We start from the raw sequence: 115,343 nt of genomic DNA, 5'->3' as shown, positions 1-115,343 counted from the left end.
GATATCCGGCTGCTTTTTCTTTTTGGCTGCAGTCTTGCGGAAAGTTCCGGTCGGTCTCGGCTTGCGGCCCGCCTCCGGCTGATCTGCCCCCGTCTCTTCTCCGGCGTCCGCGCTGATCTCTTCCGCGGCGGCTCCCGCTTTCTTTCCGGCCGCCTTTTCTGCTTTCTTTTCTTCCATTTCTTTTATTTTTTCTTCACACTGTTTTTCACGCAGCCTGTCCTCGGCAGTGGCTCTCTCTCTGGCCGCCTGCCGTCTCTTTTCTTCCGCTTCCTTCCATACCTTCTGGAGCTTTCTCACTCCCTGTCGGAAAAAGCCCACAAAAGACCGCTGAGTCAGCATGATGAGCGCCAGAAGAAGGACACAGGAAATAATTACCAGAGCCCCCGGCGTTCCAAACCAGCCCTTCAGCAAAAGACCGATGCCGCCTCCCAGAATCCCGCCTGCCCGGTGATCCGATGCCGCCACGGCAAACAAATCGTAAAACTCCCGGACGTCCTGCTGATAAATCAGCTGGGCGTAAGACGAGATCATCGTGAGCACTACAAAACCAGCCCCGCATTTTTTCATGGCAAGGAGGCTGTAATCATTGGCCAGAAGCACCGTGACCATCAAAAAGAAGGCCAGCGGCATCACATACTGGACACAGCCAAAAATACCAAAGAAAAAGCTGCTGAGCCACACACCCACCACTCCGCACAGTCCAAAATTGCTGAGCATCATGATCAGCATAATGCCGAAGGATGCCACCAGCTGTATTTCATTTTTCATGGGAATCCCCTGGGCAGAGGTCCTGCTCCGGGAAGCATTTCCCGGGGACTTCTTTCCGGAACTCTTCTTTGCAGTCCGGGTCCTCTGAGAGGAAGTTCTCGCAGCCGCGGTCGTTCCGGCACGTTTTCGGCTGCCGGAAGCGCTGCTGCTCCCTTTTTTCGCATTATGATTATTCGCCATTTTCTAACTCCCTTTTATTATCTGCTGTCATCATATCATAGATAATACCATAAATGATACAAGAAAAAAAGGAGCGTTTTTTATGAAAATAACAGTTTTTTATTCACCTTTTTTCTCAGAAATGGCGTCATGCAGCCAGGAAAGTGCCTCCGCAATTCCTCCCACCTGATCGGCAAGTCCGGCTTTCACCGCCTGTTCTCCCACCAGGATTGTACCAAGATCTTTTGCCATCATCCCTTTTTTCATCATCATCTCCTCCAAATCCTCTTTTTTCGCCCGGGAATGTCCGGCAGTGAAATCGAGGATCCTGTCCTGGATCAGTTTAAAATACTCAAACGTTGGCGGAGCGCCGATGACGGTCCCGCTCAGACGGACCGGGTGAATGAGCATGGTGGCCGTAGGTGCGATCATAGTGTAGTCCGGCGCCACGGAAAGAGGGACGCCAATGGAATGACTGTCCCCGATAATCAGAGAGATCACCGGTTTGTCAATGGACGCGATCATTTCCGCCGCCGCCAGTCCACAGGAACAATCCCCGCCCACCGTGTTGATCAGCAGCAGGATGCCGTCAATATTTCTGTTGTCCTGCGCTTTGGCCAGAAGCGGCAGCAAATGTTCATATTTTGTGGTTTTCGTTCTGTCGCCGGCCAGCTCATGCCCCTCAATTTCTCCGATAATTGATAAAAATAAAATGTGATGTCCGCTCTCGTGATCTGTCAGAAGTTCTTCTCCGAATTCCAGCAGTTTTTTATCCTGATTATCCATAAATACCTCCTTTGCAGCCCCTGCGCCGCCTGTTGTGTTTACAGAAAATAGGATAGCCGATTTTTATGTGCCTATTCAGCCACGTTTATGCTATAATGGGCCTCGGGATACTGTCCTCTGAATATTCGGGATACTATCCTCTGAAAATACAGAAACAGGAGAGATCAACATGTCTTCAGGCAATACAGAAATACATAAAGCAAACGATATCCAAATAGCTTTTTTTGACGTTGACGGGACATTGGTCGACATCAACACCAAAGTCGCCACGCCAAAAATGCTGGATACCCTGAGAGCACTCCAAAAAAACGGTGTCAAAATCTGCATCGCCACAGGAAGAGCGCCAGATAAGATTCCGCAGTTTGACGGCGTGGAATTCGACGCCTGCCTGGCCTTCAACGCTTCTTACTGCTTTACCAAAGACGCAGTCATTTTCAGCAACCCGCTCCCTCCCGCCGCCGTCCGTCGTGTTATAGAAAACGCAAAAGCTCTCGGCCGGCCGGTCTCCGTGGCCACCGCCGCACGCAGCGCCTCCAATGGCAATGACCCGGATCTCACCGACTATTATGCCATCTCAAAGCAAACGATCACGGTGGCTGATGATTTTGAGGATCTCATGAACAGCACCGTTTACCAGCTGATGCTGGGCAGCCGGAAAGAGGAACACGCACAATTACTAAAAGGCGTGACCGGAGCCAAAATCACTTCCTGGTGGCCCCGGGCCGTGGACATTATCCCCACTGACGGCAGCAAAGGCGTGGGTGTACAAAAAGTTCTGGACTATTTCCACATTAAAAATGAGCAGGCCATCGCCTTTGGCGACGGCGGCAACGATATTGAAATGCTGCAGACCGTCGGCACCGGCGTTGCCATGGGAAACGCGACGGACGACGTAAAGGCTGCCGCGGATGCTGTCTGTGGAAATGTATCAGACGACGGTATTTATTATTATTGCAAAAATCACGGTCTCCTCTAGCATATGAGAATCACAGACTGACGCAAATGATCACTCTCAGAGATCCATACAGAAAAAACAAAAGGATGTATCCCCGGGAAGGCAGGCAGCTGTCCCGGGAATACATCCTTTTTAATCTGTATTCTTATCTTATCTGTATTCTTATATGTGATATTATTTTGTATTACGGCCTTTCCGGATGTTCTATGCATTTCTTACGCGCCCAGTCCGTACTGCTGCAAAAGAGCATTTAAAGTCCCGTCTGCACGGATTTCCTCCAAAGCGCTGGAAAAAGTCTCCGGAATTCCTTCCGCTGCCGCAGCCGTAAAGCGGTGAACACTGAAATACTTCTCACTGGTGGTCATAAGCTTCAGCGTTTTGTCCTGCTGTAAGACCAGTGATGCCTTTTCCTGATCAAGAACCATCGCCCCGGAATATCCCTGAGACACATCAGAGATCACATTGGCCGCATCCTGAAAGACGATGGTCTCCGCATCATAGCTGGCTGCCAGATCATCGGCAAAGACCGCTTCCTCCGTCTCCGCCCTGGCAGCGATGCTCACACTTCGCAGATTCTTCATTTTGCGGATACCTTGTCCTTTTTTCACCAGCAGGCAAAGGCCGGTCTCATACACCGGTTCCGACCGGGCATACGTGGAGGTGTCTCCAGCCTCCGGTTCCATCGTTCCCAGGAAGAGATGGCCGGGCTGACTTGACGTTCCGTTGTTCTCGTCTGTTGGATCAGCGCCAGCTGCCTTATATTCTGCCGGACTCATGGTCTTAAATTCATAGGTAAATCCTCCGCGTTCTGACAGCGTATTCATCAGATCCACATAAAATCCTGATACGGTCCCATTCTCATCTGTCGAATAATATGGCGCATTATCTGCCTCCACACCCACATAATAATCCGGCTGTTCCGGTTCCGGTGCCGTCTCCTGTTTCTCTGCCTTTGAACAACCGGCCGCCAGCAGAGCTGCCGTCAGAAGCAGTGCTCCTAATTTCCACTTTTTCATAAAAAATATTCTCCATTCCTTCTGTCTTGCCGACACATTTTCTATCATTCCCGCATGTATCGTTTTACAATTCCAGATCTCTTTTATACATGGCAATCCGTTCTTCGATTTCTTCCAGTTCCCTGTCAATTTCCGCGATACGCTTTTTCCGGGCGTCAATATCTACTTTAGCCACCTTCACCGTCTTCACGATGTAACGGGGAAGGTTCAGATTAAAGTCATTCTGCTCCAGTTCCATCTGCTCCACCCGGCTGCAAAACCCCGGAACGGTCTTCCGCTCCTTCCAGGCGATCCCAATGGCATTTAACTGTTCTGATTCAAAACTTTCCACCTCAGAACAGTCAAAAAACATGACATCTCTCCCCGGACGATTCTTCCGCAGCAGCAAAAGCACTTCTTTTTGGCCTGCCGTCTGTAAAATATGGTCCGGCAGAAGCATCACCAGATCAAGACCATTTTTCTCGCTGACAAGAAACCGGCGCAGCTGGGATTCCTTGCCCTCCCGGTAAAGAAGGGCTCCCGGCAGAATAGCCGCCAGCACGCCGTCTTCCTTCAACATGGAAAACGCTGATAAGAGAAACGGAAGCTCCCCCTTGGAAATGGGACCAATCTTCTCCATCAATTTTCTGGACTTCCTGTTCTTTGCCATGACGCTTCCTGCTTCCGCCCCTTCCGGCATGTAAATGCCGATGGCGTCAAACTTCTCCGTATCTTCGCTTTCCTCTTCCCATTCTCTCCGGTCATAGACATGGAGTGAACCTTCCGGCACTCCTTTCATATAACCCAGGATCTTCAAAATCTCCCGGTATCCCTCATGACTGTCATAGCCGGAAATGTCCAGCTTCGCAGGATTCTCCGACATACAGCGGTACAAGGTTCCATACGTAAATTCCGGCACAAAGACACGACGGATCTTCTCATCGCCTTTTGAAAAAAACAGTCGGTACAGCCGCAGCACCTCGCTGGAAATGGCAGTCTCCTTTTTCATGCCTGCAAACGCCTGCAGAAGTTCTTCAAAAAAGACCGGATATTTTTCCAGAAGCAGCTCCCCGCTGCCCCAGAGATTCATCTTTTTTATCATCTTTCGGACAAATCTCGCGTAACTTTTCTGTTTCTCTGTGGACTGCATTCTGGTCAGATTCCTGTAAAAAGAAAAATCTGTCAGCTGAAAATCTCCGCCGGCCAGATGAATGAACGGAGAGGCATCCTCAATAAACCGTAAAAAAGACGGCAGCTGCAGCTTTCCCCGAACCGCCATACGGACCATGGCATCCAGCTTGTAAGCGTCGTCCAGCCTTTCATCAAAACGCAGGCATAAATAATGATAAAATAAAAGAAACACACAGGTATCCCTGTATTCCTCAAAGGTCAGACCGGGATGGCTCTCCCCTGGAATCGACATGAACTCATAATGCAATTGTTTTTCATCCATTCCTTCTCACCTTCTCAAAGTTTCTTCAGATACTGCATCATCTCCTCGGAGAGAACGGATTTTTCCAGTTTCATTCTCTCCATGAGAAGCAGCTGTTTTCTTTTCTGATAGTAATAAAGCTTGCCGATGGACATCTGTGTGGCAAGATCCGGACACTCGATCATCAGCTGCCGGATCATATGGATGGACAGCACTTTCACCGAGGAATTCCCCTGTATGGCGATATCCCTCTGCAGCTTGATCTCCGGATGTTCATTAAAATACCAGGCAAAATAATAGGGGTCCATGATTCCGTCCCGAAATTCTATGGACACAAAATTGGAGGGGATGATCTTTCCTTCATGCTGTTTTTCCAGAACCGCCGCCCGGTGAAAGGAAGTCAGACCGATGACGATACTATGCTCCTTTGCCAGATTCAGGTGATCCACCTTTTTTTTGTCCACAAAAACAGAAGGAACCTCATAATCCGTAATACCGTTCTCCTCATCCAGAAGCTGGCTGATGGATAGAATGGGATATTCGATTCCTTCGCTCTGTACCTTAGGCTTTATACGGTTAAGCACCACACCATGGGTAATCTGACTGATTTGTTCCAGCAGAAGTTCCACTTGACATTTACCCCTCTTTCACATGTTATTTTTCATTATAACTTCTTTTTTTGATTCAGGCAATACTAAAAAAGATAATCCATTTGAAACGATTTGAAACCCCGAGCTTTGCATTTATCCGGATGTGGATAAAGAGACGGGATTTGCATTTATCCGGATGTGTATAAAGAAGACGGGATTTGCATTTATCCGGGTGTGAATAAAGAGACGGGATTTGCGGCTTTATATTTATCATAGAAAAACGCAGTCGGGGAAGTCTCCTCCTCCACTTCAGCAGGCTGGTAACCAGCTCCTCTTTGGAACTGTCACAATACGCCTGCACTCACAGTCGTCGATCTTCCCCGATACGTTTTTCTATAATCATCCCATCATGCCGCAAATCCCTGACTTCTGGATCATCCGGATCATGACAAAATATCCTGGTTCAAATCGACACAAGAGCTACCTGTGTGGCTTACTCTGCAGGTTCATGCCAGACAGACACGACCGTAAATTTTGGTATCCGCTGATTCGTCTGTAGCCATAACCTGCTGTTTTGCCAGCGTAGCACAGGATATTTGTAAAGGTGGAACAAAGCGATTTTTCAATAGACAAATGACATTTTGGACACATACGGCTTTCGACCGCGAGCTGTGAAGGAGGACTGATAGAATCGTCTTGTTACCACCTTTACAATCCCCTTTTTTCCTATATTCCCGGAAATCTCAACTCTTTCATTGAATCTCTCCGCCAATCGTTTTATAATATAAGAAATTGTGACAGCAAACGATACATTTACAAATTGAAACGATGGGAGGATTTATTGTGAAGATATCAAAAGTATACTGCGCTTATTTCAGCCCGGGGGACACCACCAAAAAGGTGGTCACCGGTATCGGGGAGTCTTTTAAGGATTATCCGGTGGAGAACATCAATCTTACCGACTATGATATGCGTCAGAATCATTTTCGGTTTACGGAAAATCATCTGCTGATCATCGGCGTCCCGGTTTACGGTGGACGGATCCCGACTCCGGTGAGCGAGTGCTTAAGCCGGTTCCGCGGCATCAGCACGCCGGTGGTGCTGGTGGTGACTTACGGTAACAGGGCTGTCGATGACGCGCTGATGGAGCTTTACAAGGAGCTTGGCAGCAAAGGATTTGTTCCTGTGGCAGCCGCTTCTTTTGTCTGCCAGCATACTTATTTAAGTGATCTGGCCAGCGGCCGTCCGGATGAGAAGGATATGGCCGTAGTGAAGGAGTTTGGCGATAAGATCAAAGAGCGTCTGCGCCTCGCTGTGATCTACGATATGAAAAAGCTGGATATTCCAGGTAACTATCCGTATGAGAAACCGCCGATGACCCAGTTCCCGTTCAATGTGGAGACCAATGAGTACTGTATCTACTGTATGCTCTGCGCCGGCGTCTGTCCGATGAAGGCCATCAGCGACAGCAATCCGCGGGATATCAACAATGATATCTGCATCCGCTGCGGTGCCTGCATCCGCATCTGCCCGGCCCAGGCCAAGTCTTTCACAGAAAAGCCTCTGGAAGCGCTTCGTGACCGGCTGCTTCGTCCGCTGTGTGATACCAGACAGGAACCATGGTATACCATCGGATAAGGCTGTGATCGCAGCGTCAGCAGCATAATCAAATCACAGCATTACAATAAAAACCGCCACAAACAAGGAGCGGTATCCACTGCCTTCCAACGGCATGGATATTCTTCCGTTTGTGACGGTTTTATTTTGTTCACTGTAAATTGATATCCCCGGCTCTAACGCACCGGCTCATCGGGCATCACAAAGGCCGCGATGATATAGATAAGGATTCCCGGAACAAATCCCCAGAGAGTGATAAAGACGAGAATCAGGCGGACGATAGTGGAATCGATGCCGAAATAATCCGCGATTCCTCCGCACACGCCGAGAATCTTTCTGTCTGTTTCTGATTTATATAACTTTCTTCCCATAATACTCAGGCTCCTTCCTCTGCTGTCCGGATAATCTGATCAGTCAGATATTCCATCCACTTTTTATTAAATCCTGCCAGGGCGTCCATGTTTCCGCAGGACAGCGCCGGATACACGCCCTGCGTTCCGGTTCCCTCGGATGTGCCAGCCGCCGCATTATCGGCTGCGGAAGTCTCTCCGGCGGCACCTTCCGTGGATACATTACCAGCCGCCGCACCTTCCGCTTCTGCCGGCTGTGCGTCACCGGTCAGAAATTCCGGATGAGACGCATAGTAGCGCACCTGATAATCGGACAATCTGTCGGCAATGAGCAGCGCCTGTTTTCTGGTGAGGATCTGCTTTGCGTTCCGGCAGGAATCATCGGAAGACAATCCATTCTGAAGGAAAAGTGCGTAGGCCTCCTTCTCTTCCTCTGTGAGCTCCTCCGCATTGGTGCAGCCGCTTAATGTCTCCTCCACTTCCTCTTCTGTCAGATGCTCCGGATACAGCTCCTGGATCAGGGAAGCCAGACGGCTTACAGTCACGGTGCCCTTGCTGTTTCCTTTTTCAAATACATCCAGAACCGCGTTGCCGCTCAAATTATCCACACCCCGGAACATTTTCGCAAGCTCTGTTCTCGTGACAGCCTTCTGCGGATGATACAGACCGTCTTTGCCGGATGGAAAACAATTGAGCGCGGCATACTCGTTGTAAACATCGCCCAGATCCTCCGAACATCTCACATCGTAATTGCCGGAGGTCAGCTGCAGCTTTCCGTTTTTATACTTTTTAAATGTATAGTCAAACAGTTTCCGTATGGAAGAAAATGTACTCGCTTTGCTCACATTTCCAAAGTAAGCGCAGATAACCTCATGGCCCTCGTCATCCACCGCTGTGGCGATGAACACATCGCCGGCCGCATTGGTGGTTCCGGATTTGGAGCCGATGACCGTATACTCATCTTCGTCATAGGAGGACAATCCTCTTAAAAACCAGTTGGTGGTATTGCAGCTGACCAATCCGTTGCTGCTATCATAATGAGATTTGGCCACGGCAGTCCGGATGATCGGAATGGTCATGGCATACCGGCAGATTTCCGCCATCTCCGCCGCGGTGGAATAGGTCTCGTAAAATCCGGCTCCGATATCGGACCCCACCGGATTGTCAAAACTGGTCTGGGTGAGTCCCATCTCCGCACATTTGGCGTTCATGGCCTCCACACAGGCTTCCTTGGAACCAAACACACCGGCCGCCAGGGAATCTGTCGCGTCGGCGGCAGAAGCAACCAGGCACATACTCAGCAGATCATTAAACGTAAACTTCACGCCCGACGGCAGACCAAGACAATAGGTGCCGTACGTGGTCCCATTGACAATTTCTGATCTGGTTTTAATCTTTTTATTGACATTGCCATTCTCCACACAGACAATGGCTGTCATCAGTTTTGCCGTACTGGCGGGATAAATCATTTTATTTTCGTCCTGCCCGAAAAGGATCTCTCCCGAGCCCGCATCCATCACCGCATAGGCATGACACTGCATTTTCGGTGCCCGCACCTTTGCCTCTCCCTTTACGGGCAATAACAGGCACAGCGCAAACACTGCCATCAGCATAAAGCTTACCCCTCTGCGTATGTTTTTATCCCTCGTATGGCTGTCTGACATTTTCATCGCCTCCTCTTTTGTTTTTTTATGATGCGGCCATCCTTTTCAGGAAAACAGCCGCTCGAATCTTCCTTTTTCACAGAAAGAACGATCATCCTTCTGCAAAGCCTGGTACATTTCCTCAATCGCCTCCACGCACTCCGTCCTGCTCCACTTATAGAGCCGGTACAGCTGCCGGCAGGTTTCTCTGTTCTGCGGATTCATTTTTTTCTTTCTGAAATAGTGCTGAAAACTGAGCTTCGGCAGAAACATCTCATTGAGGAATGCCGATACCGCCCGCTTCACTCCAAAATGAGAGTGAAAAATGTGATTTAAAACCAGTTTCATGTACCAAAGTCCCGCACTTATTTTCCGTGGGCTGATATCATAATACGGCCCGATCACGGACGCGTAGGCAAGCCCTGTGTGGATATGCCTTGCCACCTTATAGTGAAGAGGATTCCTGTAATCTCTCTTCATCATAAGATAATCCCAGTCAGTCTCCATCTCGGCGTGGCTGATCCCCGTCTCCACCATGCGCCGGCGGATATACGGATGGCAGGTGCTGTCCAGAATATAGTGTGTCATGAAGCCTGCCAGGTAGGCAAAAGCCGCGTTCTTTCTGCGCTGTTTTTTAAATACAGAGAACGCGTGTTCCAGAAAACAGCGCATCGGCTCGTCGTGTACCTTGACACCGTACTGATTCACCGCATTTTTGGAAAAAGAACGGTAATAAAACAAAATATCCGGTCCGTGTACTCCAATGTTATAATAATTCATATATGGACGGATCTTTTTTTGCAGCTTCGGACTGAGCATCCGGAAAATCTCCTGTCCATACGTATAATGTGTGTATGTTGTTGGCATAATCATCCCTCTTCTTTCGCATCTGTCTTATTCTATCACAATATTCTCTATCTTAAAAGGCTGAAAATTCTTCGAAATTTCGTTTTTTTGAACAAAAATGACAAAAGAATTGCGCATTTAATATATAACTGTTATAATAATTGAAAAAAATTGTGCATTTTTGCACAAAGAGGAGGTACATATTTATGAAGGGAAATGTATTGGTGGGCCAGTCCGGAGGACCGACGGCCGTCATCAATTCCAGCCTGGCCGGGGTTATCCAGGCTGCCAAAAAGTACGGTGCAGAAAAAGTCTACGGCATGCATTACGGAATCGAAGGTTTTTTAAACGAAGATATCATCGATCTCGATGATTACATCACCTGTCATGCGGACATTTCTTTATTAAAAAGGACGCCGGCGTCTTTCCTGGGTTCCTGCCGCTACAAGCTGCCGCCTATCGAAGGCAATGAAGATGTCTATGACAAAATGTTTGATATTATGGAAAAATACAACATCCAGTATTTTCTTTACATCGGCGGCAACGACTCCATGGACACCATCAAGATGCTGTCCGATTATGCAGCCAAAAAGGATAAACCACAGAAGTTCATGGGCGTTCCAAAAACCATCGACAACGATCTGCCTCTTACAGACCACACGCCGGGCTATGGTTCCGCGGCCAAATATATCGCCACATCCATGAAAGAGATCATCCGCGACAACGCCAGCTTCGGCGCGTCCAAACCGACGGTGTGTATCGTGGAGATCATGGGCCGCCACGCAGGCTGGCTGGCCGCCGCTTCGGCTCTGTCCAAAGGGATCGACTGTGAAGGCCCGGATCTCATTTATCTTCCGGAAGTTCCGTTTGATCTGGACAGTTTCATGACAAAGGTAAAACATCTGGCGGAGACCAAGCGTTCCGTCGTCATTGCTGTCTCCGAGGGCATCCGTCTCACCGACGGACGTTTCGTCTGCGAGCTGGGCAGCATGTCCGATTACGTGGACGCTTTCGGCCATAAACAGTTATCCGGCTGCGCCTCTTTCCTGGCCAACAAGGTTACTGAGGCTACGGGGCTGAAATCCCGCCCGATTGAGTTTTCCACCCTGCAGCGATGCGCCACCCACATGGCTTCCCGCATTGATGTGGACGAGGCTTCCGCCGTCGGATTTGTGGCCTGCCAGGCCGCCATGGAAGGGCACACCGGTATGATGGTCACCATTCAGGTCACCAGCCGGGAACCTTATCTGGTCACTTACAACAAATATGATATCCATGAAATTGCCAACGTGGAACGCAAGGTTCCACGGGACTGGATCATCAATGACGGCACCTATGTCAGCGAAAAATATCTGGAGTACGCCCGCCCGCTGATTCTCGGCAATATCCTGCCGTATTACGCCGGTGGTCTTCCAAGACATTTGACGCTCCATAATAAAAACAAATAAGCCACATTAAACCGTGAGAAAGAATCCCGGCGGCCTCTGTGAGAAGCCGCCGGGATCGTTTATATGATCTGTCACCGGATCTTCCGGCACTCGGTATAATATCTCTTATCTTCCGCATGTCCCATGGAAAAAGTCTTCCTTGGCAGCGCTCCGTCCGCCATCACTGACGGGAACAGGTCTCCTTTCGCCATATCCGGCAATAAAAATCCGACGCACCCTTCTTCTCCGGAGAGGGCCAGCACCGTATCCGCCCCGTGAATATAATCCATGCTGAGCGGATGCTCTTTCTGATAAGTATCCAGAAAAGCCTGTAAACTTCCCACGGTCAATTTGGAAACCGGCCGGGTAATGATGGTCTTCTGGCACAGGCCGTTTCTGACAATGTACATTTCCTGGCAGCCTTTATCCAGATCGTGGATTCCGCTGTTCTCTCCCGCGGTATCCTCACCGGCATTCTCCTTAGGCACATTTTCTTTCTCAAACACAAGCCCCAGTTTCTCTGTCATCTCCTCCAGAAGAGCGTCCACATCTGTCTCTGTTACGATGCGGTGAATCGCCTCAAATTCCAGAGCCGGACTGTGGAGATTGACAATCTCCGCCAGGGCGTATCTGGCCGGATGCGTGGAATAATCTTCCTCCGGATGCGCCGCCTTTAACTGTTCATAAAACTCTTTGGCGGATGCCAGGGAGTGATTGCCGTCGCCCACCGCTAACACCATGGCGGAAGACTCGCCGCTGCCGGACACACGACCGTCCGACTTCGGATCCTCCAGCTGGATATTTCCGGCCTGTTCCTCCGCCAGCAGGTCCAGGGCGGCAAGGATCCGCTCCTGCTCTTTTTTGTCCAGAAGATAGCCTCTCAGATGACCGCCGCCCTGCATCAGATCAAAATCATAGAGAAGATTCTCCTCTTTCCTGTACTGCCCGCATGGCTCTATCACCGTCTGCCCTTTATCATCGATCAGCAGCATGATATGCGGCAGTTCCAGGGGCGCGTTCTTCCGGACGCGGATTCTCGCCGGAATCCTTTCCTCCACAGTGGCCTCTGTGGCCCTCACCAGAGAATCGCTTCCTTTATGATAATCATACTGCTCCAGATCTATGCAGCCCACAATACCGGCCCGGACTTTGCCGCTGCTGTCCGTCCGTTCCACATAAATCATAGAATCTTCATAGACGGAAAAGAGATCCTCTTCCAGATAGTTTTCCATTGACTGGCGGATCTGTTCCAGTTTTTCTTCCTCCTGCGGGCCGTCCAGGTAGACTTCCGGCAGGATCATCCGCAGAGTGGACGGAGCCTCTCCCACGATTTTTTCTGTCTCCTCCCAATATTCCGGCTCGCTGGTGAACTGGTCGCAGGCAATCACCGACCACCGGGACATATCCGTTCCTTTCTTCGGCAGAAGAATGTCTGCCGGATAAAATGCTCTGTTCATTCTGTTTTCTCCTCTCTCTTTTCCTGTCTGTCTACATACAATCCTGCGCGGTCTCATGGGTGTTCTCCGCAGGTGTGATAAAATCTTTAAAACTCATCCGACTGTGCGGCGGATAAATCACCACTTTATCCTGTGTTTTCAACTGTTCTATGTCCTGAAGCAAATATTCCTTCAGCCAGCCGGTCTCTCCTTTGACGGGCAGCGGCTCCAGTCCGAAATCTTCCGCTATTTTCTTTCCTTCCTGCACAAATGCCGGATAATCGGGTTGTCCCGTATCAATTAAAGTCAGATACCGGTACCCCTGAAAAATCTCCCTGTAAATGTCATCGGCCATCTCCTGCCCGTACATTTCCACTGCTTTCTGATATTCGCTGTGCAGATTGGCTTTTCCCTGAAGCCAGCCTTCCGTCAGGAAATACCCTCTCTTTGTCTCATCCAGATATCTTCTTCTTTCCGCCGATCCCAGCAGCAGGGTGATACAGTCATCCGTCTTTGGCATGACAGTCTCATAGTCTCCTGTCGTAAGACCGTCCACCATATTGCCGCAGAGACCGAAACATAACAGCAGTCTCTCCACGCCGGTTCCTTCCAGACGGCGCATCTGCTCCCGCACTGCCTCCTGAAGCCGGGCCGTTGTGTTATGGAGTCCGGAAGGCACATACAAGACCATATCAATGTTTACGGGCTCATGATCCAGGATATATGAAATTTCTTTTTCCAGCGTCCGGCAGGCAATCAATGCGGTTTTCATCAGCTCTGTCTTTCCTTTCTCTGTTCTTCAATTCTCTCCGCCAGGTCATTGAGATATACCCAGCGTTCCATCTTCTCGTCCAGCTGCTTCTGCACATTTTCTTTTTCCTGTACCCATTCGTTGAGCTTGACAAAATTTGTGGCGTTTTTGGAAATCTCCTCCTCGATGGTCTCCATTTTATTTTCCAGCGCCTCAATATCCTCATCTATGGTCTCAAACTCCTTCTGTTCCGCAAAGGTAAACCGCAGCTTCTCTCTTTCCGGGTCCCGGTAGGAACGTTTCTTTCTGGATGAACCGCCGGAAGAATTTCCTTTCTTCTCTTCTCCCCCGGAGTTCTCTCCGGTTTCCTCCCTGCCGGCCCTTTTTTCCAGGTAGTCCGTATAACCGCCTTCATAAACCTTGATTCTGCCATCCTCAAAAGCGGCGATACGGTCTGCAATCCTGTCAAGGAAGTACCGGTCGTGCGATACCACTATGACGATACCCGGGAAATTGTCAAGAAAGCCCTCCAGCACCTGCAGGGTCGCGATATCAAGGTCATTGGTGGGCTCATCAAGAATCAGTACATTGGGAGCTCCCATGAGTACCTTCAGAAGATACAGCCTCCGTCTCTCTCCGCCGGAGATTTTGGCTATGGGGGCGTACTGCATATCCGGACTGAATAAAAATCTTTCCAGCATCCTTGTGGCCGAGATCCTTCCGGCGGATGTCTGCACATATTCCGCCTCATCGCGGATATAGTCGATGACCCGCTGTCTTTCATCCATCACTTCACATTCCTGGGCAAAATAGCCGATCTTGATGGTCTCTCCCCAGTCGACCGTTCCTCCATCAGGCTGTTCTTTTCCCGCAAGAATCCGCATCAGCGTGGACTTTCCGCAGCCGTTGGCTCCCACAAAGCCGATACGCTCATATCTCCGGAAAATGTACGAAAAATCTGTAAACAGCTGTCTATCTCCGTAACTTTTTGCTATGTGTTCCAAAACGATGGTTTTCTTGCCGAGCCTGGTGCCGACCACTTCCATCTCCACCTGCCGGGCGCTCTGAGGCGCATCCATACTTTTTAACCGCTCAAATCACTCAAGCCTTGCTTTCTGCTTGGTGCTTCTCGCCCGGGCGCCCCGCATCACCCACTGCAGTTCCACCCGCAGGATACTCTGTTGTTTCCGCTCCGCGGCCTGGGCCATCTCTTCTTTTTCCGCCTTTCTTTCCAGATATCCGGAATAATTGGACAGATACGTGTACACTTTTCCTGCATCCACTTCCCAGATCTGTGTGGTCACCCGGTCAAGGAAATACCGGTCGTGGGTAACCAGAAGCAGCACGCCCTTATAGCGCACCAGATACTTTTCCAGCCAGTCCGCCATAAAACTGTCCAGATGGTTGGTCGGCTCATCAAGAATCAGCACATCGGTATTCTGCAAAAGCACTCTGCACAGAGCCGCCCGCTTTTTCTGGCCTCCGGAAAGTTCCCGGATGGGCTGCCGGAAATCATAAAGTTCCAGGGAATTCAGCATAGATTTGGCTTCGCTCTCAAAAGCGTAATCTTCCCCCGAACCTTCACACACATAGGAAAGCACGCTGCCTTTTTCCGGAAAATCCGGATTCTGCGGCAGCCATCCCACAGTCATTCCTCTGGAGAAGATGATCGTTCCGCTGTCCGGCTCCTCATCTCCGGCAATCATGCGCAGCAGAGTCGACTTTCCTGTGCCGTTCACACCGACGATACCTATTTTATCTCCTGCGTCCACGCTGCATGACAGATCGTCCAGCACCATCCGGTCACCGTACAGCTTGGAAATATGTTCAATATTTATTACACTCATATATACCTCCGGTTTCTTTTTCTGTTTTCTTTCACAACAAAACATCAACCGCCGTGACAGCGGCAAAACCAGGCATAAGTATAACATAAATCCCGCTTTTTGAATACCTTATCTTATCCGTCCGTTATCGACCACCGCCGCCACGTCATCTTCTTTTCCGGTCCGCGGATCATAGATCAGATAACTGAATACTTTCTTTCCCCGCTTTACTTTTTTATTATAGCGTATTCTTTTTCCGTCTCTCGTAACGCCTTTTCTTCCCCTCGAAAAAGAAACCCATTTTGCCACATAGACAATATTCCTTCTCCTTCTCTTCCGAAGCTTCCCCGCCTTCAGCCGTCTCCCCGGGATACAGATCACCCGGTAACTCTCCGGATACGTTTCTTCTATAAAATGTCTGATCGCTCTCCTGTCCTTGAAATGTTTTATCAGTCCTTCATTTTTAAAGCATCTCTCCTGCTTTACCTCTTTAAAATATCCTTCTGTCCCTCTGTCTGTCTTCCTGCCCTGTGTCTCTTCGCCAGCCGGAGCAGCTAAAGCCGTGGCATCCGCCAGAACGACTGCTGCCAAAAATAAAAACAGGCCGATCTTTTTTCTTATCATTTCCTCATACCTCCTTTACCCTATACCGGTTTTCATTTCTTCACACAAAAAAGGACTGCCTCCTTTAAAGGCAATCCTTTTTCTTTCGTGATTTCTATATCTTTTTCTTCAGCCACATACCTTGCATCCGCGGCTCTTTCCACTCTCCGAAGGTGTTCCGCTGTACACGATTCTCGATCTGGACAGTGTCGGACAGCTTCGGGAATAATGATATACGCTTCCGCCCGGCGTCCAGTAGACGGTTCCGGTCTTGCTGGTGTCCGAAGAGGAACCGGAGGAACTGCTTCCCGAGGAAGAACGGCTGGAAGATGCAGGAGCAGTCACCGTCACTTTGCATTTGTATTTTTTACCGCCAAATCTGGCGATGATGGTTGTCTTTCCGCTTTTTTTCGCCCGGACGACACCTTTTCGTCCGACCTTTGCCACGCTGCTGTTTTTGGATTTCCAGGTGACTTTCCCGGCTGCATTTTTAAGCACCAGTTTCTTTTTCTGTCCCACTTTCAGTTTCAGCACTTTTTTCGACAATTTTACTGGTTTTGCCGGCTGTGTCTGCGTCACTTCCGCTGCTTCCGCATTGGCGCCTGACCAGGAGCCCACCGGCAGCGCCAGCGTCAGAACCAGGGATGCGATCATCAACTTTTTCAAAATGTTTTTCATGACTTCCTCCTTTATCTTTTTGTAGATTTGTGTGATGCAATATATTTCGTCTTGATCCGACGATAAAAAATATTATAGCACAAACAAAATCATCATTCCAGCGTTAAAAAAGGCTTCCACGAAAAAAGGGGAACTGCTTCCCGTACAACGAAAAAAGAGAACCACAATCTTGTGATTCTCCATTCTCTTCGAGTGCAGACGACGGGACTTGAACCCGTACCCAGTTAGCCCGGACTAGATCCTTAGTCTAGCGCGTATGCCAATTCCGCCACGTCTGCATGTATTCTTTTTTGTTGATGTTTTGCTCTCCCTCACCAACGAAATTGATTATAGCACGCATTTTGTAATAATGCAAGTACTTTTTTCAATTTTTTTCAAAAAAATATATTGTTTATTCTTCTGGTACAATTTCACCTTTTTACAGCCCCCGGATCAGGGCAAAAGACCGCCTTTTCTCTGCAATTTCTGCAGCCCAAAAGCGGTCTTTTCTCTGACAGCATAAAATCAGTCCTGCTGATTCAGTTCCTTGTCGGAAAAATCCCATTTTCCGGGATTCAGTGTCTCCCGGGAATCTGTCTGCCCGGAATCTGCCGTAGATTTTTCTGAAGCTTTTTCGTTCCGTTCCGTGTTCTTAGAAGAACCGGAAGCTGTCGTTCCGGCGGAACGGGTCGATTTTGTTTTCTCTGATTTGTCTTCCGTACTTTCTTTGTCTTCCGTGCCTTCTTTTTGGAAAAAATCAGCCCTGCTGCCGCTCTCCCCGGATTTTGTTCCGGTCTTACTGTCACTGCTCTTTTCCGGAACGCTGGTATAGTCATTAAAATACTGGGCGTCCGTCGTGATATACAGACCATCTGTCGTGATATATGCAGAATCACCCTTTTCCGTCTGGACCTTCGCTTTGATCTGTACTTTGTCGCCCACATAGACTGCTCCCACCACGTTATCGGCATCGAAGTCTGCCCATTTTCTCAAACGGACACCCGAAGAGCTGATATAGGTGATAGCCAGATATCCTTCCATCTCCGTATAATCCAGCAGAGGCTGCGCATGGGAAATGCCTGCGCTCAAATAGCTGCCGTCGTCCAGCTTATAGTAGGTTTCTCCCTTGTAGGTGCCTCGCTGCTTCGCATGTACAATCTGTCCGCTGACAAGCATCGTTGAGGCATCGGTTTTCTCACCGGGAATGGGATTGGCCCACAGCCCCAGAGGCGGAACCTCGCAGATCATCACATAACAGGGTTGAAAACTGTTGTCAATATCCAGATATTCCGGTGATTCCTCTTTTTCCTCTGTTGATTCGAGGCCGGATGCCACCTCCGGTCCGGTGTATGTCTGGTGCTTCAGAAATGCGCCAAACCCAAAAACAAATCCCACGGCCGCCGCCACAAGCAGCAGAGAAATCACCATGGAAAACAGGGGGCTCTGGAGCAGTCCTGATTTTTTCGTCCGTCTTACGCGTCTCATAGAATCCTCCTAACTTTACATCAGCATTATAACACAGGAAAAAATAAAAAGAAATGCCTGTCCACACCGGGAACAGACATTTCTTTTGAAGAACCAATCCTTGATCAAAACCACATTTTTCATACTTTACCGATCATACGGGCCAGGACCACGTGTTCCGAATCTTTCCAGTCCTGCTGGCCAGGATTACATTTCCCATATCCTACTGGTCATACTGGTTAAGACCATATCTCTCAATCAAAGAAGTCAGCTGAGAAACGTATGTACTGCTTGTGGCATATCCACCGTTTTTGATGATGGTCAGCTGCTTTTTGTAGCTGTTGGTGGATGTCAGGCCGGCATATCTGTAAGAAGAACCATCTCTTGCATTGAGCAGATAAGCGGAATGATCAGCCACCGACTGCTCCACGCAGGAATATTTCCGGAACGGAGCGCTGATGGTCACATGTTTGCCATCATATTCTTCGCCGGTATTGATGGTCACACTGCTGTATCCGTCCCACACAGAGCCGCTCCATGTGTTACCGGATAAAACTGTCTTCATGCCGAACAGATTGTTGCCTTTCTGCGCCAGTTCTGATTTGCCCCATCCGCTCTCCAGAATCGCCTGGGCAAGGGTCACAGAAGCTAAGATTCCGGTCTTTTTGTAATCAGCCTGGGCAATCGGTCCCATGGTCTGAATAAACTGGGAAGTATTCATGCCGGCAAATGCCGCTGCCGTCATGCCGCCTGTCTGAGGGGCTGCCGGCACTTCCACAGGAGCGCTGTTGGTCGTGGTCTCCGGCTCGGTGATGTAGACGGCTTTTTTCTTTTTCTTATATTCGTAAGTAAATCCGAATCCTTCTTCAAAAACCGCTCTGGCCGGAATCATAAGCGTCTTTTTGCCGTTAAATTTCACAAACAGCGGCGCAACGCTTATTTTCTTCTTTGTTCCATTCACTTTTATCTTTTTCTTGCCGACAAACAGTTTGACCTTTGTTCCGTTATAAGAAAGTACTAATTTTTTTGATGACTTATTATACTTGGCCGTCATCTTTGGTCCTCTCTTTACAAGACAGGCCTTGTACGGAATCATAATACTTCCATCAATGAGAACACCTGTCTTTTTCTTTGTACTAACCTGCTTGCTGTTATAATACACAGTATAGGAAGAGCCGCTGTATGAATAAGTTCTGCTTCCTTTCTGATATGTAACAGCCGCTGATGCACCGACCGAGCTGGTAATCATTACAAAAGCCAGCAAAAAGATTACCAATTTCTTAAGTTTCGTTACATGTTGCATAACAATCTCCTCCTTTTTGAAATATAAATTAAATGTTATTTAATGAATGGACTGGTTTTTTATAAAGAAAAAAGACCAGTAAACTTCCGTTTACTGGTCTCATCTTTCATTAGGCCACCTTGCTCTTTGCTAATTCTGCGAGGGCTGCAAATCCTGCCGGATCGCTGATCGCCATCTCAGAAAGCATTTTTCTGTTTACTTCCACACCGGCCAGTTTCAGACCGTGCATCAGTTTGCTGTAAGAGATACCGTTCATTCTGGCTGCCGCATTGATACGTGCGATCCAGAGCTGTCTGAACTGTCTCTTTCTCTGTTTTCTTCCTGCATAAGCGCTTGTGAGAGCTCTCATTACAGACTGTTTTGCTACTCTATACTGTTTGGATCTTGCTCCTCTGTAACCTTTCGCAAGCTTTAATGTTCTGTTATGTCTTTTCTTTGCGCCGATTGCGCCTTTTACTCTTGCCATAATTTACGTCCTCCTATATGCGATTAAAGATATGGTAAAATCTTCTTCATGTTCTTTGCGTTTGTCGGGTCTGTAACTGTAGACTTTCTCAGGTTTCTCTTTCTCTTCTGAGATTTCTTTGTTAAGATATGGCTCTTATAAGCTTTCATTCTTTTTAACTGTCCAGTACCTGTTTTTTTGAAGCGCTTTGCAGCAGCTCTGCTTGTTTTCATTTTTGGCATAATTAAGTCCTCCTAAATTGTTCTATATAGAATTAACGTTTTTCAGTTAAAAACATTGTCATGCTTCTTCCCTCAAACTTCGGCTGTTTGTCGACGACTGCGCAGTCAGAAAGCTGTGCAGCAAATTCGTCAAGAATCACCTTGCTGGAATTCACATGAGCCAGTTCTCTGCCCCGGAAACGAAGGGTCACTTTCACTTTATCTCCCTTGGAAAGGAACTTTCTTGCCTGATTGACCTTTGTATTCAGGTCATTGGTGTCAATATTCGGAGAGAGTCTCACTTCCTTGACATCAATGGTCTTCTGTTTCTTTCTTGCTTCCTTCTCCTTGCGCGCAAGCTCATACCTGTATTTTCCATAATCAATAATCTTACATACCGGCGGCTTTGCATTCGGTGCGATCTTCACCAGATCAAGTTCTGCCTCTCTGGCAATCTTCATGGCTTCTTTCGCGGACATGATTCCAAGCTGTTCTCCGCTCTCGCTGATCAATCTGACTTCTCTGTCACGCACCTGCTCATTAATCATCAAATCGTTAATTGTCGTACACCTCCATAAACCCTCATAGGACATTTTTTATATGATATGGAAAATCCTGCTTTGCAGGATTCTCCGCCTGCGGCGGGCCGCTGCAGCGACATCTTTTAATCCGCCGCATTGCGATCCTCGCGGAGCCTTTTTATTTCATAGGAAACTGCGTTTCTATGAAACAAAAAAAGTGGATAGCTGCAAGACTATCCACTGTATATCATAATCAACCAATCCCGCTCTGCTTCCACAGATACGGAAATCAATCACTTTCCAACGATATAAACCCGAGTCACCATTGTGCTGAGGTGAGAGTGGATACTCTGCTTTATTCTCTCTGTTGCCTTAACAAACAACCTTAGATACTATACCATTGGAAATGAGTTCTGTCAAGCCTTATTTTTCATTTCATTCCGGGTCTTTTTATATCATCCCGGATCATATTCTGTTCACTTACCAACAGCCGGCCAGCATCTCCGGAAACTGTCCGCGGACTCTCCCGCCGTTCCTTACAGATGAAGCGTCAGCTCTTTATTCTCCCTCTCATACTGGCGATATGTAATCCCGACCATGTCGAGCATGCGCTTGGCTGCGATGGTGGAATCTGTATCCGCGTATTTATCGGAATAATAAATGACCTCCGCAATGCCGGACTGGATGATCGCCTTGGTACATTCGTTGCACGGGAACAGCGTCGTATAGATCCTCGCGCCTTTTAATGAGCCTCCGCCATAATTCAAAATGGCGTTCAGCTCCGCGTGGCATACATACAGATATTTGGTATCCAGAGGTGTCCCTCTCCGCTCCCACGGCATGCGGTCATCATCGCAGCCCGTCGGCATACCATTATATCCCATGGACAGAATCTTATTATGAGGACTTACGATGCAGGCCCCCACCTGTGTGTTGTTATCCTTGCTTCTCTCCGCTGAAAGCATGGCAACTCCCATGAAATAAGCGTCCCAGGAAACATAATCCTGTCTCTTCATACGAATACCTCCGTCTTCTCCCGTTGCTGCGGAAACTGTCTTCCCGGCCGGGTCCTTTCTCTCACCGCCCACCGGTTTTTACAGCCCCATTTGATAAGTATCATAACATAAAATGTGCAAAAAGAAAAGGACTTTGCGGCGGCAATGCCACAAAGTCCCGGGTCATCATCAGTCAGCCAGTGAAAACTTATCATGGACAGCGTTGATCGCTCTCTCCACGTATTTCTGGTCGATCAGAACTGTAACGCGGATCTCAGAAGTGCTGATCATCTTAATATTCACTCCACAGTCATAGAGAGCCTCAAACATAGATGCCGCAACACCCGGGTTGCTCATCATGCCGGCACCGACGATGGATAATTTTGCCACATCTTTTTCTTCATCAATCTTTTTGTAATCACTCTTCGGAAAGCTCTTCTGGATGATGGACACTGCCTCATCTGCCACATCTTCTGCCACGGTGAAGGAAATATCCTTGGTACCGTCACGGCCGATGGACTGTAAAATCACATCCACATTGATATTGTATTTGGCCAGCGCATTAAATAAATGGAAGGCCACTCCCGGTTCGTCCTTTAATCCAACTACTGCGATTCTTGTGGCATTCTTATCCACTGCCACTCCACTGACAAGCATCTTTTCCATGTTTACTTCCTCCCTGACAATTGTTCCTTCGTTTGTATTTAAGCTTGAACGTACCACTAACTGTACACCATATTTTTTGGCCATTTCCACAGAACGGTTGTGAAGCACGCCGGCACCCAGGGTGGACAGCTCCAGCATCTCGTCGTAGGTGATCTCGTCTAATTTGCGGGCATTCTTTACAAGGCGCGGGTCCGCGGTATACACACCGTCCACATCGGTGTAGATCTCACAGGCATCTGCATGAAGCGCAGCCGCCAGAGCCACAGCCGTCGTGTCGGAACCTCCCCGGCCCAGTGTTGTAAGATTATCATATTTATCCACGCCCTGGAAACCGGTGACCAGAACGATCTTTCTCTGTTCCAGCTCATTGCGGATCCGGTCGGTATCAATTCTTTTCAGTCTGGCATTTCCATAGCGGTGTGTGGTGTGCATTGCCACCTGAAATGCATTTAAGGAAACGGCCGGAACTCCGAGGAATCCCATGGCCAGCGCCATCATGGATACGGAAATCTGCTCTCCGGTGGTCATCAGCATATCCATCTCTCTCTTAGATGGTTTTGGGTTGATATCTCTTGCCATCTCGATGAGATCATCGGTGGATTTGCCCATGGCAGATAAAACTACTACGATGTCGTTTCCTTTCTGATAATCTTCAATACATCTTCTTGCAACATTGAATATTCTTTCTTTGTTGCCAACAGAAGTACCTCCAAATTTTTTAACGATTAACATACTGTCCTCCTGATTTCTTAAGGTATTTTTTAATCTAAAAAGTATTCCATCAGCGCCGCTCCTGAAGGCATATCGATACCGGAAGCCGCTGCCTCCCTCTCATTATAATGCCACATTCGGCTGCCGTGGTTGGTGCTGTCAAAAAGCATATACGGAACCGGATCGCTGGTATGAGTCCTCAGAGCGATCGGTGTCGGGTGATCCGGAAGGACCAGCATGCGGTACTCTTCACCGGAAGCATCCATCCCTTCTTTTACCACCCGGATCACTCTCTGATCCAGATACTCGATGGACTTGATCTTACGCTCCACGCTTCCCTGATGTCCCATCTCATCCGGCGCCTCCACATGAATGTAGGCAAAATCATAGCCATCTTTCGTGAGGGCATCCACCGCTGCCTGGGCCTTTCCTTCATAGTTGGTCTCCAGTGTGCCGTCGGCACCCTCCACGATGATATTTTTAAGACCGGCGCCCACGCCGATTCCCTTCAGCAGATCCACCGCGGAAATCATGACGCCGCGTTTTCCTGTTTTCTCTGTAAAGTTATCCAGCGCCGGCTTGGTGCCTGCACCCCAGAACCAGATGGAATTAGCCTTGTGCAGTCCGGCTTTCTCTCTGGCAACATTGATCGGATGATTGTTCAGGATCTCATAACTTTTTTCCATCATATCCGCCAGAAGCTTTTCCTTCGGAAGGTAAGTTCCGATGGTTTTGGTCAGGATATCATGCGGCGGTGTCAGTTCCACCACACTTCCCTTATCCCAGATTAAGAGATGACGGTAACTGGTTCCTGTATAAAAATGGAACATCTCGTTTCCAAAGGCTTCCTGTACTGCCTGAATCAGCACATCGGCATCCTCTGTGGAAATCTCTCCCGCACTGTGGTCGATCATCTTCTTATCTTTATAATCCGGTTCCTCATCGGAGACCGTCACGATATTGCACCGGATGGCAATATCGGTATCTTTCATCGGCACGCCGATGCTCAGAGCCTCCAGAGGGGAACGTCCCGTGTAATATTTCTTCGGATCATAGCCAAGCACAGAAAGATTGGCCGTGTCACTGCCCGGCTTCATTCCCGCCGGGATGGTGTGCACCTGTCCGATCTCTGACTTCTGGGCCAGCTCATCCATCACAGGCGTATGGGCGTATTCCAGAGGCGTTTTCTCATTCAGTTCATCTATGGGATAATCTGCCATGCCGTCACCCAGCACTACAATATACTTCATACTAAAAATCTCCTTTCACAAAAGCTACGCATCGATACGGATCATGTTCAAAATATTATCAAACTGATCGGCAGCTTTATGATAATCACTTTCTTTCATGACACCGGTCACAAAAGCGGTCTCCTTAATACCGTCCACTTTCACCGGTTCCACGGCGCCAAAGGCTTTTTCCACCGCATCCAGGGAAACCTCTTTCGGCATGCGGACAAAGTACCTCCTCTCAAAACTTCCAAAATCGCTGAGCGCAAGTTTCTCCTGATCCCAGATCATCTTGATGTGGGTTCCCATATGTTTCACACAGTCCACCACATCGGCCGCCACAGCGCTGGCTGTCGGCAGCTTGCCGGCTCCGCTTCCGTAAAACATGGTGTCGCCCACCATATTTCCGTGGACAAAAATAGCGTTAAATACGTCCTTCACGCCGGCCAGCGGATGATAGTGATCGATGAGCATCGGGCATACCATGGCATACAGTCTGCCGTTGTCGTCGCTCCAGCTCTTTCCGAGAAGTTTGATGCATTTCTTCATCTGACGGGCATACTGGAAATCTTCCGCTGTGATATTCGTGATTCCCTCCGTATGTACGTCCTCAAAATCTACCTGACGGCCGTAAGCCAGGGAGGTGAGAATCGCAATCTTTCTGCAGGCGTCGTAACCTTCAATATCCGCTTCCGGATGCAGTTCCGCATATCCCTTTTCCTGCGCCTCTTTCAGCACCTCGTCAAAGGCCATGCCTTCCTCTTCCATCTTCGTCAGCATGTAATTCGTTGTTCCGTTTAAGATACCGCTGATCTCCTCAATGACATCGGCTGTCAGACACTGGGTCAGCGGGCGGATGATCGGAATACCGCCTCCCACGCTGGCCTCAAAGAGAAAGTTTACTTTTTTCTCCCCGGCGATGGCAATGAGCTCCGCTCCGTATTTTGCCACCAGCTCTTTGTTGGAAGTAGCCACGCTTCTTCCCTGAAGGAGAGCTGTCTTCACAAAAGTATAGGCCGGTTCCAGACCGCCCATACATTCCACAACAACCTGAATATCCTCATCTTCTTCGATAATTTTATAATCATGAACCACCTTATCCTGGTTCGGATCTCCCGGGAAATCCCGCAGGTCAAGAATTCTCTTTACCACGATCCTGTCCCCTGCTTTTTTTTCAATGCTGTCCGCATTGGTGTCTAACACTTCTACCACGCCGGCGCCTATGGTGCCGTATCCTAACACTGCAACGTTTATCATCACTGTCCTCCTCATTCTTCTGTCCGGCATACCGCCATCTCCGTTCATGGAATGCTGCCGCATGCCGCAGTTCTCTTTTATTTATTCTGCAGATACAATCTTCAGATTATGAATGCCGCTGGCTTCTTCAATCTTTTCAAACAATTCCGTCACATCAGCGGTAGTCGGCAAAACCAGCACGCTCAGCGTAATGAGAGCGATGTGATTCACCGGAATACTCTGATGAATGGACAAAATATTTGCATTGCACTCCGCAACAACCTTCAGTACGTTGGATAAAAGACCTGGCCGGTCTTCCATCTCCATGACGAAGGTGATTGTCTTTCCCTGAATCTTTTCATGGATCGGGAAAATATCATCTTTATATTTATAATAAGAGCTGCGGCTGATGCCAACGGCATCAATCGCCTCCCGTATTGTCTTCACTCTGCCCGCCCCCAGCAGGCTGTTCACTTCCGCCACCTTAAGGAGGACTTCCGGAAGCGCCTTCTTCTTTACCATATAAAATTTACATGCATTATCCATAGCAACCCCTGAGTCTCCCATATGATAGTATTCTCACTAACATCAGTTCCAAATAGTACGTCACACAAGTACACTTGTATGTCCAGGGAAGATACTATCACATTCTTTTCCAATGTGCAACACTCATTTTATCATTTTCATAAAAAAGTGCGTGGTTTTCTATGAAACAAAAGACGGAGCCGCTGTAAAAGCCTTTCTCCGCCGGACACAGCCTCCGTCTTCTCAGACGGACCGCCGTATCCGCACGGAGTTATTTTACAACAGCTCCATGAAAAAATTCAATATAAATTCAACAGTTCTCAACAATATTGAAAACTCTGTCCATGATTAATCAGCGACAATCACATTCTCCGGCTCAAAGACTTTGTTATCCCTGACTGTCAGCGCCGACGCCTTCCCCGTCAGCAACCTCCCCAAAGACCAGCGAAACCAAGTGACAGAACTCCTGATACTCTTCCAGTCCGGACAAATCCGACAGTGCCTCACATAACCCCTGATAGTACCATCCCTGCCTGCGTTTATCCTTCATGTTGAAACGCTGCCACAGCTCATCTCCCAGCTTGACATAATCCGCATAAAAGCAGCGTATATTGGACAGCTTATCGCCCAGCGCCACAACCTTGGCTTCCCACATGGATTCCTGACTGAGCGACCGGACTGTGGAAGCTTTTCTTTCTTCCCAGCTCTTTCCCTTATCCTCGCTCTCCAGGCCGACAATCCGGGCCACCCTGTCTCCGAACTCTCTCCGGATATCCTCCAGAGTTACCGTATCGCAGTCTTCCACTGTGTCGTGGAGCACCGCCGCGGCAATCACTTCCTCGTCGTCCGTTATTCTGGATACGATCATCCCCACTTCCAGCGGATGAAAGATGTAAGGTATTTCCGTCCCTTTCCGCGGCTGCCCCTCATGGGCCTTCACCGCAAATGCAATCGCCTTATTAATCATATTTATTTTTCATTCTCCTTTTCCGCTTCTGCTTCTTTTAATACCTTTTCCTGTGCATCAGCAGGCATCTGTTCATAGCGGCTGAATGTATAGGAGAATTCTCCGCTTCCGCCCGTCATGGAACGCAGGTCTGTGGAATATCCCACCAGACTGGCCAGCGGAATATCTGCTTCCAGTTCCTGTCTTCCGCCCGGCAGCGGATTCATGCCGAGGATACGTCCGCGGCGCTTGTTCAGGTCACCCATGACGTCACCGGTATTGGAATCCAGAACGTCCACTTTCAGATTAACGATCGGCTCCAGAAGTACCGGTTTGGCATCCATGATACCGTTCTTGAAAGCGGTGATAGCAGCCATCTTGAACGCCATCTCCGAGGAATCCACCGGATGGTAGGAACCATCGATCAAAGTAGCCTTGATACCAACAACCGGATATCCGGCCAGAGGTCCCTTCTGGCAGCTCTCTGCCACACCTTTCTCAACAGCCGGGAAGTAGTTCTTCGGCACGGCGCCTCCGAAAATCTTCTCGTCAAATACATATGGGGTCTCCAGATCGCCTGACGGTTCAAACTTCATGAGTACATCGCCATACTGACCGTGTCCGCCGGACTGTTTCTTATATTTGCCCCGGACCTCCACACTGCCACGGATGGTCTCCTTGAAAGCTACTTTTGGTTTCACCAGGTCGATCTCAACTTTATATCTGTCAGCCAGCTTGCTTCTTACGATCTCCAGATGCTGGTCGCCCAGTCCGTAGAGAAGCATCTGACGGTTTGCCTTGTCATTGACTTCTTTCAGAGTCAGGTCTTCATCCATCAGCTTCTTAAGAGCTGCGGAAACCTTGTCCTCATCACCTTTTGTTCTGGTGACATAGCGCATGAATGTGTATGGTTCCGGCATCTCTGCCTTCTCGAAGATGATCGGGTTCGCCTTCGGTGACAGGGTATCGCCGGTCTTTGTGACTGATAACTTGGCGATGGCTCCGATATCGCCGGCGTAAAGAGCGTTCACTTCAAACTGCTCTTTTCCTCTCAGCACATAAAGCTTGCCGATACGTTCTTCTGTATCTTTGTTGCCGTTATAGATGGCGGTATCCGGTTTTAAAATACCATCCGTCACCTTAACCAGGGAGAAACGTCCCACGAACGGGTCTGCAATGGTCTTAAACACATAAGCGCTGACTGGCTGGGAAGCGTCATAGGAAGCGGTGACAGGCTCTCCTGTCTTCACCTTGGTTCCTGTAAACTGATCTGTCACCATACCAGGAGCGGAGAAATATTTCACCATATCATTGAGAAGAATGTTAGCGCCGTAGTCGGTGTTGATGGCGCCGCAGATCACCGGCATCAGATCTCTTCTTGCCACAGAACCGATGATGGCATTCTTGATCTCCTCTTCTGTGAAAGGCTCTTCCGCGAAGAACTTCTCCATAAGATCCTCACTGGTCTCAGCCACACCTTCCATCAGCTGCATCCGGTAATCATCCAGCTCGTCATTGACGCCTTCTTCCACAACAACTTCATCGTAACTTCCGTTCGGCTGCAGACGGCACTCCAGCATCTTCACTGCATTGATGAATCCCTTGAAAACGCCGTCCTCTTTCATCGGCATATGGAAAGGTACGATCTTGTTGCCATAGCTCTCTCTCAGTTCGTCCACGATGGCGGAAGCATCCACATGCTCGTCCTCCACGCAGGTAATATATACGATAACCGGAATGCCCTTCTTGGCACAGAAGTCAAAACTTCTTCTGGTTCCTACTTCCACTCCGGACTTACCATTGATAACGATAACTGCCGCGTCTGCCACGCTCAACGCTTCATAGACCTCACCGGAAAAGTCGAACAGACCCGGTGTGTCCAGAAGATTCACCTTAACATTATCCACTTCCAGAGGAATCACTGATGACTGGATGGAAAACTTTCTCTTGATCTCTTCTTTATCATAATCACTTACCGTTCCACCTTCAGCTACCGTTCTCACCCGCTTGATAATACCGGTTGTAAACGCCATGGACTCGATCAGGGATGTCTTTCCACAGCCGCCATGTCCCAGTAAAACGACGTTTCTAATGTTCTCGGTTGCATATACGTTCATAATCAGTTCCTCCCGTGTTGTAATTTCTGTGGTGTTTGATATAAAAAATGCAAAAAAATTGTCGAATCAACGAATTTTTCGCATATTCTCAAACAACTCTATGTCTATTTTACTAAAAAATCACCAATATTACAAGAGAAATCTGATAAATTTGTAGAAACAGTTCAGCCATGCGCCAGGAAGAATAAAAGAGGCGCTGAACATTTATGTTCATAAGCTTTTTTATTCTGACTGGCATATGGCGCTCTGCCATCATCGAGGAAACCAGCGCCATACGCTGAACAGGCGGCAAGCCGCGGCGGGTTTCCGAGATGCCATGGCTGAACTGTTTCTCTCACAGCCATGCGCCAGGAAGAATAAAAAAGGCGTTGAACATTTATGTTCATAAGCTTTTTTATTCTGACTGGCATATGGCGCTCTGCCATCATCGAGGAAACCAGCGTCATACGCTGAACAGGCGGCAAGCCGCGGCGGGTTTCCGAGATGCCATGGCTGAACTGTTTCTCTCACAGCCATGCGCCAGGAAGAATAAAAAGGGCGTTGAACATTTATGTTCATAAGCTTTTTATTCTGACTGGCATATGGCGCTCTGCCATCATCGAGGAAACCAGCGTCATACGCTGAACAGGCGGCAAACTGCGGCGGGTTTCCGGGATGCCATGGCTGAACCGTTTCATCTATTTTGCCCAAAGCGTGTCACTTTAACACTGAAAAGCGTTGACACATCACATTTTTCCGTGTATTATTTGACACAGGCTTATTTCCTATATAATATAGAGAATGATTGTGATCATTCAACCGCGCGCCCGTCAGGGCAGAATCCGTGTTGAGAATTTACGTTCACAGACATTTCGCAAAACAACGAACATTTGGAGGTTTATTATAATGAACGCAGAACATTTTACCATCGGTTTCATCGGACTGGGCCTCATCGGCGGTTCCATCGCAAAGACCATCCGCCGGGTTCACCCGGAAACCGTGATTTATGGTTTCGATACAGACCAGTCGGCCGGCGAGCTTGCCTGCCGGGAAGGCGTGCTCAATCAGTTTTTTGACGCGGTGGATTCCCGTTTTTCCACCTGTGATATCCTGTTTCTCTGCGCGCCGGTGTCCGTGAACATCGGGTATCTGAAAGAGCTGAAAAACATCGTAGCTCCCCAGTGTCTCATCACCGATGTGGGCAGCGTAAAGACTCCGATCCAAGAAGCGGTAGATGCGCTCGGACTGTCCCCTCAGTTTATCGGCGGCCATCCCATGGTCGGCTCGGAAAAAACCGGTTATGAGAATTCCAACGACCATCTTCTGGAGAACGCTTACTATTTCCTGACACCCAGCGACCATACCATGTTTTATCTGACCGCCACATTCTCCTCCTTTATTCAGGGACTGGGAGCACTGGCTGTCACCTTAAAACCGGAGCAGCACGATTATATTACCGCCTCCATCAGCCACATTCCTCACATTGTGGCGGCGGAGCTGGTACATCTGGTACGCCGTGCCGACACAGACAACGGTATGCTGCGTCAGCTGGCCGCCGGCGGCTTTAAAGATATCACCCGCATCGCCTCCTCCTCTCCGGTCATGTGGGAACAGATCTGCCTCAACAATTCCGGCAACATCCGCTCCCTCCTCTCCGATATGGTCAGAGACCTCAATCAGGTCATCGACAAACTGGACGAGGGCAACGGCAGCTTCGTCAATGAATATTTCCGGAGTGCCGGCGAATACCGGAATTCCGTGCCGGATCACTCCATCGGATTATTTGAGAAGATCCACAAACTGTATGTATATATTCCGGACGAACCGGGAACCCTGGCCTCCGTCGCTTCTCAGCTGGCCTTCAACAATATCAACATTAAAAATATCGGCATCGTCCACAACCGGGAATTCGAGGAAGGCGTGCTGGAAATCGTTTTATATGACGATGAATCCTGTACGAAAGCAGCACAGGTGCTGGAAGAACGAAATTACATCGTAAACATTCGCTAAATACACAGAAAAGGAATCTATGATCATGAAAACTTTGACAAGAAAATCCGGCCTGCGGGGAACGATCACCGTGCCGGGCGATAAATCCATCAGCCACCGGGCGGTCATGTTCGGCGCGCTGGCAGAAGGGACCACCACCATTCACGGCTTTTTAAAAGGCGCCGACTGTCTGTCCACCATCGGCTGTTTCCGCGCCATGGGAATTGATATAGAAGAAAAAGATAACATGATTTATGTTCACGGCAAGGGCCTCCACGGCCTTTCCGCCCCGAAAAACGTTCTGGATGTGGGAAACAGCGGCACCACCACCCGGCTGATTTCCGGTATTCTGGCAGGGCAGCCGTTTACCTCAGAATTAAGCGGGGACGCGTCGTTAAATTCCCGTCCCATGAAACGGATCATCACCCCCCTTACCATGATGCACGCCGATATCACCAGCAAAAACGGGGACGGATGCGCACCGCTCATCATCCACGGGAAACCTCTCACTGCCATTCATTATGATTCTCCGGTGGCCTCCGCCCAGGTAAAATCCTGCGTACTTCTGGCAGGACTGTACGCTGACGGGGAGACCAGCGTCACAGAGCCGGCTCTGTCCAGAGATCACACAGAACGGATGCTCCGCTCTTTTGGCGCCGATATCCGCACGGAAGGAACGACTTGTACCATCCGCCCTCCGGAAACACTGCACAGCCAGCACATTGAAGTGCCCGGGGACATTTCCTCCGCCGCCTTTTTCATCGTGGCGGCGCTGATCACTCCGGATTCCGAGATACTGATCCAGAATGTGGGTATCAATCCAACCCGGGCAGGCATTCTCGAAGTATGCCGGGCCATGAACGCAGATCTCACTCTGGAAAATGTACGGGAAGCCGGGGGAGAACCGGTGGCAGACATCCGGGTAAAGACCTCCCGTCTCCGGGGAACCGTCATTGAAGGAGACATCATCCCGGCCCTCATCGATGAACTTCCGGTCATCGCCCTCATGGCATGTTTCGCCGAGGGGGAAACTATCATCCGCGACGCCCATGAGCTGCGGGTAAAAGAAAGCGACCGTATCGCCATCGTCAGCGAAAACCTGACTGCCATGGGCGCCGACGTGATTCCGACGGACGACGGCTTCCTCATCAACAGCCGCCAGAATGCTTCCGCCGATACAGACAGCGCCGGCTCCAGAGCTTCTTTTTCCGGTGCTGCCCTTCACGGCGCGTCCATCGCCTGTGCCATGGATCACCGGATTGCCATGACATTTTCCATCGCAGGTATCAACGCCGACGGCGAGACCGTCATCACCGACAGCGACTGCGTGGACGTCTCCTACCCGGACTTTTTCCGGCAGCTCCACTCTCTTTGTCCGGAAAAATAACATAATATAAAGAAAAATGCCGTACATCCGTCACATTTTCTCCACGAAAATACGCACCGGATGCCGGCTTTTTCTTTTATCTTTTTACATATTTGTCAGGAAATGTGCCGGCCTTCCTCATGGAATGAGCAGTCCGCCCACCAGCATAAAATACTCCGGCAGTTTTCCTTCTTCTATCCACTGCAGCTCCTGATGAAGATATTTTGTCACTGTAAGCCCCACATTGCCTCCCAGTGCCTCCACAGAATGCCGCATCTTTTCCGGGAACCGGCAGGGAAGGCCTTCTTTCCGGGCACAGTTTCCCTTGCCGCACTGTTGGCAGGAGCCGCCGCTTACAGATACACTGCCCGGATACTTCTTCTCCATGGCAAAAAGCTCCTGATTCAGTTCCTCTTTCTTTGGGTGGAGAATGGTTTCAAAAATCTCTGCCCGCTCCTCTTTCGTGTAGGTTCCCGCGAGAAGTTCTTCCGGCAGGTAAATCTTCATGCCCACAATATGGAAACTGCGGTATTTCTTCCAGTAGTCTTCGGGATCAAAATCAAAAGGCGGACAGGACCAGACTGTTCCATAATTCGCACATTGTTTACAGTATTCCAGAAATTCCGGAACATTGACACATTTATCCATATATTCTTTCACGGAAACTGTATTCTCAAAACGCTCTGTCCTGACAGCATCTGCTGACAAAGACAGATGCGGATTCCTTTCACACCCTGTCTGCACCGCGTCTTTTCTTATGCTGTTACCACTCATATTTGTCACCTCTATGCTGCTCTGCGCTGATATTATCCCAGACTGCCGCCGGCATCTCCAGCGTCCGCCCTGTATCTGCGGCGGCCCCCTCTGCCGGTTCGTTTATATTTTACTGCTTCTTTTAGTGATGGAACAGGCGGATTCCTGTGAACGCCATAACCATACCGTATTTGTTACAGGTGTCAATGACATTGTCATCACGAATGGAACCGCCCGGCTGTGCCACGTATTTGACACCGCTCTTGTGCGCTCTCTCGATATTGTCACCAAACGGGAAGAATGCGTCTGATCCTAAGGCTACGTCGGTAAGCTTATCCAGCCACTCTCTCTTGGCCTCTCTGGTGAACACTTCCGGTTTTACCTTGAAGATCTTCTCCCACTCTCCGTCAGCCAGCACGTCCATGTACTCGTCACCCATATAGACATCAATGGCATTATCTCTGTCTGCCCGGCGGATCTCATCCTTAAACTGCAGACCCATGACCTGCGGAGACTGACGCAGCCACCAGTTATCTGCCTTCTGTCCGGCCAGACGGGTACAGTGGATTCTGGACTGCTGTCCGGCACCGATACCGATGGCCTGTCCGTCTTTGACATAGCAGACGGAATTAGACTGGGTGTATTTTAAGGTGATCATAGAAATCGCCAGGTCGATTCTTGCCTGTTCCGGCAGATCTTTGTTCTCTGTCACGATGTTGGAGAAGAAATCCTTATCGATATTCAGCTCATTCCTTCCCTGCTCAAAGGTAATACCGAATACCTGTTTGTGCTCAATCTCTGCCGGCACATAATCCGGATCGATCTGAATGACATTGTAATTGCCTTTCTTTTTGGACTTGAGAATCTCAAGAGCTTCCGGCTCATAGCCCGGTGCGATGATACCGTCGGATACCTCTCTCTTGATCATGTTGGCTGTCGGCACATCACAGACATCAGACAGTGCGATGAAATCGCCGTAAGAAGACATCCGGTCAGCGCCTCTGGCTCTCGCGTAGGCACAGGCCAGCGGAGAGAGTTCACCCAGATCATCCACCCAGTAAATCTTTGCCAGAGTGTCGGAAAGAGGCAGACCCACGGCCGCTCCCGCCGGGGATACATGCTTAAAGGAAGTAGCCGCCGGAAGACCTGTGGCCTTTTTTAATTCTTTTACCAGCTGCCAGCCGTTAAAGGCATCCAGAAAATTAATATATCCCGGTTTACCATTTAACACTGTGATTGGCAGCTCTCCCTCTTCCATGTAGATGCGGGATGGCTTCTGATTCGGATTACAGCCATATTTCAGTTCCAGTTCTTTCATATCTTATCGATCCTTTCTGTTGTGAATACACATGTTATTCTGTACATTTTCTGTGGCCGCGGCACTTTGGAGCGCCGCATGCTTCCCGATTATTTATTCTTATTGATAATCTTGGATTTGTAAATCCCTGTCTCAATATCAATATAACGAACAAACAGGGAAACCTTATTCTCCTCGTTGAGGCTCTCCCAGAGCAGATCCGCGAAGGCATCCATATCATCCGGAATATCCAGAAGCTTTGGCTCACCCTCAAAGCTCGGCAGAGGATTTCCGTCATGCAGATAGGTGGAAATGAAATGTCCCTCTCCCGCCGGGCAGTTATTATAGGCAAACGTAAATCTGTTGCAGCTGTCCGGATTGCCGTTGTTGCTCTTTAAGATGGACATGGCGTAATTGTACTGTCCGTTCTCAATGTGAAGCACCGCGGAAATACGAGGGGTATAATTTGGCGCGTCCGGCTCAAACTCTCTTGTGCGCAGCGCCTGCTCAAAGGTCATCTGTTTATCCATACATTCATAAATGGTATCCGTCTGGTCGCCGTTGGTAACGATGGTCTTGTTGCCAAGAACGCGGACCGGCGCGTAAATAATCAAGCTCGGATCCTCCAGCTTGGATTCATCAAAGGCCTGGGTGCGGATTCCTTCTCCGTCCTCCACAAACACACGGTTGCGGCTGTTGGAGCTTCTCCCCATAATAAAATACGCCGTCACTGCTTTGGTTCCGTCTGCAGAGCGGCCGACAATAATTCCTCTTCCCGGATAAGAGTTCTCTTTCAGTTCTTTAGCGATTGAAATCTTTTCCATTGGAATCCTCCTTTTCCTCATAAATGTAATGCAAGTTTCCTTTATCTACAAAGTATACAATAAGATACCCTGAAACGCAACCTGTTACTTTTTCTTCCGGAACTCTTTCATATTTCTGAAGAATTGTGGTAAAATATGATAGATATATTTGAAAACAGAGAAAGGGATGTTCTATGAAAAAACTACTTTATTTCATCGGCTGTATATCCGCGGCCCTCTTCTGCCTGGCCGGCTGCGGCGGCAGAAAGCCCGCCATCACTGACACCTCAGAGCTTTCCGGCACCTGGTACGGCTGCGGCAACGCTCTGGGAAAAGACAGCAGTTTCCGCGCCGACAATCTCTGCCTTTCCATTGACAGCCAGGGCAGTCTCATTTTGTCAGATATCGAGCAGAACTCCGATTTATTCCACGGTACAATTTCCATTGATTCTGACAGCAGAATTTCCATCACGGCGGATACCGCCTTTGACAACCGGCTGCCGGAAGGCTGGGAGGATTTCAGCGGCACGAAAGATTTTGCCTACCGCGCCCCGGACACGGAACATCTGCTCTTAACCTGCGAAGATACCAGCTATTACTTTGAGAAAGAAAATGCATCCATTCAGGAACAGTCAGATACATCCATGAGTCCGCTCCTTGATATCGCGGAGACAGATATCTGGTACACCAGCCCGGACGATGTGACCAGCGATTTTGTCTATGAACTGGCACTCTATGACAAATACGCGGAACTTTATTCCGTCAGCCCGGATGGCGATGAACCGGGAACCTTTATCACCAATTTCCTGTACTGCGGCAATGAAGGCGAAGATTTTTCTTTCTACACTTTGCGGGATGACTCCATGGAACTGCCGGACATTTTCACGGACTTACCGGAAGGCATCTCCGAGATCGACCTCCGTCTTTCCGTATCCAATGAGTCCCTGACCATGGACTATGAAGGAAACACTCTTTCTTTTTATAATAACGTTATTTACGGTCTGAACACTTCCAGTACCGCCTACTATCTGAACAACACTTGTTTCCACTGGAGATTCGACCAGACAGACCATTTCTGCTATTTTGCCACGGACGAAGGCAGCGGTTCTCTCTATCTTTATATTTCCGATGGAAAAGAGGGAGCCACCGACGCCAATACCATCTGCGGCAGGATTACCGTCGACGAGGCCGGCCAAAACATTATCTTTACCTTTGACCGGAAGAAGAGCAGGGTGACTGCGGACAAGAATTCCCGGCTCTTCCAGTCCTTCCGGACTCTGGACGGCGAGAACGGAAACGCTCTGCAAATTCCGTATACCTTAAACGGCTCTGAACTGAAATTAAAAACCAAAAAATATTTTGGAAAAAATTATACCTTTGATCTGGAGGATTATACCAATGTCAAAACGGAGTGAAACAGCCAAAAATCTTTTTCTGGAGGGCTACAACTGTTCTCAGTCTGTGGCAGCCGCCTACGCTGATGCTTTCGGCATCGACCGGGAAACCATGCTCCGCATCTCTGCTTCCTTTGGAGCGGGCATCGGGCGGATGCGCAAAACCTGCGGCGCTGTCTGCGGCATGTTCATCATCGCCGGTCTGAAAACCGGCGCCACCGTCGGTGCGGACCAGGAAGGAAAAAGAAAAAATTATGAGATCGTCCGCGCCATGGCGGACGCTTTCCGGGAGAAAAACAAATCCATCACCTGTATGACCCTTCTGGGTCTTCGCAAAGCGGAAAAGTCCGCCCAGCCGTCGGAACGGACGCCGGAATATTATAAATCCCGTCCCTGCCTGAAAATGATCCTGGATGCCTGCGAGATCGTGGAAGAGTTCTTTCCTGACCTGGCACAATAATATTTTGTAACTATTCAGCCATGCGCTATTCAAGGCAAAAACAACGTTGAAAGTTTACTTTCATAAGTGTTTTGCATGGAATAGCATATGGCGTTTCGCCTAAACTGAGGATTTAGCTGCGTTAGCAGCGGACAAGCAACGTCAGTTGCGGAATCCGAAGTGTATGGCTGAATAGTTACACTATTTTTAATGATTGGAGACACATTTTGTTATGATTGAAGTAGAGATCAAGCTGCCCATCTTCCGCCGGCCGCCCATCGAACAGGGTCTGCGCCGCCTGGGATTTGAGCCGGGAAATCTGATCCGGGAATCAGATACATATTTCACCAGCAATTTTCATGATTTCATGAGAAACGACGAGGCGCTGAGGATCCGGGAAAGCGAGAATCTTTCCAACACATCCGCCGCCGCTTTCCTCACCTACAAGGGGCCGAAGCTTGATTCTGTGTCCAGTGCCCGAAAAGAGCTGGAGACGGAAGTGGCGGACGGCGAAACCTGCCGGAACATCCTTCTGTCCCTGGGCTACCGGGAACTTTCTCCGGTGCGCAAGCTCCGTCAGTATTATCACCGGGACGACCTCACCGCCTGCGTGGATCAGGTGGAAGGCCTCGGTTCCTTTCTGGAGCTGGAAATCATCGTGGAAAATGAAGCCGGGCGTGAAAACGCACTAAAAAAAATCGAGACCATTCTCCATGACCTCGACTGCCGGATGGAAGATACCACCCGTTATTCCTATCTTTATATGCTGCAAAAACGGCAGCAGTAAGTCTGCTCCGTTTCCCGGCAGCCGTTTCCCTGAAGGGCCGGCTGCCTTTCTTTTTTGCGGCAGAAGAGAATCCTTCCTCTTCCCCGTAGGAAGGGAACATCACTTCTCCATTTGCTCTCCGGAACGGTTGACAATATAGATCCCCACACATACCAGAATCAGTGAGGTCAGGCCCCGCAGAGAAAACGCCTGGCCGTTTTCATTCAGAAGCAGGGCAGATAAAATCACGCCAAACACCGGATTCATGAATCCGAACACAGTTACCCGGGATACCGGGTTATATTTTAGGAGCACCGCCCATAACGAATAGGCCACAGCGGAAATGAACGCCATATATAACAAAAGAGGCACACAGGCGATCTCATAAAACGTAAGACTTCCTCCCATGATCTTTCCCGCCAGAACCATCACCAGTCCGCCGAAACAGAACTGCCAGCCGCTCAGCAGCACCGGATCTGACTCTGCCGAATATTTTTTGATGAACACAGAGGACATGGCGTAGGCGATGGTGGAAAACAAAATAAACAGCTCGCCGTTCCACTGGAAACTCATATCCATTCCGCCGCCGCTCAGATTAATGAGCACCACACCGGCAAATCCAATGACACAGCCGATCATTTTCCGCCGGGTCAGTTTCTCCTGATGAAAAATCAGGCTGGCAATGAGAATAGCAATAAAGACATTGGCCGCCTCAATGATGGAAGATTTCACTCCCGTCGTGTGGGCCAGTCCGATGTAAAAAAACAGATACTGCAGAATGGTCTGGAACATTGCCAGCACACCGATCTTCGGCAGATCTTTTTTCCGGGGGATCAACACTCTCTTTTGTGAAAGGCTTCCAAGTATCAGCGCCAGCACGCCGGCCAGAAAGAATCTCGTGCCGGCAAATACGATCTGAGAGGCCGTATCCGAAGCCCCGATCCGAAAAAGATCATATCCGATCTTCACACAGGGAAAGGCGCTTCCCCAGAGCAGACAGCATACCATGGCCAGCAGCCATACTACCGCTGTTTTCTGCATGATTTCTTTTTTCATAATTTTCTCACTTCTTTCTATATATTGATGCGCTGCTTCTCACACCCACGGGCCATTGCTTTTCTCCCGTCGGGCGTTCTTTGCCGGGCGTTCCCCGCCAATTTACAGCAGCCCCTGCATCCACTCTTCTTCCTGCCGCAGCAGTTCGTCAAGCTCTGTCTCCAGACGGCACATCCATTCCAGCAGAGAAAATGAGACGGTCACTTCCTGCCCTGTTTCCCCGCTCTTCTCTTCTTCTTTTCCGTCTTCCTCCGTTGTTCCGCTCTCCTCCACGCCGGACACCTCCACCCGCAGAGCCTCTGTCCCGTCGCCTGGATGATACAGTTTCAACGTGTCTCCGGTCCGCACTTCCCGGCCGTTTATCTCCCGGGGGATCTGTATCCTTGTGGTCTCATGTTCTCTGATCTTTTCAAAAAGTTCCGTCTCTATATCAAGATAATGTTCCATCTTTCTCCCCTTTCCGGTCTGATGCCTTCATGGTTTATGACAGCAGTGCAATCATACCACAAAAAAATGTATTTTACAAAAAGTTTTCTTCTATTGCAAACTCTTCTGCGCTGGTATAAGATGAGAATACAGGAATTACAGAAAGAAGGACATTCATGAAAATCATACACACCGCCGACTGGCATTTGGGAAAGAATCTGGAAGGCCACAGCCGTCTCCCGGAACAGGAGAAGTTCCTGTCCGATTTCGTGCGCATCTGCCGGGACGAAGAAGCTGACCTGATCCTCATTGCCGGTGATATTTATGATAATTATAATCCGCCCGCCATGGCGGAACAGCTTTTTTATGACACTTTAAAACAGCTTTCCCGGGACGGCCGCTGTATGACAGTGATCATCTCCGGAAATCACGACAATCCCGAGCGCCTGACCGCTTCCGGCCCCCTGGCCAAAGAACACGGTATCGTCATGGCCGGGACGCCCAATACAGTAGTTTTGCCGGGACAGTACGGAAAAAATCAGATCACAGACAGCGGTCCCGGCTATATTCACGCCGAGATTCACGGTGAAAAGGCCGATCTGCTTCTGGTTCCTTTCCCCAGTGAGAAACGTCTGGGAGAGCTTTACCTGAACGCTTCTGATGACGAGTCCAGGCAGGCGGAAAGCTATGAAAACCGGATGCGCCGGCTTTTCTCGGATCTTGCCAAAAAGTTCCGTCCGGACGCCGTCCACCTGGTGATGAGTCATCTCTTCGTCATGAACAGCACCGGAGACGGTTCAGAACGGAGCGTCCAGCTGGGCGGCAGTTATCTTCTTCCCGGGGATATCTTTCCGGAAGCAGCCGATTACATTGCTCTCGGCCATGTCCACAAACCTCAGCAGGTTCCCGGACGACGAAACGCTCTCTACAGCGGTTCTCCTCTCCATTATAACCAGCGGGAAATCTCCTTTGGCAATCAGGTGGTGGCCGTAACCCTTCATCCCGGCACTCCCTGCGAAATCAAAAAAATCCCTCTTCCTGTTTACAAACCCATTGAAATCTGGCACTGCAAAAGTCCCGCAGAAGCCATTGCCCTCTGTGAAGAGCATGCCGGAGAGGATTCCTGGGTGTATCTGGAAATTGAGACCGATCATTATATTCACGAGGAGGAGATTCGCGCCATGAAACGGCTGAAGGCAGACATTTTGTCTATCCGCCCGATTTTCCCGGAAGGAAGCGGAACTTCCCCATCTTCTGAAAAAATAGAAGAACTTCCTTTTGAGGTTCTTGTGAAAAACTATTATAAAAAGAAGTTCCAGACGGAAATGGACGAAGAAACCCTGGAACTTCTGCTGGACATCATGACAGACGGAGAGGAGGATTTGCAATGAGGCCACTAAAACTGACCCTGCGGGGAATCAACAGCTACCGGAAAGAACAGACCATTGATTTTGAAGCACTGACTTCCGCCGGTCTGTTCGGCATCTTCGGTCCCACCGGCAGCGGGAAATCCAGTATTCTGGACGCCATCACCCTGGCTTTGTACGCCAGACTTCCCCGCTCCACCAAAAATTTTATCAATATCAATGAAGAGACGGCGGCCGTTTCTTTTCTTTTTTCTATCACAACCACAGAAACCCATCAATATCAGGTGGAGCGTTCTTTCCGGTATCACAAAGGAAATCATTCCTCCACCGTCCGCAATACCGGCGCTTCGCTGGCGGACGTCACCGGTGAGAAGCCTCTTATTCTTGCCGACCGTCCCACAGAAGTCACCCAGGAATGTATCCGTCTTCTGGGACTGACCAGCGAGGACTTCATGCGCACCGTAGTGCTTCCCCAGGGACAGTTCAGCGAATTTCTCAAATTGAAGAACGCTGAGCGCCGCAGCATGCTCCAGCGGATCTTTCATCTGGAACAGTATGGCTTAGAACTGACTCAGAAAATTTCCTCGGCAAAACAAAAGCAGGAACTCCTTCTCAGCAATCTGGAAGGACAGCTCCAGGGCTATGAAAATGTTTCCGGGGATTCTCTCAATAAAATGTGTCAAAGTCATGCGCTTTTAAGGGAAGAACTGAAAAAAACAGCCGAAAAAAAAGAAGCGGCCCGCCAGGCCTTTCAGGAAGCCGACGCCATACGCTCTCTCCTGCTGGAATATGAACCGGTCCGCAAAAAATATGAGGACTGCCTGCGGCGGCAGCCCGCCATGGAAGAAAAAGAGAAGCAGCTGGCTCTTGGAAAACGGGCCGCCCAGGTCCGCCCTTTTGCGCTGCAGGCAGAAAAAAGCGCCCGGGAGGCAAAACAGGCAGAACAAGCCTTCGCGGATATACAAAAACAGTTGAAAGAACAACTGGCCATCTGCGAAAACATACAAAAAGAAAAAGAAGCACTTTCCGAAAAATATTCTGTACTGCTGCCGGGACTCATACAAAAGGAGCAGGATTTCAGAAACGCCATGGAGCGCAGCCGCTCCATCAAAAACTGGAACACCAGCCTGAAGGAAACGGAACGCCGCCGGCAGGAAAATCAGCAAAAACTGACAGTTTTGCAGCAAAAAGAAGTGGATGGCCGGCAGCGGGAGGAACAGCTGCAAAAGGAACTCGCCGAAAAAGAAAAGGCTGCCGCCGGCATTCGTCCTTCCCGGGAGGAACTTCATGGTCTGGAAGAGGGACATCTTCTGGAAGAAACCTACAGGGAAAAACGGGGGCATTATGAAGAAAATAAAAAAGAAGAACAGACACAGAAGCAGCGGCTGGAAAACGAACTGGCCTCGCTTTCCTCTCTGAAAGAACAGCTTCGCTCTCTCCAGTCCGCCGCCCGGCACAGTCTGGCGCATCATGAAAATGATCTGTCCCGGATCTGCACACATCTCCGTCAGTTATCAGAAACCAGAGGGGCTTTTGAGAAGGAACTGGAAGAACTGCAGGAACAGCACATGGCGCTGATTCTCCGCAGCCATCTTCGGGACAAAGCTCCCTGCCCGGTCTGCGGACAGATCCACCATGCCGATGCGGCACCGGAAGCAGTTTCTCTCCATGACAGTTTTCCTGACAGCAGTGACGCCGACACGGCTGCACTGACCAATATACAAAAACTGCAGGAACAGCTTCGCACACTGGCCGACAGAGAAAAAGAACTGGATAGCGGCAAAAGGACGTCAGAGGAACAGATATCCGCCATCTCAGCGCATCTTAAGACCATCACAGATCTGCTTCCGGAACCGGCGGGCCGCTCCGAAGCCCGGCCTTCGGAGCCATCTGCTCCTTTTTCCACCGCAGAAATTTCGGAAACTTCTTCCCTTTCCGGTCGTCCGGATATTGCTGTCAGCGCTCCCGATGCCCTCCGCCCGGAAGACATCCGCCGGCAGCTGCAGGAACTTTCCTCTTCCTTTCATGCCAGTCAGGCCAGGGCATCCCAGTATGAAGAACAGTACAGCCGGCTACGGAAACAGAATCAGGAACAATACCGGAAACTTCAGCAGGAAGGCAATGAAATCCTTGCCCTGCGGCGTCAGTGGAATACGGAGAATTTCACTGAAGCCCTCGCCGGAAAACGGGAGGCCGAGAAGAAATATGATGCGCTGCAGGAGGAAATCCTTCTTCTGAGACAGCAGCTGGAAGAAGGCAGAAACAACAGAGAGGCTCTCACCAGAGAGTGTCTGTCCCTGTCCGGCGAGATTGCCACAGCCCGCAGCGAAGCGCTTCACTATGCGGCTCTTATCAAAGAAGAAGAACAGAAGTTTCCCGAAGGATATTCCGTTTCCGATGACTTTAGCGCTCTCTTGGAACATACGGAAGAACAGCGAAAACAGCTGGAAGAAAAAAAGGAAACGCTGGACAGACAATATCAGGAGGAGACCGGACTGCTGCAATCCAGAAAAGAAGAAGCGTCGGCGGCGGAAAACCAGAGGCAGCTCTGCCGGAAAAATCAGGAACAGGATGAAGAGATGCTGAAAAAGCAGCTGGACCTCGCCGGTTTCGCTCCGGACGCGGATATAAAGGAGGCCTGTCTCTCTGAGGAGACTCTCGCTGCCATGGAAGAAGAACTCCACGAGTTTCAGGAGACATTTTCCGGGACAAAAGAGCGGCTGTCCTATCTGGAAGAAAAGAGGCAAAACCAGAACATTTCCGAGGAAGAATGGGCAGAGAAGAAGGAAAGCGCCAGACAGGCCGACCTGGCGCTGGAACAGCAGCAAAAAGAGGAAGCGGTCCTTCTTAGCGAGATAAAATCCTGCGAGGAAAAACTGAGCCGGAAACAAGACCTTCTGTCACAGCACAAAGAAGCTCTGCATCGCCGGGGACTCATCCGGCAGCTGGAACAGCTGTTCAAAGGCAACGCCTTTATCGAGTATGTATCGGAATCCCGGCTCCGCTACATCGCCTCAGAGGCTTCCGTGATCCTCTCTTCCATCTCCAACGGCAATTATGAACTGGAAATCAACGAGAACGCGGAGTTTGTCATCCGGGACAACAAAAATGGCGGTATCCTGCGCCCATGCGACACCCTGTCGGGAGGCGAGACTTTTATCACTTCCCTCTCCCTGGCTCTCGCTCTTTCTTCGGTGATCCAGCTAAACGGAACGGCTCCCCTGGAACTCTTTTTTCTGGATGAGGGCTTCGGAAATCTGGATGATGAACTGCTTGATGTGGTCATGACAAGCCTTGAACGACTCCAGAGCACCCGTCGGAGCATCGGCATCATCACCCATGTGGAAGCCATTCAGGCCCGGGTACCGGTAAAACTCATCGTCACCCCGTCAGACGTCAGCCAGAATGGCAGCACGATCCGGATGGAATACAGTTGAGTCATGTCTCTTCTTTTATCATGGTTTCTCTGTTGTAACTGCAGTTTCGGACAAAATGTAACTTTTTTTGTAATGAATCTGTCATAAAATGCATAAACTATATCAAGAAATGCCTAAAAAACATTACAATTTTGTTTCCATTTCTTAATATATTATGATATACTCTATTTATATGTAATGGAAATCATTAATAAAAGGGAGAGATGTTGCATGCATTTTAAATTTCGACATGGTCTGATCCTTCTGTCGTCTGCATGTCTGATTCTGGCAGCGCCTGTCCATGCCCGGGCTGCCTACAAAGCAACTGCCAAGACTGTATGCTCGACAAAAACCACCGTCCACCTGAGAAAAGGACCGGGTCTTGACTATCCGGTGCAGACTACCATTCGAAAAGGAGCGCGGGTGAAAAAGATCGGGGTTTCCGGCTCCTGGGCAGCCGTCAAGGTCAACGGCTCCGTCAGTTACATCAAATCCCGCTATCTGAAAAAACAGTACAAGATCGTCTATGTGGCCGGCGACGGCGTCAATTTGAGGACAGGCCCCGGAACCGGTTACAGTTCCGTGGCTGTGCTGCCGAGGAACACCAAGCTTAAGTGTCTCAGCAAAAGCTCCGGCTGGATGAAGGTCAAATATAAAAAACAGATTCGCTATATCAGCAGTTCTCTGACCTCCTCCCAGAAGACAGCATCGGTTGTTTCTTCGGACAACGCCAGCACTGCCGCCAGTTCACCGAGTACGGATTTTCTGCGCATGAAGGTGATTTCCGCCGCCAGAGCAAGGTTAGGCGACCTGTACAGCCAGGCCAGACGCAATATGCCGGGATATGCCGACTGTTCCAGCCTTCTGCGTGATGTCTACCTTGCCGCCTCCGGCGTCAATATCGGTGAAACCACCAGCGGACAGATTGCCCGTCTCGCGGCCTACCGGAAGCCTCTTTCCGCTCTGCAGGAAGGAGATATCCTCATGCGGATCGAGTCCGGTTCCAACCACGCCGCCCTTTATATCGGCAACAATCAGTATATCCACGCTTCTTCTACCAGAGGACGGGTCGTCATCTCCACCTATTATCCAGGTTCCTACTGGACATGCTGTTATGACGCCGCTGCTTTTTGTGGCAGCCAGCGATAGAGCGCGTGCATAGTTACAAAAACGGTACTTACATAATAAAAATGCGGAAGCTTCCATCAAAAAAGCTTCCGCATTTTTATTTAAAATAATATATCACTGGCACCTGCCGCCGGGCCGGCAAAACCCGCCCGGGCAGGATTCATTGATTTAAAATACCTTCTCAGGATTATTCCAGTCCTTTGTAATATCTTCCCAGAGCATCCGCTCCAACCATAGCTGCGTAAACTTTCTCCGGTGTGATCTCCACAGGCTCATTGCCCAGGGTATCTGTCGGAGCCGCTGCCAGTGTTGCCGCTTCCATCAGAGCATCCTTGTCCGGATTCTCAATACCAAGATCTGCAAATGTGGTAGGAAGTCCTACTTCCATACAGAAAGAAATCACTTCATCCAGCAGATCTTCGTCTGCATTCTCCAGAACCAGCTGCGTCAGAGTACCGAAGGCAACCTTCTCGCCGTGATACAGGTGATGACACTCTTTAATGCAGGTCAGGCCATTATGGATCGCATGTGCGCCTGCCAGTCCGCCGCTCTCAAATCCGATGCCGGAAAGGAGGGTGTTGGCCTCAATGATCTTCTCCACTGCCGGTGTACATACATTCTGCTCCACAGCCAGTTTTGCCTTGACACCTTCTTCGATCAGAGTATCGTAACATGCCTTTGCCAGAGTCATGGCTGCCACAGTCACTTTACCTCCCGCACAGCTGGTGGCGTTGGAAATCTGACATGCCTTTGCCTCAAAATATGTAGCCAGCGCATCACCCATGCCGGATACCAGCAGTCTTGCCGGTGCTTTGGCGATGATATCGGTATCTACCAGCACCAGATTCGGGTTAGCCGGCAGCCACAGATATTCTTCGAATACACCGTCATCGGTATATACAACGGTCAGTGCGGAACAAGGAGCATCCGTTGCTGCGATGGTCGGGCAGATGATAACCGGATTCTCTGTATAGTAAGCAACAGCCTTTGCGGTATCAAAAATCTTTCCGCCGCCGACACCGAGAACCAGGTCGCAGCCTTTTTCTTTTACGATGGCAACCAGACGGTCAATCTCTTTTCTGGAACACTCACCATTGAAAATCTCAAAGACCAGTTCGCACCCGGTATCTTTGAAACTGTCTTCGATGGTTCCTCCCACACGCTTACGTCCGCCTTCACTGATCAGAATAAACGGTTTCTTTCCCAGCTTCACCGCGTATTCCGCCACATTTGAAAGTTCTCCTGCGCCCTGCACATATTTTGACGGGCTGATAATTACATTTGCCATAATAGAATCCTTCCTTTCCTTATGCATATGCATATATTCCGGCATGTACATCATGCCACAAAGTCTCCTTCATTCCGAAACTTTATGTCACTATTATAACAAATACTTTGTATAAAGGAAAGAAATTATTTTATAAATTGCACAAAAAATCAGCTTAACGCCGCCGTAACAAGAGCCATCTTGTATACTTCTTCTGCATTACATCCACGGCTTAAATCATTGATCGGCGCGTTCAGTCCCTGAAGAACCGGTCCGATGGCTTCATATCCGCCAAGGCGTGCTGCGATCTTATAACCGATGTTGGCTGCGCTGATATCAGGGAAGATAAAGGTATTGGCCTGTCCGGCTACCGGAGATCCCTGACATTTGATCTTAGCGACTTCCGGAGATACAGCAGCGTCAAACTGCAGCTCGCCGTCGATGGCAAGATCCGGAGCCTGCTCTTTTACCTTTGCTGTGGCGTTGGCCATCTTTGTCACGGATTCGCCCTTGCCGGAACCCAGTGTGGAGTAAGATAACATAGCGACTTTCGGATCAATACCGAATACCTTTGCTGTCTTCGCACTCTCAATGGCAATCTCCACCAGATCATCTTCACTCGGATCAATGTTGATGGCACAGTCCGCGAAAGCCAGTTTCTCGTCACCTTTTACCATGATGAAGGTGGAGCTTACGATCTTGTTGCCTGGTTTTGTCTTAATCAGCTGAAGAGCCGGACGAACGGTATCCGCTGTGGAGTAAGTAGCTCCTCCCAGAAGACAATCTGCCTTGCCCATCTTTACCAACATGGTTCCAAAATAGTTGCCCTGTGATAAAGCGCTTCTTACCTGTTCTTCTGTCATCTTTCCCTTGCGGAGTCTCAGCATCTCTTCCACCATCGGCTCCATCTCATCGTAAGCCGCCGGATTGACGATCTGGCATTTGTCAATGTGGAATCCGCCGTCTGCAGCAGCTTTCTTCACTTCGCCTTCCTCACCAATAAGAATCACATTGAGGATACCCTGATTGGTCAGCTTATCTGCCGCGTCCAGAATACGGGCATCCGTACCTTCTGTAAAGACGATGGTTCTTGTAGCTGCTTTTAACTGTTCTTCTAATTTTGCAAACATTCTTTTTGTCCCTCCAATAAAATAATTTATATATCTTTTGAGCATGTATACAAAATACATGTAACTCTATCTTAATATTGTACTGCCGATATTGCAAGTATTTTATCCTGAACATGGGCTGTACTGTGCCTCATTTCTGTCAGATCTGTCCGCATTTCTTCCTATATATATACTGCAGTGTTCCGTCCACAAACACGCCATCGCGGAAAGTCCCCGCCTGCATCAGTTCCCAGTCATCATCCTTCTGTTCTTCCACAGGCAGACAGGCGTATCCTTCCCACACTTTTCCGTCCCGGAAAACTGCGTCGCAGAGCCTGGTGCCGTCCTCGGCATACACCTGATAGCGGCTGCCCTCCCAACGGTAAGCGGTCACGCCGGAATTATACCGGTTCTTGTAACCCAGACGGAACTTCTTGCCGGTCAGACGGTGAAACAGATTAAGCATGGTCTGATTCAGCAAAGAGGTATACCGGATTCCGTCCAGCCTGTCGTAGTACACCGGATAAAACGGAAGAACCATCTGGAGAAATACCTCCTTCAGCTTCTCGCCGTCCTGCACCTCTCCCGGCTTCTTTTCCTCACTGCCCTTCATATCAATACAGGCAAAAAACGCATCCAGAATACGCGCGGCTTGAGGTGTGAGAGACTGCCGGATCTTATCATAATGTTTCTGCACTCCTTCCGATGGAAGATTGACTCTTGTCAGCTTATCCCAGCTCCCTCTTCGGTAATGCATAAACATTCGTTTAATCACCTGGGTCAGATATTGATAGAGCTCCTTTTTGGCGGCAGTGACCTCCGGATCTTCTTTTACCGGCTCTTTTTTCCTTTTCATTTCCACCGCATCCACCTGCAGATCTTTGATCTTTCTCTGTTCACTCTGAGCCTGCTCTCCGGACTTCTTTCCCGGCATCGCGGTCACCACAACAACCACGGCCGCGATAATGATCACAAGAGCAATGATAATTATGACAATTCCACTCATGTTCTACCTCCATCTCTTCTCTCTTTTTTAACATTATGTACTAATTTTATACAATTCGCGCTGAAATTTCAATATAATTCTATGCCGCAGAAGCCGCAAATTCCGGAAATTTCTGTCACATTTTTTCCGTTTTCGTCTGATAAAATAATAAAGATTCTTGTAAAACCCGCATATTAATGATATGATAAGCCATATTTTCAACGAGGGAATCCGTATGTTTGATTACTTTATTCAATTTAATATCAAAATGTTGCTGGTGCTTGTGGTCTTCGGCTTCCTCATGGGCCGTGCCAGACAGTCCGCCTGGCAGAATTTTTCCAGGAACGCCCGGGGATACTTTCTGCTGGATCTTTTTAATCTCATCGGTACGCCGGTTCATGAACTGTCGCACCTTATTTTTGCGTTGATCTTTGGATATCATATTGACAGTGTCTGTCTTTATCGCCGGGTGAAAACGGCCCGAAAGAACGGCGGCACCCTCGGCTACGTGAAAATGCACTACGAAGGCAGCGGGCTGCTCCACAGCCTCCGCCGGGATACCGGACTGTTCTTCGTCGGAGTCGGCCCGCTCCTGCTGCCGCCCCTGCTTCTTTTTCTCATCGGCCGGCTGCTGCCTGCCAGTCTTCAGGCGCTTCCCGGGGCATTTCAGAGCGGAACAGATTCTTTTTTTAAAGCCTTGCAACAGCTCGGCGGCACTGATATAATAATAATGTTTGCATATTTATATGTTATAATCAGCGTGTCCATGAACATGGAATTAAGCCGTCAGGACCTTCACATGGCCGCCAAAGGCCTGCTGGTTCTGGAACTGCTTTTTCTTTTTGTGTCTGTTTTCGCCCATCTGCTTGGCTGTAACCTGGACACATTCATTGATTTTCTTTTTCAGTGGAATCTTCTCATCGCCTCCATTGGCATCATCTGCGGTCTGACTTTTAACCTGATTTCACTGATTTCATCATAAAAAGTTCCGCCGGCGGAACTGTCTCGCCGGGAGCAGGGCGTCTGTCCCCGAAAACAGTGCCCCTGCGCACAAAATACATTTAAAAAGGAGTTTCTCAATGGGAGTCATTCGTACTATCAAAAAAGCAATTATCAAACGTTTAAAACTGATTTACAAACACTATCGCTACAAGATTTATTTTCCTCGTCTTTACCGGGAATACTGCAAAGATAATCCGGTTCATGAGAACAAGATTCTTTTTCTTGAGATGCGATTTGACAAACTCTCCAATTCTATGGAACATATGTATCATGTGATGGAAGAGTCCGGCAAATACGAGCTGGCAGAAGCCCATCTGCATTTTAATTTTTCCAGAGGCCGTGAATTCACAGAAAATGTAAAACATATGATCAAGGAGCTTGCCAACAGTAAATGTGTTATTTTAGACGAGGCATCCATTGTTCTCTCCTGCCTTCCTCTCCGGGAGGAAACCATGGCCATCAATCTGTGGCACGGCTGCGGCGCTTTCAAGAAGTTCGGACGAAGCACCGCCGAGCTTAAGTTCGGCGCCTCCGCCGCCACTTTGGATAAATATCCGAACTACGGCAATCTGGATGTGGTGACCGTCAGCAGCCCGGAAGTGATCTGGGCCTACGAGGAAGCCATGAACCTTCCAAAGGGCATCGTCCAGGCGACAGGTATCAGCCGTACAGATTTATTTTATGATGAAGAATTCGTAAACAGCCGGAAAGAGAAACTTTATGAAGTCATGCCGGAAGCGCGGGGCAGGAAAGTCATCCTCTACGCGCCGACCTTCCGCGGACACGTGGCCTCCGCCACTTCCCCGGACGAGATTGACTTCTACCGTTTCGCCAAAGAACTGGGAGATGAATATGTTCTCGTCTGCAAGCATCATCCTTTCGTCAAATGCCCGCCGGAGATTCCGGAAGAGCTGTCCTCTTTTGCAAGGGATCTGACACAAGAACTGACCATCGAGGATCTGCTTTGCAGCGCGGATATCTGTATTTCCGACTATTCCTCTCTGATCTTCGAATACTCACTCTTTGAGAAACCGATGATCTTCTATGCATACGACTATGAAGATTATTGTGACTGGCGCGGTTTCTACTACGACTATTTTGACCTGACACCGGGACCGGTGGTAAAAACCCAGGACGAGCTTCTGGATACCATCCACCATATCGACGAGCGTTTCGACAGACAGCAGGTTATCGACTTCAAGAATAAGTTCATGGGAAGCTGCAACGGACACGCCACAGAGAGAATTATTTCTATGATCAAATAGCGCGCCCGGCCGGTACGCCTTCCATAATATCGTCCGGCGGTACACAGGAAATAACGGTACCCTGCGGACAAAAAAGGGAGTGATTCGCTGAAATCACTCCCTTTTTTTGCACAGCGGCGGATTACTGTCGCAAAAGCGCCCCGCCGCAGGCGGAGAATCCTGCAAAACAGGATTCTCTTTCATTGAGAAATATTGAGTACAGACATTGAGACGTTTATATCAGATTAATGTAATCCCCTCCTTTCCATGCAGGCTTCATAGCTGAAACTTTCAGCCAGCGTCTTTAAGGAATCGAAATCCGCTTCCGGAGTCATACTCTTAATAACGGAATACAGATCCTCATAATTATAAGCGTTCACAGAAATACTGCGGGCCAGCGAATACATTTTCTCGTACTCCTCGCTGCTTTTTGCCGTCCAGAATCCCTGTTTCAGACGAAAGGCCCTGCCATTTTCACGAAAAGCATCGGCATTGCCGGTGATGGCATTATATAAAGCGGCAAATCCCGGACCAATCTCCGACTGGTATTTGCCAGCCACATAAGAAATGGTCCCATCTTGAAATCCGTAAGAATTATCCTCAGAAAAACAGTCAATCGTACCGCACTCTACCTTCACGGTATCCAGTGTCTCCATCAGCGGGCTGACCGGAACGGAGGACAAAACGGTTGTATAATCGCCGTCCTCGATCATTTTAGCGGCTGCCGCAGCGTTTTCTTCTCTTTCCAGATATCCCGGGAAAACGGTGACTTTTAGTCCGCCGGCCTCCACGGTGACCGTCTCCTCTGTCACCGCCAGTTCTTCCGCAGTCTGTTCCAACTCTGTTCCATAAATTTCCTGCAGAGTCTCCAGCATTCCCAGCGTACGCAGACGATGCATTTCATTATCCTCGGCGGCGCCGCCGGAAAGAATAAGATAGGTTTTCCCATCCTCTGCCATGGTCCGCGTCATATCCGCACCGGCTTCATATTCCAGTTCGCTTCCCGGCCCGATTTCTCCTATATAATAAGGATTTGACGCCACCGCCTCAAAATCAGCATCCGAAGACGTTGCAGAAGGACGAATCATATACATGTCGTGCTCCGCGCAGAACGCAACTTCTTTTTGCAGATCATAGGAGCCGAATACCATCACCCCTTCCGCTCCGTTTTCCGCACAGAGTTCCAGAAAATCCATCAGTTCTTCACTTCCTGAGATGCTTTCCGAGTACAGAAATGTCACATCCGGGAAGCAGTCTCCGATATAATGATCAAGATACTCTTTAAACATCATAACCTGCGCGTCTCTGATATTATAGGTGGCGACGCCGATCGTATGACTGTCCAGGCCGCTGGCGTCCGCCTCCCTCTTGTTCTGAGTGGCGATATCGTCGCTGTCTGTCGTCGCGCAGCCAAAAGCCAGAAACCCCAGCAGGATGACTGTCAGAAAAAACAGGATATATTTTCTCATATTCAATCACTCCATTCTTTTTTCATTCATGAAATAAATGACAGGCCACCTGATGTCCTTCTCCAATTGTCTTTAAAACCGGTCTTTCCGTCCGGCACAATTCTGTACAATGGCTGCAGCGGGTCTGAAAAGGGCATCCCGAAGGGATATCCAGAGGGCTTGGTATCTCACTGTCCACACGCCCGATTTTTTTGTTAAAATCCATCTTTGTGTCAAAGATCGCTTCTATCAGAGTCCGCGTATAAGGATGCTGCGCTTTCTCCACATCTTCTCCCGGGATGATTTCCACGATATTACCCAGATACATCACGGCCACCTGATGGGCGAAAGACTGGATCAGGCCCAGATCATGGGCGATAAATCCGATGGAAATATTTTTCTCCTTCTGCAGCCTGCACACCAGCTCAATAATGGTCTTTTGTACGGACACATCCAGGGCGCAGGTGGCCTCGTCCATGATGATCAGATCCGGTTCCAGCGCAATCGCCCGGGCGATGGCAATCCTCTGCCGCTGTCCGCCGGACATATTGTGGGGATAACGGCTGGCAAACTCACCGGGAAGTTCCACGGTCTCCAGAAGTTTCCGGGCCGTCTCCTCTTTCTGAGACGCCTTGATCCTTCCAAAATTCATGAGCGGCTCGCAGATGATATCCCGGATCCGCATCTTCGGATTAAATGACCCGCCTGGATCCTGAAAAACCATCTGGATATGCTGGCGGGTCTGCCGCAGCTCCTCTCCCCTCATTTTTGTCAGATTTTTTCCTTTAAAAAGAATTTCTCCTTCCGTAGGTTTATCCAGCCTGACCACAAGACGCATAAATGTGGATTTTCCGCAGCCGGATTCTCCGATCAGGCCCAGCGTTTTGCCTTTATAAAATTTCAGACTGACATCGTTACATGCCGTCAACACTCTGCCTCCCGGGGCAGGAAAACGCCGGGTCACATGCCTGGTTTCCAGCAGCAGATCTTTCTCATCAAACATAACGCACACCTCCCAAAGAAGGAACCGCATCCAGAAGCTCCTGCGTGTACACACTGCTGCCGCCCCTGAGAATCTGATCTCTGCCGCCCCTGTCCACAATCTGTCCTTCTTTCATGACCACGATCTGATCGGACATATAAGCGGCAACGCCCAGATTATGGGTCACCATAATGATACTGGTTCCATATTCATCCCGCAGTTCCATCATCTGCCGCACAATCTGCGCCTGGGTGGTCACATCCAGAGCGGAAGTCGGCTCATCCGCCAGCAGCAGTTTCGGCTGAAATGTCATTGCCATGGCGATGCCGACACGCTGTCTCATACCGCCGGAAAGCTGAAAAGGATAAGAATTCATAATATTATCCCCGTCCGGCAGACGCATGCGCTCCATCATCTCCATGCCTTTTTTCCAGGCATCTTTTTTGCTGATTTTTTCATGGGTGCGGATATATTCCACAAACACATTTCCGATTTTTCTGATGGGATTGAGCATAGCTCCGGAATCCTGAAAAATCATGGAAATGTCCGTGCCCCGAAGGGTTCTCCACTCCTCTCCTGTATTTTTCAGCAGGGACTTTCCTTCAAAAAGGATATCTCCCTCCGTTACTCTGCCGCCGCCGGGCAGCAGGCCCAACACCGCGCGGATCACAGTGGTTTTCCCTGAGCCGGATTCTCCCACCAGGGAAGCGATTTCCCCCTTATGGAGCGTCATACTGAAATTTCTGACTGTGGGACGCTCCTCATAGGAAATCGTGACATTTTTTATTTCCAGCATACCATTCGCCTCCTACTCATCTTTTGGATCCAGAACATCCCGGAGCGCATCGCCCAGCAGGTTAAACACAACCACCACAATGAAAATCGCGGCTCCGGGGAAAATCATCATCCATGACGCGTTCTGAATGAACTGACGCCCTTCGTTCAACATCAGTCCCCACTCAGGCGCAGGAGCCTTGGCGCCGAAGCCTAAAAACGAAAGCCCCGCCAGCTCCAGCATCATTCCCCCGATATCCGTAGCCGCTGTGATGACCAGCGTCGGGATCACATTTGGAATCATATATTTCCTCAGTATATAGGGCGTTCTGGAACCCGTCACCACCGCCGCGGCCACATAATCCCGGTTCCGGATTTTCAGTACCAGGCTTCGGGCCAGGCGGGCGTATTTGGTCCAGCTTACCAGAGACACGGCAATTACCGCATTTCTTATGCTGGCTCCCATGACACCGGCGATGGCCATGGCAAAAACCATGCCCGGGAACGATACCATCAGATCGGCGATACGCATGATAACGGCATCCACCCATCCGCCAAAATAACCCGCCAGCACTCCCAGCACCGTGCCCAGCACAAAGATAATGATGACAACAGAAAAGGCCGATACCAGACTGGTGCGGGCGCCGTAAATCACCCGGGTAAAAATATCGCGTCCCAGTTTATCTGTTCCGAAAATATGCTCTGCACTCGGGGGCTGCAGGGCGTCTGCCAGCACTGCCTCTGACGGACTGACGCCTCCTGTGATGACAGGCGCGAAAATGGCGGCCAGAATGATCAGAAGGGCGAGGAACGCAAAGAAACAGAAAGACTTGTTTTTTACAACAAAATTTTTAATTTTCATTTTCTCTACTTCTCCCCTTTCATCCGCGGGTCAACCAGATTATAGGAAAGATCCACCAGCAGATTGACCACCATGTAAATCAAAGATATCCATAAAACATATCCCTGGATCAAAGGATAATCATAAGCGGTAATGGCTGATACCGCCAGATTACCCATTCCCGGATACGTAAAAATCACCTCAACCACCGCGGTACCGCCAAGCAGCGAACCCATGGATAATCCAAGCATGGTCAGCAGGGGTAGCAGGGAGTTGGGAAATACATTGAGCCACAGAATTTTCCACTCCTTCACTCCCCTGGCCCTTGCGCCGACCACGTAATCCTGACTTAACTCTTCCAGAACCGCCGTCCGCACCTGCCTGGTATATTTGGCGGACATGGCAAAGGCGAGGGTAACGGCAGGGAGAATCATACTCTTAAAATCTCCTCCGGAACAGACAACCGGCAGCCATTTGAGCCGGACGCAGAAGAATAACATCAATAACAGTCCCACCCAGAAATTCGGCATGGAAACGCCAAAGAATGTAATTCCTCTCAGCCCGTAATCCAGAATCGTATTCTTATGTGTCGCCTGTATCATACCCACAGGAACCGACACGACAAGCATCAGAATCACGGCAAAAATTGAAAGTTTCAATGTCGGCCAGAGTCTGTGTAAAAGCAAAGCAGACACGGGATCATTATATGCGTAAGAAGTGCCAAAATCCCCGTGGAGACATCCCCACAGCCAGTCGGCATACTGTACTAAAACAGGACGGTTCAATCCCATGGCCTCCCGCGTCTGTTCGATAACTTCTTCACTGGGTACGATACCGGATGCTGCGTACATGGTCCGCACCGGATCACCGGGGGCCATATAGGTGATCAAAAATGACAGAAAACTGATTCCCAGCGCCACAACTACAATCTGAATCAGCCTTTTCCCCAATTGTTTCGCAGTCAACGTTTTCTCTCCTTTCTGCATCAACTATTATGATGAGGGCGTCAAAAGGTATTTTGACGCCTATGATACACGGATCGCTACGTGCTGACGCACTCCGCATGACCTTTTGACGCTTGTATCATATTATTCTGCGGCAGGATAAATTTCCGTTGTCAGCCAGTAATAGTCAGCAGTATGAATCGCAGCGCCGCCAATGGTGGAATTTCTGGATATCATCGAGCTGTTATAATACCCATGAACGATGACCACCGCATCGTCAATGAGAATCTGCTGCATCCGCTGAATGATATCCCGGCGGGCGTCCTCATCAAAGGTCGTGCTCAACTGGTTAAACAACTGATCATATTCGTCATTCTGATACCCGCAGTAATCAGAACCGGATGTGGAGCACCACGCCGCCAGATATTCCGTAGGATCTCCGGTTCCCACCGTCGTCCAGTTGGAACCGTTTAAGTCAAAGTCACCGGACTGGTAGCTGTCCCACTGGCGGGCGGAATCACCAATCTCCAAATCGACGCCGATGCCAATTTCGGCAAGCTGCTGCTGAATGGCCTCAGCGAAATCATCCAGACATCGGTTCTCATAAGTCACATAATGCAGGACGACTTCCTGTCCGTCCAGTTCACGGATTCCGTCGCCGTTGGTGTCTACGATGCCCGCCTCGTCCAGAAGCTCCACTGCCGCTTCCTGGTTATAGGAATACGGATCTGTCAGATTCTCATATCCATAATCCAGATTGGACGGCAGAACAGAATAACCGGAAGTATAAAGGCCGCCTACGGTAACAGAACACATGGTCTCATCGTCAAGGGCCATCTGCACGGCCTCACGCAGCGTCTTATTGGACAGCAGTTTCCCCTCCGCTACATTCATATGTGCCAGACCGGTACGGACACCGCTGGCAATGGTAACGGTAAAGTCAGGATTTTCCCGCAGTGTATTTAAATCATTGATATTGGTGACATTCTCAGCAATGTCCAGCTGACCGGACTGCAGCGCCATGGCTTTGGCGGAGGCGTCTCCCATGTACAGAAGTTCCACTGTCTCAAAAGGCACATCTCCATCCCAGTAATTTTCATTGGCTACCATAGTATAGCCCACTTCCTCCCGGAAGTTTGTGGCTACATATGGACCGGTACCGATCACGCCATGGTCATAATCCGTCGTATGTTCCACATCCACGATCGCCATGACCGGATACGCCAGGTTCTTGGTCAGATCCACATAGGGCTGTGTGGTCCTGATCGTCAGAGTGCCCTTGTCATTATCCGCAGTCAGTTCCGCCTCTTTCTCCAGATACACTTCCGGAGCGGAAGAACCGCTCTCACCGGCCTCAAAAAGGCGCTCAAAACTGGCTTTCACCGCCTCCGGCGTGAGATCACATCCGTCAGAAAACTTCACACCGTCCCGAATGTGAAACACCCACTCTGTGTGTTCATCATTTACCGTATACTCATCACACAACGTGTTTACCACATTCATGGAATCATCAAATTTGAACAGGCATTCTCCCACGCCGTAGCGGGAAAGATTCCAGGCGCAGTTGATCTCCGAAGCCGGATCCAGACCGCCGCCGCCATAATTTTGGATACCGAAAGTCATACTGCTGCCGGCAGCCGCGCCCTGCTTTGTCTGATACGCCTCCTGGTTTACCTCGTCCTCCCGGTTACCGGAAGCCGCTGCGGTGCTTCCCTCCGATTCCGAACCGGAAGACCAGCCGCATCCGCCCACACAGCCGGCGGCCAGCATCGCAGCCACCAGAACTGAAAGTATCTTTTTTGATTTTCTCATTCCTTCTACCTCCTGCTACATTATAAAACATCGAAACAAAATAGAATTTTGTAAAATATCGTATTCTCATTCAAGACTCTTTCGGAAGTCTTTCCTCATCGAATTCACATTTCTGTCCTGCCGCCGAGATTTCCGTGCAATCAATGTCATGAGGATCACTGCCAGCGCCCATGACGCCGGATAACTCCATGCCACGCTCCGGACAGATGGATGCAGATGCATGGCCGCCAGCATAAACAGAATCCGGAAACCGCAGAAACTTATGACAGTCACTATCATCGGAGCGACTGCTTTTCCGCAGCCCCGAAGATTGCCGCTCAGACATTCCAGAAGTACATAAAGGAAATACAGAGGAAATGTCACCTGGATGATGGAGACTGTCCGTGCAATTACCGCCGCATCTTTTGTAAAAATGTGGAGAAATACGGGGGCCGCCAGCATCAACAGGATGCCTGCCGCAAAAATCGCCGCAGAACCGCCCAGCATACAGATCCTGTTTCCCTTCCGGATCCGCTCCGGTTTCCCGGCGCCGTAATTCTGCCCCACAAAGGACACCACCGCCTGACCCATGGCAAGGATCGGCAGATAGAGTATCATCTCTGTCCGGAAATAAACCGTGAATGCCGCGATGGACGTCACCCCCAAAGTATTGATCTGGGCCTGTATCAAAATGTTGGAAAGGGTGATGACGATGGACTGAACGCCGGCAGGAACGCCAACCTTCAGTACGTTTTTAAATTCCCCGGGATAAAATCCGGGTTTTGACAGCTGCAGGGCATAGGGTGCACGCATCCGAACCAGATATATGACAGCGCACAGAGCCGCCGCTGCCTGCGAAATCACTGTGGCGACAGCGGTTCCTTCCACTCCCATATCCAGCACGGCAATACACACATAATCTCCGAGAATATTGAGAATCCCTCCCACGCATTGAAAAATCATCGGATTCCTGGAATCTCCCAATGCCCGGATCACGCCGCTGAGCAGGTTGTACAAAACCACCGGCACCATCCCCGCCATATAGACTCTGAGATAGAGCGCCGCCTGCCCCATGATGTCCTCCGGCGTCCCCATGGCTCCCAAAAACCATTCCGCTCCTCCGATGCCGAGAACCATCAGGATCGATCCGCCGCCGATCCCCACCAGGAACATGGTCTGGATCAGCCGGTAAAGCCGCTCCCACTGTCTGCCGCCAAAATACCGGGCGGAAAACACACTGGTTCCCACAGACATGCCGGTGAAAAAGCCAGTCAGACAGGTAATGATCAGACTGCTGGCGCCCACCGCCGCCGATGCCTCCGTACCCAGAAACTGTCCGACAAACACCAGATCCACTGTGGAATACAGCTGCTGGATCAGGCTGCTTCCAAAGAGCGGCAGAGCAAAGAACAAAAGACTTCTGGTCACATTTCCTTCGGTCAGATTGTCCGTTTTCAACAGATTTCCTCCCACAAATCATGAGACGCCATATCCATATGTTTTTTCCCGTGATGGTGCTCATGGGTGTGAGAATCCTGGTCAATCTCATCCACGCAGGTGTCATAATGACCGTAAGCTATGAGCGGCGAATCTTTCGGCACGGAATAGGAAATGGTCTGATACAGGATAATACAGTCCTCCTGAAGACGAACCTCTTCGATGATATTGCCAAAGTAATCCCGCAGCACTCCGATCAGCTCTCCTTTTCTGACCACATCTCCGGCGTTCTTCACCGGCGTCCAGCATCCCTCACTCTCCGAATCAATATAGTGGGTGTGGCGCATGTATACCGGCGTATACTTTCTGAACTCTTTCGGCGTGGTCAGCGCGCCCAGAGACCGGAGGATATTCCGCACATCCTTCCGGGAGGCTTCCGCCTCCTCCTCTGACCACATTCCCTTGCAGCCCCGCTCAATGAGCACCGACGGGATCCCCAGATATCCCGCATAATTGTAAGCGCCGCCGTCCGCCAGACCTGACTTCACATAGAAAGGAACATCCGCTTCCCGCGCCATGGCTTCCGCCTTTGCCACCGTCTCGGGCGCTGCGTTGCCAACACTGTAAATAAACGGCGTCAGATCTTCAAACCAGTCGCCATTGTGCACATCAATATAATACTGAATCCGGGAGAACAGTTCTTTCTCCATGAAATATGCCAGTTTGTCCGTAAAAGTCCCATCCGCACTTCCCGGGAAAACCCGGTTCAGATTCTTTCCATCCTCTCTGGATACACTGACCGTACGAGCGCGAAATCCGTTAATATTGACGATATGGATGAGAATCAGAACTCCCTTTACATTTTCCGGTGAAAGTTCCCTCGCCAGACCTGTCACACATTCGATACCTACATATTCCGCATTATGAATTCCTCCGGTAATAAGGATCGTATCACCGTCTTCTTTTCCATTAATAATGGTGATCGGAAGTCCTTCCTCCGTAAATGGAAGTTCCAGAAACCCGCTGACCTTCTGTCCGTTCTGTACCGTGAAATTTGCCAAATGAAATTCCATAAATATCCTCCTGTTAAATTACATTTAAAATTGTGAATTTGACTTTCAAAAAACAGCATTCCCTCCTTCTGTTCATAAGATACCAGCGCAACAATTGAACCCGTTGGCGGACACAACAATTCAAAGACTCGCGGAGCCTTTCTCAGACAGGAGCCTTGTCACATCTGAGAAAATGACATAATACGTCCTCCCCAAAACCTTTTTGTTCTGTCAGGCATACGGCGTCCGATCATCACATAATATAAAAACATGGGTAAAACAAGAAAATAGATTCTAAGACCTCACTGCATAACAAATATACTGACGGACTGTACCTTCCAGTATCCACGTAGGCAGCAAACTGTTACAATAAACACAGTCTTAGAACTTCTCCAAAGAAACGAAATAAGAAATTCTAAAGATAATCAGATAATCAAATCAGCTACATCACCTGTCAACCGCAGGCAAATGTAATATCCCTGACAAGCAGTTCTCCTGACTTCGGCTTAGCGCTCTCCTGCGCCTTCCCAGAGAGTATCCTCTCCAGTGGCATATGCAGGCAGCAAACCTTTCACAGTGACGGGATCGTACCAGACTTCCACCGGTTTCTCTATTAATCCTTGCGGAACTTGCCGGACTGTGCAATTTTCTATAAAACTACCATGATTGTATAAAATTATATCATGACACTTTATACATGTAAACAAATCCCTTGATTATTATACAAAATCGGCAAAAAATTGCACAGTTCCTTCTTTTTTGCGGTAAAAAATTGCAAACTCCGTATCTTTTTTAATAGTCCTGCAAATTGTTGCCGCTTTGTGACAGAAATATTCACGCCCGGACCGACGATTTGCAATTGCCTAATCTTTTTTTCTATCTTATAATAGAAATGAAAAAACGGATTTTTTGAAAAATCTTCAAGCGTAACAGTTCAGCTGATATTCCGGAAACTTGCCGCTGAGACTGCTCATCCGGCGTATGGCCAGACTGTGGCAAAAAAATTGAGAATCGAGGGAAACATATGACAAATGAGACGAACAACATCCCGCAGGGACAGCAGGATGCCGACAATAGATTGGAAATGGACATCACTTCTGTAAAAAATCTGCAGATCGGATACCACGCAGAGACCATTTATCTGCGCCGTTCTCCCGATGACCGCTTCATCGTGGAAGAATATATCGGCGGTCTTTCCGGCTCTGAATATTACGCCAAAGTGACGGCCAACCGGATCAAGACCACCATCCGTTACGGCCGCCGGGAAGAAGTCAACCGCAGCACTTACGTAAACGTGTACCTGCCGGAAAGCTGGCACGGTGAGCTGCAGCTCTCCAGCCAGTACGGCGACATCATCTCCGACGAAGACTGGTCCTTTGACCGCTTCGCCGCAGAGACCATGGAGGGCTCCATCGCATTAAAAGGCATCACCGCTCCCCGCATCCGCATGAGCTGCCCGGTGGGCAGCATCCGCTTTGACCGGGCGGAGGGCTTCGTGGATCTCCATTCCGTCTCCGGCAGCATCATTGCCGGCGCCATCGCCGGCGGTGCGAAACTGGAAACATCCGGCGGTCCGATCACCGCTGCCTTCACCGCCCTCAATAACATCGTGGAATGCAACACCCTGAACGGCCCTGTGGATCTGGTACTCCCAAAAAACACCGGCATCAATATGGACGGCATCAGCAAGACCGGAACCATCACTTCCGAGATCGACGGTCTTACCGTGCAGACCAAACCGGGCAACAAACAGTGCATCACCGGCATCATCGGAGAAAAACCATTCCAGAATGTGCGCATCTCCACCATCAATGGAAATGTACATCTGCGGGAAGGGGAGTAAACAAACCCACATATCTTTTGAAAAAACCAGCGCCGCCTGCCAACTGCAGACGGCGCTGATTTTATGCCATTTGTGAATTGGAGTCTGTTTTATTCCGGGTCTCTTTTTTACTATTGCCGCAGATATTTCACTTAATATTCTCGCTGCATTGATATCTGCAACAGATACCTTTTCCTCAAATAAATCCGTCACATCATTTAAACTCATAGGATTATTACCCATTATCTCCACTCCTCTTCTTCATATCTATTTCTTATAATTTGTATCCATCCGGAATAGTCGGACACACGCTTTCTGGATTTTTCGAAAAAAAGCTATCAATCCAAATGCGTCATCTGGTTTGATAGCTTTTTTGCATGCTGCTTCTACGAATTGATTCTATCTCTTTGAATCAACTTTATCTTTGCGAAAATCTCTTTCATGTTTTATTTTACCTTCACCTTTACCTGCTTCCGGACGCCGTTGGCGGCGGTGATGGTTATGGTGCAGGTGCCGCGGTCCTTCGCCTTGATCTTTCCGTTTTTGGTTACGGCCGCCACTTTTGTATTGCTGCTCTCGTAACGCAGGTTTGCCACATATCTCTTAGGCAGAAGCGCCTTTTTGTTATTCTGCCTTAAAACGGTCGCCTGGATTTTGGTCTTGCGGCCTTTTTTCAGGGTTATCTTCTTTGCGGCAAGGCGGATGTTTTTGGCGTTGGTATAGGTGCTGTTCCTGCCCGCTATGCATAAAGTCACACTGGAACTAACGTATTGTTTTTCGCCGTTTACCATTCGATACGCTCTTACTTTAACCTGATAATTCTTTTTCTGATTCAATTTTTTACCATTTCTTTTTTTAATACGAATAGATACTTTTCCTGCCCCTTGTACAGACTTGACCAGGTCTCCAGCTTTTGGAGTTTTCTTTCCCTGCGACACAAAGATATCATATCCGTCTACACCCGCCACCTGATTCCAGCGTACCACAAGCGCTTTTTTCTTCCATGAAACGGCGGCATCACATCGGGACACATCCAAAGCATCACCGACAGCACTATCTGAAGGAGCTGTTACTCCTGTAGTAGTTTCAGAAGAGGTATCCGGCTGAATGGTTTCCTCTGCGGTCATATATATAATTTGTCCATATTGAGCATTAGCAATGTGATTGTAAAAAACTGCGCCCTTCTCCACGGTAATCGTACCCGACTCCTCTTCTGTTCCCAGAGAAGTTGCTGTGATGTCTGCGGAATATCCCGACGGGATAAGGATATTGATGTCATACAGCGATCCCGCTGCCTGTATCTTTGCATTTTTCAGAATCAGTTTTTTCATCGAAGACAAGGAGCACTCTGAATTTCTCAAAATCAGAGCCGCCCTGCTATTTGCGTCCGTGCCATTTCCAATAATCGTAACCTCTGTATCGCTATTATCATCGCAATGAAGCGAACTGATATCCAGGGTATAGCCATTGGTATTTAATATGATATCTTTTTTGATATATATCGCCGTACCATTCCGAGTAAAGTCCTGCATGAGCGTTACCGTGGAGCCAGGTTTTACTTTCTCGCCTTGTTCACCGAACAACTGCTCAGCATTTGTTATATTATATTTTTTGCCGTCCGGCTCTGTAACCACCGCAAGAATGTTCTCATTCTCTGTCGTTTCGGTCTCTTCCGCACGGACATCTGATGTCCGGCCCATGAGCATGCACAAGGCAAACAGGATCGCCAGCACGGACAGCACCCATGTTCGCCTTATATCAGTGTTCCTTCTGCCCACAGCGGTTATTCTGTAAGTTCTCTTTCCGTTTGTCGTCCTTTTTTCCTTTGTGATTGTGTTTGTCTCAATTACCATATCATCCCTCCTGTTCATATTTCTGACATATTTACCGATACTTTCATTTATGTAGTATTATTTTACCATGTATTGCTCATTTTTTGCGGTGTCGTCCACGAAGCATTGTTGTCGTTCACGCACAGATTCCCGGACAGGGGTTGCAAAAACGACATAAAACACGTAAAATGAAACATAAATTGCAATATTTCATAATTATAAAATATTTTCAGGAGGGGTTTTTTATGAAAAAAGTTTTCCGATGGCTCTGCCCCGTGCTGTTTCTGCTCATTGCTGCAGCAGTCGTCTGGTTTCTGCATTTGTTCACGGTTATGGACACAACGATGGAGTACATAAACTGGGAATCATCTGTACAGATTATGGACGATGGATCCGAAGTGCCCTTTTCACAAGATATTTACAGCAATTCCACAGAGATTTCCGGGACCTACCGCTTTACGGGGCATCTGCCGGAAAACCTTTCCTCAGGCTACCTGCTGTTTGAAATATCCGGTGCTTCTCTGACCTTATCTTTAAATGGAACCAAAATTTATCAGTCTTCCTCCCTGCCTCTGGATGAATCCCTGTCCATGTCACAGGCCCAGATTCCATTGCAGGCGGGGACAACTGGAGAAGTGGTGATGACCCTTGATGTCCTTGACAGCAGCTGCATGATGTTTCCGCCGCTTGTTCGCTTTATCCCGGATGGGCTGGAGAGCGTGCAGACATTTGCCATCGCCAACCGGGCCGCTTTTCCGGCAGGAGCTGCCGCGCTGGCTTTTCTCCTGATCGTGGGTATCTTTTTTATCAATATTATGTTTCGGAAACCTGACTGGAGTCTGTTAGCTCTCATAGCCGCTGCCGCAGGACTTATTTCCCACGAACTGGCAGTCGAGCAGGGGACATTCTTCCTTCCGGCTTCTGTCTCTCATGTGCTGGCGCACCCGGCCGTGAATGTGCTGACGATCCTGGCGCTGATTCTTTATCTGATCCTGAACCGCCGCCGCAGATTCTGGAAATATCTCGGTATTGTGACCGGATGGAGCGCTGCCGCAATACTCATCGGGTATGTCTTTTCTGTACTGGGAGATAAGGAATTTTCTTCCTGGATCAATACCATGATCTCCACTGCCGTCTACAGCGGTTACTCCGAGAATCTTCTGTATTGGGTCACTATGTGGCTCACTATGGTATGTACGGCCATTTCTGCCTTCGGAACACTAGAGTCTTTCGCAAGACAGCAGACTGAAGTGCAGAATCTTTCTCTCCGGAACAAACTTGTTCTGGACAGTTATCAGGCTATCGAAAATAAAATGCAGGAAGGCGCCGCTCTTCGTCATGAGATGAAGCATAATCTGACGGCTCTCGATTATTTATGTCAGAAGGGAAACTATGATGAAATGAAAAAACTGCTGGATGATCTGCTGCAGCAGAATGACCGGCAGACACAGATTCATTTCACGGAAAACTTTACCATAAACGCGATTCTGCAGGATGCCGCCGTAAAGGCATCGCAGGCGGATACCGCTTTCGACGCAGTGGCAAAGGTACCGGCAGACCTGCCCATACCGGAGCAGAATCTGTGTATTCTCTTAATGAATATGCTGGATAATGCGGTGGAAGCCTGTGAAAAAATAAAAGATCCCGGTCAGCGGTTTATCAAATTCCGCTGCGGGACAAAAAACGGTTTCCTTACGGTACAGTGCAAAAATTCCTGGGATGGAAATCTGAAGCAGGACCGGCAGGGTCATCTTCAGACTACCAAAGAAAACGACGGCACCCATGGATATGGTCTCAAACAGATGGCCGCCATTGCCGGAAAATATCACAGCGTCCTGGATATCACTCACCCGACCGACGGCAGTTTTATGGTACAGACTGCCTTAAAAATACCGGAAACTCCCGAATAAAATCAATGATGCCTGCGGGGCTTTCAAGCTGATATCCGCAGGCATCATTTTTACTCTTCTTCTCTTTTGGGAATGTTCACCCAGAATGTGGTCTCCCGGTCATCACTCTCGACCCACACTTTTCCTTCATGGAGCTCCACGATTTTTTTCACTACAGCCAGCCCGATTCCAGTTCCCGCTGAGGCATGGGAGGTATCTGACTGATAAAATTTATTGAAAATGCGCTCCCGGTCCTCTTCCTTGATGGCCGGGCCGTTATTTTTTATGGCGACAAGCACCGAACCCTGGGGCCTGTCATTTTCCTTCTGATACTCCCGGATCAAAATTGTGATCTTTCCTTTCTCCGGAGTAAATTTGATGGCATTGTCCAGAAGATTCAACCATACCTGTTTCATCATTTCTTCATTGGCAAAAATCTGATGTTCATTGAAATCACAGGCAATCTCCAGCTCTTTCCTGCTCCATTTCTTCTCCAGCAGAAGAACCGAACGCCGGATTTGTTCTGAAAGATTATATTCCGTCACATTGGTTAAAATGTTCTGATTCTCCACCTTCGTCATATTCAGCACATTGGTAGCCATTTCGGCAAGCCGTCCTGATTCCTGCTCAATGATGGTCAAATATTCCCGGGTCTGCTCCTCATCCGGATGCCCCCGCCGCAGCATCTTGGCAAATCCGTAGATGGATACGATGGGCGTCTTAAATTCGTGGGAAAAATTATTGACAAAATCTGATCGCAGCAGTTCCGTATTATCCAGTTCTTCCGCCATCTTATTGAAACTGTCCGCCAGCATTTTTCCTATTTTCCTCTCGCCAAAATACAGGCGCACGGAATAATCGCCGCCGGCCAGACGGTTCATGCCGCTGATCAGCCTGCCAAGCGGACGCAGAGAAATCCGGCCCACCACAAAGGAGACAAGCGTTCCCACAAAGATACTGGCCAGAGCGAACTCAAGAAGGATAAAAATGAGGCCGGAATGTCCCGTGTGGGAAAAATGAAATAACCCCGTCTTCATGAGCAGCCAGGTCACAGTGACCACAAACAGCATGGTGACTACCAGCACAAAAAATGCGATGACTGTCACCAGAATGATCAAAGGTAAAAATACCTTTTTTCTTTGTTTTCTCGTCTTTTTTCTGCACCGCTTCTCTGCATGATTGTTCCATCTCATGCCGGATTCCGCATGTGTTCTTCCTGTCATACTTTCTTCACCGCCTTATATCCAAGACCCCGGACGGAGACAATCTCAAATTCATCCCATCCTTCAAATCGTTTGCGGAGACGGCCGATGTGTACGGTCACCGTTTCCCAGCCCGTATCGCTGTCCACGCCCCAGATTTCGTCCATCAGCTGGATCCGCGTAAAAATTTGTCCCGGATAGGAAAGCAGCTTATATAAGAGCAGAAATTCTTTCTGAGGCAGCTCCTGGGTCTTACCATGTCCGGTGACCGTCATGGAATTATAATCCAGCACCACATCACCGATAACGATCCTCTGCTCGCTGACAATTTTGGCCCGGCGCAAAAGAGCATGAATGCGCAGGAGCATTTCTTCCTCATCCACCGGTTTTGTCATATAATCATCGGTTCCCACCAGGAATCCCTTCTTCTTATCGGCCGGAAGCTGCTTTGCCGACACCATCAGGATCGGAACATTATCCTGTACTTCCCGAAGCTCCCGGGTGAGAGTATAACCGTCCATCTCCGGCATCATGATATCAAGAACGATCAGATCAATGTGCTCCTCCGCCATAATATCCAGCGCCCGCACACCGTTCTCAGCCGTAGTCACCGTGTAATGGGCCTCCTCCAGAACTGCCTGCATATATCTTCTTGTATTCTTATCATCATCAACAACAAGTATGTGAAACATGAGTATCATACCTCCATCGGGTGATTTTTACCGGCAGGTTATCTGTCAGCATATATGATTGATATTTTTATATTATAACCTGCCGGCCGCAGTCTGGCAAAGGCCTTTTAAAATGTGGTTTATTTACCTTCAAACAATCCTTTCAGCACGTGCACACATCCTTCAATGCCCAGCTGAGAGGAATCCAGTACGATATCATAATTCTTCACATCATTCCAGTGTCTGGTGGTGTTGGCGTAAAAATATTTGGAACGTTTGTTATCGAACCGTTTTCGGGTGCTCTCCACCTCCCCTTCCGGAATCTGATAATCTGCCATGATACGTTTTTTCTTTTCTTCATTGTTGGCCCGGATAAAGACTTTAACAACGCCGCGGCGTTTCTTCAAAGCCTGAGCCGCACAGTGTCCGAGGAAAATCGCAGGGCCCTGACCGGCAAAATTCTCGATCGCCCTCTGCTCTTCCACAAATACTTTCCCCTCTCCGGAAAGCATATCAGAGTCTCCGCTTTGTACTTTACTCATGACAAACAATGTATAAAGAAAACTGCCGGATACCGACTCCTCCAAATGCTGAATCTGATCAACAGAAACATTATTCTTTCTGGAAACAGCTTCCAGGATTTCCACCCCGTAACAAGGAATGCCGCATTCCTCCGCCAGCCGGCGGGCAATCCTGGTTCCGCCGCTGCCATATTCTCTCTCAATGGTTATATAATTACATTTCATAAAAGATTCCTTCTTCCTTCCCAAAAAATCAGGATTTGCAAATCTCTTTGCAACACACAAAATACTGCTTTACGGAAGACAAGACATTTATAAAAGTTCTCCTCCTCCACTTCGGCAGGCTGATATATGTAATCTTTCAGTAAAACAATTCTGACGCCTGCGCTCACAGTCGTCGTCAAACCATATAAATGTCTTGTCTTCTCCAAATGCAGACTATATGCATAGAGATTTACAAAGATCCCGTGCTACTCTGGCAAAATGGTTTGAATCCGGTCTTTTGTCTATAATACAGATGAGACAGATGGCAGGGATTTACGGCAGGATTTAGTGATAATAGAAAAACGTATCTGGGAAGATTGACGACGACTGTGAGTGCAGGCGCTGTCATCCTTTATAAAAAATGACCTTGTTATCAGCCTGCCGAAGTGGAGGAGGAAACTTCCCTGACTGCGTTTTTCTATGATACATTCAAAGCCATAAATCCTGTCTGTTTATTCACATCCGTATAATTTCAAAGCCCGCGGACTCAAATCAGCAAATATTTTTACGACGCTTTATCAAACTGGCTGTTATAAAGATCCGCATAGAATCCTCCCTTGGCCAGTAATTCTTCATGGGTACCGCTTTCGATGACATCGCCGTCTTTTAATACAAGGATCAGATCAGAATTCTTGATGGTCGACAGACGGTGGGCGATGACGAAAGAGGTTCTGTTTTCCATCAGCTGGTCCATGGCATTCTGGATCTGCAGCTCAGTGCGGGTGTCCACGGAGCTGGTAGCTTCGTCGAGAATCAGCATCGGCTTGTCAGCAATCATGGCACGGGCGATGGTGAGCTGCTGTTTCTGACCCTGGGAAAGATTCAGCTGATCGTTTAATATCGTATCATAGCCGTGCGGCAGCGTGCGGATAAAGTGGTCGAGGCCGACTGCCTTACATGCCTGCTCCATTTTCTCATCGCTGGCGTCCGGCGTACAGTAAATGAGATTTTCTCTGACGGTCCCCTCAAACAGCCAGGTATCCTGCAATACCATACAGAACTGTGCGTGCACATCTTCTCTCTTCATGGATCGGGTGGAAACGCCGTCAATGCGGATATCCCCGTCTTCGATCTCATAGAAACGCATCAGCAGGTTGACCAGAGTGGTCTTACCGGCTCCGGTCGGACCGACGATGGCGATCTTTTGTCCCGGTTTCGCGTGGGCGGTAAAATCATGGATAATGGTTTTGCCCGGATCATAGCTGAATTTTACATGTTCAAAATCCACATACCCTTCTGCCTTTTCCAGATGCGCGGTTTTTTCGCTCTCATCTTCCATTTCTTCTGCTTCCAGGAACTCAAAGACACGCTCGCCGGCGGCAGCGCCGGACTGCAGGGACTGTGTTGCCTGAGCAATCTGTGATAATGGCTGCGTGAAGAAACGTACATACATCATGAAAGCGACGATGACTTCAAATCCAATCTGTCCGTTCATGGTAAGAACTGCGCCCATAACGCAGACAGCCACGTAACCCAGGTTACCGATGAAGATCATTAACGGCTGCATCAGACCGGCCAGGCACTGCGCCTTGAAGGCACTGTCTTTCAATGTTCCGTTTAACTCATCAAAAGTTTTTTTGGAGTTTTCTTCATCATTGTAAGCTTTGACCACCGTATGACCGGAATACATTTCTTCAATGTGTCCGTTCAGCTCGCCCAAGTGCCGCTGCTGGCGGGCAAAGTATTTCTGTGAATGAGCAGTGATCAGGCGCATGAGCATGAAGCCGATAAAGATGGCTACCACCGCTGTGAGAGTCATGATCACGTTGGTAATGAGCATCATGAACAAAGAGCCGACAAACAGAGTGATGGCGGATACCAGCATGCCGACACTCTGGTTTAATGACTGCGAGATCATATCCACATCATTTGTCACACGGGAAAGGATATCTCCGTGGGAGCTGTGACTGTAAAAACTCATCGGCAGACGATTGATCTTTTTCGTGATATCGCTTCGCATCTGCCGGGAGACCACCTGCGATATGGTTGTCATGATAAAATGCTGCGTGAAAGATAACACAATACTGCACAGATAAAAAGCAATCAGCGTAAAACCGATGGACGCCACGGCGTCAAGATCGATGCCCGTCATCATCCCGTCAGTGATCACAGCGGTCAGGTCCGATAATTTATCTGGGCCGACCAGCGTAAAAATAGTGCCGCCCACGGCGCAGAGCACGGCGATGATGGTCGCCACCGCATATCTTCTGCAGTAGATGATCAGTTTTTTCCAGGTTCCGGTGAAGTTTTTCGCCCTCTCCCCGTTTCCTCTTCGCATGCCTGGTCCCCGCATGGCTCCGCCTCTTCCGGGACCGGCCGCATATGTTTTATTTTCTGCTGCTCCGGCAGTGTTTGTTTCATACTGTTTCTTTTCCATTATGCCAGTTCCTCCTTTGAAAGCTGTGAAAGAGCAATCTGCTGATAGACATCGCAGGTTTGCATTAACTGGTCATGGGTACCCATTCCGGCGATCTTTCCATCGTTCAGAACGATGATCTTGTCGGCGTCACGGATGGTACCGATACGCTGCGCCACGATAATACGGGTGGCATCGCCGCATTCTTTATTTAAAGCCTCCCGGAGAATACGGTCCGTCTTGTAGTCAAGAGCGGAGAACGAATCATCGAAAATAAAGATCTCCGGATGACGGCAGATGGCTCTGGCGATAGACAGACGCTGTTTCTGTCCGCCGGATAAGTTGGATCCTCCCTGGGCAATGTATCCGTCATAGGTATCCATCATCTTTTCCACGAAATCATTGGCCTGCGCCGTATAAACAGCATCGACCACATCTTCATCCGGGAATTCTTCCCGGCCGTTATCGCCGAAAGCGATGTTGCTGCGCACCGTTCCTGAGAACAGGGTCGCCTTCTGAGAAACATAGCCGATCTTATTCCGAAGAGCTTTCTGGCTGTATTCCCGGACGTCCACGCCGTCCACTAAAACCTGTCCCTCGGTGGCATCGTAGAATCTCGGAATCAGATTGATGACCGTACTCTTACCGCAGCCGGTGGAACCGATGAATGCCACCGTCTCTCCCTTATGGGCGGTGAAGGAAATATTATGAAGCACATCTCCGTCGGCATCCGGATACCGGAAGCTGACATTCTTAAATTCCACTTCTCCCTGTACAGAAGGATCCGGCTCCGTGATCGGGCCATCTTTGATACTTGGCTTGGTATCCAGCACTTCATTGATACGTTTGGCCGCAACGGAAGCACGAGGCAGGATGACCAGGATGATGACCAGCATCATGAAGGACATGACCACCTGCATAGCGTACTGAGAGAAGACGATCATATCCGAGAAAATAGACAGTTTCGCCGGTCCCTGAGCCCCGTCCACCAGATAAGCGCCAATCCAGTAAACCGCCAGAGTCAGCCCGTTCATGACCAGCTGGATTCCCGGCATCATGAACGCCATAGTCCTGTTGGCAAACAGCTGGGTTCTGGTCAGGCGTTCGTTGGCGTCCTCAAATTTTTTCTCCTGGTAATCTTCTGCATTGTAGGCACGGATCACATTTAATCCGGTGAGATTTTCCCTGGTGATCCGGTTAATGTCATCGGTGAGTACCTGCAGCTTCTTAAACTTCGGCATAGCAATGAGGATACAGGTGCCGACGATGAGCAGTAAAACAACCACAGCCACGCCGGTACTGAAGGTCCACTGCCAGCTCTTGCCGGCAATCTTCGCGATAGCCCACACTGCCGTAATCGGCGCCTTTAACAACACCTGAAGTCCCATAACGACGAAGATCTGCACCTGCATGACGTCGTTGGTGGAACGGGTGATCAGGCTGGCCGTAGAAAATTGACCGATTTCCGCCATGGTGAAGGACTGTACCTGATCAAAGAGCAGCGCCCTTAAGTTGGCGGAAGAGTTGGCGGCAATTTTCGCCGCACAGGTAACCGTACAGACAGAGGCCGCAAAACTTCCCAGAGCGCAGGCGAGCATTTTCGCGCCAGCAATGAGGATGGCGCTCATGGCACTGCCCTCGGTCTGTACCAGAGTGGTGATTTCTGACATATAATCCGGAATGGTCAAATCCATCCAGACCTGCATGATGATAAACAACAATGCCGCAAAAGAGAGCGTCCACTCTGTTTTTGTAAACTTTTTAAGCAGTTTCAGCATAGTTATAAACCCCTTTCATTATTCTGATGATAAGAATAAAACGGAAAAATAAACTGAATCTAAACATAAGAACAAAAAATGCCATATACACCGGATCTCTCCAATGTATATGGCATATCCATCTATTTTCCGATCACAGACCGATCCCATTCACCCCTGCTCCTGGCAGAACAGACACAGCGGTGAAAGCTTATTGCTGAAACAGAGGCGTGGAATAATACCGGTCTCCGTTATCCGGGAGAAGAACGACGATGGTCTTTCCTTCATTTTCCGGCTTCTTCGCCTCTTCCATGGCGGCATAAAGCGCTGCTCCCGAAGAAATTCCCACCAGAAAGCCTTCCGTCTTAGCCAGCTCTTTTCCATATTCAAAAGCGGTGTCATTTTCCACAGTGACAATTTCATCGTACACTTCGGTGTCAAGAATCTTTGGCACAAAACCTGCACCGATTCCCTGAATTTTGTGCGGTCCGGAGGTTCCCTGGGAAAGTACCGGAGAGGATGCCGGTTCCATGGCGACGATCTTGATGGAAGGGTTTTTCTCTTTCAGATAGCTGCCGGTTCCGGTGATGGTTCCTCCGGTTCCCACACCTGCCACAAAAATGTCCACTTTCCCGTCGGTGTCCTGCCAGATCTCCGGACCGGTGGTCTTTCTGTGGGCCTCCGGATTGGCCGGATTATCAAACTGCCCCGGAATGAAACTGTTCGGGATCTCTTTCGCCAGTTCTTCTGCCCTGGCGATGGCACCCTTCATGCCCTCCGCCCCGGGAGTCAGGACAATATCTGCCCCATAGGCCTTTAAAATATTTCTGCGCTCCACACTCATGGTGTCCGGCATGGTCAAAATCGCTTTATAACCTTTTGCCACTGCCATGGCGGCAAGACCGATACCCGTATTACCGGACGTCGGTTCAATAATGGTGGCTCCCTCGGAAATCAATCCGCGTTTCTCCGCGTCTTCCAGCATTTCCTTTGCCACCCGGTCCTTGACACTTCCTGCCGGGTTAAAATATTCCAGTTTCAAAAGAAGTTTTGCCTTTAAATTCCATTTTTTCTCCAGATTCACGGCCTCCACCAGAGGGGTGCGGCCGACCAAATCCAGTATTCCACTGTAAATCTGTGCCATGTCTCTGATCCTCTCAATCTTTTTATATTGCATGATATTTATTGTGTCTGATTTTCACTGTTATATACTTCCGGTGAATATCTTTCATTCTCACATTTCTATCTTATGGCTCTTCCGCCGATCTGTCAAGACTGCCGGTCACTGCTGCGCGACAGCCTGAAAAGCCTCATCCAGATCTTCGATGATATCGTCGATATGCTCCGTTCCGATGGAAAGACGGATGGTATTCGGATGAATTCCCTGTTCCAGAAGTTCTTCCGCATTGAGCTCTGCATGGGTGGTGGAAGCCGGATGGATAGCCAGTGACTTCACATCCGCCACATTGGCCAGCAGAGAAAACAATTCCAGATTATCGATGAACTTCATGGCTGTCTTCTCATCGCCCTTAATCTCAAAGGTAAAAATGGATCCGCCGCCCTTTGGAAAATATTTGGCGTAAAGCCGTTTCTGTTCCGGATCTTCAGAAGCCAGAGGATGATGGATCTTCTCCACCAGCGGCTGTTTTTTCAGATATTCAATGACCTTTTCGGTATTCTCCACATGCCGTTCCACCCGAAGAGACAGGGTCTCCAGTCCCTGCAGGAACAAAAAGGCGTGGAACGGAGAAAGGCAGGCGCCGGTATCTCTCAGCAAAATGGCCCGGATACGCGCTGCAAAGGCCGCCGGTCCCGCCGCATCCACAAAGCTCAGTCCGTGGTAGCTTGGATTCGGCTCAGTAAACTGCGGAAATTTGCCGGAAGCCTTCCAGTCAAACTTCCCGGAATCCACAACGACGCCGCCGATACTGGTTCCATGGCCGCCGATGAACTTGGTAGCAGAATGGATCACGACATCTGCCCCGTACTCAATAGGACGCAGCAGATACGGTGTTGCAAAGGTGGCGTCAATGAGCAGAGGGATCTGATGAGCGTGGGCGATCTTTGCGATGGCTTCCACATCAGACACCTCAGAATTCGGGTTGCCCAGAGCCTCTATGTACAAAGCCTTTGTATTGTCTTTTATGGCTTGTTCAAATTCTTCCGGCCGAAGAGGATCGACAAATGTGGTGGTGATACCGAAATCCGGCAGTGTATGGGCCAGAAGATTATAGCTTCCGCCGTACAGATTCTTCGCTGCCACAATGTGTCCGCCGTTCAGGGCCACATTCTGGATCGCGTAGGTCACTGCCGCCGCTCCGGAAGCCGTGGCCACCGCCGCTGCTCCGCCCTCCAGGGCTGCGATTCTCTTTTCAAAAATCTCCACCGTCGGATTGGTCAGCCGGGAATAAATATTGCCCTCCTCTTTCAGGGCAAACCGGTCTGCCGCATGCCCGGAATTATGAAATACGTAAGACGAAGTCTGATAGATCGGCACTGCCCGGGCGTCTGTGGCCGGGTCCGCTTCTTCCTGTCCCACGTGTAACTGCAAAGTTTCAAATTTAAAATCTCTCTCTTTATATGGTTTCTTCGCCATGGTCATATCCTCCTCTGTCTTCCCTTTCGATGTCCTCTGCCCGCAAGCGGTCCTGCCCTGCTTTCCCGGACATGTTTATGTAAGTCTTCTGTATGATACCTTTTATTTCCTAGTTTGTCAATAGGAAAACTGTAATTTATCATCAAATCCCTCTTCCGAATAAATGCATCCTTTTTTGCAGATACTGCTTTTCCAGAGTAATATCACTGCCAGGCACGGCAATAAAACAAATGAAAGGAGCTTTTTTATGGCAATCACCGTTACCGATAAAAACTTTTCTCACATTATTTTCGACAGCGAAAAACCGGTTCTCCTGAACTTTTCCAACCGCCAGAGCGATGCATCCCGAAAGCAGGACAACCTTCTGCGCCTCTTCGCCCACGAACATCCGGATGTGATCATCGGAAGGGTCGATACCGGAAAAGAACCGTCTCTTGCCGCCATGTACGGCATTCAGACGGTTCCTTCCATCAAAATATTCAAAAACGGTAAATGTACTGCCACTGCTGCCGGACTGCAGGAAAAGCCGCAGCTTGCCCGGCTCTTATCAAAATAAGCTTTCGCTCTCCGACAACGCAGGGCCGCTGGCTCCCGGGACGGCCATCTTATCTTCCTGACCACTCCCGGAGTCAGCGTTTTGTCTTTGAACCTCTCTGTCAGCCCAAAGCCACATCAAGAATCATCATCACCACAAATCCAATGGCAAAGGCGATGGTTCCCACATTGGAATGTTCTCCTTCTGCCATCTCCGGAATCAGCTCTTCCACGACCACATAAATCATGGCTCCCGCCGCAAAACTCAGAAGATACGGCAGAGCCGGAACCACCAGTCCCGCCGCAAGGATCGTAAAGAACGCCGCCAGCGGCTCCACGATTCCTGTGAGCATTCCATAAAGGAACGAACGCCCCTTGTTTACCCCCTGCGCTTTTAACGGCATGGAAATGATCGCACCCTCCGGGAAATTCTGGATGGCGATTCCCAGAGCCAGCGCCAGAGCGCCCATGGCAGAGATATCCACATTTCCCTGGATCCAGCCGGCAAAAACCACTCCCACAGCCATTCCCTCCGGAATATTGTGGAGGGTGACCGCCAGCAGAAGCATGGTGGTTTTGGAAAGATGGGTCTTTGGTCCCTCCGCTTCCTCGCTGTTCATATGCAGATGCGGAATCAGCTCATCCAGCAGGAGCAGGAAACCCATGCCCAGCAAAAAGCCCACAGCCGCCGGGATGAATCCCCACTTTCCCATGTCAGCGGACTGCTCCAGGGCAGGAATCAGAAGACTCCACACGGAAGCCGCCACCATCACCCCGGCGGCGAAACCGGTCAGCGCCCGCTGTACGCCCATGTTCAGATTCTTTCTCATAAAAAATACGCAGGCGGCGCCCAGCGTCGTCCCCGCAAAGGGAATCAAAATTCCCCTGATGATCTCAAAATTCAGCATACCTGTTTCCTTTCTTTTATAAATTTATAACAGTTCAGCCACGACATCTCGGAAACCCGCTGCTAATGCAGCTTACCCGGTGCTTTGCAACTATTTTTCCACAAATTTCTGAAAAAATTCGATAAATGCCGTGACTGCCGGAGAAAATGGCTGTACTTTTTTCCACACCAGCACCGTATTGCTTTCCAGGGCTGGAGAAAGCGGCACAAAACATACATGATCGTACTGGCAGTCCAGCCTGATGGTCACCGCAGTTCCCACCTGACTGCGCACCATCATCGCCATATTATACTGTAAATTTCCGTTGGCCGCCATATGCATTTCTTCGGACAAGGAGCCAAACCAGTTGCGGACCTGCTGATGCACCAGCTCCCTCTGACCGATCAGCAAAGGACAGGAAATGAGATCTTCCGGCCTCACACGTTCCTTCCGTGCCAGAGGAGAATCTTCATGGACAAGGATTCCCCACTCTTCTTTGACCGGGATCTGAATAAACTCGTATTTGCTGATATCCACCGGTTCCATCAGCAATCCCAGATCCAGAAGCCCCTGCTCAATCTGTTCCTTAATATTATCCGAGTCACCGCTGAAGACCCGGAACTGCACCAGGGGGTGTTTCTTCTGAAAGGCCGCCACAGCCTCTCCCAGGAACCGGGAACTTTTCAGCTCACCGCTTCCGATGGACACCTCACCGATCATCTCACCCTCTCTTCGCACAAACTCCCGCTCTGTCTTTTCCGCCAGAGTAATGATCTCCTGGGCCCGGCGTTTTAAGAGCATGCCGTCTTCGGTCAGAATAATCCTGTGCCGGCTTCTCTCAAACAACTTCACACCCAGTTCCTTTTCCAGCTGCATGAGCTGCCGGGACAGAGTCGGCTGCGTCACATGGAGAAGATGCGCCGCCTTAGTGATATTCTCCTCTCTGGCAGCTATGAGAAAATATTTCAATACACGAAGTTCCATCTGCATCCCCCTTTCTGTCACGCTTTATTATACCTTGTCCCCTGCCTTTTGACCAGCCTCAAAATAAGCGGCATGCGCAAAAACACGCAGGGTATCTCATACACCCTGCGTGTCGTTTGCTGCCCTTTCGGGCAGGCGTCCTTTATGAATGATTTTTCTGTTTATTTGGATAACAAAAAGCAGCGTTTATCCCTTCACTGTCACAGTGATCTTTTTGCTGACACCGTTTTGCGCGATGGCGTAGACGGTGGTCGTTCCTTTGCTCTTTGCCCGGATGACGCCTTTTTTGTTCACCGTGGCAATGGTCTTATCCACTACGATGTAGCGGATCTTTTCACTGTGCTGCTGACAGATGCGGTTCTTCGGCAGAACAACATCTGCTTTGATCTTCTTTTTCTTTCCTGCTTTCACAGAAATCTTCGTTTTCTTTACTTTCACCTTCACCGGATTTGCATATTTTGTGCTGCCGGCGGTGATGGCATGGACAACCGGCGTCTCGCTGATGACCACTCTCTTTCCGTTCACTACCTTAAATGCCTTGATCTGATACTTGTACCAGGTGGCACTCCGCAGCTTCTTGTGGATCCAGGAGGTACGGCCGGCAGAAACCACCGTCTTCATCCTCTTGACTGTCTTGTCTTTCTTCCGAAGACTCGTGTTGCAGATATCCGCAAAGACAAAGTATCCGTCCGCGCCTTCCACCTTCTTCCAGGAAATCGTATTTTTATTTCTTCCCGTCTTGATCGGTTTGATGAGGATTGGTTTTGGCAGAGCCGCAACTTCTTCCTCATAGCTGTGTCCGCAGCGGCGGCAGGTGTAGGTGTTCACGCCCTCCTTCTGGGTGGTCGGTTCCGTGGACGCCGTCAGCGTATAGTCATGTCCCAGCGCTTTCACCATCTTTCCTCTGGCCACCAGCACGCCGCAGTCGATACAGTAAGTATCTCCGGTATAGCCGTTCTCGGTACAGGTGGCATCTTTCGCACCGCGGATCTCCGTATTGATATGATCCGTCATGGCAAACTCTGCCGACACGGAGATGTCACTATGGATTTCTTCCAGAGTGACGCTCACAGCTTCGCCGCGGTTTGCAGCTTTTTTGGCTGCCGCCCTGCCCTGTCCGGCTGCGCTGTCCATTTCCCTGCCTGCGTCCGCACAGGAAGCCGCGTCGCCGCCCCATGCCGCAAACCGGTAATGGTCATCCGGCGCCGCGGTGAAAGTGATCGTCGTCCCTTCCGCCACGGTGCTGCCGTTTTTGATAACCTTGCCGGCAGCGTCACAGGCCGTTAACTTGCCGTGCTGCGGGCTGTCCATGGAAACCGTGTAGTAGTTGACGGTGTCCACCAAAAGAGCAATGTCTCTTGTCACATTTTCAATGGTCACCTCATAGCTGCCATCCTCATTTTTGGTGTATGTTAAGCGGTTATCGGTTTCACCGCCGTTATCGTCCGTGCGGGCTGCCGCCGCAGAGACGCCTGTGGTTTTAGTCTCCCCGGCACTGCCGTTTTTCCGGCTTTCCTCCTCGTCTGCCAGACGGATTCCCGTGATCCACTTGCCGTCCTCCGGCACCAGAGTGAAGCGCACGTCGCCATTGTCGCGGACATCGTTTTCGTACTGAGGCTCCTTAGGCAGTGTGTCCGGTATGCGGACAAGATTTTCGATATGGTAATCGTCTTTTCCATCTTCATCGGCGTCGTAACCGGCCGCTTCCGGAACTTCCCATGCCTTAATATCACGGAAGGAGACGGAGACCGTGGCATTGCGTTCCAGATCTTCCAAAAGCAACGTATTATCCAGTCCCAGCTCCCGTCCGCTCACAGAGGTTCCATCCGCGTAAGTGACGGTCCATGTGTCGATCATCTGGCCTTCCGGCGGCGTCACGGCGAACTGTACATTTTTGCCGCTCAGCACCTGAACGGTTTTGCCGACCGCCTCGATTCTGTCATAGGAAGACACATCATCACCGTAACCGGCTGACACAACCGGTTTGCACTGGTCTTCCAGACCTGACGGAAGCCGGAAGGTCACATCCACCAGCTCTGCCGGAGAAAATTCCGCGATGACACTCTCCGCTTTTGTCACATCGTCGATGGTGTAGGTGAGGGAGTCGCTGGCCTCACCGTTCCATGCACTTAAGAAACTGTATGCATCGTGCGGCGTGGCGGTCACTGTCACCTTGCTGTGACGCGGCGCCATGAAGGTGCCGTTTTCTAACTCTGTTACCGGTTTCCCGTTCAGAGTCACATCCAGCGTACCGCTGCCGGTTCCCGTGGTTCCCACAGTGATCTCGTAGGACGGGATGGCTTCAAACTTCACGTAAACTTTCGCATCCCCGTAGAGAGAATCCACCACATAGGTGTTCTGCTCGTACTGCGTACCGGCAATTTTTGTCTCCTCTGTCATGGAAGCATCCGAATACCAGCCTTCCACCAGATATCCTTCCGCCGGCTCCGCTTGAAAGGTCACTTTATTATAGGAAGGAACTGCCTCACCGGAAACGATAGCTTTAGCTGTCTGTCCATCCTTCGCTGTCTCTGCCGTCAGTCTTCCCATGGTGTTATCATTCTCACCGAAGGTCACGGTACCACTGATCCGCTCATAGATAACCGTCACCTGATGACTTTCTTTGCTCACGGTCAGAGTGTAACTGTTCTCACTGACTCCCGTGTCCTCACCGTCCACTTGCCAGGTCTTCACGCGGTAATTCTTCTCCGGCACGGCAGTCAAGACAATCTTGTCTCCCTTCGCGCCTTTGTCTCCGCTTCGGAATACTTCGCCATTGCGGGATGCACTCAGGCTTCCGCCGGCATCCGCTTTTCCAGTTACTTCCTCCGTACCGAAGGTGACCGTACAGTTCGGCTCCTGCGCAAAGAGCGCTGTCACCTGCACATTTGCTTCCAGGGTGAGGGTCAGCGGGTTCGCACTCAGATTTTCTTCCGGCACCGTCACGCCGTCCACCTGCCATCCGGCAAACTTCATACCGGCGTCTGCTTTGGCAGTAAATGTAAGCACTCTGCCGCCCCGCACGCTGTCCCCGTTTTTCACTTCTGCATGATCGGTGATGTTCTTCGCCGTCACCGTTCCGTTTTCGGCAGACCAGGCCACCCGATACGATGTACGGTCAAAGACCGCCTTCACATCGGTGATACTGTCGGCTGCAATCTCACGGGTAAATGTATCGCCGGTCTCGCCGGATACCATCTGTCCATCCATCTCCCAGCCCACCAGTTCATAGTTTTCTGCGGCCGCCGCCGTGAAGGTCACACTGGAATCTGCCGCCAGCGTATTGCCGGAATAGAATGGATTGCCCGTCCGGTTATTGACCGCGGTCACCGTGCCGCCGGCCGTCGCCTCGTCAAGGACGCTCCTTGCGCCAAAGGTCAGCTTATTTCCCGTCTGGGTCATCTGAGCCATGACGTGTATCGGCTCCTTATCGCTGTCCGTTACCGTATAAGTAAACGTATCGTTGTCAGTCTTTACCGAGCTTATGCCTTTCGTCACTTCCTCGCCGTTGACAAACCATTTGGCCGCCTCATAGCCCTTGTCCGGCGTCACTGTAAATGTGAGAACAGAATCCCGGTAAATCTTTTCGAGACTGCCGCTTTCTGCCGGTTTCTCCGAAGACTGTTTATATTCTTCCGCTCCAAATCGGTCCACAGACGCACACATGGTTCCGTGCACGCCATCGCCCAGGTCATAGAGGGTATACCGGGCCGAAGTCACCGGAGTGATTTCCTTGAAGGACACCGTCACCTTCACATCTTCTGTGAAGCCCTTATCTCCCGGCGTCAGTGTCAAAAGAACATCCGAACTGTTTTCCACCCGTTTCAGGCTGCCGGTCACGTTCTGGCCGCGTGCGTCGCCAGTCCGGCTTTCTTTCTGTGCCGCTGTTTTCTTCTCTGCCCCGGCCGCCGGTTCAATCTCCGGTTTTATGACTTCGCCATTTAGCGTAATGGCAGCAATCTCGTACCCATAATCCGGGGACAGGGTCAGTACGATATCTTCCGTCCGGTATTTATCCAGATAAGCGCCGGACGTAAGTCCCTCGCAGATCACCGTATTGTCAATATCTCCTGCTCCCGCAGTCTCTTCCGCCTCATAGGTGAGTGTCGGACGTTTCTCCAGATGAACGGTCACCCAGGTCTCATCGGAGAGGCTTGCCAGGTCATAAGCGGTCGCCTCTCTGCCTTCCGCCACAACGATTTCTTTTCCGGTACCCTGCTTCAGTGTCCAGTTTTTCACCTGATATTCTTCCGGAAGATCTGCTTGAAAGGCCACCGGAATGTAGGCCGTATAATCTTGATCCGAAGTCAGTGAGCTGCCACCGGAAGAAGACGTGAGGATTTCCTTCCCATCCGGTCTGTTCACTGTCTTTCCTTCTTCGTCAACCGCCTTAAAATGAAGCTGATATGTCTTCATCTCGGAGACGAGGATCTCCACTTTCAGGTTATCCTGTACGTTAGATACAGTGTAGGTATCCGCATTGCCGGATACAACCTTATAGCTGCCATCGGCGTCATAAACTCTCCACTCGCGAACGATGTTTGTGTCCGGAAGCTCTGCCTTAAATGTAAGGGAAGAGCCTTTCTTCGCCGTTTTATCTTCCGCCAGTCCGTCCACGGTGATGGCACAGCCTGGAACGGTATTGCCTGCGTCGTCCACCACGGAAGTTTCCACCGTATAGAATGCTTCCGGTTCAAATTCTGCGTGTACCACCGTATCTGCATCCAGACGCTCCAGCGTCAGTGTTTCTCCTGCGTAGATGCTGCCGTCGGCGTTCTTCTGTATTGCCGGCGTTCCATCGCCTTTTCTCACGGTCCACTGTTTTACCACATAGCCTTTTTCCGGTCTGGCGGTAAGGCCAATGCCCTTTCCTGCCGCCACGGTTTCCGGAGAAGTGAGCGCCGCTCCGGCTTCCGCTCCATCTTTCAGGTAATGGGCTTCCAGACTGCCATTTTCTCCGGCTGTGAAAGTAAGCGAATAGGAAGCCGGTTCAAAACTTACCTGCACCTGCATTTCTGTTTTCAGAGAAGAAACGATCAGACGGTTTCCGTTTATGATATAGTCTTCTCCTTCTTTGAGCGGCGTTCCCCTGCCGTCGGTCACAATCCATTCTTTCACCTGGAAATTCTCCGCAGCATCCGCCACAAATGTAAGCTTCGTTCCTTCCGTCAGAGAGTCACCCGATGCGAAGGACGCCTGGTTATCTCCGTAATACGCCCGAAGCTTTCCGTTGGCACCGGATTCATAGGAAACACTCCGCACACCGGCCACGATGGTATAGAGACCATTTTCCAGAGAAGCGTCGTATTTTTGCAGGAACTGCCGTACCGTTTCCGTGTAGGCGGCCGTACCCTGTTCTGTCTGATAGCCAAGACTTGTCACATAATCATTGGCGCCGGATTCTTCCGTCAGCTCCGGTTTTGTCGTGATCGCCAGGAGACTTTCCGGGGTGAAGCTCTTACTGTCTTCATCAAGGATCGCTGTCTTTTTCTCCTCGCCCGTGTAACGGACGCTCACATCCGCAAGCTTCGGAATTTTTCCTTCGGTATCCGTACTTGGAATCCCTGCCTTCGACGGCGCGGTAAATGTAACCGGCCGCTTCAATACATTTACTGTGCGGACGGCGATTCCCTCTTCACCCACCTGCGCGGTAAATGTATAGGTTCCCGGCGTCTTCGGCGTGCCGCTCACGCCTGCTTCACTGCCGGACAACGTCTCTTCCTTTACTTCGCCGTTTTCCTCGTACTGCATCTTATAAAGCACCGAGGTTCCCTGCGGCAATGGGGTAAGCGCTACGTTTCCTGCGGTATCGACCTCTGCTTTTTTCATTGAAAGCTGAATACCGTCTCCGTAGATGGCGCTGCCCGCACCTTCCAAAACATAGCCAATCCCGCCCGCCGGGCCGTCAGAAGCAAAATAGCTGACCGTACCGGAGGAGCTGTTTAACATGGTATTGCCGCCAAACGTTGCGGTGATCGTGTAATCTCCCGCCGTCACCGGCGTCCACTTGGCCGAAGCCACCCCTTCTTCTGATACATCGGCAGAAAGCGTGGTCATCTCGCCGGTCTTGTTGTTGAGTATCTGGAAGGTCATCTTTCCTTCCACACTCTTTCCTTCGCTGAGGGCCGTCACTTTTGCAGAAAGTGTCACCGCATCGCCGCTTTTGGCCTCATAGACGATCCGCTCCTGCTCCTCTTTTACCGTCACCGCAGACGCACCCGGCTTCACGCTGTAAGTACCCACTGCGTCGGTGAGAACATCCGGCTTTATCAGGTAGACTTCCACCATGGTAAATGTTGTCTCCGGTTTGTCTTCTGTATCCGTCGGCGGCGTCTCCGGTTTTCCGCCGGAAGTATCGTCTTCCACCTTCTGATAATAATGAACGATACCATCTTCCTCTGTTCGCTGATAAAGACGGATCGCCGGATCCTCCCAATCCTGCCATGTCTCATACACAACATCAGCAATGGTCTCGGAACCCGCTTCGCCGGAATAGACCGGCTTCGGTGCAAGATAGCCACCTTCGTCGCCCCACTCTTGCCCGCCGTCCGTCCATGCTGCTTCACCGTCCGTCCACAAGGTCATTTTGCCATCGACCATCTGGTACAGCCGCGGCTTTTCCTCACCGGCTTCGTCTTCCGTATCCACACCTTTTTCTATTTTTGTATACAGGTTGAGGAAAACGTTGGTACCGGCTCCGCTTCCATCTTTTTTCTCTGCCTGCCAGCAGAGATATTTTGTCACAGAATCACCGTCATCTTCCACGCCGGTATCCGTATCGTTTTCGGTGTTTTCGTTTTCGTCAGATAAACGTGTCTTGTCTGCGGTATCCTCTGTGCTCTCTTCCGGGTCCGGCCCGTCATATTCATAGATCTGCTGCTTCGTTCCGGTCAGTCTGTCCGGGGACAGGCCTTCCACGACATTTTTGCCCTCTTTATCCCAGGCAAAGTAGTCGTCCCGCTGACTTAAGAGAATTCTTCTGTCTGCCGTTTGTCCGGATTCTTCCTGGCCGTCTTTTAGATTCTCAAAAAGATAGTAGCTGCCGTCGCTCTGGGCGCGGTAAATGTACTCCGGCTGTGCGGCGTCTTTGCGGGAGTTTCCTGTGTTTTTCCCGGATGTTCCGGCATCTTTTCCCGAAATCTCCTCCCCGCCTGCCTTTGCATTTTCATTCTCGTATATCTGATAGGTTTCTGTCACATTTTCTTCTTTCGTCTCGCCGGCTGTGTCTACCGTCTTCGGCGTCGTCACCGTCGCCGTCTTTATCACATCGACTTCTTCCTTCACCGTCTTCTCCACGGAATAATCGGCGCTTCCCGTATTTTTGCCATCGTGAAGAGCCGTCACTTCCACCTGAGAATCCGCCTTATCCACCGTGAGCAGACATGCCTCACTGTAGGCATAGGCCCGGCTGCCGTTATGTACCTCCGATACCACGCAGCGGTAACGGTTTCCATCCATTTCCTTTTTCACCGCATCCAGGGTGAGGGTGCTCTTGCTGCCGCCGATATTTTTCCAGGCGGTGGAGCCTGCTTCCCTCTCCTGCCAGGAATAGGTCAGTCCCGTTTCCACGCCCTCGGAAGGTGTGGCGTCCACAGTAAAGGAAGCGTCATCACCCGGGCAGACACGAACGTCCCCGCTGATGCTGTGGATCGTCGGCGCCGCCCCGTCCTTTAAGGTGGTTCCCGCCACCAAAGACGAATACTGCGAAGCGCAGCGGTCTCCGTTCTCATCCACACCGATGGAGCGGATGGCGAAGGTATAATCACTGTCCGCCTTCAGATTCTCGTAAGTAAAGGAAGTCTCGTCGCCGTCCAGAGTGGCGATCATGGAATAACCGTCGTCCGCCACACTGTCCTCAAAATACTGATAGACTTCATATTGCAGCGGTTTTCTCGCGCCATGCTCCCAGCTTAAGGTGACGGAGTCCTTTGTCACCGTGTCCACCGCAATGTCTTTCGGAAGACTCGGCGGCTCAATGACATTTTTCACCAGATATCCCAGAACCGGCACATCATTTTCGCCGACACTGGCCCGCCAGGTACCGAACTTCCACTGGAAGGAATACGGGTATTCGGTGGCCGGAGGCGGAGCGACCGTTCCGGATTTTGTCACATTTTCATAATCAAAGGTGGTGGTTCCGCCGCCCCAGCCGCCTCCGCCGCTGACGCCCGCTCCTGCGGAAAAAACACCGTCCACGCCGGCAGAAAAACCGACTTTCAGTTCAAAACTGTTATTGTAAGACTGGCTGGAGCTTTCGGTCTCTCCGGTGGTGATGGACTGGCTGATATCCGCCGTCGTAGTACCGGAAGAAGACGTGGCAAAGTTTTTCGATCCCGTGAAATCCGCAAGCCCCGCTGCGCTGGACGGATAGGTGGACGGCTGTCCCGGCGTGGAACTTAACACGCTGTCTCCGATCACCTTATCTTTCATGCTGTCATCTTTTTCGGCCAGAGAGTTGTACTCATTAAGCTCCATGACGCTGTACACCGGATTATCCTGGATACCCACCGTCATATTGTAAGAACTTCCGCCTCCCGCCGGATAGACATCATAGTAATACAGTGTCACCGGCGTCCGGTACAGCACCACGCTGTCCTCCATGTAGCCGCCGTCAAAATTGACGCCGTACTCGATGGTTTTCTCCTTCTCGTACTCCCATTCCCAGTCATGGGTGTAGGAGGCCTCCGTTGTGAAATGGAGAATATCCGCGTCCACATTAACGTAAGCTCCCGCCGAGGTAGATTTGGTCTTACTCTCGCTGGATCCCGAACCTTCCACCTTTTCAAAGCTGGTTCTTCCCACGCCGTCCGGATAATCGTCCGCCAGATCTTCAAAATACGGCGCGGCCTGGAGAATGGCCAGTACATTTACATTGGTATAGGTATATTCTTTCCGGGAGTATTTCATGGTATCCGTATCGTCGTCCGCATCCACTGCTGCCAGCGATACAAAAAGATGGTCGCCGCCGCTGTTATGATAACGCGGATACTCCCAGAGGGTGTCATAATACTCTCCCGGCGCCAGCTTGTCTTCTCCGTCCTCTTTTACTTTCTTACCCATCACATTTACATTGTAGAAGAAGTAATTCAGACTCATCTGCTTGTAACCGGTGGTGTAATATACCTGCTCGATGCCCAGATCGTTGCCGTCAAAGTTGCCGGCCACAGCTGTCTCCATCCAGGTATTGCTGATAATATAACCGTTGATACCGTCATCGGACTTCATATATTTGTCATACGTATGATCCGCCTTCCATTCACTGTCTGCATAGGAATACATGGTGCCTTCCAAAAACAGCAGTTCCGCGGCGTTTCTTCCGTTGGCAGCCACACAGGTGACCGCCGGCGGCGCCTGGATGTCATCACCGGTATACAGGCCGTCCTTCACAAATCCGTTCATATCCACTTTTAACGTCGGCCCCGCCGATAATTTCCCGGTATCCGGATTATAATCAAGGGTCATCACCGCAAACTGGCTGCCATTCAGACCATCGTCCGCCGCTCCCGTGCTGTAATAGCCGGCCGCCACGATCTCCGGAAAACCGTCAAAGTCGATATCTCCGGCGGCGCAGGAAGCACTTCTTAAGTAAGTACTGCCGTCGTTCATCTTAAAGGTGCCGCCCCATTGGCTCATGGCTCCTTCTCTGTTCATCTTATAGATTCCCAGAGTGGAACTTCTGTCCGTAATCTTCTTCGTATCGCTGTTCTCATGAAGATTGGCAAAGGAGCCAAGCAGCAAAAGCTCGTCTTTTCCATCCCGGTCCAGGTCGGCGGCTTCCAGAGAAGCCTGCACCATGGCCCGCTTCGTTCTGCCGTCATTTTCAAATTTACCGGAAATATCCGCATTATCCATAAAGGACTTATAAGAAATGTCACTGCCAACCCGTGCGAAAGTGCCGTTTCCCTGATCTGCAAGGATCCTTACTTTCGGATCGCTTCTCTGCGGGATATAGACGGCAATCTCATCATCCCCGTCGCCGTCAAAATCTCCGGCGGTCAGATTAAAATAACTGGTGTATTCCCACTGTTCAATATCATCAAACCAGTCACTGTTATCTCCGCCGCCCACATCGATCTTGTAATCAACACCCTGCTGTTTTGTCCGGGTATTGTAATTCCACACGACAATGTCCTCGTTTTGCAGGCCCACCATGGCGACCATGTAGTCATGTCCGCAGCCATCCGGGTCATAGGCTTTGGAATAGACAAAGTCCGCCGCGCACTGGCTGCCCCGGCTGGCGATGGACACCTGTGTGCCTGCCGTCGGGCTTTCTTGTGTTTTGACGTCATTCCAATAGTCCACGCGCATGGAGCCCTTGGATGACTGGAACACAAACGGTTCCATGACCGGATTCAGGGCCGTGTAGCCGTTTCCATAAGGATTCTTTCCATCCGACGGATCAAAGTCCTTCGGCGCCTCTGTGGAGAATCCATACTGGTCGGTCGCCGCCTCGGTCTGAAGCGGGCTGCGTAAAAGCAGCGGCGCGACGAGACAGCAGACCAGCAAAATTGCTATGATTCTTTTTCTCACTGTTCTCTCCTTTCTCTTTTTCCTCTTTTCTCCTCCTGTCTGACAATGTTTTCATAAAAATCATTACGATTTTCCTTTTTTTGAAACCCGATTGCCAGATTTGTTCGCATGTAATATAGTAACATAATCTTCTTTTTCCGGTCGAACCACTGGGTCGCCAAACCAGACCATTGGGTCGTTTTCGGCGCGCGGCCGGGCCTCCTCCCCTGACCGACCGGGCTGTCCAAAATCTTACCGAACGGTTCTTGGACTTTTTATCTTTTGCTTATATAATGTCTGTAGCGGCAAAAAAGAGGCTGCTGCCGCTTATTTTTTTGGAAAAGGCAGAGCTTTTTTCGTGTCTGCCGCTCTTTATGCGATCATTTTACGATATATTCTGATACATTTTATGATAGAAGGGGCTCTTGTATTATGCGTATTGCTGTCTGTGAAGATGATAAAGCAGATCTTCATCTGCTCCAAAAAGAACTGGATTTGCTTGGGCAGGAACTGCCTGTGGAAACAAAGATTGATTACTATACAAGCGGAGAAGCGCTGACCGAAGCGGTCGGAAGAAATGTACATTATGATCTGTTTTTGCTGGACATTTATCTTGACGGTATGGATGGCATAGAAACCGCCCGCGCCATCCGGCGGATGCTCCCGGAAATGCAGGTTGCTTTTCTCACTTCCGCCAGGGATTTTGCTCTGGACGCCTTTGACCTAAACGCCATTCATTATCTCATAAAGCCGATCAACATCGAGAAGCTCCGGGAACTGTTCCGCCGCTTTTTAAAATACCAGCACCGGCCGGAAAAATATCTGGAGATTCATTCTGACACCAAAAAATATACTTTTCCGCTGGCGCAGGTGCAGAAAATCCAGAGCAGCAATAAGGGCGTGGACGTTTATCTGTCCGACATTCGGCCTCCGCAGCGGATTCCCCTTTCTCTTAAGCGGGTGGAGGAACAGTTATACAAAGAGTATTTTCTGAAAATTTCCCGGGGACTTATCGTTCATATGTCCTATATTCTCTGCATGGACAAAAATGTATGCCGGTTCCGTGACGGAACTTCCGCTTTGATCAGCCGTGGAGAGAAGGCTGCCGTCCGCAAAAAATATAACGATTATTTATTTTCACGTTCACAAAAAGGAGTATTCTTATGACCTGCACAACTTTTCTTTCACAGATTCTGGGCTTTTTATTACAGACTCTTCCCGTCGCCCTGCTCGCTTTCGTTCCCTTCGGGCAGAAGAGCCTGCGCTTTTCCCGAAAAAAGCTTGCCCTTTTTACCACGGCGGGGATTCTCGTTTTGTCCCTCATATTTGCCTTGGGACATCTTCTGCTTTTCCGGCCGTCTGATGCATACGACCAGTTCCTGCGCACTGCTTCCAATCTGTATATGGGATTCTCTATTTTTTTGTTTATCCTTTTCTTCTGGTTTTCTGTGCGCACTGCTGCGGCCCAAAAGGTTTTGATCCTGACGCTGCTCCTTCATTATTCAGCTATTTTATTTACGATAACATCTGTTGTCCTCGGCGTACTTCAGAAGCCTCCCTACCATGGTCCCACCGTCGTTTACGGAACCGAAACCACATTTTTGTATCTGCTCCAGGTTATCATTATCGGCCCTGTCGTATATGCCTTTTTAAAACGCGTGGTCAAAATCAGTCTCCCCTATATGACCAGCCCTGTGCTGCGCCGGGGATGCTTTTACATGGTCACCACCTTTTTGCTGTACAGTCTCTGTGTTTTCTCTCTGACCAATTATCATTTTTATTACGGCGTGAGTGGATATCCGGTTCTCTTTTTCCTGTTTGCTTTTATCCTGACCAACGTGATCGTCTATTACATGTTTTTCTCCGAGGTACATCTCGAAGCCAAAAACCGGGAGCTTCAGGATCAGCTTCGGACGTTTGACGAGAAATACCGGCAGATCAGCTCCGCCGTGGCGGAATCCCGCCGGGCCCGTCACGACATCCGCCATCACTTAAATGTCATCAGCGTTTTGCACCGGGAGGGAAAAGAAGCGGAACTGGAACAATATCTGGAGGGCTACGAAGCGTTCTGCCAGGAGCTTGAAAAGCTCCCCCTGTCCGGCTACTCCTCCCTGGACAGTATCCTGCGCTATTATATCCAGCGGGCCAGAGAAGACGGCATCTCCGTGCAGACCGACTTACATTCTCTGCCGGGCAATCTGCGCTTTGACGTCATCGACCTGACCGTCCTTCTCGGCAATCTGATGGAAAACGCCATCGACGCCTGCCGGAAACTGCCGGCCGACAAGGATCGCTTCCTTCGTATCTGGGTGCGGCAGGAAAATGTCTCGCTCCTTTTGCAGATTGAGAACGCCTGCCCGGATGACGGCTGCGGCTGCACGGAGTTCACCGATGGAAAGGCCTTCGTCTCCACCAAACACAGCGTCCTCCGGGGACAGGGCTTAAAAAGCATCCGCATTGTGGCAGACAAATATGGCGGCAGCGCGGAATTTAAAAAAGACGCGGGCATCTTTACTGCGCGGATCGTGTTGAATATTCCGTAGGGGACAAACAGCCGCAGGTGGAATCTCATATTTTTTATTCTTACACAATCAAATATTTTTCCATAAAAATACCCCGGGACTTTGTGATTGTTTCACAAAATCCCGAGGTGTTTTTTATGTGATATTGCGCTATCTTTTCTTATCGGTTTTGCTCCTGCAAAGCTACATTGATTAATCCAGCTCCAGCTTACCGGTATAGAGCTGATAATAAGTACCTTTCAGCTTCAACAGCTCTTCATGGGTACCCCGTTCAATGATCCGGCCGTGTTCCAGAACCATGATGGCGTCACTGTTGCGGATAGTGGACAGACGATGGGCGATAACAAATACGGTACGCCCTCTCATCAGGTTATCCATACCTTTCTGGACGATACTCTCAGTTCTCGTATCGATGGAAGAAGTAGCCTCGTCTAGAATCAGCACCGGCGGATCTGCGATAGCCGCTCTGGCGATGGCCAGAAGCTGACGCTGTCCCTGGGAAAGCTCTTCGCCGTCACCGCTTAAGTGAGTATTATAGCCATCCGGGAGCATCTGGATAAATCCATCCGCATGGGCCAGCTTGGCTGCGTTGTATACCTCTTCGTCGGTGGCGTCCAGTTTACCGTAACGGATATTCTCCATGATAGTTCCTGTAAACAGGTGAGTATCCTGCAATACAATGCCCAGAGAATGACGAAGGTCATCTTTTTTGATCTTATTGATATTAATTCCGTCATAGCGGATCTTACCATCCGCCACATCGTAGAAACGGTTAATCAGGTTTGTGATGGTGGTCTTTCCGGCTCCTGTGGAACCAACGAAAGCCAGCTTCTGTCCCGGTTTCGCATACAGAGTCAGGTTATGGAGCACCATATGATCCGGCACATAGCCAAAGGTCATATCATCAAACTGTACCTCGCCTCTCAGCTCAGTATAAGTAACAGTGCCGTCTGCCTGGTGCGGGTGTTTCCACGCCCACATACCGGTACGCTCTTTACATTCCACAATATTGCCGTCTGCATCTTTCTTTGCGTTCACCAGGGTAACATATCCCTCATCCACTTCCGGCTCGGTATCCATCATGTTGAAGATACGCTCGGCGCCGGCCAGAGCCATGATGATGGAGTTAAACTGCTGAGCGATCTGCATGAACGGCTGTGTGAAACTCTTGGTAAACTGCAGATAGGATGCCATGACACCCAGCGTGATATTGCCGATTCCCATAACGGAAAGGAAGCCGCCAAATACCGCTGTCAGCACGAACAGCAGGTTACCCATGTTACCGATGATCGGTCCCATGATACTTGCGAAGGTGTGCGCCTTGGAAGCGCTCTCAAACAGTTCCTCGTTGAATTTATCAAACTCTTCTTCGGACATTTTTTCATGGTTAAATACCTTTACCACACGCTGTCCGCTCATGCGTTCTTCCACAAAACCAGTGATATTGGCCAGATCCAGCTGCTGACGGATGAAGTAACGTCCGCTGTGGCCTGATACTGTCTTGGACACGAAAAACATCAGAAGGATCATCAGCACAGCCAGCACCGTGAGAATCGGGCTTAACACCAGCATGGAGATAAAGGTTACCACGATGGTGAAGGCTGACATCAGCACCTGCGGGATAGACTGGTTGATCATCTGACGCAGGGTATCCGTATCGTTGGTATACAAACTCATGATGGAACCGTTGGTATTCTGGTCAAAATACCGGATTGGCAGAGTCTGCATGTGGGCGAACATCTCATCACGGACACGTTTTAACACGCCCTGTCCGATGACAACCATCAGACGGCTGTACACAAAGGTAGCAATGACGCCGCACATAAAGATAGTTCCCAGTACAGTAAGGGCCATGTACAGTTCGGAATAGTTCGGATCCTTCTGTCCGATCAGCGGGATGATGTAATCATCCAGCAGGAAACGCAGAGAAAGCGAAACAGAGATGGATGCGATGGAACTGATAAGGATACAGAAAATAACAAGGATAAACTGTACCTTATATGTACCTGTCACATATTTCAGCAGACGCTTCGCTGTCTTGATGGTTCCGCCGGTCACGCGGGCTTTTTCCTGTGGTCTACTCATTATCAGCGCCTCCTTTCACCTGTGATTCATATACTTCTCTGTAAATTTCATTGGTTTTCAGGAGCTCTTCTGAAGTTCCAATACCGTTGATCTCACCGTTATCCATAACGATGATCATATCGGCGTCTTCCACAGAAGATACTCTCTGAGCGATAATAATCTTGGTGGTATCCGGAATCTCTTCCCGGAACGCCTGACGGATCAGAGCGTCGGTCTTGGTATCCACCGCGCTGGTGGAATCGTCCAGAATAAGGATCTTTGGTTTTTTGAGCAGCGCTCTCGCGATACAAAGTCTCTGCTTCTGTCCACCGGATACGTTGTTACCGCCTTCCACGATCATGGTGTCATATTTATTCGGGAACTCCTGAACAAAGCTGTCGGCCTGCGCCAGCTTACAGACTCTCTGGACTTCCTCGTCGCTGGCGTTCTCATCACCCCAGCGGATATTTTCATAGATACTTCCTGTAAACAGGACATTTTTCTGAAGCACCATGGACACCTGGTCACGCAGTGCTTTCAGGTTGTATTTTCTTACGTCGACACCGCCGACTTTCACACTTCCTCCGGTCACGTCATACAGACGCGGGATCAGCTGCACCAGTGTGGATTTGGCGCTTCCGGTACCGCCGATGATACCGATGATCTGACCGCTCTTAATATGCAGATTGACATCTTTTAAGGACAGGTTACCGCCCTCTCCGGAATAACTGAAATCCACATGTTCAAAGTCAATATCTCCGTTGGCTACTTCTGCCAGTGCGTTTTCATCATCGATCATCTCCGGCACTTCCTCCAGAACTTCCTGGATACGGTCTGTGGAAGCTTCCGCGATCATGATCATAACGAATACGAAGGTTACCATCATCAGAGACATGAGGATCTGCAGAGCATACACGATGATACTGGTAAGCTCACCGGTCAGCATGGTCCCATTGATGATACTCTTTCCGCCGACCAGCACCATGAACAGCACAACGCCGTAAATGGTAAACTGCATGATCGGGGAGTTCCATGCCACGATTTTCTCCGCTTTTGTGAACAGTTTAAATACGATAGTGGAAATCTTTCCAAACTTCTCGATCTCGTGATCGCCGCGGACATACGCCTTTACGACGCGGGCCGCGTTTACATTTTCCTGTACGGTATTATTGAGCACGTCGTACTCGTCAAACACCTGAATAAAATGCGGATGTGCTTTTTTTGCGATAAAAATAAGCACGCCGCCTAAAATCGGCACCATGGCCAGAAGCAAAAGCGCGATCGGTACATTGATGGTCAGCGTCATGATCCATGACAGAACGATCATGATCGGCGCTCTCGCCAGCAGACGGATGGTAAACATATACGCCATCTGCACGTTAGTGATATCTGTCGTCAGTCTGGTTACCAGACTTGGCGTGGAAAAATGGTCAATATTTCCAAAGGAAAAATCCTGGATCTTATAGAAGATATCATGCCGCAGATTCTTGGCATATCCGGCTGCGGCGATGGCTCCCAATTGTCCCGCCTTGGCACCGAAAAAAAGCGATACTATGGCAAGTACCACCAGAATGATTCCCATTTTGACGATATATCCAATATCGCCATCCATAATACCAACGTCGATAATCTTTGCCATCAGAAGCGGTATGAGTACCTCCATCAATACTTCCAGCGCCACAAAGACAGGCGTCAGTATCGTCTCCCGCTTGTACTCGCGGACAGAACGAAGCAGTTTCCTATTCATTTTGTTGTCTCCTTTCCTCTGTCATTCTCATTACCGGCTAAATTCGCAGACATCTGCTCCAGCACGCGCACACATACTTCCAGATCTTCTTCCGGTACTCCTTCCTGAAGAATTCTCTCCATATGGCGGATGTTGGAGATGATATGTCCATGCAGCTCCACCGTCTTCTCTGTAGGGACAATCTTTTTCAGTCGCGCATCCCTGTCCACAGACTCCCGGTAGATATATCCTTCTTTTTCAAGAAACTGAAGGATTCCTGTCGCCGTCGAGCGGCGAATCTGAAACGCCTTCTCCACATCCTTCTGGTAGAGATTCCTTTCCACGGTCTGAAATGCTATGTAATGCAGCACCAGACTCTGCATGTTGGTCAGTCCGCTCTCTTCCTCCAGAATGCACATCTGCCGTTTCAGCTGATGAGAAAGACTGTTGATCATCCTTCCCACCTCAAAGGTAGTATCATATTTCTTTCGAACATCCATCTGTATTCCCTCTTTGAAATAATTAGTTCGATAGCTAACAATATAATATATAGAATAAAAATTATTGTCAACCCGTTAAAATGCACAAGAAATAGTCAGAAAATCTTTTCTTTTTTGACAGGCCTCCTTCTTTTCTTTTGTCAAAATACCAACAATATTTATATTCTGAAGACAGAACAATATTCATAAAAAATGTGACGAAAACGGCTTCTCTTCTGTTATAAATAAAATTTAAACGTCTTTATCTCAAAGGGATGGAAGGTGAGGACCATTTCACTGCCGTTTACAGCACCATTTTCCACTCTGCCGGCGGCTCGGCCGTCTTCCCCATCGCCGCTGCTTTCCGCTCCGGCGCTGTTTTTGACGCTGCTTTTCTCCTGCGAAACAAGGCTGCGCTCCAGAAGATTACACGGCACGATTCTCTCCACCGGAAACTCCGAGGAAACCACAACCGTCGCCCGGCCTCCCCGGCATTCGTGCATACGGACAATCAGACAGTCCTCGTCCTCCGCCTTTTTCACCGCGTCAATCTGAACGCTGCGGACAGCAGAGGCTGCTCTTTCCGGATCTTTTTCCCGGTCTAATCCGGCATCCCGGTTTCCTGCTCCGCAGTCCGGCCTTTCATTTATACTACCTGTTACGCAGTCCGGCCCTGCAGCAAAATCCTGCCGCCCGGATATCTTCACCAGCCGGCGCAGATCCTTAAACCGGCCTGCCACAACCTGTGCCGGCAGATTCAGACGACAGGCCTCCTCAATGGTGCCGCCCTCCGTCACCACGCCCTCGTGAGGGAACAGAGCATAAGTAAAGGTATGCTCTCCCATGTCCGCCTCCGTGTCGGGATTCTTCGCGCTTTTTAAGAGACTCAGTTTCATGGCGTTATCCTTGATGCTATAACCATATTTGCAGTCATTTAAAAGACTGACGCCGTATCCCGTCTCCGACAGATCCGCCCACTTATGGCCGCAGACCTCAAACCGCGCCCAGTCCCAGCTGGTATTCCAGTGGGTCGGCCGCTCCACATGCCCAAACTGCGTGTCGTAAGTAGCCTTGGTGGCGCGGATATCCGTGTAAAAAGCTGTTTTCAACAGCCGATGGTCCTCATGCCAGTCCACCCGGGTCTTAAAATCAATCCTCTTAGAATCCCGGTACAAGATCATATCCTGCGCCAGACGGGACCGGCGATAACGGTATACAAAGCGCAGCACCACTTTAAACGCATTCTGCTCCACCAGCCGCACCGGCTCGCAGATACCCATGGTCTCCATCTTCTGGGTATAATAAATATCAATATCCCAGGCGTCAAAGTCCATGGGCTTATCCTCGTACACTTCCAGCACATTTCCTCTCTGGCCCTCTTTCAGCACCGGGCGGCCGGCTGACTTATCATAAAGCTGTGTCAGCTGGCCTTCCCCATTCCAGGACAGGAAATAAAACGGTGTCTCCAGGGTGTTGTCTTTATACAGAAATGTCTCCTGCGAGGCGGCGGCTTTTTTCGCATCGGTTTTCAGGGATGTGTTCCTCTGGTTCGCCGTATATATGGCATCTGGCATATTACCCATACCCGTCAAAAGCATATTGCCCGTACCCGCCAAAATTTTCTCTGTTGATGAAGAGCTCCCTTCCGGCACGAAGGTTCCTTCCGGCACAAAATCTTCTTCCGGCACGAAAGTCACATGCTTCACAGCAAATGGTTCCACATCCACCAGAAGTTCACAGCCTTCTGCCGTTCTGTCCGCTTCCAGTTCATTTCCTTCCGCATCGTAAAAATGTCCCGGCTCTGTCACAGGCACAGTCACCAACTCTCTGCCGCCGAAACTGCAGGCAGAGCAGACGGAGAAGTTCAGGCTCTGCCGGCCGTCCGTCAGCCGGACAGCCGGATTCCGGCTCTGCCCGGCCGGCACTGTGCCCGAACCCACACTTCGTTGCAACGGCTGTCTCACCTGATCTTCACTCTGCCCGGTTGGCAGCATATTTGAATTCTCATTCTGTTCTGTCAGCTGTTCCAACACATTTTCCAGCACGGCATCCACCCGGCGTTCCGCCTTCCCGTAATTAATCTTAGAGTCTTCATAGACCTCATGGATGGATGAGCCGGGGATAATATCGTGGAACTGATGAAGCAGCACGCACTCCCAGCTCTCGTGTAACGCTTCCTTCGGATAATCGCCGTTCAGGCACCAGGCCAGGGATGACAGCCATTCCGCCCGCAGCAGCTTATTTTCCATACGGCGGTTTGTCTTTTTATTATACGCCTGGGAAGTGTATGTTCCCCGGTGATACTCCAGATAGAGCTCCCCGTCCCAGGTATGCACATACCGGTCAGTATTCTCCACATTTTCGTGCATTTTCCGGAAAAACGCTCCGGCTGTACCGGATTTCACATTCGGCAGTCCCGGCACCACATCCATGGCCCGGCGCATGGCAAGCATCTCCCGGTTGACACCGCCGCCTCCGTCGCCATAGCCGTAAGAAATCAGCGTGTCCCGGCTGATATCTTTATTGCGGAACTTCTTCCAGCTGCCAAGGACAGACCGGGGATTCATATACCCGTTGTACGTGGAAAACCGGTCCGTCATCTCCCGGCCTTCGTCCGGCGTATTGACAAAATAGGTGAGTATCTCTGTGCCGTCAATGCCCCGCCACCAGAACAGATCATTGGGAATCGAATTGAACTGGTTCCAGCTGATTTTGGTCGTCATAAATGTATCAATCTCGCAGAGTTTCAGAATCTGCGGCAGCGCCCAGCTGTAGCCAAACACATCCGGCAGCCAGAGATACTCGCATTTCTTCCCGAACTCCCGCTCAAAAAAACGGGTACCGTGGAGGAACTGTCGCACCAGCGATTCCCCCGACGGGATATTACAGTCGGCCTCCACCCACATGCCGCCGTCCGGCTCCCATTTTCCTTCTTTCACCTTCTGCCGGATTCTCTCATAGAGCTCCGGGCAGTCCTCTTTGACATACTGATACAACTGTGGCTGGGTCTGCAGGAAAATGTAATCCTCGTCTTCCTCCATGAGACGCAGAACCGTAGCAAACGACCGCTGCGCCTTCTCCCTCGTATGTTTCAGTCTCCATAGCCACGCCACATCGATGTGAGTGTGCCCTACTGCATGGACGGTGACATTCGTATGTTTCTCCATGCAGGATAATCCGTCCATCAGCACCTGATACGCTCGGTCAACAGAAGTGTAAAATGAAGAGGCTTGTTCCATATTTCTTCGGTCAGCCATCGCTTCATTCCCGGCGATATCCTCCCTTGGGATTATACCGTTTTCCGATACGGTCTTCTGCCTCCAGGCAACATTCCCACTCCCGGCCGCTTCCTCGTCCCAGTCAATACACAAAAGAGCCCGGTCCAAAGCCGCTGTAAGCCCTGCGTAATTCACATCATCTTCCGGCAGAATCCGCAGCGTCTCCGTCACCGCCTTTGCCAGATGGTACATTTCATCGGTATTATTATGCAGATATCCCACATCCGCCTGCCGGCACTGGTGATAAAAGGTGCGGTGCGGACCGCCGCCCTCCAATCCGGTCCAGAGCAGAAAGGTGATCTTAGTTTTCTCTCCCTCTTTTCCTGTAAAAAGAACTTCTTTATGATTGGTGTCCACGCCCTGATAGGGATGCCCGTCCAGATACAACAGTGACTCAAATCCGCTGTTGTTGCCGTCTCCGGTCTCTCCAAAATCAAACAGTCCCACTACCCGGCAGCCTTCTTTCACCGGAGGAAGAACCAGCTCCTTTTCCATCCAGAGATACCGGTCCCGCCCCACGAAGAAGTCATGGAGTCCAAACTCCGTGACCGGCGGCTCCTGAATAGCTGAGATGATCTCCGGCGGCGCTCCGTGATAATGCTCGTCCTCTCCCAGCGTTCCCGGAACGGCCGCAAAGGGAGCGACGCACCGCATCCCGAAATACCGCCTTCTGCCCAGTTCCTCCACTCTTCTCTGAAACTTTTCCACTGTAAAAAACATTTGATATACTCCTCCTGATCTGTAAGTTCCGGCTCATGGCACATTTCTGCCTGCGCGAGCGTGTATCATGTCCGGAAAGCTTTGATTACAGGAGTTCCAGGGGAACATCCCATAATACATAAAAATCTCCAGATTGCGTAATTGTATCTTACAACAACCTGAAGAGCTGCACAATTTTCTTTTTTGTTTCTGAGGGAAAAAAGGCACTATATTTTCTGCCGCTGAAGGCGGATTCTACGTTTTTTCCGCACCTGGCGAAGCACATTCTATATATCTGCCAGCCTCTTTCATAACTCCGGCTCATTTCCCCTCATCCTGCCCAATGGCATTGACAGCCTCCTGAAGCTTCTCAAAGAAAAGACCGGAATGATATCCGTCGCACACCGCATGAGCGATAGTCAGGTTCACAGGCGCCGTTGTCTTTCCCTCGTGGGTCTCATACTTTCCGATGGTGATAATCGGAAAATACGACGGTTCCCCGTTTGGCACTCTGCTGGTGTAGCTGGTAAAGGCCGTCCACGGCGCGCAGGATATACAGTAGAAATTCGCCGGCTGATTCTTTCTGGCCTTGATTCCCTTTACATTTTTATACTTCTCCATATCCTTCGTGATGGTCCGGTAAAATGTATCAAAATCCCCGGAATATTCCGACCAGCAGTCAGAAAACGTCTTGTCATCCTCATGGAAAATGGTGTAGCTGGGAATCACCCGGTCCCACACGCAGAGGCTGCCCTCCCCGTCCAGAAACATCCGGAAATTCTCAATCTCATTGACCACCTTCGTCACCAGATAAATCATCGTCGGATAAAATCTGTACCCGCCTGCGTGGCAGAATTCCAGCAGCTTCGTGATATCCACAGAAGCTGTGATGCTGTACTCCACCTTTAATCTCTCGGTATAATATTTGTAATGTTCCCGGCGCGGCCAGGATGCCATGTCTATTTTTCTGTAAGTGTTCATAACCATTCCCCCTGCGTTTCTGATATATAACCATTTCTATACCATTTTTCACAGTCTTCAAATACTTTTTTCAGATTCCGGCAAAATCAATTTCTAAATCAGCATAAATACAGGACCTCACTTTATCATCGAAATCATAATCTGCTCCGTCTTCCTCTTCAAAGTTGTAGACCGTAATACGTTCTTTCTCCGGATCCACAATCCAGTATTCTCTCACACCTGCCGTTCTGTATTTGAATAATTTTATAAAATAGTCTATTCTTCTGCTGCCGGGAGACACCACCTCAATAACCCAGTCCGGCGCGCCGTTACACCCCTTCTCATCAATCTTATCTTTATCACAGATGACGCTGATGTCAGGTTCCACATAATTTTTGTTATCCGCATTTAAAAATACAGCGAACGGCGCAGGAAAAACTTCACAGCTCCCTCCGTGAGATTTTATATAATTATATATCGCTGCATGTAACATGCTGACTATTCTCTGATGCCTTGTACCTGGCGGAGCCATCATATACATCTGCCCGTCAATCAATTCCGCTCTCTGGCCTTCCGGCAGATCGTAAATCGCATCCACAGTGTAACTATTTGCTTTTGCCAACATTACCATCACCTCCTGATTGATTGTATTAAGTATAGCAAAAATCAATTTGCTGTGCAATTTACAAAATGTAATGATTTTCTTTTTACAAAATGCAATGACCATCTTTTTTCAGCCCGGCAGAATCTGTCACCCATCGACAAAGAAAATTTAAAATCAGAAAGTAAAAAAAGATTGATTTTAGACATCAGATATCCTATTATTATCTGGTTTGCTGCGAAACCGCCTGTATTTTTCATTTCAAAAAAAATGTATGATTTTTACGGGCAAGGCGTTTCGCAGATAACTGCTATAAAATACTATAACAGGAGGTGTCCTATGCTTGAATGTCTGATCGTGGGAGCCGGAGGTGCGCTGGGAGCAATCCTCAGACATCTGGTGGGAATGGTTCCGCTGACTCCGGAAAATGGTTTCCCTGTGAAAACATTTTTAATCAATGTGATTGGTTCTTTTATCATCGGTCTCGTGGCAGCACTCGCCGCCAAATATACACTGAATCCGAGACTTGTACTGTTTTTGAAAGTGGGAATCTGCGGAGGATTTACGACGTTTTCTTCTTTTGCTCTGGAAACGGACCAACTGCTGGCCAAAGGAGCAGCCGCAACCGCCGCCCCATACGTTTTGCTGAGCATTATCTGTGGAATTCTGGCAGTGTTCGCAGCGCAGAAACTCATCGCATGATGATATTTTCTTGCACTTCATCAGCAAAAATTCCATCATCTAAATCAGAAATCTTCTTTTCACAGCGATTCAAAATTTCCTGTAAGATGGACCATCTTTATAAACTTCCCTGATAAATATCGTACAATTCGATAAAAGAAAACAGCGCCCTGCTCCGAAGAGCAGGACGCTGCCAATATCATACTCTATGCACTTATAATCCGCAAACTGCTGGAATTATTTACCAGCGATAGCTGCCTGTGCTGCTGCCAGACGAGCGATCGGTACACGGAATGGTGAGCAGGATACATAGTCAAGACCAATCTTGTAGCAGAATTCTACGGAAGATGGGTCTCCGCCGTGCTCGCCACAGATACCGCAGTGGAGGTCAGCTCTCTGGCCTTTACCTAATTTCACTGCCATATCCATTAACTTACCAACGCCATCCTGGTCGAGTTTTGCGAATGGATCGTTCTCGAAGATCTTAGCGTCGTAGTAAGCATCCAGGAACTTGCCGGCATCGTCACGGGAGAAGCCGAATGTCATCTGTGTTAAGTCGTTTGTACCGAAGCAGAAGAACTCAGCTTCTTTTGCGATCTGGTCTGCCAGTAATGCGGCACGAGGAATCTCGATCATGGTACCAACTTCGTATTTGAGGTCAACACCTTTTGCTGCGATCTCAGCGTCAGCTGTCTTAACAACGATGTTCTTCACATATTTCAGCTCTTTTAATTCGCCTACTAATGGGATCATGATTTCAGGAACAATGTTCCAATCCGGATGTTTCTCTTTTACATTCATTGCTGCACGGATAACAGCTTTTGTCTGCATAACAGCGATTTCCGGATAAGTTACTGTCAGACGGCATCCACGATGTCCCATCATTGGGTTGAACTCTTTGAGTCCTTCGATGATCGCTTTGATGTCTTCTACAGTCTTGCCCTGAGCGTCAGCCAGTTTCTTGATATCTTCTTCTGTCTGAGGAACGAACTCATGCAGAGGCGGATCCAGGAAACGGATCGTTACAGGGTTGCCTTCCATTGCTTCGAATAACTGTTCGAAGTCTCCCTGCTGGTATGGAAGGATCTTCTCAAGAGCAGCTTCTCTTTCTTCTACAGTGTCAGCGCAGATCATCTCACGGAATGCGTCGATTCTCTCGCCACCGAAGAACATATGCTCTGTACGGCAAAGACCGATACCTTCAGCGCCCAGCTCACGAGCTCTCTTAGCGTCTGCAGGTGTATCAGCGTTAGTACGAACACCCATGGTTCTGTACTTGTCAGCCCATGCCATGATACGTCCGAACTCACCGGCGATAGTAGCGTCTACAGTAGGGATGATGCCATCGTAGATGTTACCTGTGGAACCATCCAGAGAAATGTAATCTCCTTCGTGGAACTCTTTACCGTTCAGAGTGAACTTCTTGTTCTCTTCGTCCATGATGATGTCGCCACATCCGGATACACAGCACTCACCCATACCACGGGCAACAACGGCTGCGTGAGATGTCATACCACCACGAACTGTCAGGATACCTTCGGCACTCTTCATACCTTCGATATCTTCCGGAGATGTCTCCAGACGAACAAGGATAACTTTTTCTCCTCTTTCTGCCCATTCTTTTGCATCTTCTGCTGTGAAAACGATCTTACCGCAGGCAGCTCCTGGTGATGCACCAAGGGCTTTTGCCATCGGAACAGCTTTCTTTAATGCTTCTGCATCAAACTGAGGATGTAATAATGTGTCAAGGTTACGAGGGTCGATCATTGCAACAGCTTCTTCTTCTGTTCTCATTCCCTCATCTACTAAATCGCAGGCAATCTTTAAAGCTGCCTGTGCAGTTCTCTTACCATTACGTGTCTGTAACATGTACAGCTTCTTGTTCTCAACAGTGAACTCCATGTCCTGCATATCTCTGTAGTGATCTTCCAGAGTCTTGCAAACCTGTTTGAACTGTGCGAATGCTTCCGGGAACTTCTCTTCCATCTGAGCGATCGGCATTGGTGTACGAACACCGGCAACTACGTCTTCGCCCTGTGCGTTTGTTAAGAACTCACCCATCAGCTTCTTCTCGCCTGTAGCAGGATCACGGGTAAATGCAACACCAGTACCACAGTCATCACCCATGTTACCAAATGCCATGCTCTGTACGTTAACAGCAGTACCCCAGCTGTATGGGATATCGTTGTCACGACGGTATACGTTAGCACGTGGGTTATCCCAGGAACGGAATACGGCTTTGATCGCGCCCATTAACTGTTCCTTCGGATCTGTAGGGAAATCTTCCCCGATCTTCTCTTTATATTCAGCTTTGAACTGGGAAGCCAGCTCTTTTAAGTCATCAGCAGTAAGGTCAACGTCCTGTGTTACGCCTTTTTCTGCTTTCATTTTGTCGATTAATTCTTCGAAGTATTTTTTACCTACTTCCATAACTACGTCAGAATACATCTGGATGAATCTTCTGTAGCAGTCCCAAGCCCAGCGAGGATTGCCGGATTTTGCAGCCAATACTTCTACAACGTCTTCATTTAAACCAAGGTTCAGGATGGTGTCCATCATACCTGGCATGGAAGCACGAGCACCGGAACGAACGGAAACCAGAAGAGGGTTCTCTTTATCACCGAATTTCTTTCCGGTGATCTCTTCCATCTTTGTGATGTACTCCATGATCTGTGCCTGGATCTCATCGTTAATCTGTCTTCCGTCTTCATAGTACTGTGTACACGCCTCAGTTGTGATGGTGAAACCCTGAGGTACAGGCAGACCAATGTTTGTCATCTCAGCAAGGTTAGCGCCTTTGCCGCCGAGAAGATTTCTCATTGAGGCATCGCCTTCGGTAAACAGGTATACCCATTTTTTTGCCATTGTTGTTCCTCCTTAAAAAATTATCTATATTCTGCACACGTAACGCACATGATTCCTCACATGCGCAACTATTATAGCACAAAAAAAATTAGAGCGCCATATTTTTCACGAAATATTGTTAAAAATCTTATATCTGAATCGCCTTTTTTTCTCATTCCTCATAATCTTTCCCGTCAAAGCTTTCATCACCTGACAATCGATTGATATATTTCGGGTGATATTTGGAATAAACGATGATCTGTTCCCGGTAAAGTCCCCGGTATCCGGAGAACAGATAGCTGACAGAAATCACCAGAAGAATGAACACTGCCCCCTCAAATCCGAACAGCTCAAAGCCGATGAGCATGGAGGTAATCGGACAGTTGGTAACGCCGCAGAACACCGCCGTCATGCCCAGGGCCGCGCACAGGGAAGGAGAGATTCCCATGAGGTTGCCGTACAGACAGCCGAAAGCAGCTCCGGTACAGAAAGACGGCACGATCTCACCGCCCTTAAAACCTGCCGCCAGTGTCAGGGAAGTAAACAGCATTTTCAGAAGAAAGGCGTATGCCGGCGTCTCGCCGTGTTCGATGGCACGCTCGATGAGCTCCGTTCCAGCCCCATTATAATCAAAATTCCCCACCAGCATCGTTAAAACAATAACCAGCACACCTCCGACGATGACCCTTATGTATGGATTTTTAAAATATTTCCCATAAAAATAATTGGCTCCCCGGAGGAAATTGCAGAAAAGAACGCTGACCACCGCGCAGAGGATGCCCAGCAGCACCAGCTTTCCAAAACTTTCAAAGGTGACCGCCGGAATTCCTGTCACATGATACGCTTCCGGATAAATCCCCAGGTTAAGGGCAAACTGACTGGCCACCAGCGACGCAAATACGCAGGGCAGCAAGGCCGAATACTGCATGATTCCCACGCTGATCATTTCCATGGGAAAGATGGCTGCCGCCATGGGCGTTCCAAACACCGCGGAAAAAGCTGCACTCATGCCGCTCATCATCAGGATCTTCCGGTCTCCCTCGTGGAGATGGAGCAGCCTGCCCAGAGTATTGCCCAGGCTTCCGCCCATCTGCAGAGCCGCCCCTTCCCGGCCGGCGGAACCGCCGAACAGATGGGTGATCAGCGTAGCTCCAAAAATGAGAGGCGCCAGATAAACGGGCACGTTCTGCTGGCTGTTGTGTACCGCCGTGATCAGCAGATTAGTACCAGTATCTTTTTTCATGCCGCAAAGCCGGTACAGCCACACGATCAGCAGACCGCCGGCCGGCAGTAAGAAAAGTAAGAAAGGATATTCCTTCCTCACTTCGGTGACCCACCCCAGTCCCAGGGTAAACACGCTGCTGAAACCACCCACCACCAGGCCCACGATGAAGGCCCGGATCATCCAGAGCAGACCGGTCTTCAAATTAAATCCCATTAATTTCAGATAATGAATCTCCACATCTTTGATCTGATGCTGTATCTGTTTGATTTTTTCTTTGATCTTCTCTTCCATTGTCTTATTCCCACCATAACATAAAATATTTTTCTTCACAGTTTCCGTTTCGCACATCCTGCATCATAACAAAATAGTACCATACATTTTCTAAAAAATCACCTCTACCCCCCCCCTTGAGAAATCGCCCCTGAGCCGTTATAATAAATGCAGTTTGCACAGAAAGAGAGGACATAAGGGAGTGCTTCACATTGCCATCTGCGACGACGAAAAAACTTTTGTACATCATCTGGAAGAACTGCTTTCGCAGTACATTCTGGAAACCGGTGAGGAGATCAAAACTTCCATTTTCTATGACGGGCTTGATCTCATTGAAAAATACGACCCGTCTTTCGATTTGATTTTTCTGGACATACAGATGAAAATGGTAGACGGACTGCGGGCCGCCCGGCGCATCCGCGAAAAGGACGAGAGCGTCGGCATCATTTTTCTGACTACCCTGGCTCAATACGGACTGGAAGGCTATAAGTACCAGGCCGCCAACTATATCATCAAACCGCTGCAGTACGGTCGGCTCAAGGCGGAGCTTGATAAGTTTATCCGAAGGCGCCATCAGGAAACAGAGCCGGCTCTGATCATTTCCAACGACACAGGCAAATATAAGGTGATCCTCAAAAATCTCCGCTACGTGGAAACTTATAACCGAAATCTTCTGTTCCATACAGAACAAGAAAGTATCCTCTGCTACCGCAGCATGAAGGAAATGGAAAAACGACTTCAGGGCAGCAGTTTTGCCCGCTGCCACACCAGCTACCTCATCAATCTGGCCTATGTAAAAGGCGTCAAAAAGCTGGAGATCACTCTGATCACCGGAGAAAAAATACCCATCAGCCAGCCGCGCCGGAAGGCATTTATGGAACAGCTGACGGATTACTGGGGAGATATGCTATGACACATTTTCTGAATATTCTTTGTTTTGTCCTGGAATGGGCTTATGTTTTTATTTTTTTCTGGATTCTGCACACATTTCTTCCAGTACACCGGAATTGGTTTTTGCGGATCCTGGCGTTTTTTGCCTGCAGTTTTTTTGCTGTGGTGATCATTTATTCCAATGACCTGCCAAACCTTCTGGGCTCTCTCATTGGATTCAGCATTTACATAATCCTTTTCCACCAGGGCCGCTGGGTGGAAAAATTCACCGCTGTACTGATTTTTTATCCGGCAGTCATCGCCATCAACTACATTATGCAGGATACCGGCGCTCTCCTTTTCTTCGGCATCACCGGCGCGCCCAATGATGATACCCTCTGGTCGCCGGCAGTCATGGAGGTAAGCAGTGCCATCCGCGCCGCCACCCTGCTGGCAAGACTGCTTTTCTGGACCGGCGCCTGGCTGTTTCTGCGGAAATATCTGCAGGACACCACTTATACTCTCACCAACCGCATGTGGCTTATCGTGGATACCCTGATGCTGGCCTCCGTGGTCTCCATCTTTACTATTATATATTTCATGCCGGAGAAGATCATCATCGTATATCCCATCTGTGCCGCCTCGATTTTTTCAAGTTTTGGCTGTATTTACCTGGCCTCCTACATGTGCAGCGCCATGCAGACCGCATGGCACGCCCAGGAGCTTGAAATGCGGCAATCCTATTATGAGGAAAAAATGTCGGACGAAACCCGCATCCGGCAGATCTATCATGACATGAAAAATCATCTGCTGGTGCTGGAAAATGCGGTGCCGGACACTGGCGCCGCTATGTCCGCTGCTGAAAATGCATCAAAAAGCGGCAGTCCCGGCGGCAGAAGCAATGCCTCAACAGAGGGCAGCCAGTCCGGCCCGGGCGGCATCCGTTCCTCTATCAAGCGCCTGCAGCAGCAGATCTCATCCTACGAGAACTATTACCGCACCGGCAACGCCTATCTGGACGTCATCATCCGGGACAAGACGAAAACCGCCAGAGAAAAACAGATTGACTTCACTGCGGTCATCCATTTCGCCGACGGTGCCTTCCTGGACCCGCTGGATATCAGCACTATTTTCGGCAACGCTCTGGACAACGCCATCGAGGCCAGTGAAAAACTGGCGGTTCCCCGCCGGGTCATCACCATCAGAGCCCGGCGCATCCGCGACATGCTGGTCATTCTGGTGGAAAACAACGCGCTTCCGGACACAGACACCTCCGGAAAAACCACCAAGGATGACGCCTTTCTCCACGGTTTCGGACTGTCCAACATCAGAAATACGCTGGAAAAATACGACGGCCAGTGCACGGTAAAATGTGCGGACGGCGCCTTTGTGCTAAAAATCATGATACCGGTGCCGTAGAAGTGATTTATTTATCTTATGACAGTAATTCATCCCCCGCAATCATAGTTTTTTCCTCCTGCGTATTAGTTTACGCATCCTTTATTGTCTCTTTTTTGTATAGCGATATAATGGAAACATCACAAACAGGCAAAGGAGAGACAATATGAGTATTCTAAGCACATCCCATTTAGTGAAACAATATGGAGAGAAAGAAAATCTTGTAAAAGCGCTCAACGATGTGAGCATCTCCATTGAGGAAGGCGAGTTTGTCGCCATCATTGGAACTTCCGGCAGCGGCAAATCCACCCTCTTAAATATGCTGGGCGGTCTGGATCGTCCCACTTCCGGCAGCGTCCAGGTGGATTCTGTCACCCTGGACTCCATGAGCGACGATGAACTGACCGTGTTCCGCCGCCAGAAAATCGGCTTTATCTTCCAGAATTATAATCTGGTACCCATTCTCAACGTCTATGAAAATATCGTGATGCCCATTCAGCTGGATGGAAAGCAGCCGGACGATGCTTTCGTGGATGAGATCGTCTCCCTGCTGGGCTTGAATCAGAAACTTTACAATATGCCTAACAACCTTTCCGGCGGCCAGCAGCAGCGGGTAGCTATCGCCAGAGCTCTGGCCAGCAAACCGGCCATCATTCTCGCCGACGAGCCGACCGGTAATCTGGACAGCCGGACCAGCGATGAGGTGATCGAACTTTTAAGGCTCACCAGTGAGAAGTTTCATCAGACCATCGTCATGATCACCCACAACCCGGAAATCGCCGCCCAGGCAGACCGCACCATCCGCATCGAAGATGGACGGATTCATGAGTAAAGGCGGTGACTCACATGGAAAAGCAAAGACAAGATCATAACGATATCATCCGCAAACGCACCGATTCTGAACAGACAGCTTCCCGCGGCAGGGGCGGTCAGCAAAATATCATCATAAAAACTCTGTCCAGACGCAGTTTTAAGAATAACCGGCGGCGGAACCTGGTGGCTATCCTTGCCATCGTTCTGACCACCATGATGTTTACCACCTTGTTTACACTGGCCCAGAGTCTGGGACGGAATATGACAGAAATGTATCTGCGCCAGTCGGGCACCACCGCCCGCACCTCCACAAAGAGCATCACCGACGAAGAAATCGAGAAAATCGCCGCCCATCCTCTGGTGGTACATTCCGGTTATTCCATTGTCCTGGGCAATGCCCGGAACACTTCCCTGGCCGGCCGGCAGGTGGAGATCCGCTACGGAAGCGACCAGTACGCCAGAGATGATTTTGCCTGGCCGGAAACCGGCCGGATGCCGGAATCCGAAGACGAGATCGCGCTCGATACCTTGACCTTAAAGCGTCTCGGCATCACTCCGGAGCTTGGCGCCACCGTCACCCTGGAATGGCAGAAAGACGTCACCTCCCCGGAAATCACGTCCAGTACATTTACTTTGTGCGGTTTCTGGGAAGGAAATGAATCTTCCTACGCCAGCATGGCATGGGTCAGCAAAGAGTTTGCCCTGAACGCCTGCGATTATGCCGCCGGCCCGTCGGAAGGCCAGGTTCTCGGTACCCGCATGATGGGCGTTACCTTCGCGGACGCCAATGACATTGAAGGCCGGATTGCCAGGGTGCTCTCCGACACCGACATCACCGACGTGGAATTTTCCACCAACCTGGCCTATGATCCGGGCGTACAGCAGAGCATTTTCATGGAAAATCTCTCCACCTACGCCGGTATGCTCCTGGTCTTCGTTGCAGGCTACCTGATTATCTATAACGTGTTCCAGATTTCCGTGGCCTCGGACATCCAGTTCTACGGCCGTCTGAAAACGCTGGGAACCACCAAAAAACAGATCAAAAAAATCATCCGGGGACAGGCCGGACGCCTGTCGCTGATCGGTATCCCTGTCGGTCTCATCATCGGTTACATTCTCGGCATCGTACTGGTGCCAGTGATGATCGGCGGCGATAATCCGGACACTGTGGTATCCACCAACCCGATTATCTTCATCGGCTCCGCCGTGTTCGCCTATGTGACCGTGCTGTGCTCCTCCCTGCTTCCGGCCCGCGGGGCAGGCAAAGTTTCCCCGATGGAAGCACTGCGTTACACCGACGCCGATACTTCTATAAAAAAGAAACAGAAAAAATCCAAAAAAGGTGCCTCCATCGCCGCCATGGCATGGTCCAACCTGTGGCGCAATAAGAAACGTACCGTCATGGTCATCTGTTCCCTCACTCTGGGACTGGTGCTGATGAGTTATTTCTACGCCAGCAACGCCAGCTTTGACATGGACAAATACCTGATGGACCTGACCGTCGCCGACTTCCAGATTGACGACGCCACCAACAGCGCCGTCGACGGCTACGACCCGGCCAGCCAGACCATCAGCAAAGATCTGCTCTCCGACATCAGAAACCTTGACACACTGGAGGCAGAAGGCCGCCTGTATTCCCAGGAAATTTCCATGCCGCTGAGTGAAGAAGCCCGGAACAATTTCTCCGGTTATTACACCAAAGAAATCCTGGACGATTACGCTTCCTTTGACCCGAGCTTTCCAATGTGGAAAGAGGTCTTTGATTCCGCTCTGCAGGGAAATGCGGTGCCGCATACCATTTACGGCGCCGACGGACTGATCCTGGACGCCGCCGCCAGCGAAAACTATATTCTGGACGGCAGCTTTGACGCAGAAAAATTCGCCACCGGCGATTATGTTCTTGCCATCGGCCCGTCCACCGAACCCCAGACCGGACTGCCGACCTACTCCGTGGGAGAAGAAGTCAACATCGACGGACGAACCTTCACCGTCATGGCCGTCCTCTCTCCACTGCAGCCGATGGTCTCCGGCACCACACCGGTCTTCGATGTACAGCTTGTCATACCGGCAGACGTCTTCACTCAGATGTGGCCGGATAACAACCTGCGTAAATATTACTTCAACGTGGAGGATTCCGGCATCGACGAGGCCTCCGACTTGCTGACCGACTACCAGCAGACCTACGCCTCCGGCATGTCCATCACCTCCCGTCAGACCATGGCAAAGCAGTATGAAGACGAGCGCCGCTCCTCTTCCGTCATTGGCTACTCCATCAGCATCGTCATCGCTCTGGTGGGTGTACTGAACTTTATCAACAGCATGGTGACGGCCATCATCTCCCGCCGCCGGGAATTTGCCATGATCCAGAGCATCGGCATGACCAAAGGACAGCTCCGGAAAATGCTCACCTTTGAAGGTCTGTACTACGCCGGCATCACTCTGGTCATCTCCTACATCTTAAGTACCTTCACCGTGGGAGTCATCGTCCGGGCCTTAACCGCCGGCGGCTTCACCACCTTCCAGTTCACGCTGCTGCCGCTGATCATCTGCACGCCCGTGCTGCTGATCTTCGCCGTCCTTCTTCCATATCTCTGCTTCAGAAACCTGGAAAAAGACAGCATTGTGGAACGGCTTCGGGCTGTGGATTAATGGAATTTTGGTGTTGACACCCTTTTCATTTCGTGCTAAAGTAAAACAGTCAAATGCGAAGACGAGGAATAGTAGAATCCCGAATGTATGCAGAGAGCCGCTGGCTGGTGTGAAGCGGCTGCAGGACAGATTTGAACTCGCCTCTGAGCAGCGTGCTGAACCGCATTCGTTCAGGAAGCTCTTCTGTAATTGCATGTATATATCATAACTGCAGTGAATACAGATAAGGAAAGAGCGCAGAATGCAGTAGGCATAGCCGGAGCCTGACCGTTACAGCAGGAGGATATAAGACTTTTTAAGTCCGTATCTGTGATGAGCGCATACATTTTGTATGAATAAGAGTGGTACCGCGTGAGTTTTCTCCGTCTCTTTCTTTTCAGAAAGAGGCGGTTTTTTTTCATAAAAATCCCAGTGGAATTTTTATGAAAAAAGCCTTCCAGGCAGGATTGCACTGCGGCGGAATAGAAATACGACGCTTATGCGTCCCGCCGCAGGCGAAGAATCCTGCGCAGCAGGATTCTATGCTATATGGTAATCCGGACAGCGGCTGTGCACCCCATAAAGCCATCTCACGCCGGTCCTTATCACGGATAAATTGCAAAACATTTTTATCATCGCGCCTGGCGCACATTTTATGAAGGAGGATCATGAATTATGCAGCATGCAGATAAGTACAAACCAATGTATTTCCCGTCACCGACACATACACACAAATGGGTAGAAAAAGATCATATCGAGAAACCGCCGATCTGGTGTTCCGTCGATCTTCGTGACGGCAACCAGGCATTGATCATTCCGATGAGCCTGGAAGAAAAGATTGAGTTCTTCAAATTACTGGTAAAAATCGGATTCAAAGAAATCGAAGTAGGCTTCCCTGCCGCTTCCGAGACCGAATACGAATTCTGCCGTACCCTGATCGAGCAGAATCTGATCCCGGATGACGTGACCATCCAGGTGCTGACCCAGGCCAGAGAGCACATCATCAAAAAGACTTTTGAGGCTATCAAAGGCGCAAAACAGGCTGTTGTCCATCTGTACAACTCCACTTCCGTGGCACAGAGAGAACAGGTCTTCAAGAAATCCAAAGAAGATATCATCAAGATCGCTGTGGACGGCGCAGAATTATTAAAACGTCTCACTGAAGAAGATGGTGGAAACTACCGCTTTGAATATTCTCCGGAAAGCTTTACCGGAACAGAGATGGACTTTGCTCTTGATATCTGCAACGCCGTACTGGATGTGTGGAAACCAACCAAAGACTGGCCGACCATCATCAACCTGCCTGTTACTGTCTCCCACTCCATGCCGCATGTGTACGCCAGCCAGATCGAGTTCATGAGCGACAACTTAAAATACAGAGACAGCGTCGTATTATCCGTCCATCCGCACAACGACCGCGGTACCGGCGTCGCTGACGCAGAGCTGGCTGTCCTTGCTGGCGCAGACCGTGTGGAAGGTACCTTATTCGGCAACGGCGAGCGTACCGGAAATGTGGATATCGTCACTCTGGCATTAAACATGTTCTCCCACGGCGTTGATCCGAAACTGGACTTCAGCAATCTGCCGGCCATCGTGGAAGAATACGAAAAAGTAACCCGCATGCACGTTTACGAGAGACAGCCATACGCCGGCAAACTGGTCTTCGCTGCCTTCTCCGGCTCCCATCAGGATGCTATCGCCAAGGGCATGACCTGGAGAGAGACTCACAACTGCGACAAGTGGACGGTTCCTTATCTTGCCATCGATCCGAAGGATCTGGGCCGCGAATACGAAGCCGACGTTATCCGTATCAACAGCCAGTCCGGCAAGGGCGGCATCGGATTCTTATTAAATAAAACCTACGGTCTCCGTATTCCAACACAGATGCGGGAAGAAGTGGGCTACACAGTCAAAGACGTCTCCGATCACGCTCACAAAGAATTGCAGCCGGAAGAAGTGCTTAAAGTATTTAAAGAGAAATACGTCAACATCACAAGCCCGATCGAGTTCAAGGAAGTACATTTCGAGCAGAAAGACGGCGGCATTCAGACCGAGCTGACCATCGACAAATACGACGTTCACAAAGTATATCACGGCAAAGGAAACGGCCGTCTGGACGCTGTCAGCAACGCCTTAAAACGTCACTCCGAGATTGACTACATTATCTCCACTTACGAAGAGCACGCTCTGGAGACCGGTTCCAGTTCCAAAGCCTGCGCTTACGTTGCCATCGACGCCACCAACGACAAGACTTACTGGGGCGTAGGCATCGATAACGATATCATCAATGCTTCCGTTATCGCATTGATCAGTGCAGTGAACAGATATATGAAAGATATTGATGCAAAGAAATGATTAAAAAATAATCAGATAAAATAGTTGGCAATTTGAAAGGAGCTTATCCATGTGTCGTTTGGACACAGGATAGGCTCCTTTTTTGGTAGTTTCCTTTCCATGAGGATATTTTCCAAATGGGGATTTGTAAATCTCTTTACAGCCCACAGAAGGCTGCTTTACCGAAGACAAGGCAGTCTGTGTGCATAGAGATTTACAAGAATCCTGGCTACCCTGGCGAAACAACAGGTTGTGGCAGTCGTTGACCGTTAAACGGTTCCATCGATGATAACAAAAATACCTGATTCAAACCGACAGGAAAGCTACCTGTGCGGCCTGCTCTGCTGGTTCATGCCAGACAGACACGATCATAAATTTTGGTATGCGCTATTCGTCTGTAGCCATAGCCTGCTGTTTTGTCAGCGTAGCACAGGATTTTTGTAAAGGTGGAACAAAGGCTTTTCAACAGGCAGATGACGTTTTGGACACATACGGCTTTCGACCGCGAGCTGTGAGGGAGGACTGGGAAAGATATCTCACAAGGATACCCCTGGTCAGTCCGACTGAGGGCCGAGACGGGCGAATCCGTATGTGCCCTTACGTCATTGTCTGTCTGAACAGATAGCTGTTACCATCTTTACAAATCCCAATTACCACTCCTCTCCCGGATATTTCATGCCCCACTCTTTCCGAAGTCCGGTCATCATATCCATCACGTCGCAGGAATCGGACAGACGCATCGCGTCGGTTTTTCCTTCCAGGATGGCGGCCTCCATATCCATCATCTCATACTGGAGTGCATTTGCTGTGCTGCCTTCCACAATCTCCTCCCGCTCGCCGGTCTCCGCATCCACGATGACCGCACGATCGGCGCGGGGATATTCCATGATCTCGATATAGGCTTTCTCGCAGCTGATTATGGCGCGTTTTGGCTGTTTGGAATGCATGGACAGCGCCACCGTCGCCATCTGGCCTTCTTTGTTCATGAGCAGCATGGTTGCCTGTTCATCGGAGCCCGTCGGAGACGGCTTCATCTGGCTGAGGATTCTGTCCGGACAGCTGTCCATGAAACTGCGGACAATGCTCAAGGCGTAGACGCCGATATCCAGCAGCGCTCCACCCGCCAGATTCATATTGAAGAAACGGTTATTCATATCGTATTCTTTGAAACTGCCGAAGTTCATGGTGATCATCTGTACCTTGCCAAGACGTCCGCTGTCCACAATCTGCCACAGCTTCTTATATAACGGCATATGCCAGATGGTCATGGCCTCCGCCAGCACCAGGCCGTTTTTCTCCGCCAGCTCCCGCATTTCTGATAATTCTCTGCTGTTTAAAGTGATGGATTTCTCCACAAAGAGATGCTTTCCATGCTCCAGCGCCGCCTTCATATATGGATAATGGGTGTTATGGGGCGTTGTGATGTAAACCACATCCACTTCCGGGTCATCAAAAACGGATTCATAGGTCGGAAACACTTTTTTTACTCCATATTTTTCTGCAAATGTAACGGCTTTCTCATAGGTGCGGTTAGCCACGCCGTAAAGCTGCCGGTCCATGTCATGGAGCGCGGAAGCCATCTGATTGGCAATGACGCCGGTTCCCAGAACCGCCCAGTTTAATTCTTTCTTATCGGATGCAATATTTATCATATTGTTGTCCTGCCTTTCCTCAAAAATACAATGTGTGTTTCATTATATCTATTCAACCCGAAGAGCGCAATCCATTCCTACTGAATATTACGGTGCGGCGGAGCCGCCAGTCCGGTGTGGCGAGAGCCACCTGTCCGGACTAACGGAGCCACCTATTGATAGTTACTCAGCCTGAGCAGGATCCAGACCATATACCTCTC

At 49.7% G+C, this 115,343-nt stretch carries 87 protein-coding genes, 1 tRNA gene, 1 riboswitch and 1 other annotated feature (1 of these 90 running past the window's edge); of the genes, 24 read left to right on the top strand and 64 right to left on the bottom strand.

Annotated elements, in window-relative coordinates; all coding sequences use genetic code 11:
- Both B5E53_RS00460 and B5E53_RS00455 read right to left on the bottom strand, forming a co-directional pair.
- Positions 1–948: the 5' end (the start) of a DNA translocase FtsK gene (locus B5E53_RS00460; RefSeq protein ID WP_087311684.1), read on the bottom strand. It extends 2,271 nt beyond the left edge of the window; 948 of the gene's 3,219 nt are visible here — the first part of the coding sequence; its start codon is at positions 946–948; its stop codon lies beyond the left edge, outside the window.
- A gap of 99 nt (positions 949–1,047) precedes the next feature.
- Positions 1,048–1,713, bottom strand: coding sequence for an ATP-dependent Clp protease proteolytic subunit (locus B5E53_RS00455; RefSeq protein WP_087311682.1), 666 nt, complete (start codon positions 1,711–1,713; stop codon positions 1,048–1,050).
- Between the two features lie 169 nt (positions 1,714–1,882).
- Here B5E53_RS00455 and B5E53_RS00450 point away from each other — a divergent pair, with 169 nt between their 5' ends.
- Positions 1,883–2,689 carry a Cof-type HAD-IIB family hydrolase gene (locus B5E53_RS00450; protein ID WP_087311680.1) on the top strand — a complete coding sequence of 269 codons (807 nt, stop codon included), beginning with the start codon at positions 1,883–1,885 and terminating at the stop codon, positions 2,687–2,689.
- 194 nt (positions 2,690–2,883) lie between these two features.
- Here the strand turns inward: B5E53_RS00450 and B5E53_RS00440 are convergent, their stop codons facing one another.
- From B5E53_RS00440 to B5E53_RS00430, 3 genes are all read right to left on the bottom strand, one after another.
- Positions 2,884–3,684 carry a transporter substrate-binding domain-containing protein gene (locus tag B5E53_RS00440; protein ID WP_162611727.1) on the bottom strand — a complete coding sequence of 267 codons (801 nt, stop codon included), beginning with the start codon at positions 3,682–3,684 and terminating at the stop codon, positions 2,884–2,886.
- A gap of 64 nt (positions 3,685–3,748) precedes the next feature.
- The gene (locus tag B5E53_RS00435; RefSeq protein WP_087311674.1) at positions 3,749–5,116 is read right to left on the bottom strand and encodes an N-6 DNA methylase; all 1,368 of its coding nucleotides are present in this window, start codon (positions 5,114–5,116) and stop codon (positions 3,749–3,751) included.
- A gap of 14 nt (positions 5,117–5,130) precedes the next feature.
- Entirely contained in the window at positions 5,131–5,724 is a 594-nt protein-coding gene (locus tag B5E53_RS00430; protein ID WP_087311672.1) for a hypothetical protein, read from the bottom strand.
- Between the two features lie 804 nt (positions 5,725–6,528).
- On the opposite strand from B5E53_RS00430, the gene B5E53_RS00420 reads away from it, so the two are divergent.
- Positions 6,529–7,323: an EFR1 family ferrodoxin gene (locus tag B5E53_RS00420; protein WP_162611726.1), complete on the top strand. Its 795-nt coding sequence runs from the start codon at positions 6,529–6,531 to the stop codon at positions 7,321–7,323.
- Positions 7,324–7,478: 155 nt separating this feature from the next.
- On the opposite strand, the gene B5E53_RS00415 is transcribed toward B5E53_RS00420, so the two are convergent.
- Genes B5E53_RS00415 through B5E53_RS00405 form a run of 3 tightly spaced genes read right to left on the bottom strand, consistent with a single transcriptional unit; the run spans position 7,479 to position 10,162 of the window.
- On the bottom strand, positions 7,479–7,673 hold the full coding sequence (locus tag B5E53_RS00415; RefSeq protein ID WP_087311666.1) for a PspC domain-containing protein: 195 nt from the start codon (positions 7,671–7,673) through the stop codon (positions 7,479–7,481).
- 5 nt (positions 7,674–7,678) lie between these two features.
- Entirely contained in the window at positions 7,679–9,316 is a 1,638-nt protein-coding gene (locus tag B5E53_RS00410) for a serine hydrolase (protein WP_162611725.1), read from the bottom strand.
- A gap of 45 nt (positions 9,317–9,361) precedes the next feature.
- Positions 9,362–10,162, bottom strand: coding sequence for a zinc dependent phospholipase C family protein (locus B5E53_RS00405; RefSeq protein WP_162611724.1), 801 nt, complete (start codon positions 10,160–10,162; stop codon positions 9,362–9,364).
- A 185-nt stretch (positions 10,163–10,347) separates the two neighbouring features.
- On the opposite strand from B5E53_RS00405, the gene B5E53_RS00400 reads away from it, so the two are divergent.
- Complete coding sequence (locus tag B5E53_RS00400; RefSeq protein ID WP_087311660.1) at positions 10,348–11,589, top strand: 6-phosphofructokinase; 1,242 nt, start codon at positions 10,348–10,350, stop codon at positions 11,587–11,589.
- Positions 11,590–11,660: 71 nt separating this feature from the next.
- On the opposite strand, the gene B5E53_RS00395 is transcribed toward B5E53_RS00400, so the two are convergent.
- The 20 genes from B5E53_RS00395 to B5E53_RS19005 all read right to left on the bottom strand — a co-directional run bounded on the left by B5E53_RS00395 (position 11,661) and on the right by B5E53_RS19005 (position 29,606).
- Positions 11,661–13,025: a DUF1015 domain-containing protein gene (locus B5E53_RS00395; RefSeq protein WP_087311658.1), complete on the bottom strand. Its 1,365-nt coding sequence runs from the start codon at positions 13,023–13,025 to the stop codon at positions 11,661–11,663.
- A 31-nt stretch (positions 13,026–13,056) separates the two neighbouring features.
- The gene (locus B5E53_RS00390; protein ID WP_087311656.1) at positions 13,057–13,776 is read right to left on the bottom strand and encodes a DUF1638 domain-containing protein; all 720 of its coding nucleotides are present in this window, start codon (positions 13,774–13,776) and stop codon (positions 13,057–13,059) included.
- Complete coding sequence (locus B5E53_RS20025) at positions 13,776–14,834, bottom strand: ATP-binding cassette domain-containing protein (protein ID WP_343215566.1); 1,059 nt, start codon at positions 14,832–14,834, stop codon at positions 13,776–13,778. The genes B5E53_RS00390 and B5E53_RS20025 overlap by 1 nt, the downstream gene beginning before the upstream one ends.
- Before the next feature lie 18 nt (positions 14,835–14,852).
- Complete coding sequence (locus B5E53_RS20020; RefSeq protein ID WP_343215565.1) at positions 14,853–15,602, bottom strand: ATP-binding cassette domain-containing protein; 750 nt, start codon at positions 15,600–15,602, stop codon at positions 14,853–14,855.
- A 108-nt stretch (positions 15,603–15,710) separates the two neighbouring features.
- Positions 15,711–16,205 (bottom strand): hypothetical protein, encoded by a 495-nt coding sequence (locus B5E53_RS00380; protein ID WP_087311654.1) that lies wholly within the window; start codon positions 16,203–16,205, stop codon positions 15,711–15,713.
- A 108-nt stretch (positions 16,206–16,313) separates the two neighbouring features.
- On the bottom strand, positions 16,314–16,862 hold the full coding sequence (locus tag B5E53_RS00375) for an Ig-like domain-containing protein (RefSeq protein ID WP_087311652.1): 549 nt from the start codon (positions 16,860–16,862) through the stop codon (positions 16,314–16,316).
- A 193-nt stretch (positions 16,863–17,055) separates the two neighbouring features.
- A tRNA-Leu gene (locus B5E53_RS00370) sits at positions 17,056–17,140 on the bottom strand.
- A 226-nt stretch (positions 17,141–17,366) separates the two neighbouring features.
- Positions 17,367–18,326: a hypothetical protein gene (locus tag B5E53_RS00365; protein ID WP_087311650.1), complete on the bottom strand. Its 960-nt coding sequence runs from the start codon at positions 18,324–18,326 to the stop codon at positions 17,367–17,369.
- A gap of 202 nt (positions 18,327–18,528) precedes the next feature.
- Positions 18,529–19,608, bottom strand: coding sequence for a glucosaminidase domain-containing protein (locus B5E53_RS19610; RefSeq protein WP_087311648.1), 1,080 nt, complete (start codon positions 19,606–19,608; stop codon positions 18,529–18,531).
- A gap of 109 nt (positions 19,609–19,717) precedes the next feature.
- Positions 19,718–20,074, bottom strand: coding sequence for a 50S ribosomal protein L20 (gene rplT, locus B5E53_RS00355; protein ID WP_087311646.1), 357 nt, complete (start codon positions 20,072–20,074; stop codon positions 19,718–19,720).
- Positions 20,075–20,097: 23 nt separating this feature from the next.
- On the bottom strand, positions 20,098–20,295 hold the full coding sequence (gene rpmI / locus B5E53_RS00350; RefSeq protein WP_087282652.1) for a 50S ribosomal protein L35: 198 nt from the start codon (positions 20,293–20,295) through the stop codon (positions 20,098–20,100).
- A 32-nt stretch (positions 20,296–20,327) separates the two neighbouring features.
- On the bottom strand, positions 20,328–20,822 hold the full coding sequence (gene infC, locus B5E53_RS00345; RefSeq protein WP_087282651.1) for a translation initiation factor IF-3: 495 nt from the start codon (positions 20,820–20,822) through the stop codon (positions 20,328–20,330).
- 509 nt (positions 20,823–21,331) lie between these two features.
- Positions 21,332–21,811, bottom strand: a complete 480-nt coding sequence (locus B5E53_RS00340; RefSeq protein WP_087311644.1) for a dCMP deaminase family protein — start codon at positions 21,809–21,811, stop codon at positions 21,332–21,334.
- Between the two features lie 168 nt (positions 21,812–21,979).
- Positions 21,980–23,188 (bottom strand): aspartate kinase, encoded by a 1,209-nt coding sequence (locus B5E53_RS00330; protein WP_087311640.1) that lies wholly within the window; start codon positions 23,186–23,188, stop codon positions 21,980–21,982.
- 29 nt (positions 23,189–23,217) lie between these two features.
- Complete coding sequence (locus B5E53_RS00325) at positions 23,218–24,417, bottom strand: cofactor-independent phosphoglycerate mutase (protein ID WP_087311638.1); 1,200 nt, start codon at positions 24,415–24,417, stop codon at positions 23,218–23,220.
- Positions 24,418–24,441: 24 nt separating this feature from the next.
- Positions 24,442–25,653, bottom strand: a complete 1,212-nt coding sequence (locus B5E53_RS00320; RefSeq protein ID WP_087312189.1) for a homoserine dehydrogenase — start codon at positions 25,651–25,653, stop codon at positions 24,442–24,444.
- A gap of 81 nt (positions 25,654–25,734) precedes the next feature.
- On the bottom strand, positions 25,735–26,178 hold the full coding sequence (locus B5E53_RS00315; RefSeq protein WP_087311636.1) for an ACT domain-containing protein: 444 nt from the start codon (positions 26,176–26,178) through the stop codon (positions 25,735–25,737).
- Between the two features lie 367 nt (positions 26,179–26,545).
- Positions 26,546–27,124 carry an HD domain-containing protein gene (locus tag B5E53_RS00305; protein WP_087311632.1) on the bottom strand — a complete coding sequence of 193 codons (579 nt, stop codon included), beginning with the start codon at positions 27,122–27,124 and terminating at the stop codon, positions 26,546–26,548.
- Positions 27,125–27,126: 2 nt separating this feature from the next.
- The gene (locus B5E53_RS00300; RefSeq protein ID WP_087311630.1) at positions 27,127–29,220 is read right to left on the bottom strand and encodes an elongation factor G; all 2,094 of its coding nucleotides are present in this window, start codon (positions 29,218–29,220) and stop codon (positions 27,127–27,129) included.
- 164 nt (positions 29,221–29,384) lie between these two features.
- Positions 29,385–29,606, bottom strand: coding sequence for a hypothetical protein (locus tag B5E53_RS19005; protein WP_162611723.1), 222 nt, complete (start codon positions 29,604–29,606; stop codon positions 29,385–29,387).
- 499 nt (positions 29,607–30,105) lie between these two features.
- On the opposite strand from B5E53_RS19005, the gene B5E53_RS00290 reads away from it, so the two are divergent.
- Both B5E53_RS00290 and aroA read left to right on the top strand, forming a co-directional pair.
- A complete protein-coding gene (locus B5E53_RS00290; RefSeq protein WP_087311627.1) occupies positions 30,106–31,209 on the top strand; it encodes a prephenate dehydrogenase in 1,104 nt (367 codons plus the stop codon).
- A 25-nt stretch (positions 31,210–31,234) separates the two neighbouring features.
- Positions 31,235–32,575, top strand: coding sequence for a 3-phosphoshikimate 1-carboxyvinyltransferase (gene aroA, locus B5E53_RS00285; RefSeq protein ID WP_087312187.1), 1,341 nt, complete (start codon positions 31,235–31,237; stop codon positions 32,573–32,575).
- 117 nt (positions 32,576–32,692) lie between these two features.
- Here aroA and B5E53_RS00280 read toward each other — a convergent pair whose 3' ends face one another.
- The 3 genes from B5E53_RS00280 to B5E53_RS00270 form a co-directional block, all read right to left on the bottom strand.
- On the bottom strand, positions 32,693–33,328 hold the full coding sequence (locus B5E53_RS00280; protein ID WP_087311625.1) for a DUF2284 domain-containing protein: 636 nt from the start codon (positions 33,326–33,328) through the stop codon (positions 32,693–32,695).
- Positions 33,329–33,449: 121 nt separating this feature from the next.
- A complete protein-coding gene (locus B5E53_RS00275; protein WP_087311623.1) occupies positions 33,450–34,625 on the bottom strand; it encodes a phosphoribosylaminoimidazolecarboxamide formyltransferase in 1,176 nt (391 codons plus the stop codon).
- 89 nt (positions 34,626–34,714) lie between these two features.
- A complete protein-coding gene (locus tag B5E53_RS00270) occupies positions 34,715–35,428 on the bottom strand; it encodes an IMP cyclohydrolase (RefSeq protein ID WP_087311621.1) in 714 nt (237 codons plus the stop codon).
- Positions 35,429–35,601: 173 nt separating this feature from the next.
- On the opposite strand from B5E53_RS00270, the gene B5E53_RS00265 reads away from it, so the two are divergent.
- The 3 genes from B5E53_RS00265 to cyaB all read left to right on the top strand — a co-directional run bounded on the left by B5E53_RS00265 (position 35,602) and on the right by cyaB (position 38,027).
- Positions 35,602–36,822, top strand: a complete 1,221-nt coding sequence (locus B5E53_RS00265) for a hypothetical protein (protein ID WP_087311619.1) — start codon at positions 35,602–35,604, stop codon at positions 36,820–36,822.
- Positions 36,806–37,261, top strand: coding sequence for a C-GCAxxG-C-C family protein (locus B5E53_RS00260; protein WP_087311618.1), 456 nt, complete (start codon positions 36,806–36,808; stop codon positions 37,259–37,261). The genes B5E53_RS00265 and B5E53_RS00260 overlap by 17 nt, the downstream gene beginning before the upstream one ends.
- 211 nt (positions 37,262–37,472) lie before the next feature.
- Positions 37,473–38,027, top strand: a complete 555-nt coding sequence (gene cyaB / locus B5E53_RS00255; RefSeq protein ID WP_087311616.1) for a class IV adenylate cyclase — start codon at positions 37,473–37,475, stop codon at positions 38,025–38,027.
- 99 nt (positions 38,028–38,126) lie between these two features.
- Here cyaB and B5E53_RS00250 read toward each other — a convergent pair whose 3' ends face one another.
- Both B5E53_RS00250 and B5E53_RS00245 read right to left on the bottom strand, forming a co-directional pair.
- The gene (locus tag B5E53_RS00250) at positions 38,127–39,062 is read right to left on the bottom strand and encodes a DMT family transporter (protein WP_242963458.1); all 936 of its coding nucleotides are present in this window, start codon (positions 39,060–39,062) and stop codon (positions 38,127–38,129) included.
- 102 nt (positions 39,063–39,164) lie between these two features.
- The gene (locus B5E53_RS00245; RefSeq protein WP_087311614.1) at positions 39,165–39,509 is read right to left on the bottom strand and encodes a hypothetical protein; all 345 of its coding nucleotides are present in this window, start codon (positions 39,507–39,509) and stop codon (positions 39,165–39,167) included.
- A 155-nt stretch (positions 39,510–39,664) separates the two neighbouring features.
- On the opposite strand from B5E53_RS00245, the gene sbcD reads away from it, so the two are divergent.
- The 3 genes from sbcD (at position 39,665) to B5E53_RS00230 (ending at position 45,420) form a co-directional block, all read left to right on the top strand.
- Positions 39,665–40,879 carry an exonuclease subunit SbcD gene (gene sbcD, locus B5E53_RS00240; RefSeq protein ID WP_087311612.1) on the top strand — a complete coding sequence of 405 codons (1,215 nt, stop codon included), beginning with the start codon at positions 39,665–39,667 and terminating at the stop codon, positions 40,877–40,879.
- The gene (locus B5E53_RS00235) at positions 40,876–44,292 is read left to right on the top strand and encodes an SMC family ATPase (RefSeq protein WP_087311609.1); all 3,417 of its coding nucleotides are present in this window, start codon (positions 40,876–40,878) and stop codon (positions 44,290–44,292) included. The genes sbcD and B5E53_RS00235 overlap by 4 nt, the downstream gene beginning before the upstream one ends.
- Positions 44,293–44,502: 210 nt before the next feature.
- Positions 44,503–45,420: an SH3 domain-containing protein gene (locus tag B5E53_RS00230; protein WP_162611722.1), complete on the top strand. Its 918-nt coding sequence runs from the start codon at positions 44,503–44,505 to the stop codon at positions 45,418–45,420.
- 166 nt (positions 45,421–45,586) lie between these two features.
- On the opposite strand, the gene B5E53_RS00225 is transcribed toward B5E53_RS00230, so the two are convergent.
- The 3 genes from B5E53_RS00225 to B5E53_RS00215 form a co-directional block, all read right to left on the bottom strand.
- A complete protein-coding gene (locus tag B5E53_RS00225; RefSeq protein WP_087312183.1) occupies positions 45,587–46,687 on the bottom strand; it encodes a glycerol dehydrogenase in 1,101 nt (366 codons plus the stop codon).
- Positions 46,688–46,836: 149 nt separating this feature from the next.
- Complete coding sequence (pta, locus tag B5E53_RS00220; protein ID WP_087311605.1) at positions 46,837–47,796, bottom strand: phosphate acetyltransferase; 960 nt, start codon at positions 47,794–47,796, stop codon at positions 46,837–46,839.
- Positions 47,797–47,935: 139 nt separating this feature from the next.
- The gene (locus B5E53_RS00215; RefSeq protein WP_087311603.1) at positions 47,936–48,781 is read right to left on the bottom strand and encodes a hypothetical protein; all 846 of its coding nucleotides are present in this window, start codon (positions 48,779–48,781) and stop codon (positions 47,936–47,938) included.
- Between the two features lie 214 nt (positions 48,782–48,995).
- Between B5E53_RS00215 and B5E53_RS00210 the strand changes: the two genes are divergently transcribed.
- Both B5E53_RS00210 and B5E53_RS00205 read left to right on the top strand, forming a co-directional pair.
- A complete protein-coding gene (locus tag B5E53_RS00210) occupies positions 48,996–49,742 on the top strand; it encodes a hypothetical protein (RefSeq protein WP_087311602.1) in 747 nt (248 codons plus the stop codon).
- 97 nt (positions 49,743–49,839) lie between these two features.
- On the top strand, positions 49,840–51,027 hold the full coding sequence (locus B5E53_RS00205) for a CDP-glycerol glycerophosphotransferase family protein (RefSeq protein ID WP_087311600.1): 1,188 nt from the start codon (positions 49,840–49,842) through the stop codon (positions 51,025–51,027).
- A gap of 224 nt (positions 51,028–51,251) precedes the next feature.
- Here B5E53_RS00205 and B5E53_RS00200 read toward each other — a convergent pair whose 3' ends face one another.
- From B5E53_RS00200 to B5E53_RS00165, 8 genes are all read right to left on the bottom strand, one after another.
- Entirely contained in the window at positions 51,252–52,475 is a 1,224-nt protein-coding gene (locus B5E53_RS00200; protein WP_087311598.1) for a hypothetical protein, read from the bottom strand.
- Positions 52,476–52,497: 22 nt separating this feature from the next.
- A complete protein-coding gene (locus B5E53_RS00195; RefSeq protein WP_087311596.1) occupies positions 52,498–53,457 on the bottom strand; it encodes an ABC transporter ATP-binding protein in 960 nt (319 codons plus the stop codon).
- Positions 53,450–54,232: an ABC transporter ATP-binding protein gene (locus B5E53_RS00190; protein WP_087311595.1), complete on the bottom strand. Its 783-nt coding sequence runs from the start codon at positions 54,230–54,232 to the stop codon at positions 53,450–53,452. The genes B5E53_RS00195 and B5E53_RS00190 overlap by 8 nt, the downstream gene beginning before the upstream one ends.
- 12 nt (positions 54,233–54,244) lie before the next feature.
- Positions 54,245–55,072 carry a nickel transporter permease gene (gene nikC / locus B5E53_RS00185; RefSeq protein WP_087311593.1) on the bottom strand — a complete coding sequence of 276 codons (828 nt, stop codon included), beginning with the start codon at positions 55,070–55,072 and terminating at the stop codon, positions 54,245–54,247.
- 5 nt (positions 55,073–55,077) lie between these two features.
- Positions 55,078–56,001 (bottom strand): nickel ABC transporter permease, encoded by a 924-nt coding sequence (gene nikB / locus B5E53_RS00180; RefSeq protein ID WP_343215564.1) that lies wholly within the window; start codon positions 55,999–56,001, stop codon positions 55,078–55,080.
- A 138-nt stretch (positions 56,002–56,139) separates the two neighbouring features.
- A complete protein-coding gene (locus B5E53_RS00175) occupies positions 56,140–57,807 on the bottom strand; it encodes an ABC transporter substrate-binding protein (RefSeq protein ID WP_087311591.1) in 1,668 nt (555 codons plus the stop codon).
- A 66-nt stretch (positions 57,808–57,873) separates the two neighbouring features.
- Positions 57,874–59,244: an MATE family efflux transporter gene (locus B5E53_RS00170; protein ID WP_162611721.1), complete on the bottom strand. Its 1,371-nt coding sequence runs from the start codon at positions 59,242–59,244 to the stop codon at positions 57,874–57,876.
- Positions 59,241–60,296, bottom strand: coding sequence for a M14 family metallopeptidase (locus B5E53_RS00165; protein WP_087311587.1), 1,056 nt, complete (start codon positions 60,294–60,296; stop codon positions 59,241–59,243). The genes B5E53_RS00170 and B5E53_RS00165 overlap by 4 nt, the downstream gene beginning before the upstream one ends.
- Before the next feature lie 446 nt (positions 60,297–60,742).
- Positions 60,743–60,923, bottom strand: a riboswitch (cobalamin riboswitch).
- A 376-nt stretch (positions 60,924–61,299) separates the two neighbouring features.
- On the opposite strand from B5E53_RS00165, the gene B5E53_RS00160 reads away from it, so the two are divergent.
- On the top strand, positions 61,300–62,118 hold the full coding sequence (locus B5E53_RS00160; protein WP_087311585.1) for a DUF4097 family beta strand repeat-containing protein: 819 nt from the start codon (positions 61,300–61,302) through the stop codon (positions 62,116–62,118).
- Between the two features lie 425 nt (positions 62,119–62,543).
- Here the strand turns inward: B5E53_RS00160 and B5E53_RS00155 are convergent, their stop codons facing one another.
- On the bottom strand, positions 62,544–63,950 hold the full coding sequence (locus tag B5E53_RS00155; protein ID WP_162611720.1) for an Ig-like domain-containing protein: 1,407 nt from the start codon (positions 63,948–63,950) through the stop codon (positions 62,544–62,546).
- Positions 63,951–64,174: 224 nt separating this feature from the next.
- Here B5E53_RS00155 and B5E53_RS00150 point away from each other — a divergent pair, with 224 nt between their 5' ends.
- The gene (locus B5E53_RS00150; protein ID WP_162611719.1) at positions 64,175–65,839 is read left to right on the top strand and encodes an ATP-binding protein; all 1,665 of its coding nucleotides are present in this window, start codon (positions 64,175–64,177) and stop codon (positions 65,837–65,839) included.
- A 50-nt stretch (positions 65,840–65,889) separates the two neighbouring features.
- Here B5E53_RS00150 and B5E53_RS00145 read toward each other — a convergent pair whose 3' ends face one another.
- The 7 genes from B5E53_RS00145 to B5E53_RS00115 form a co-directional block, all read right to left on the bottom strand.
- Positions 65,890–67,041 (bottom strand): HAMP domain-containing sensor histidine kinase, encoded by a 1,152-nt coding sequence (locus B5E53_RS00145; RefSeq protein WP_242963457.1) that lies wholly within the window; start codon positions 67,039–67,041, stop codon positions 65,890–65,892.
- On the bottom strand, positions 67,038–67,712 hold the full coding sequence (locus B5E53_RS00140; RefSeq protein WP_087311579.1) for a response regulator transcription factor: 675 nt from the start codon (positions 67,710–67,712) through the stop codon (positions 67,038–67,040). Before B5E53_RS00140 ends, B5E53_RS00145 begins: the two co-directional genes overlap by 4 nt.
- Positions 67,713–67,831: 119 nt before the next feature.
- Positions 67,832–68,437 carry a cytidylate kinase-like family protein gene (locus B5E53_RS00135; RefSeq protein WP_087311577.1) on the bottom strand — a complete coding sequence of 202 codons (606 nt, stop codon included), beginning with the start codon at positions 68,435–68,437 and terminating at the stop codon, positions 67,832–67,834.
- A gap of 544 nt (positions 68,438–68,981) precedes the next feature.
- Positions 68,982–70,754 (bottom strand): ABC transporter ATP-binding protein, encoded by a 1,773-nt coding sequence (locus B5E53_RS00130; protein ID WP_242963473.1) that lies wholly within the window; start codon positions 70,752–70,754, stop codon positions 68,982–68,984.
- Between the two features lie 98 nt (positions 70,755–70,852).
- On the bottom strand, positions 70,853–72,610 hold the full coding sequence (locus tag B5E53_RS00125) for an ABC transporter ATP-binding protein (RefSeq protein WP_087311575.1): 1,758 nt from the start codon (positions 72,608–72,610) through the stop codon (positions 70,853–70,855).
- Between the two features lie 190 nt (positions 72,611–72,800).
- Positions 72,801–73,733, bottom strand: a complete 933-nt coding sequence (cysK, locus tag B5E53_RS00120; protein WP_087312175.1) for a cysteine synthase A — start codon at positions 73,731–73,733, stop codon at positions 72,801–72,803.
- A gap of 138 nt (positions 73,734–73,871) precedes the next feature.
- Entirely contained in the window at positions 73,872–75,185 is a 1,314-nt protein-coding gene (locus B5E53_RS00115; RefSeq protein WP_087311574.1) for an O-acetylhomoserine aminocarboxypropyltransferase/cysteine synthase family protein, read from the bottom strand.
- A gap of 247 nt (positions 75,186–75,432) precedes the next feature.
- On the opposite strand from B5E53_RS00115, the gene B5E53_RS00110 reads away from it, so the two are divergent.
- Positions 75,433–75,741 carry a thioredoxin domain-containing protein gene (locus B5E53_RS00110; protein ID WP_162611718.1) on the top strand — a complete coding sequence of 103 codons (309 nt, stop codon included), beginning with the start codon at positions 75,433–75,435 and terminating at the stop codon, positions 75,739–75,741.
- 100 nt (positions 75,742–75,841) lie between these two features.
- On the opposite strand, the gene B5E53_RS00105 is transcribed toward B5E53_RS00110, so the two are convergent.
- The 3 genes from B5E53_RS00105 to B5E53_RS00095 all read right to left on the bottom strand — a co-directional run bounded on the left by B5E53_RS00105 (position 75,842) and on the right by B5E53_RS00095 (position 88,120).
- Positions 75,842–76,627: a ZIP family metal transporter gene (locus B5E53_RS00105; RefSeq protein ID WP_087311570.1), complete on the bottom strand. Its 786-nt coding sequence runs from the start codon at positions 76,625–76,627 to the stop codon at positions 75,842–75,844.
- Positions 76,628–76,717: 90 nt separating this feature from the next.
- The gene (locus B5E53_RS00100; protein WP_087311568.1) at positions 76,718–77,590 is read right to left on the bottom strand and encodes a LysR family transcriptional regulator; all 873 of its coding nucleotides are present in this window, start codon (positions 77,588–77,590) and stop codon (positions 76,718–76,720) included.
- A gap of 186 nt (positions 77,591–77,776) precedes the next feature.
- Entirely contained in the window at positions 77,777–88,120 is a 10,344-nt protein-coding gene (locus B5E53_RS00095) for an Ig-like domain repeat protein (RefSeq protein WP_087311566.1), read from the bottom strand.
- 411 nt (positions 88,121–88,531) lie between these two features.
- Between B5E53_RS00095 and B5E53_RS00090 the strand changes: the two genes are divergently transcribed.
- Entirely contained in the window at positions 88,532–89,266 is a 735-nt protein-coding gene (locus B5E53_RS00090) for a LytTR family DNA-binding domain-containing protein (RefSeq protein WP_087311564.1), read from the top strand.
- Positions 89,263–90,642, top strand: coding sequence for a sensor histidine kinase (locus tag B5E53_RS00085; RefSeq protein ID WP_087311562.1), 1,380 nt, complete (start codon positions 89,263–89,265; stop codon positions 90,640–90,642). Before B5E53_RS00090 ends, B5E53_RS00085 begins: the two co-directional genes overlap by 4 nt.
- Positions 90,643–90,813: 171 nt before the next feature.
- Here B5E53_RS00085 and B5E53_RS00080 read toward each other — a convergent pair whose 3' ends face one another.
- From B5E53_RS00080 to B5E53_RS00055, 6 genes are all read right to left on the bottom strand, one after another.
- Complete coding sequence (locus B5E53_RS00080; RefSeq protein ID WP_087311560.1) at positions 90,814–92,706, bottom strand: ABC transporter ATP-binding protein; 1,893 nt, start codon at positions 92,704–92,706, stop codon at positions 90,814–90,816.
- Complete coding sequence (locus B5E53_RS00075; protein ID WP_087311558.1) at positions 92,699–94,432, bottom strand: ABC transporter ATP-binding protein; 1,734 nt, start codon at positions 94,430–94,432, stop codon at positions 92,699–92,701. Before B5E53_RS00075 ends, B5E53_RS00080 begins: the two co-directional genes overlap by 8 nt.
- Positions 94,429–94,911 (bottom strand): MarR family transcriptional regulator, encoded by a 483-nt coding sequence (locus tag B5E53_RS00070; RefSeq protein ID WP_087311556.1) that lies wholly within the window; start codon positions 94,909–94,911, stop codon positions 94,429–94,431. The genes B5E53_RS00075 and B5E53_RS00070 overlap by 4 nt, the downstream gene beginning before the upstream one ends.
- Before the next feature lie 218 nt (positions 94,912–95,129).
- Positions 95,130–98,888, bottom strand: coding sequence for an alpha-mannosidase (locus B5E53_RS19000; RefSeq protein WP_087311554.1), 3,759 nt, complete (start codon positions 98,886–98,888; stop codon positions 95,130–95,132).
- A 300-nt stretch (positions 98,889–99,188) separates the two neighbouring features.
- A complete protein-coding gene (locus tag B5E53_RS00060; protein WP_087311552.1) occupies positions 99,189–99,848 on the bottom strand; it encodes a chloramphenicol acetyltransferase in 660 nt (219 codons plus the stop codon).
- 70 nt (positions 99,849–99,918) lie between these two features.
- Positions 99,919–100,458, bottom strand: coding sequence for a Uma2 family endonuclease (locus B5E53_RS00055; protein WP_204245475.1), 540 nt, complete (start codon positions 100,456–100,458; stop codon positions 99,919–99,921).
- A gap of 309 nt (positions 100,459–100,767) precedes the next feature.
- Between B5E53_RS00055 and crcB the strand changes: the two genes are divergently transcribed.
- Complete coding sequence (gene crcB, locus B5E53_RS00050; protein ID WP_087311548.1) at positions 100,768–101,130, top strand: fluoride efflux transporter CrcB; 363 nt, start codon at positions 100,768–100,770, stop codon at positions 101,128–101,130.
- 216 nt (positions 101,131–101,346) lie between these two features.
- On the opposite strand, the gene ppdK is transcribed toward crcB, so the two are convergent.
- Together ppdK and B5E53_RS00040 are read right to left on the bottom strand one after the other, a co-directional pair.
- The gene (ppdK, locus tag B5E53_RS00045; protein ID WP_087311546.1) at positions 101,347–103,974 is read right to left on the bottom strand and encodes a pyruvate, phosphate dikinase; all 2,628 of its coding nucleotides are present in this window, start codon (positions 103,972–103,974) and stop codon (positions 101,347–101,349) included.
- 151 nt (positions 103,975–104,125) lie between these two features.
- Complete coding sequence (locus B5E53_RS00040; protein ID WP_087312173.1) at positions 104,126–105,469, bottom strand: chloride channel protein; 1,344 nt, start codon at positions 105,467–105,469, stop codon at positions 104,126–104,128.
- Positions 105,470–105,623: 154 nt separating this feature from the next.
- On the opposite strand from B5E53_RS00040, the gene B5E53_RS00035 reads away from it, so the two are divergent.
- The 5 genes from B5E53_RS00035 to B5E53_RS00010 all read left to right on the top strand — a co-directional run bounded on the left by B5E53_RS00035 (position 105,624) and on the right by B5E53_RS00010 (position 113,512).
- On the top strand, positions 105,624–106,361 hold the full coding sequence (locus B5E53_RS00035; RefSeq protein WP_343215563.1) for a LytTR family DNA-binding domain-containing protein: 738 nt from the start codon (positions 105,624–105,626) through the stop codon (positions 106,359–106,361).
- Positions 106,358–107,737 carry a sensor histidine kinase gene (locus B5E53_RS00030; protein ID WP_087311542.1) on the top strand — a complete coding sequence of 460 codons (1,380 nt, stop codon included), beginning with the start codon at positions 106,358–106,360 and terminating at the stop codon, positions 107,735–107,737. Before B5E53_RS00035 ends, B5E53_RS00030 begins: the two co-directional genes overlap by 4 nt.
- A gap of 145 nt (positions 107,738–107,882) precedes the next feature.
- Positions 107,883–108,548: an ABC transporter ATP-binding protein gene (locus tag B5E53_RS00025; protein WP_087311540.1), complete on the top strand. Its 666-nt coding sequence runs from the start codon at positions 107,883–107,885 to the stop codon at positions 108,546–108,548.
- Positions 108,549–108,562: 14 nt separating this feature from the next.
- Entirely contained in the window at positions 108,563–111,178 is a 2,616-nt protein-coding gene (locus tag B5E53_RS00020) for an FtsX-like permease family protein (RefSeq protein ID WP_087311538.1), read from the top strand.
- A 49-nt stretch (positions 111,179–111,227) separates the two neighbouring features.
- Positions 111,228–111,551, top strand: a binding site (T-box leader).
- A 281-nt stretch (positions 111,552–111,832) separates the two neighbouring features.
- Positions 111,833–113,512: a 2-isopropylmalate synthase gene (locus B5E53_RS00010; protein WP_087311534.1), complete on the top strand. Its 1,680-nt coding sequence runs from the start codon at positions 111,833–111,835 to the stop codon at positions 113,510–113,512.
- A gap of 629 nt (positions 113,513–114,141) precedes the next feature.
- Here the strand turns inward: B5E53_RS00010 and B5E53_RS00005 are convergent.
- Positions 114,142–115,143: a Gfo/Idh/MocA family oxidoreductase gene (locus B5E53_RS00005; protein WP_087311532.1), complete on the bottom strand. Its 1,002-nt coding sequence runs from the start codon at positions 115,141–115,143 to the stop codon at positions 114,142–114,144.
- Between the last annotated feature and the right edge of the window lie 200 nt (positions 115,144–115,343).

It is taken from the genome of Eubacterium sp. An11 (assembly GCF_002161065.1).
GTDB lineage: Bacteria > Bacillota > Clostridia > Lachnospirales > Lachnospiraceae > Anaerobutyricum > Anaerobutyricum faecale.
This window is presented reverse-complemented; position numbering and strand designations above follow the sequence as displayed.

What these genes read in the sequence shown, in the direction of transcription:
- B5E53_RS00455 (WP_087311682.1), bottom strand. Translation starts at nt 1,713, where the DNA reads ATGGATAATCAGGATAAAAAACTGCTGGAATTCGGAGAAGAACTTCTG.
- B5E53_RS00450 (WP_087311680.1), top strand. Translation starts at nt 1,883, where the DNA reads ATGTCTTCAGGCAATACAGAAATACATAAAGCAAACGATATCCAAATA.
- B5E53_RS00440 (WP_162611727.1), bottom strand. Translation starts at nt 3,684, where the DNA reads ATGAAAAAGTGGAAATTAGGAGCACTGCTTCTGACGGCAGCTCTGCTG.
- B5E53_RS00435 (WP_087311674.1), bottom strand. Translation starts at nt 5,116, where the DNA reads ATGGATGAAAAACAATTGCATTATGAGTTCATGTCGATTCCAGGGGAG.
- B5E53_RS00415 (WP_087311666.1), bottom strand. Translation starts at nt 7,673, where the DNA reads ATGGGAAGAAAGTTATATAAATCAGAAACAGACAGAAAGATTCTCGGC.
- B5E53_RS00410 (WP_162611725.1), bottom strand. Translation starts at nt 9,316, where the DNA reads ATGTCAGACAGCCATACGAGGGATAAAAACATACGCAGAGGGGTAAGC.
- B5E53_RS00405 (WP_162611724.1), bottom strand. Translation starts at nt 10,162, where the DNA reads ATGCCAACAACATACACACATTATACGTATGGACAGGAGATTTTCCGG.
- B5E53_RS00400 (WP_087311660.1), top strand. Translation starts at nt 10,348, where the DNA reads ATGAAGGGAAATGTATTGGTGGGCCAGTCCGGAGGACCGACGGCCGTC.
- B5E53_RS00395 (WP_087311658.1), bottom strand. Translation starts at nt 13,025, where the DNA reads ATGAACAGAGCATTTTATCCGGCAGACATTCTTCTGCCGAAGAAAGGA.
- B5E53_RS00390 (WP_087311656.1), bottom strand. Translation starts at nt 13,776, where the DNA reads ATGAAAACCGCATTGATTGCCTGCCGGACGCTGGAAAAAGAAATTTCA.
- B5E53_RS20025 (WP_343215566.1), bottom strand. Translation starts at nt 14,834, where the DNA reads ATGGATGCGCCTCAGAGCGCCCGGCAGGTGGAGATGGAAGTGGTCGGC.
- B5E53_RS20020 (WP_343215565.1), bottom strand. Translation starts at nt 15,602, where the DNA reads ATGAGTGTAATAAATATTGAACATATTTCCAAGCTGTACGGTGACCGG.
- B5E53_RS00380 (WP_087311654.1), bottom strand. Translation starts at nt 16,205, where the DNA reads ATGATAAGAAAAAAGATCGGCCTGTTTTTATTTTTGGCAGCAGTCGTT.
- B5E53_RS00375 (WP_087311652.1), bottom strand. Translation starts at nt 16,862, where the DNA reads ATGAAAAACATTTTGAAAAAGTTGATGATCGCATCCCTGGTTCTGACG.
- B5E53_RS00365 (WP_087311650.1), bottom strand. Translation starts at nt 18,326, where the DNA reads ATGAGACGCGTAAGACGGACGAAAAAATCAGGACTGCTCCAGAGCCCC.
- B5E53_RS19610 (WP_087311648.1), bottom strand. Translation starts at nt 19,608, where the DNA reads ATGCAACATGTAACGAAACTTAAGAAATTGGTAATCTTTTTGCTGGCT.
- rplT (WP_087311646.1), bottom strand. Translation starts at nt 20,074, where the DNA reads ATGGCAAGAGTAAAAGGCGCAATCGGCGCAAAGAAAAGACATAACAGA.
- rpmI (WP_087282652.1), bottom strand. Translation starts at nt 20,295, where the DNA reads ATGCCAAAAATGAAAACAAGCAGAGCTGCTGCAAAGCGCTTCAAAAAA.
- infC (WP_087282651.1), bottom strand. Translation starts at nt 20,822, where the DNA reads ATGATTAATGAGCAGGTGCGTGACAGAGAAGTCAGATTGATCAGCGAG.
- B5E53_RS00340 (WP_087311644.1), bottom strand. Translation starts at nt 21,811, where the DNA reads ATGAAGAGACAGGATTATGTTTCCTGGGACGCTTATTTCATGGGAGTT.
- B5E53_RS00330 (WP_087311640.1), bottom strand. Translation starts at nt 23,188, where the DNA reads ATGTTAATCGTTAAAAAATTTGGAGGTACTTCTGTTGGCAACAAAGAA.
- B5E53_RS00325 (WP_087311638.1), bottom strand. Translation starts at nt 24,417, where the DNA reads ATGAAGTATATTGTAGTGCTGGGTGACGGCATGGCAGATTATCCCATA.
- B5E53_RS00320 (WP_087312189.1), bottom strand. Translation starts at nt 25,653, where the DNA reads ATGATAAACGTTGCAGTGTTAGGATACGGCACCATAGGCGCCGGCGTG.
- B5E53_RS00315 (WP_087311636.1), bottom strand. Translation starts at nt 26,178, where the DNA reads ATGGATAATGCATGTAAATTTTATATGGTAAAGAAGAAGGCGCTTCCG.
- B5E53_RS00305 (WP_087311632.1), bottom strand. Translation starts at nt 27,124, where the DNA reads ATGATTAATAAGGCGATTGCATTTGCGGTGAAGGCCCATGAGGGGCAG.
- B5E53_RS00300 (WP_087311630.1), bottom strand. Translation starts at nt 29,220, where the DNA reads ATGAACGTATATGCAACCGAGAACATTAGAAACGTCGTTTTACTGGGA.
- B5E53_RS19005 (WP_162611723.1), bottom strand. Translation starts at nt 29,606, where the DNA reads ATGAACATAAATGTTCAACGCCTTTTTTATTCTTCCTGGCGCATGGCT.
- B5E53_RS00290 (WP_087311627.1), top strand. Translation starts at nt 30,106, where the DNA reads ATGAACGCAGAACATTTTACCATCGGTTTCATCGGACTGGGCCTCATC.
- aroA (WP_087312187.1), top strand. Translation starts at nt 31,235, where the DNA reads ATGAAAACTTTGACAAGAAAATCCGGCCTGCGGGGAACGATCACCGTG.
- B5E53_RS00280 (WP_087311625.1), bottom strand. Translation starts at nt 33,328, where the DNA reads ATGAGTGGTAACAGCATAAGAAAAGACGCGGTGCAGACAGGGTGTGAA.
- B5E53_RS00275 (WP_087311623.1), bottom strand. Translation starts at nt 34,625, where the DNA reads ATGAAAGAACTGGAACTGAAATATGGCTGTAATCCGAATCAGAAGCCA.
- B5E53_RS00270 (WP_087311621.1), bottom strand. Translation starts at nt 35,428, where the DNA reads ATGGAAAAGATTTCAATCGCTAAAGAACTGAAAGAGAACTCTTATCCG.
- B5E53_RS00265 (WP_087311619.1), top strand. Translation starts at nt 35,602, where the DNA reads ATGAAAAAACTACTTTATTTCATCGGCTGTATATCCGCGGCCCTCTTC.
- B5E53_RS00260 (WP_087311618.1), top strand. Translation starts at nt 36,806, where the DNA reads ATGTCAAAACGGAGTGAAACAGCCAAAAATCTTTTTCTGGAGGGCTAC.
- cyaB (WP_087311616.1), top strand. Translation starts at nt 37,473, where the DNA reads ATGATTGAAGTAGAGATCAAGCTGCCCATCTTCCGCCGGCCGCCCATC.
- B5E53_RS00250 (WP_242963458.1), bottom strand. Translation starts at nt 39,062, where the DNA reads ATGAAAAAAGAAATCATGCAGAAAACAGCGGTAGTATGGCTGCTGGCC.
- B5E53_RS00245 (WP_087311614.1), bottom strand. Translation starts at nt 39,509, where the DNA reads ATGGAACATTATCTTGATATAGAGACGGAACTTTTTGAAAAGATCAGA.
- sbcD (WP_087311612.1), top strand. Translation starts at nt 39,665, where the DNA reads ATGAAAATCATACACACCGCCGACTGGCATTTGGGAAAGAATCTGGAA.
- B5E53_RS00235 (WP_087311609.1), top strand. Translation starts at nt 40,876, where the DNA reads ATGAGGCCACTAAAACTGACCCTGCGGGGAATCAACAGCTACCGGAAA.
- B5E53_RS00230 (WP_162611722.1), top strand. Translation starts at nt 44,503, where the DNA reads ATGCATTTTAAATTTCGACATGGTCTGATCCTTCTGTCGTCTGCATGT.
- B5E53_RS00225 (WP_087312183.1), bottom strand. Translation starts at nt 46,687, where the DNA reads ATGGCAAATGTAATTATCAGCCCGTCAAAATATGTGCAGGGCGCAGGA.
- pta (WP_087311605.1), bottom strand. Translation starts at nt 47,796, where the DNA reads ATGTTTGCAAAATTAGAAGAACAGTTAAAAGCAGCTACAAGAACCATC.
- B5E53_RS00215 (WP_087311603.1), bottom strand. Translation starts at nt 48,781, where the DNA reads ATGAGTGGAATTGTCATAATTATCATTGCTCTTGTGATCATTATCGCG.
- B5E53_RS00210 (WP_087311602.1), top strand. Translation starts at nt 48,996, where the DNA reads ATGTTTGATTACTTTATTCAATTTAATATCAAAATGTTGCTGGTGCTT.
- B5E53_RS00205 (WP_087311600.1), top strand. Translation starts at nt 49,840, where the DNA reads ATGGGAGTCATTCGTACTATCAAAAAAGCAATTATCAAACGTTTAAAA.
- B5E53_RS00200 (WP_087311598.1), bottom strand. Translation starts at nt 52,475, where the DNA reads ATGAGAAAATATATCCTGTTTTTTCTGACAGTCATCCTGCTGGGGTTT.
- B5E53_RS00195 (WP_087311596.1), bottom strand. Translation starts at nt 53,457, where the DNA reads ATGTTTGATGAGAAAGATCTGCTGCTGGAAACCAGGCATGTGACCCGG.
- B5E53_RS00190 (WP_087311595.1), bottom strand. Translation starts at nt 54,232, where the DNA reads ATGCTGGAAATAAAAAATGTCACGATTTCCTATGAGGAGCGTCCCACA.
- nikC (WP_087311593.1), bottom strand. Translation starts at nt 55,072, where the DNA reads ATGAAAATTAAAAATTTTGTTGTAAAAAACAAGTCTTTCTGTTTCTTT.
- B5E53_RS00175 (WP_087311591.1), bottom strand. Translation starts at nt 57,807, where the DNA reads ATGAGAAAATCAAAAAAGATACTTTCAGTTCTGGTGGCTGCGATGCTG.
- B5E53_RS00165 (WP_087311587.1), bottom strand. Translation starts at nt 60,296, where the DNA reads ATGGAATTTCATTTGGCAAATTTCACGGTACAGAACGGACAGAAGGTC.
- B5E53_RS00160 (WP_087311585.1), top strand. Translation starts at nt 61,300, where the DNA reads ATGACAAATGAGACGAACAACATCCCGCAGGGACAGCAGGATGCCGAC.
- B5E53_RS00155 (WP_162611720.1), bottom strand. Translation starts at nt 63,950, where the DNA reads ATGGTAATTGAGACAAACACAATCACAAAGGAAAAAAGGACGACAAAC.
- B5E53_RS00150 (WP_162611719.1), top strand. Translation starts at nt 64,175, where the DNA reads ATGAAAAAAGTTTTCCGATGGCTCTGCCCCGTGCTGTTTCTGCTCATT.
- B5E53_RS00145 (WP_242963457.1), bottom strand. Translation starts at nt 67,041, where the DNA reads ATGACAGGAAGAACACATGCGGAATCCGGCATGAGATGGAACAATCAT.
- B5E53_RS00140 (WP_087311579.1), bottom strand. Translation starts at nt 67,712, where the DNA reads ATGTTTCACATACTTGTTGTTGATGATGATAAGAATACAAGAAGATAT.
- B5E53_RS00135 (WP_087311577.1), bottom strand. Translation starts at nt 68,437, where the DNA reads ATGAAATGTAATTATATAACCATTGAGAGAGAATATGGCAGCGGCGGA.
- B5E53_RS00130 (WP_242963473.1), bottom strand. Translation starts at nt 70,754, where the DNA reads ATGCGAAGAGGAAACGGGGAGAGGGCGAAAAACTTCACCGGAACCTGG.
- B5E53_RS00125 (WP_087311575.1), bottom strand. Translation starts at nt 72,610, where the DNA reads ATGCTGAAACTGCTTAAAAAGTTTACAAAAACAGAGTGGACGCTCTCT.
- cysK (WP_087312175.1), bottom strand. Translation starts at nt 73,733, where the DNA reads ATGGCACAGATTTACAGTGGAATACTGGATTTGGTCGGCCGCACCCCT.
- B5E53_RS00115 (WP_087311574.1), bottom strand. Translation starts at nt 75,185, where the DNA reads ATGGCGAAGAAACCATATAAAGAGAGAGATTTTAAATTTGAAACTTTG.
- B5E53_RS00110 (WP_162611718.1), top strand. Translation starts at nt 75,433, where the DNA reads ATGGCAATCACCGTTACCGATAAAAACTTTTCTCACATTATTTTCGAC.
- B5E53_RS00105 (WP_087311570.1), bottom strand. Translation starts at nt 76,627, where the DNA reads ATGCTGAATTTTGAGATCATCAGGGGAATTTTGATTCCCTTTGCGGGG.
- B5E53_RS00100 (WP_087311568.1), bottom strand. Translation starts at nt 77,590, where the DNA reads ATGGAACTTCGTGTATTGAAATATTTTCTCATAGCTGCCAGAGAGGAG.
- B5E53_RS00090 (WP_087311564.1), top strand. Translation starts at nt 88,532, where the DNA reads ATGCGTATTGCTGTCTGTGAAGATGATAAAGCAGATCTTCATCTGCTC.
- B5E53_RS00085 (WP_087311562.1), top strand. Translation starts at nt 89,263, where the DNA reads ATGACCTGCACAACTTTTCTTTCACAGATTCTGGGCTTTTTATTACAG.
- B5E53_RS00080 (WP_087311560.1), bottom strand. Translation starts at nt 92,706, where the DNA reads ATGAGTAGACCACAGGAAAAAGCCCGCGTGACCGGCGGAACCATCAAG.
- B5E53_RS00075 (WP_087311558.1), bottom strand. Translation starts at nt 94,432, where the DNA reads ATGAATAGGAAACTGCTTCGTTCTGTCCGCGAGTACAAGCGGGAGACG.
- B5E53_RS00070 (WP_087311556.1), bottom strand. Translation starts at nt 94,911, where the DNA reads ATGGATGTTCGAAAGAAATATGATACTACCTTTGAGGTGGGAAGGATG.
- B5E53_RS19000 (WP_087311554.1), bottom strand. Translation starts at nt 98,888, where the DNA reads ATGTTTTTTACAGTGGAAAAGTTTCAGAGAAGAGTGGAGGAACTGGGC.
- B5E53_RS00060 (WP_087311552.1), bottom strand. Translation starts at nt 99,848, where the DNA reads ATGAACACTTACAGAAAAATAGACATGGCATCCTGGCCGCGCCGGGAA.
- B5E53_RS00055 (WP_204245475.1), bottom strand. Translation starts at nt 100,458, where the DNA reads ATGGTAATGTTGGCAAAAGCAAATAGTTACACTGTGGATGCGATTTAC.
- crcB (WP_087311548.1), top strand. Translation starts at nt 100,768, where the DNA reads ATGCTTGAATGTCTGATCGTGGGAGCCGGAGGTGCGCTGGGAGCAATC.
- ppdK (WP_087311546.1), bottom strand. Translation starts at nt 103,974, where the DNA reads ATGGCAAAAAAATGGGTATACCTGTTTACCGAAGGCGATGCCTCAATG.
- B5E53_RS00040 (WP_087312173.1), bottom strand. Translation starts at nt 105,469, where the DNA reads ATGGAAGAGAAGATCAAAGAAAAAATCAAACAGATACAGCATCAGATC.
- B5E53_RS00030 (WP_087311542.1), top strand. Translation starts at nt 106,358, where the DNA reads ATGACACATTTTCTGAATATTCTTTGTTTTGTCCTGGAATGGGCTTAT.
- B5E53_RS00025 (WP_087311540.1), top strand. Translation starts at nt 107,883, where the DNA reads ATGAGTATTCTAAGCACATCCCATTTAGTGAAACAATATGGAGAGAAA.
- B5E53_RS00020 (WP_087311538.1), top strand. Translation starts at nt 108,563, where the DNA reads ATGGAAAAGCAAAGACAAGATCATAACGATATCATCCGCAAACGCACC.
- B5E53_RS00010 (WP_087311534.1), top strand. Translation starts at nt 111,833, where the DNA reads ATGCAGCATGCAGATAAGTACAAACCAATGTATTTCCCGTCACCGACA.
- B5E53_RS00005 (WP_087311532.1), bottom strand. Translation starts at nt 115,143, where the DNA reads ATGATAAATATTGCATCCGATAAGAAAGAATTAAACTGGGCGGTTCTG.